Here is a 115,343-nt window from a genome sequence, read left to right as displayed (position 1 = left end):
TCTCGGTGGTGAAGCCGAGGCGCGCGAGATGGCCGTGCACCCACTGCGCGGCGCGCGCGACGTCGCCCTTGTGCTCGCTCCGCGCGCTGACGCTCGGGATGCGGAGGAACTCGAAGAGGTCGGAGTGCAGACGCTGGTCGTGTTCGGAGAGCCAGGTCTCGAGAGCAGGGGCGAGCGACATCCGGATGAAGGCTGAAGGATGAAGGATGGAAGCTCAACGACGAGCGGCGCGGGGATCGGTCGAGTCGGCGGGCCAACTGCCGTCCCACCCGCGGAGCGTCCAGAGCTGGCGGCGGCCGACGGTCTCACCGTCGCGCAGGAGCGGGATGACCGGCCCCGGCGTGACGCTCGTGTAGTGCATGATCAGGCGCCGGATGGGGCCGGGGAGCCCCTCGCGCGGCATCTCGAGCACGAGGAGCAGGTCGGCACCCGGCGCCTCGAGATCGGTGTAGCGCGTCCACAGGTCGTACTGGTTGCGGCGACCGCCGAGGTTGAGCGCGGTGACGTAGGGACGGCCCGGCATGTGGTACGAGAGCAGTGCCGCGTCCTGGTACCGGTTGGCCGCGACCGGCGGCGTGGTGCCGTCGGGACCCGCGAGTGACAAGCGCGCCGAATCGACGGCGAGCGCGAGCCGGTCCCAGCCGTGCGCGAGCGAGACCTGGTCGCGGCGCGCGGGCAGCGGGATGATGCGGAACACCGCGTGCAGCAGCAGGATCGCGCTCAGTCCGCCGGCGAGCCAGGCGGCGCGCCGTTCCCACGCGCTGCGCGCGCCATCGCGCGCCGCCGCGACGAGGATGAGCGCCGGGATCCAGGCGATGGCCGGCCAGTTCGCCTCCTGGTTCCGCCGCGTCGCGCTGTAGACGAAGAAGAGGACGCAGAACGCCGAGATGGCGGCGAGCGCGAATCGCGCCTCGTGCCGCGGCGCGCGCAGGTTGCGCCGGATCGCGCCGATCACGAGCACGAAGAGGATGGGCGTGACGAGCAGGAACTGCGAGCCGACGAGGTTGAGCTCGCGCTGGAAGAGGTTCTCGCGCGCGTTGCCGCCGAGTCCGTGCCCGAGCTGGAAGCGGAAGGCGATCCAGTCGTGGCTCGCGTTCCACTGGAGGACCGGGATCATGACCGCGGAGGCGAGCAGCACCGCGAGCCAGGGGCCCGGCTCGCGGAAGCGCGCGCGCAACGACGGATCCACCGCGAATGCGATGAGCAGCGCGATGGGCGCGAAGACGCCGGTGAACTTGGACGACATGGCGCACCCGATCGCGAGCCCGGCGACGAGCCACCAGCGCGTCGCGGCGGTGCTCCGGGGCGCCGCACCGAGCGCGCGCACCACCGCGTAGAGCGTCCACGCCAGCGCCGCGAGGAGCGGCGCATCCGGCGTCGCGATCACGAGCCCCGCCGCCGCGAGCGGCATCACCGAGAAGATCAAGGCGGCGTAGCGCGCCGCGCGGTCCCCGGCGAGCGTGCGCGCCGCGAGGGCGATCGCGAGGCCGCCCGAGCTCGCGACGAGGATCGGCGCCAGACGGACCGCGAACGGCGACGGACCGAGGAGCGCCGTGCCCGCGCGCACGAGCCAGGCGATGCCCGGCGGATGGTCGAAGTAGCCGCCGGCGAGGCGGCGCGACCACTCCCAGTAGTAGGCCTCGTCCGGGAAGAGCGGGACGACCGCGGCGAGCGCGAGCCGCAGGAGTGCGGCCGCCGCGAGGATCAGCAGGGCCTGTCGCCAGGCCGTCGGGTCTTCGTGGGGGGTCGTCCGGTCGAGCACGGCGGCGAGTCCGATAGGATGGGCGGCGGTCGTGTCGTTCAGTAGACTGAATGTATCATGCCGAACCGTCTCGCGGCCGAATCGAGCCCGTACCTCCTCCAGCACGCCGACAACCCGGTGGACTGGCATCCGTGGGGCGAGGAGGCCTTCGCGCTCGCGCGCCGCACCGACCGCCCCGTGCTGCTCAGCATCGGGTACGCCGCCTGCCACTGGTGCCACGTGATGGCGCACGAGTCGTTCGAGGACGAGACGACCGCGCGGATCATGAACGACCTCTTCGTGAACGTGAAGGTCGACCGCGAGGAGCGCCCCGACGTCGACTCGATCTACATGCAGGCGGTGCAGGCGATCAGCGGCCACGGCGGCTGGCCCATGACGATGTTCCTCACCCCCGACGGCGTGCCCTTCTACGGCGGGACCTACTATCCCCCCGACGACCGCATGGGGATGCCGTCCTTCCGTCGCGTGCTCGTCTCGGTCTCCGAGGCCTGGAAGCACAAGCGCGCCGATGTGCTCAAGGGCGCCGAGTCACTGCGCGGGATCTACGCCGCGTCGGAGGGACCGACCGCCGCCGGCCACGCGCTCTCGGCGACGACGCTCGCCGAGACGGTGCGCGCGACCCGGAACTGGTACGACCTCAAGCACGGCGGGTTCGGCGCCGCGCCGAAGTTCCCGCAGGCGATGGTCCTCGACGCGCTGCTCCGGCACTGGGCGCGCACCGGCGACATCGAGTTCCTCCGCCTCGTGCGCCACGCCATGGCGAAGATGGCCGGTGGCGGACTCTACGACCAGCTCGGCGGCGGCTTCCATCGCTACACGGTCGATGCGATCTGGCTCGTGCCGCACTTCGAGAAGATGCTCTACGACAACGCCCTCCTCGCGCGGCTCGCCGTGCACCTCTGGCAGGCGACGGGCGATGCCGAGGCGCGCCGCGTCGCCGAGGAGACCTTCGCTTGGCTCCGGCGGGAGATGACCGACCCGGCCGGTGGCTGGTACTCGTCGCTCGACGCCGACAGCGAAGGGCACGAGGGGAAGTTCTACGTCTGGTCGCTCGACGAGATCCGCCGCCTTCTCGGCGCCGACGCTGCCATCGCCGAGGCGCACTGGGGCATCTCGTCGGGCGGGAACTTCGAAGGCACGAACATCCTGCACGTGGCGCTCCCGCTCGACGAGGCGGCGGCGCAGTGCGCGATGTCGCACGCAGCGGCCGCCGAGGCGATCGCGCGCGCCAAGGCGACGCTCTTCGCCGCGCGCGCGCCGCGCGAACGGCCCGGGCGCGACGAGAAGGTCCTCGCCGGATGGAACGGCCTCATGCTCCGCGCCGTCGCCGAGGGCGCGCGCGCATTCGACGACGCGACGCTCCGCGCCGACGCCGTCCGCGCCGGCGCATTCCTCCGCGACGCGATGATCCGCGACGGCCGGGTGCTGCGCTCATGGAGCCGCGGCGAGGCGCGGATCCCGGGCTTCCTCGAGGATCACGCCGCCCTCGGACTCGGCTTCGTCGCGGTGTACCAACTGACCTTCGACCGCGCCTGGCTCGACCTCGCCCTCACGCTCGCGCGCAGCACCGTCGAGTGGTTCTGGGACGACGACGTGGGCGCCTTCTTCGACACCGCGCGCGACGCCGAGCGCCTCGTCACGCGCCCGCGCGACGTCACCGACAACGCGATCCCGTCGGGCACCTCACTCGCGGTGGAGCTGCAGCTCATCGCCGCCGAGTACACCGGCGATCAGGCGATGCGTCGCCGCGCGGAGTACGTGCTCGCGACGATGACCGAACCGCTGCGACGCGCCCCGCTCGCCTTCGGACACCTGCTCGGCGTCGCCGACCTCGCCGTGCATGGCGCGACCGAACTCGCACTCGCCGGCGACGCGCAGGCCCCTGCATTCAGCGCCCTCGCCCAGGCCGCCGCCACGACGTATGCGCCGTCGCTCGTCCTTGCTGGTGGCACCGGCGCCGCGGTGACCGGCCTGCCACTCCTCGAGGGCCGCGTCGCGCCCGAGGGCAGCGCTCTCGCATTCGTCTGCGAACGCTACGCCTGCGAACTCCCGATCAGCGACCCCGCCGCGCTGCGCACCCGGCTATCCCGGTCACGATAGCCGCTCTGCCTTCTTCCTTCTTCCTTCCGCCTTCCGCCTTCCGCTCAGAGATCCGCGCACGACTTGTTGATCTGCGAGCAGTTCCCGCAGATCAACTTGCACTTGCGCCACCAGAGCGCATCGGACCCGCAGTAGTCGCAGGTCTCGCCGGCGGCAGGACCATCGGCCGGCACCGCATCGTCGCGCGGGCCCGCGCCGGCCGATGCGCTCGCCGGACGCTCCTCACCGCCGCGCGCACTCACTCGGGCGCCTTGTACTCGGCGGTGTCCACGCGCTGGAACGCGCTCGCCTCGTCGCTCTTGAAGATCGTGAAGAGGTACCAGAGCGACGGGACCAGTACGACGGCGCCACCCGCGAGCCCCCAGGCGACCAGCCGCAGCGTGACCGCCGGCGCCGCCGCCGACTCGATCGTGTGCACCCCGGGGATCAACGCCGGATACTGCGCGTACGCCCAGCCCCAGACGATCAGGCTCACCTGCGCGACCGCGGCCACGCGCGCCGTGCGGAACGCGCCCCGCACGAGCGCCACGAACGCCGTCGTCGCCGCGAGACCGATGAGCACCTGCAGCACCAGCGACCAGGGACGCGAGACGAGACCGGGGGTGATCGACCCCTCGATCCGGTGGCCGAGGATCAGCAGCGCGACCGCGAGCGCGGCCACCGCGAGCGCGGCGACGATCGCGAGCTCGCGGAAGTCCTCCTGCAGGTCCTCGTCCTTCGCCTCCACCGTGAGGTAGACCGCGGCGAGGAAGGCGAAGATGGCGAGCGTGAAGAACCCGGTCAGGATGGCGAAGCCCGAGGTCCACGGCGCCACGAAGCGCGCATGGAAATCGGCATCGGCGGGGACCGCGAGCGCCCCCGACGCGAGCGCGCCGACGCACATCCCGAGGAGGATCGGCGTGATGGTGCTCGCGATGGAGAAGATGCTCCCCCAGTAGCGCTGCACCGCGGAGCCGGTCGAGTCGTACGCGCGGAAGGTGAAGGCCGACCCGCGCAGCACCACCCCGATGAGCATGAGCACGAGCGGGATGTGCAGCGTGACGCTGAGCGAGGCGTACACCGGCGGGAAGCAGCTGAACAGCAGCACGATCACGAGGATCAGCCAGACGTGATTCGCCTCCCAGATGGGTCCGATGCCGTCGGCGATCACCGCGCGCTGGCGATGCGCGCGGCGGCCGGCGGCCACGAGATCCCAGACGCCGGCGCCGAAGTCGGCGCCGCCGAGCACGACGTACGCGTTGAGCGCGAGCATCGTCACGCCCGCGATGAGGTCGGCGAGGGTCAGCCCGAACATGTCAGACGTCCCGCCGGATGGGGTGGGCCGGATCGGGTTGCGTCTTGATGATCTGCGCCCAGAGCAGCCAGGCGACGATGACCCCGAGGAACACGTAGAGCAGCGTGAAGGCCGCGAACGGCACCACGAGCCCGGGCATCGGCGTCAGCGCGTCCGCGGTGCGCATCACGCCCTGCACGATCCACGGCTGGCGCCCGACCTCGGTCACCACCCAACCCGCCTCCACGGCGATGAACCCGGCCGGCGTGAGCAGCGCGAGCAGTCCGAGCAGCGCGCGCGAGTCGGCCACCTCGCGCTTCCGCACCCAGCAGACGATCACCCACAGCGACGCGAACGCCATGAGCGTCCCCAGGCCCACCATCACCTGGAACGCGACGTGCGTGATCGCCACCGGCGGCCAGTCGCTCTCGGGGAACGCGTCGAGCCCCTTCACCTCGGCGTCGAAGTCGCCGAACGCCAGGAACGAGAGCCCGCCGGGGACGTCGATCGCGTAGCGCGTCTCGCGCGTCCGTTCGTCGGGGATCCCGCCGATGCGGAGCGGCGCCGAGCGCTGCGTGACGAAGTGCCCTTCCATCGCCGCGAGCTTGGCCGGCTGCCACTTGGCGACGAACTTCGCCGAGAGGTCGCCGCTGACGAGCTGGAGGAGCGATGCCGGCACCGCGACGAGCAGCGCGAGCTTGAGCGCGGCGCGGTGGAACGTCGACTCGCGGTCGCGACGCAGCATCCACGCATGGATCCCCGCCACCGCGATCCCCGTCGTCGCGAAGGCGGCGATGGTCATGTGCAGCGCCTGCGGGAACGACGCCGGTCCGAGCATCGCCGCGATCGGGTCGATGTCGGTCGGCTTGCCATCGACCAGCGTGAAGCCGGTCGGCGAGTTCATCCACGCGTTGGCGAACACCACGAAGATGCCGCTCACGGTGCCGCTCACCGCGACGGCGACGCCGGCCCACCAGTGTGCGCGCGCGGTGAGCCGCGTCCAACCGTACAGATAGATGCCGAGGAAGATCGCCTCGGTGAAGAACGCGAAGCCCTCGAGCGAGAAGGGCATGCCGATGATCGCGCCCGCGTACTCCATGAACGCCGGCCAGAGGAGTCCGAGCTCGAACGACAGCACCGTGCCGCTCACCGCACCGACGGCGAACAGGATCGCCGTCCCCTTGCTCCAGCGCTTCGCGAGGTCGAGCCAGACCGGGTCGCGCGTCCGGATCCACTGCCGCTCGGCGAGCACCATCAGCAGCGGCATCCCGATCCCCATCACCGCGAAGATGATGTGGAACGCGAGCGACATCGCCATCTGGCTGCGGGCGGCGAGGAGGTCGCTCATTCGAAATCGAGCGCGAGATCCAGCGCCGGCGCCGAGTGCGTGAGCGCGCCGATCGAGATCCGGTCCACGCCCGTCTCGGCGATGCCGCGCACCGTCTCCAACGTCACGCCCCCGGAGGCCTCGGTCCAGCAGTGCCCCTTGGCGAGCTGGACGCTCTCCCGCATGAGCGGGAGCGGCATGTTGTCGAGCAGCAGTGCATCGACACCCGCCGCGATCGCGGCGCGCACCTGCACCACCGTGTCGCACTCCACCTGGATGAGGATCCCCGCCGGCACATGGGCCCGCGCCCGCGCGACGGCGACCGAGACATCCCCTTCGCACGCGGCGATGTGGTTGTCCTTGATGAGCACGGCATCGGAGAGGTCGCGCCGATGGTTGCGCCCGCCGCCGCAGCGCACCGCGTACTTCTCGAGGTCGCGCCAGCCGGGCGTCGTCTTCCGCGTGTCGACGATGTGCACCTTGGTGCCCTGCACCGCCTCGACGAACCGCGCCGTGAGCGAGGCGACGCCGGAGAGGCGCTGCAGGAAGTTCAGCGCCACGCGCTCGGCGCTGAGCAGACCGCGCGCCGGCCCGCTCAGGTGCAGCACCGAGTCGCTGCGCGCCACGCGCGTGCCGTCCTCGGCGTCGATGCGGATCTCGACGTTCGGCTCCACGAGCCGGAAGGCCGCGAGCGCGAGCGGCACGCCCGCGATCGTGCCCGGTGTGCGCGCCACCAGCGAGGCCCGCGCGCGCCGCGTCGAGATGACCGTCGAGATCGTCGTCACGTCGTCGAAGGCGCGGTCCTCGTCGAGCGCCGCCTTCACGAGCGCGACGAGCGGGCCGTCGCCGAACGGGAAGCCCGAGCCGGCCGCCACGTAGGTGGGGGTCGCGAGCGGCGTGATGCGCCGCGGGGGCACCGGCTCGCGCGAGGTCATCACTCGCCCGGATCGACGCCCGGCGAGGCCGGCACCGGTGCGCCGCCACCGATCGCGACCATCCGTTCGATCGACCGCAGCGCGCGCTGCGCCACCTCGGCGGGCACCGTGATCCGATGTTGCAGCGTCTCGAGGGACGCCAGCACCTTCGGCAGCGTCGTCACCTTCATGTACGCGCACGACGCTCGCTCGTTCGCCGCGTGGAACACCTTGCCCGGATACGCCTTCTGCAGGCGATGCAGGATCCCGACCTCGGTCGCCACGATGAACGTCGAGGCGTCGGAGACGCCAGGCCGCTTGATCATCCCCTCGGTGGAGAGGATGTGCACGCCCGCGGGGTCCACGTCACCCGCGCTCACCGCCTCGACCACGCTCGTCGCGCAGCCGCACTCGGGATGGATGAGGAACTCCGCCTCGGGATGCAGCGAGCGCTGCAGGCGGATGTTCTCCGGGTCGATCCCCGCATGCACATGGCATTCGCCCATCCACACATGGATGTTCGCGCGCCCCGTCACGCGGCGCACGTGCGCGCCGAGGAACATGTCGGGCAGGAAGAGGATCTCCTGGTCCGCCGGGATCGCGTTGACGACCTCGACCGCGTTCCCCGAGGTGCAGCAGTAATCGCTCTCGGCCTTCACCTCGGCCGTCGTGTTCACGTAGGCGACGACGACGGCGCCCGGATGCTCGGCCTTCCAGGCGCGGAGCTGGTCGGCGTCGATGGTCGAGGCGAGCGAGCAGCCCGCCGCGAGGTCGGGGAGGAGGACCGTCTTGGTCGGCGAGAGGATCGCCGCGGTCTCGGCCATGAAGTGCACGCCGCAGAAGACGATGACGTCGGCGTCGGTGCGGGCGGCCTCGCGGGAGAGCCCCAGCGAGTCGCCGACGTAGTCGGCGACGTCCTGGACCTCGGGGCGTTCGTAGTTGTGCGCGAGGATCACGGCGCGGCGCTCGGCCGCGAGGGCACGGATGCGGCGCTGCAGCTCTTCGACCTCGCGTGGGGTCGCGGCGGGAGTGACCATGCGGGGAATCTAGCGGCCCTTCGCGCCCCCCGGACGACCTCCGTGCTGGCCGTCAGGTCCCGCGCGGGGTATGATTTCGCGATGCTCCGCCGCCTCGTCCGCACCCTCGGAACGCTGGGCGCGCTTTGGACCCTCACGGTCCTCGGCGCACCGTCGTTGCTGCCGGCGTGCGGGATGCACCGCAGCGGGCATGCCAGCGGGCATGCGAGCGGGGATGCGAGCGGGCACGTGGCCGCCGCCGCGCCGAGCCACAACGGCGGCCACGGCGCGCACGCGATGCACGAGGCCGCCGCGACCAACGTGCCGACCGAGGCGCCGGCCGAGTCGTGCCAGTGCCTCGACTGCTGCTGCGCCTCGGCGCCGTTGGCGTTCGCGATCCGCGCGCCCATGCGGTTGCGCGAGATCATCACGCCGAGCCACGCCGGCTGGTGGGCGACGTCGGAGCCGGCCCCGCCGCGCGCGCTCGCGCTGCGGCTTCCCTTCTCGAACGGTCCCCCCGCGCAGCACGGCTGAGTCGCGCGCCCGCGGGCGCGCCCCCGTGCACTGCACTGCGCTGCCCGCTCATCGCGGGCGCGGGCCGCCGTCCGGTGGTCCGTCCGACCAATCGTTCGAGGATCCTCCGATGCATCGCGCTCCATTCGCGCGCCGGCTCGTCGCCGGTGCGCTCGCCCTCGTGCCGCTTCTCGCGGCCGCGCGCAGCTCCACTCCCTCCGACACCACCCCGCCGGCCGAGCGCCGACCCATCACGCTTCGCTTCGCCGCCGTGGTCGGCGCCGAGCCCTTCGCCTGCGGCCGCAGCTACGCGGGGATCGGCACAGCCAAGTCCACGATCACGCCTTCCGAGTTCCGGATGTTCGTGCACGGCGTCGAACTCCTCACCGCCGACGGCAAGGCGGTGCCGCTCGCCCTCGAGCAGGATGGCCGGTGGCAGTCGGAAGGACTCGCCATGCTCGACTTCGAGGACGGGAGCGGCCCCTGCGGCAACGGCACGCCCGAACTCCGCACGACGATCACCGGCACCGCACCGGAAGGGCGCTACACGGGCGTGCGCTTCGTCGTCGGCGTGCCGTTCGAGCGCAACCACGGCGACCTCGCGCAGCAGCCGGCGCCGCTCTCCGTGACGCGCATGTTCTGGGCGTGGAACTCGGGGCACAAGTTCATCCGCCTCGACGCCAAGACCGAGACCGGCAAGAACTGGGTGCTCCACCTGGGCAGCGCGGGTTGCACCCCGAACGAGGTCGCGACGGCCTCGCCCACGCAGTGCGCGCATGCCAACCGCGTGACCGTGACGATGGATCGCTTCGACATCGACGCCGATGCGATCGTCGCCGACGTGGCCGCGCTCTACGCCGGGAGCGACCTCGAGAACAACCAGCCGCGCACGGCGGCCGGCTGCATGGCGGGTCCGACCGATTCCGACTGCGGTCCGGTCTTCGCGGCGCTGGGGCTGCCGTTCGGCGATGCGCCGGCGGGCTCGCAGCGCTTCTTCACGGTGAAGGCCGGCGCGGCGCGCACGGCGCAGGTGCCGTGAGCGCGTTCCCTGGCCGGTTCGCGGCGGGCATCGGCGGCGCGGCCGTCATCGCCCTCGCCTTCTCGCTCCTCGGCGCGGCGACCCCGCGCGCCGAGTGGCGCTGGGACCTGCCGCCCGGGTTCCCGGCGCCACGCGTGCCGGCCGACAATCCGATGAGCGAAGCGAAGGTCCTGCTCGGCCGGCATCTCTTCTATGACGTGCGGCTGTCGGGGAACGGCACGTTCTCGTGCGCGAACTGCCATCTCCAGTCGCGCGCGTTCGCCGACCCGCTGCCGCGCGGCGTTGGCTCGACGGGCGAGGTCCACCCGCGCGGCGCGATGTCGCTCGCGAACGTCGCGTTCGCGTCGGCGCTCACGTGGGGCAATCCGAACATGCGGACCCTCGAGGCGCAGGCGCTCGTGCCGATGTTCGGCGAGGACCCGGTGGAGCTCGGCCTCGCGGGCAAGGAGACCGAGATGCTCGCGCGCCTCGGCAAGGATGCGCGCTACCGCCGGATGTTCGCCGACGCCTTTCCCGGCGAGCCCGCGCCGCTGACGCTCGTGAACGTCACACGCGCGATCGCGAGCTTCGAGCGCGTGCTCATCTCGGGGCGGTCACCGTACGATCGCGCGCAGCACGGTGAACGCGCGGCGATGTCGGCCGCGGCCCAACGGGGTGAGCAGCTCTTCTTCAGCGAGCGGCTGGAGTGCTTCCACTGCCATGGCGGCTACGCCTTCACCGGCACCGTGAACGACATGGGGAAGGCCTTCCCCGAGGTCGAGTTCCACAACACGGGGCTCTACAACATCGGCGGCCGCGGCGGCTTCCCGCGCGAGAATCCCGGCCTCATGGACTTCACCCAGCGGAAGGAGGACGAGGGGAAGTTCAAGGCGCCGACGCTGCGCAACATCGCGCTCACCGCGCCGTACATGCACGACGGCAGCATCGCGACGCTCGACGGCGTGCTCGACCACTACGCGGCCGGCGGGCGGACCATCGCCAGCGGCCCGCACGCTGGCGACGGCAGCACGAACCCCAACAAGAGCGAGTTCATCAACGGGTTCGAACTCACCGCCGGCGAGCGGCAGGACCTGCTCGCCTTCCTGCACAGCCTCACCGATTCGACCTTCGTCACTGACCCCCGCTTCGCCGATCCATGGCCCGACACGCTCCGCGCCCGGGGCCGGGCCCGCCGTCCCGATTGACCCGCCAGTCGCCATCTTCCTTCCACGGGCACGACGCCCATCCACTCCAGGACCTCACATGACCCGCTCGCTCCGTTCGTTCCGCCTGCCGCTCGCCGCCCTCGCCATCGCCGTGCTCGCCGCGGCGGCGACGCCCGCCGAGCGCTTCCACACGCGCCTCGTGAAGAGCAACCCGGCCAAGGACGCCGTGGTCGCGACCGCGCCGGCCGCGCTCGAACTCTGGTTCAGCGAGAAGATCGACCTCGCCGCGAGCCGCGTGCAGTTGGTGGGCCCCGGCGGCACCGCCGTGACCACCGCCGCCCTCACCCGTGACGACGCCGCGACCGACGCGCCGGTGGTCGTGCGCATCACCGGCCCCGTCGTCGATGGCGTCCAGACGGTGAACTGGTCCGCCGCCTCGGGCGACGGCCATCCCGTGAAGGGCAGCTTCACCTTCACGGTCAAGAAGCCGTAGCGTTCCGCCTGACGGGCAACGGGCGCGGGGCCGCGTAGATTCCACGCGCGGTCCCGCGCCCGCTGCATTCCCCCCGTCCCCCTGCGCGACATGTTCGCTGCCCTCGTCAACTTCCTGCACTACGCCGGGCTCACCATCGCGGTGGGTGCGGTCACCGTCCGCTACCTGCTCATGACGCGGAGCGGGCTCGCCGTCTCGGAGCGGGCCCCCGCGCTGCGCGACGCCGCCAAGTACGGCCTCGTCGGCGTTGCGGCGGTGCTCCTCGCCGCTCCCCTCCGCGCCGTCGTGCAGGCCCAGGGCCTCGCCTTCCCCGGCGACCCGCTGCTGCCGCTGGTGCGGAGCGTCGTGATGAACAGCGACGTCGGGCGCGCGCTCCAGTTGCAGGCGATCTGGAGCGCGGCCGCGGTCATGGCCTTCTCCGTCGCGCGATTCGGCCGTCAGCGCGGCTGGAGCGCGGCGGCGATCGCCACCTTCATCCTCGCACTCGGTCCGGCATTGCTCGGTCACGCCGCCGCGGCCGTCCCGACGCTCCCCGCGCAGGTCGCCGCGGTCGTGCACGTCCTTGGCGCCGGCGCCTGGATCGGCACGCTCTTCCATCTGTGGCGCATCGCGCGGAAGGCCTCCGACGCGACGTTGCGCGCACTGCTCGTCGCATTCCACCCCATCGCCCTCGGCGCCGCGGCGATGGTCGCCTTCAGCGGGACATCACTCGCCTGGCAGATCGTCGGTCCGCTCTCGAACCTGTGGATGACCTGGTGGGGCCGCTTCCTGCTCGCCAAGCTCGCCGTCCTCGCCGGCGTCGCCGCACTCGGCTACCGGAACTGGAAGGGATCGGAAGCACAGGTCGCGAGCGGCGACCGCGCCGCATTGCGCGAACGCATGAAGCAGGAACTCTGGCTCGCCCTCGCGGTCCTCGCGATCACCGGCGCCCTGACGACGACGGGAATCGAATAGCGATGAAGGCTGAAGGATGAAGGAGGAACGTGTTCACCTTCCTCCTTCCACCTTCCACCTTCACCATTCAATGTGCTTCCCGCGCCACGCATTCCGCGGCTTCGGGAAATCCCGCCGGAAGTGCCCGCCGCGTGACTCCTTCCGCTTGAGCGCCGACGCGACGATCAATCGCGCGGTGTCGACCATGTTCAGCTCTTCGGTCATGTCGCCGGTGAGGCGCGAACGGAGCGCCTCGAGCGACTTGCGCGCCGCGGTCAGCCCCTTCGCATCGCGCGAGATGCCGACGTGCTCCCACATCACGCGCCGGATCTCCTCGGCCGCGACCTGCGCCGCGCCGCGATCGCGCAGCGTCTCCACCTCCCAGTCCCCGCGCCGCGGGACACGCGGGAGCTTCGGTTGGTTCACCGCGTCGCGCGCGACGCGCTCGGCGAACACCAGCCCTTCGAGCAGCGAGTTGCTCGCGAGCCGGTTCGCCCCATGCACCCCCGTGCGCGAGACCTCGCCGCAAGCATAGAGCCGCTCGAGCGACGACCGTCCCGCGAGGTCGGTGATGATGCCGCCCATCATGTAGTGCGCGGCGGGCGTGACGGGGATCAGCTCCTTCCGCGGATCGATGCCGCGATTGAGGCAGAGCTGCAGGATGCCGGGGAAGCGGCGCCCGAAGGCGCGCCCCATCTTGCGCGCGTCGAGCCAGACGCGGCTCCCCGTCTGCTGCTCGCGGAAGATCTCGCGCGCGACGATGTCGCGCGGGGCGAGCTCGGCGAGCTTGTGGCGCTTGGGCATGAACCGCGTGCCGCGGTCGTTCAGGAGCGTCGCCCCTTCGCCGCGCACCGCCTCGGAGATCAGCGCGAGCGGGTTCTCGCTCGTCTCGAGCGCGGTGGGATGGAACTGCACGAACTCCATGTCGGCGAGCGTCGCGCCGGCGCGGTGCGCGATCGCGTAGCCGTCACCCGTCGCGACCTGCGGATTGGTCGTGTGGCGGTAGAGCTGGCCGCAGCCGCCGGTCGCGAGCACCGTCGCATCGGCGATGATCTCGATCGCCCGCCCGCCGACGTTCGCGCGCACGCCGCAGCAGCGCCCCTGCTCCACGATGAGGTCGAGCGCGCGCGCCGTCTCGAGCACCTGGATGTTCGCCCGCTCCTGCACACGCGCGATGAGCGCGCGCGCCACCTCGGCCCCCGTCTGGTCGCCCTTCGCGTGCACGATGCGCTTGCGCGAGTGCGCCGCCTCGCGACCGAGGGTGAAGCGGCCCGAGTCGTCGGTGTCGAACTGCGCCCCCGCGGAGGCGAGTTCGCGCACCCGCGCCGGGCCCTCAGCGACGAGGACCTCGACCGCCGCCGCATCGCAGAGTGCCGCCCCGGCCGCGAGCGTGTCGGTCTTGTGGAGCTCGGGCGAGTCACCGGCACCGAGCGCCGCCGCGATGCCGCCCTGGGCATAGGCGGTGGCGGAATCCTTGAGGGTGCGCTTGGTGAGCACGGCGACCTCGCCGTGGTCCGAAGCGCGCCAGGCGGTCTGGAGCCCGGCGATCCCCGAGCCGATCACGAGGACGCGAGCGCGAAGGCGTTCAGGCATGCCTGCAATCAATGGAAGGCGCGCGGCCGCCGCGAGTGGCGGACCCCCGTCGGACGCACGTAGCTTCCCACCGTCCCCGCGCCCCCCGGCGCCGCAGGGTCCCCCAGTACCGGCCCCCCTGATGATCGCAGCGCAGCTCCTCCTCCAGACCCAGACCGCCGCCGAGCGGCTCGCGGCCGCCCGCAGCGGCCTCGACATCCCGATGGGCGAGCGCCTCTTCGGGTTCGTCGGCATCGGCGTGATGATCCTCATCGCCTGGCTGATGTCGTACGACCGCAAGCGCATCAACTGGAAGCTCGTCGCCTCCGGCTTCGGCCTGCAGGCGGTCTTCGGACTCGTGGTGCTAAAGACCGACATCGGTCGCCTGGTCTTCCAGCGGATCGGCGACCTCATCACCAACCTCCTCGGCTTCCAGGAGCAGGGCGCGCGGTTCGTCTTCGGGAACCTCGTACAGTCGTCAGTGCCGGTCACCGGCGAGGGTTCCACCGCGACGATGGTCGCCCAGACCGGCGCCTTCTTCGCGTTCAACGTGCTGCCGACGATCATCTTCTTCTCGGCGCTCATGTCGGTGCTGTACTACCTCGGCATCATGCAGCTCATCGTGAAGGGCCTCGCGTCGCTCATGCAGCGGACGCTCGGCACCTCGGGCGCCGAGACGCTCTCCGCGTCGGGCAACATCTTCCTTGGCCAGACCGAGGCGCCGCTGCTCATCAAGCCCTTCGTCGGCACGATGACCAAGTCCGAACTCAACACCGTGATGATCGGCGGCTTCGCGACCGTCGCCGGCGGCGTGCTCGCCGCGTACGTCGGCATGCTCGCCGGCGTCTTCCCCGGCATCGCGGCGCACCTGCTCGCCGCCAGCGTGATGAACGCCCCCGCTGGCCTCGCGATCTCCAAGATCCTCCTTCCCGAGACCGAGGTGCCGGTGACCGCGGCCGGCGTGAAGTCGGCCGACGCGGTGGTCGATCACGCTCCCAACGAAGGCGGCTGGCGGAAGCGCCTCCTGACCTCCGACTCGGCGGACAACAGCGTGATCGAGGCCGCGGCCAACGGCGCGGGCCAGGGCGTGCAGCTCGCGATCAACGTCGCCGCGATGCTCATGGCCTTCGTCGCCCTCGTCGCGATGCTCAACGCCATGCTCGGTTGGGGCGGCGCCCTCGTCGGGTTCGACGGCCTCAGCCTGCAGACGATCCTCGGCTTCCTCCTCCGCCCGCTCGCCTGGGTGATGGGCGTGCCGTGGCAGGACACCGCCTACGTCGGCGGCCTCATCGGCATGAAGGTGTCGCTCAACGAGTTCGTCGCCTACGCGCAGTTCGGGAGCGATCTCGCCGGTGCGCAGGTGCTCGACCCGCGCAGCGCCGTGATCCTCACCTACGCCCTGCTCGGCTTCGCGAACTTCTCGTCGATCGCCATCCAGATCGGCGGCATCGGCGGCCTCGCCCCCGAGCGGCGGAAGGACATCGCGGGGCTCGGACTTCGCGCGATGATCGCCGGTAATCTCGCGGCGTTCATCTCGGCGTCGATCGCGGGGATGCTGGCGTAGCGGCCCCGTCTCCTCTCCCGTCCCTCACATGCCGGTGACCCTGCTGCTGAAGGCTGAATGGTGAAGGGGGCGAGGCCGTACGGCCTCGCCCCCTTCGACCTTCAGCCTTCATCAGCGTCTCAGAACGGCTTCTCCAGCGACTCCGACTGCGGCGTGAACAACTCCGCGCCGCTCTCGGTGATCACCATGTCGTCCTCGAGCCGGATGCCGAACTCGCCCGGGATGTAGATCCCCGGCTCGTCGGAGAACACCATCCCCGGCGCGAGCGGGAGCTTGTTGCCGCGCACGAGGTACGGCCACTCGTGCCCGTCCATCCCCATGCCGTGCCCGACGCGGTGCGAGAAGTAGGTGTAGTCGGGGCCGAAGCCGGCATCGACGATCACCTTCCGCGCGGCCGCATCGACCGCTTCGCAGGCGAGTCCCGGCTTCGCCGCCGCCAGCGCGGCGCTCTGCGCGCGATGCTCGATCTCGAACACGTCCTTCATGCGCTGCGTCGCCTTGCCGAGCACGAAGGTGCGCGAGATGTCCGAGCTGTAGCCTTCGACCTTGCAGCCGCCGTCGATCAGCAGGATGCTGCCCTCGCGCACGACCTGCGGCGTCGCCGACCCGTGCGGGAGCGCCGAGTACTTGCCCACCTGCACTCCTGCGGCCCCGGAGAACCCGAGCTGCGTGTGCGCGAGCGAGACGAGTCGCGCGAAGTCGCCCTGCGTCATCCCTTCCTTGAGCGACTTGTAGGCCGCCTCGTACGCCTTGAGCGTGACCGCGCTCGCATGGCGCATGAGGGCGAGCTCGTGCGCGTCCTTCACCATGCGGCAGCCGGCCGTGACCGGCGTGCCGTCGGTCAGTCGCACGGCGGGGATCTTCGACACCCCGTTGCTGAACTGCCAGCGGACGGTCTCCTCCACCGCGATCGTCGCGGTCGCGAGGCCGCGCGAGCGGAGCCCGTTCGCGATGCGCTCGTACGGGTCCTCGCTCTCCTCCCACGGATACACATCGGCGCCGCCCGCCATCGGCCCGAGCGCCACCTGCTCCATCGCGCGCTCCTCCTCGAACTTCGGCGTGACGAGGAACGGCCGGCCGTTGACGGGGATGAACGCCGCGAGCAGCCGCTCGCTCAGCCCCCACCCGATGCCGGTGAAGTACACCATCGAGGTGCCACCGGTGAGCATCAGCGCATCGATGCCCTGCTCGCGCATCAGGCGCTTGGCCTTCTCCAGCCGCCCCTGCCGCTCGGCCACGGAGATGGGCACCACGCCATCCCGCATGGGCCGCAGCGCGCGGATCGCCGGCGGCATCTCACCGCCCTGCTGCGGGGCATCATGGTCATCCTGGGCGCCGGAACTGGTCGCCCCGAGGGCGACGGCAGCGCCGAGGGTCGCGGCGGACGTCAGGAAGGTGCGGCGGTCGGACATGGGAGGAAGGCTGAAGGAGGAAGGAGGAAGGCGAACGGCCCGGGCCGGGAGAGAACATCGCACCTGACCCCGCATTCCGCATCACCCACTTTCATCCTCCATCCTTCAGCCTTCATCCCGAATCAGAACACCCTCAGCGCGAAGTACCGCTTCGGATCCTTCCGGAAGTCCTGGATCAACGACCGCAGGTCGATCAGCAGCGAATCGGAGTTCCGGTACAGCGACTGGTCGTTGAGCAGCAGCCCGAGCGTGCCCTCGCCGCGATTGACCTTCCCCATCACCGAGTCCGACTTGGCGATGACGCCGCGGAGGTTCGACTCGCTCTGCTGGAGCGCGATCGTCAGGTCGTTGATCCGCGCGCTCGCGGCCCGCAGGTTCGCCGTCGCGAGCTCGGTCTCCCGCACGATGTTCGCCACCGCCCCCGTCGCCGTGGCCGAGTCCACGCGACCCGTGGTGTTGCGGATCGCCTCGGCCGTCTTCGACAGGTCGGCGACGCTCGAGCGCACGTGCACCGCGATCGAATCGAGGTTGCGCGACTGCACCCGCACCGCCTGCGCGAGGTCGCGGCTGAGCGTCGAGAAGTTGCGGATGCTCGAGCGCAGCTCCTTCGCCGCGCTGTCGTCGAACGCCGTGCGCACCCGTTCGGCCACGCTCGCGACGTTCCCCGCGATGCCGCCCGCCACCGTCGTGAGCTGGGCGATGTCGGGGAGGACCGCGCCGGCCAGCGCCTGCGGCGGCGCGCCGGCCGTGTCGGCGAGCTGGGCGTCCACGTCCCGGATGTCGGGCGCGCCCGCGCGCGCCGTCACCAGCGCCTGCCACTCGCCGAAGAGCGAGGCCGACTGGATGAGCACCACCGGGTCGTTCGGGAGCGTGATCCCCTCGTCGAGGTCCATGTCCACCACGACCCACCCATGCCCGGCCAGCGCGATCTGCCGCACCTTGCCGGCGCGCACGCCGCGGATCACCACCGCGTTGCCCACCTGCATGTTCCCCACGTCGCGGAAGCGTGCACTGATCCCCGTGCGCTTCTCGCCGAGGTCGGCCTGCTGCAGGAAGAGCGTCGCCGCGACCACGCCGACCATCGTCAGCAGGATCGCGAGACCCACGAACCAGTCATTCGAACGGGACTTCTTCACCGGGCCCTCCCGAGGAGCCAGACCATCGCCCAGAAGGCGTCGAGCACGAGGATCATCACCGCCGACTGCACCACCGCGCTCGTCGCCGCGGCCCCGACGCCCTGCGCGCCACCGCGCGCGCGCAGGCCGTTGGTGCAGCCGAGCACCGACACGGCGAACCCGAAGCTCGCCGACTTCACCAGACCGTACCGCACGTCGAACGTGTCGAAGAACAATCGCGCGCCCTTCATGAACTCCATCGACGAGAGGTCGAGCAGCGTCATCGAGGCCACCCACCCCGCCCCGAGTCCCACGAACATCGCCACACCCACCACCACCGGGAACATGATGATCCCGGCGAGCACCCGCGGCACCACGAGGTACGCGATCGGGTCGAACGACAGCGTCTCCAGCGCATCCACCTGCTCGGTCACCCGCATCGTCCCCAGCTCGGCCGCGATGTTCGCGCCCACACGACCGGCGAGCGCGAGGCCCGTCAGCACCGGCGCGAGCTCCATCATCACCGTCTTCTGCACCAGCGTGCCGACGAGATACCGCGGCACGGCCCCGGTGAAGCTGTAGCTCGCGAGCAGCGCGAGCACGACCCCCGTGAACAGCGCGATCAGGATGCCGATCGGGAGCGAGTCCACGCCGAGCTGGCGGGCCTGCTGGGTGAAGTTGGGCCCCCAGGTCCGGACGTCGCGCGCCGAGCGGACCGCCTCGGCCGTCAGTTTCCCGGCCTCGCCGAACGACTCCAGCGCCTCGCGGAACACCCGCCCGATGGTCTCGATCACCTGTCCAACATACGGCCCGCCCTGCCCCCGCCCTAGAGGGTTCGCCTCACGCCGAGGTCGGGTGACCCCGGGGGGAGAGCCAAGTGCGGACTCCTGCACGGGTTATCTTTCCCGGCGCCGTTGGGTCCCACTCGCCGGAGACGCTGTTGGGCAAGCTCGTCGTGTTGATGGTCACCGCGTTCATGGACATGGTGGGGCTCCTCATGGTGCTCCCCCTGCTCCCGTTCTATGCCAAGCGGTTCGTCGGGCACGGACCGCTCTGGACCGCGCTCGACGCGATCGGCATGGGTGGCGAGGGCACGGTGATCGCGCTCATGGTCTCGAGCTTCGCGGTGGCCCAGCTCGTCAGCGCGCCCATGTGGGGGCGCGTCTCCGACCGCCTCGGCCGGCGGCCGGCGCTGCTGGTCGGCATGGCCGCGAGCGGCGTCGCCTACCTCATCTTTGCCTTCTCCAACTCGCTCGAGCTGCTCTTCTTCTCGCGGCTCGTGCAGGGCGCCGGCGGCGGCACCGTCGGCGTGATCCAGGCCTACATCGCCGACGCGACCGCACCGAAGGACCGCGCGAAGACGCTCGGCTGGCTCTCCGCGGCGACCAATGCCGGCGTCGCCATCGGACCGGTCATCGGCTCCTCGGCCGCGCGCATGGGCCATGCCGCACCCGGCGTGCTCGCGGCGCTGCTCACGCTCGTCACCATGGCCTTCGCGTTCAAGTACCTCGTCGAGAGCAACGAGCGCGTGGGCTCCAAGACCGGCGAGCATCCGGCGGTGCGGAAGTCGAGCGTCGCGCTCAAGCGCGTGCTCACCCACCCGGGCGATCCCGCCTCACGCCTCATCTACATGTACGCCGTCGGGATGGGCGCCTTCCAGGGGATGACCGCCATCCTCGCGCTCTTCCTGCTCGACCGTCACGGGATCGACGAGACGCGGATCGGCTGGGTCTTCGCTTACATCGGCGTGCTGTCGGTCGTCGCGCGCGCCCTCGTGCTCGGCCCCGCGGTGGACAAGTACCGCGAACCCAAGCTCTCGCGGTACGGCCAAGGGCTCCTCGCGCTCGGACTCCTCGCGCTGCCCTTCACGACGAACTATCTCTCGCTCTCGCTCGCGATCCTGCTCATCCCGCTCGGCACGGCCTTCACCTTCCCGTGCGTGACCGGCATGCTCTCGCAGGTGATCCCGAACCATGAGCGCGGGCTCTACATGGGCGTGCAACAGACGTTCGGCGGGATGGCGCGCGTGATCGGGCCCATCTGGGCCGGCTTCGCGTTCGACTATCTCGGGAAGGGTGTGCCCTTCTTCACCGGTGCCGCGCTGGCCGCGGGCACGATCCTGCTCGGCGTGGGGATCGAGCACCACATCCCGCCGCACGAGGCGGCGAAGTCCGCGGCCTGAGCCCGGCCGACCGCGGGCGCCGCGTCGCGGCTTACTTCACCACCGGGTCCAGCTCCCCCTTCTTGTACCGCGCCGCCATCGACTCGAGCGGCATCGCCTTGATCTTGCTGGCCTTCCCCGCGCTCCCGAACGCCTCGTAGCGCGCCTTGCACAGCGCCTTCATCGCCGTCCGCGCCGCCGCGAGGTACTTCCGCGGGTCGAACTCCTTCGGGTTCTTGCCGAGGAACTGCCGGATCGCGCCCGTACTCGACATCCGCAGGTCGGTGTCGATGTTCACCTTCCGCACGCCGTGCTTGATCCCCTCGACGATCTCCTCCACCGGCACGCCGTAGGTCTCGCCCATCTGGCCGCCGAATTCGTCGATCACCTTGAGCCACTCCTGCGGGACCGACGACGAGCCGTGCATCACGAGGTGCGTGTTGGGGATGCGCGCGTGGATCTCCTTGATCCGGTCGATGCGCAGCACCGCCCCCGTCGGCGGCCGCCTGAACTTGTAGGCCCCGTGCGACGTCCCGATCGCGATCGCGAGCGCGTCGACGTTGGTCGCCTTCACGAACTCCGCGGCCTCCTGCGGGTCGGTCAGCAGCTGGTCGTGCGAGAGCGCCCCCTCGGCGCCATGGCCGTCCTCCGCCTCGCCCATGCCCGTCTCGAGCGAGCCGAGGCAGCCGAGCTCACCTTCGACCGACACCCCGATCGCGTGCGCGATCTCGACCACGTGGCGGGTGACCCGCGCGTTGTAGGCGAAGTCCGACGGGGTCTTCGCGTCCTCGAGCAGCGAGCCGTCCATCATCACGCTGGAGAAGCCCGACCGCATCGACTGGATGCAGACCGACGGGCTCGCGCCATGGTCCTGGTGCATCACGATCGGGATATCGGGATGCGACTCGATCGCCGCCTCGATGAGGTGCCGCAGGTAGGCCTCGCCCGCGTACTTCCGCGCGCCGGCCGAGCCCTGCATGATCACCGGGCTGTCGCACTCGGCGGCCGCCTCCATGATCGCCTGGATCTGCTCGAGGTTGTTGACGTTGAACGCCGGGAGGCCGTAGCCATGCTCCGCGGCATGGTCCAGCAACTGGCGCATCGAGACCAAGGGCATCGGGAACTCGGGAGGGAGGTGAGGGCGGCGCGGGCGGTCAGCCGAGGATCTTCTTCCGCCGGTCCACCAGGCGCATGATCATCGGCGTGAAGATGAGCTGCATCGACAGTTCCATCTTCCCGCCCGGACAGACGATCGTGTTGGCGCGCGACATCCACGAGCCGTCGATCATGCTCAGAAGATATGGGAAGTCGATGCCCCGCGGGTTGGCGAAGCGGATGACCACCAGGCTCTCGTCGGCCGTCGGGATGGTCCGCGCGATGAACGGGTTGGAGGTGTCCACCACCGGCACACGCTGGAAGTTCACGTGGGTCCGCTGGAACTGCGGCACGATGTAGTGCACGTAGTCCGGCATGCGCCGGAGGATCACGTCCGTGACCGCCTCGGTGGAGTAGCCGCGCGTGTTGCGGTCGCGGTGGATCTTCTGGATCCACTCGAGGTTGATGACCGGCACCACGCCGATGAGCAGGTCGGGGTGCTGCGCCACGTTCGCGGTGGGGGTGACCACCGCGCCATGCAGCCCTTCATAGAAGAGCAGCTCGCTCTCCGGGAGCGGCTCCCAGGCGGTGAAGGTGCCGGGCGGCTGCTGGTACGGGGCCGCCTCCTCGTCGTTGTGGAGGTACTTCCGCGCCGTCCCCTGCCCCGACTCGGCGTAGTCGCGGAAGAGCGCCTCCAGCTCGACGAAGAGGTTCGCGTCCTCGCCGAAGTGGCTGTACTTCGTGTTCCCCGCCGCCTCGGCCGCCGCCATCTGCTTCTTCATCTCGGCGCGGTCGTAGCGGTGGAAGCTGTCGCCCTCGACCACCGCCGGCCGCACGCCCTCGCGGCGGAAGATGTTCTCGAAGGTCTTCGTCACCGAGGTGGTGCCCGCGCCCGACGACCCGGTGATCGCGATGATGGGATGTTTGGCGGACATGGTCAGTCGGGAGTGGAGAAGAGCCCGCGCCGTCCGAAGAGCGGCGAGGGGGAACTGTCGTCGAGCGGCGCCTCGAGGTGATAGCGCTCGATCCGCGCCACCTCCTCGCTCGAGCCGAAGATGTAGCCGATGCGCTGGTGCGGTGCCGTGGGGGTCACGTCCATCACGCGCTGGTGCCCGTCGCTCGCGAGCCCCCCCGCCTGCTCCACGAGGAACGAGATGGGATTCACCTCGTACAGCAACCGCAGTCGTCCCGGCTTGGTCTTCTCGCGCGTGTCGCGCGGGTACATGAAGACGCCGCCACGCATGAGGATCCGGTGCGTCTCCGCGACGAGCGATGCGATCCAGCGCATGTTGAAGTCCTCGCCGCGGGGTCCGGTGGAGCCGGCGAGGCACTCGTCCACGTAGCGCTTCACCGCCGGCTCCCAGTGCCGGCTGTTCGACGCGTTGATCGCGAACTCCCGCGTCCGCTCCGGGATCCGGATGTGCTGATGGCTCAACACCCACTCGCCCAGCTGTGGGTCGAGCGTGAAGGCGTGCGTGCCGTTGCCGAGCGTGAGCACGAGCATGGTGCAGGGCCCGTAGATCGCGTAGCCGCCGCAGACCTGCCTGGTGCCCGGCTGGAGGAAGTCCTCGGGTGCCGGGTCCTGTCCCGGCGTCGGCGCGCGGAGCACCGAGAAGATGCTCCCCACCGACACGTTCACGTCGATGTTCGACGAGCCGTCGAGCGGATCGAAGAGCAGCAGGTACTTGCCGCGCGGATACTGGTCCGGCAGACGGTACGGCTCATCGAGCTCCTCCGAGACCATGCCCGCGACATGACCGCCCCACTCGGTGGCCCGGATGAAGAGCCGGTTGCTCGTCACGTCGAGCTGCTGCTGCTCCTCGCCTTGCACGTTGCGCGTGCCCGCCGACCCGACCGAGTCGCTGAGCGCCCCGTAGGCGACGCGCTTGGCGATCGCCTTGCAGGCGAGCGACACGTCCGTGATGAGCGCATTCAGCTCGCCCGTCGCCCCGGGGGCGCGCCGCCGCTCCTCGATGAGGAACTGCGTGAGCGTCGATCGTCCGCCTGTCGGCATCGTGGTCTCCTCGACCTAGCGGGCCGCGACGCCGAGCCGCGCGCGCCACCCCGGATACAACGCATCGGCATCACCGGGGAACGACTCGAACGCGCGCGCGAACTCGCGATGCGTCGTCGCCCACTCCACCGGGTCCGCCCCCGCCTTCCAGCACTCGTAGGCCTGCCGCAGCGAGATCGCGCCGGCGGCCGGCGAGTCGATATGACCGTATGAACCGCCCCCCGCCGTGTTGATGACGTTACCGTGCCCCAGGTTCTGGAAGAAGCCGGGCAACCGGAGGGCATTCATCCCACCCGAAATGATGGGCGTCGTGGGCTTCATCCCGTGCCAGTGCTGGAAGTACGCCGGCCCCTGGTACTCGTCCCGCTCGATGATGTACGCGATGGCGCGATCGTCGTGCTCGCCTTCCATCTTGCCGTAGCCCATCGTGCCCACATGGATGCCCGAGGCGCCCTGCAGGCGCGCCATCTTCGCGAGCACGTAGGCGGTGTAGCCGCGCTTGGCGCTCGGCGACGTCACCATGCCGTGCCCCGCGCGATGGTAGTGCAGGTACTGGTTCGCGTACTGCCGGCGCGCGGTGGTCACCATCCCCGGCCCGCCGACGAAGCCGTCCACCAGGAACGCGACCTTGTCCGCGTCGGCGCCGAAGGTCTCGAGGATGAAGTCGGCGCGCGCGCACATCTCGTAGTGGTCGTCGGCGGTGATGTTCGCCGAGAAGAGCTTCGCCTGGCCCGTCTCGTCCATCGCGCGGCGCATCGCGTCGGCGACGAGCGGGATCACCTGCTTCATGGGCGCGAAGACCTGGTTCCCCTGCGGCTCGTCGTTCTTGATGAAGTCGCCGCCGAGCCAGAACTGGTACGCAGCGGTCGCGAACGGCTCCGGGCGCAACCCGAGCTTGGGCTTGATGATGGTGCCCGAGATGTAGCCGCCGTCGGTCACCGACCGGCCGAGGATGCGCCAGAGGTCGGAGATGTCCTTCGCCGGGCCGTCGAAGAGCTGCAGCGCGCGGTCGGGGACCCAGAAGTCGTAGAGCTTCGCGTGTTCGATGTCGCCCATCCCCTGGTTGTTGCCCATCGCCAGGGTGAGGAACGAGACCATCATCATCCGACCGTCGGTCATGTTGCGGTCGAAGAGCTCGAGCGGATACGCGATGCGCATCTCGTCGGTCGCCGCGTCGATGTGGTAGACGAGGGCGTCCACGCCGCGCGTGAAGTCGTCGGTGGTGGAGACGGCGACGTTCGTGCCGGTGGAGGACTCGGCGGCGAAGTGCGCGGCGGCCTCGAGGTACGCGTGGCCGGCCTTGGGCCGCATCTTGTAGGCGGCGAGGATGTGGCGCCCGTCCCGGATCAGGGTCGCCTCGTCGAGGCCGAGATCGGCGTAGCGGTCGGACTGGTCCATGATGGGCGTGCTCCACTCGGAAGAGGACTGCAGCTGCGGGATCGATTCCGGGGGGAATGCGCGGGTCCATCGGTTGTCTGGTGCGCCGACGAGCGGAAGCTACGCGCTTGCACCAAAAGGTGCAAGCGCGAGGCCCGATCGGCGACGGCACCGTGGGTGGTGCGACAGGGCGGAGGGTGGATCCTCAGACGATCGGGTGGAGGAACATCCGACCGTACGCGAGGAACGCCATGAGCAGCCCGAGCACCGCGCTCATGATGATGGGCGGCACCTCGCGGTACTGCACGTGCACCCAGATGAACAGGAGCGTCTCGAGCGCAAGCACGGTCGCGGCCGCCCCGGTGAGCCACGGCTTCCAGTGAAGCGCGGCCGGGACGATCAGCCCGATCGTGCACGCGAGTTCGATGACCCCGAGCGCGGTCCACACGGGCTTCGGCAACGCACCGAAGGACGCGACATCGGCGCTGACCTTGTCGAACATGAACACCTTCATGACGCCCGATGCGGCGAAGACCAGCGCGCCGAGTGCCTGCAGGGCCCACAACAGCATGTGCATCGCGTGTCGCTCCTGTCCCGTGCGTTCGGCTACCGGCCCGTGTGCGCCAGCGCCTTGATGGGGAAGCACCCGTCGAGGTCGAAGGTCGACCAATCGGTCGCGGCATGCTTGTCGCGAAAGACCTCCAGCGCCGGCGCGTGCTCGGGTTCGTACGGACTGCTGACGAGCCACTCACGCACCAGATAGTCCCACGCCGTCGCCACCATGCGCAGATCACCCTGGACCGACGTCACCGCGTACCGCATGGGCGGCAGCGTCAGCCGTGACATCCCGTCCGCGCACGCGAATGGCGCGGTGGACGCGAAGCAGACCTCGTACCGGAACAGATGCGCCGGGGTGACGTCGGGATCATCGAGCGTCATGCCGAAGAGCGTGCCCCCGTCATGGATGCCCTGGCCCTTCGCCCACTCGACCATCGTCGCGACGGCCGCGACCACCCGGTCGGTATCGAACGCGTTGGTCACCCGGATGTAGGCCACCTGCCGTTCGGGGAGATCGACGAGGCGTACCGGGAAGGCCAGTCGCTTCTCCTCCGCCGTCATGGGGAGAACGTACTCCTGCCCAGGGGACAGCGCTTTGCGGATCTTGCTGTTCTCGATCTCCCCGGTCTTGCGGAAGCGGCTCGGCGTCGTCCCGTAGGCGTCCCGGAAGGCGCGGGAGAACGTCGCCGACGACGAGAAGCCGCAGTCGAGGGCGATCTCCGTCAGGCTCCGGTCGGAGAAGCGCAGGAACCGCGCGGCCTTCTCGAGGCGGAGGCGGTTCGCGCACGCATGCACGGTCTCGCCCGCGACCGCGGTGAAGATCCGATGGAAATGGAACTTGGAGAAGCAAGCCACCTCGGCCAGCTCCTCCAATCGCACGGGGCGATCGAGATGTTCGCGCAGGTGATCGATGACGCGGTCGATGCGCCGCGCGTACTCGCCCTCGACGTTGGGTTCCGGCGTCATGGAGTGGCCTGGTGGATGGGATCCGGTCATGCCTCGCGCGGCCGTCCCAGCGCCGCCTGGAATGCATGCAGGCGCGCCTGCATCTGCGGATCCGCGTCTCGAACGGACACGGAGAGCGAAGGCCGAGGCCCGAGGACCGCCACGCATGCATTGACGGCATCCTCGAGCGAGCGCCCGCCATGCAGATAGTCGAGCACGCACCGATCCATCGCACGCGTCGCCTCGCGCGGTGCGTCGACGCTACGCTCGGCGTCTGCCATGCTATCTCCTCCTTGGTCTCCGGTGCATCCGTCTGACGTCACCGACCTCCGCAGTGTCACGCGCGTCACGGGGCGCACACGCCGCGGCGGCCAGCAGGAGCATGATCGCGGGTAGTCTCACGGGATTCTCGTCGTCCTTCCGTTAGGTCGTGCGGTGGTCGCCTCATTGAGTGGCCGCCCACCTGCTGCCCAAGCGGGCCGTCGGTCACCGACCGCCATCAGCCGGGCCCGGGCAAGGGAAGCGACGGATAGAACCACGCATGCCTGATCAGTCCGTCGCGGACCTCGTAGACGACGAGGCTGGACTGTCCACCGACGCCGGACGGCGAGGCTTCCCAGCGCGTTCGTTCATGCGTCGTCACCCACGGCCCTGTCGCGTCGACCTTGCGCAGCTCCGAGCGCGCCGATGGCACGGCGCGGAAGTACCCCGCGATCATCCTCCGAAACGCATCGATGCCGCGCCCGACATCGGTCAGCGAGTCGCCCGTCACGGTCATCCACACCATCTCGCTCGCGACCATCCTCATCATGGCGTCCAGATCCTTGGCATTGAACGCCGCCACGTACTCACGGACCACCGCGGTCGGCGTGGTGTCGCGCGGGCTGGGCACCGCTCCCTGCGCGCCTGCGGCGGCGGGGCGGCCGAGCAGCAGGATGCCGAGCAGAACGAGTTGGCCTCGCCCAAGACCATCCAAGAGACTCCGTGTGCTGCGCATCGTTCCGCCTTACGTTTGGTTGTACTGCGGCCGCTTCCATAGAACTGCAGGTGAGCGACCGTACGATACCGAAAGGTACAAAAGAGCTCGGCCGCCCACCTGCTTCACTAGCCCGGCCATCGGTCACCAACCGCCGTTAGGCCGAGCGCGCGCGAAATCCGCTACGGCGCCGAAACGGATCAGTGCGCTCCCGGGCGAGTTCAGCGACCTGCGAGACGAGTCGAGCGAGCTGCGAGACGGAACCAGCGAGCTGCGAGACGGAACCAGCGAGCTGCGAGACGAATTCAGCGAGCTGCGAGACGAGTCCAGCGAGCTGCGAGACGAGTCCAGCGAGCTGCGAGACGAGTCCAGCGAGCTGCGAGACGAGTCTTCAGAGCTGCGAGACGAGTCTTCAGAGCTGCGAGACGAGTCCGGCGAGCTGCGAGACGAGTCCGGCGAGCTGCGAGACGAGTCCGGCGAGCTGCGAGACGAGTCCAGCGAGCTGCGAGACGAGTCCAGCGAGCTGCGAGACGAGTCCAGCGAGCTGCGAGACGAATCCAGCGAGCTGCGAGACGAATCCAGCGAGCTGCGAGACGAGTCCAGCGAGCTGCGAGACAAGTCCAGTGAGCGACGAGACGGGTCTAGCGGTCTGCGAGATGAGTCCAGCGAGCTCGGAGACGGGAATAGCGTGCTGCGAGCCGAGCCCCTTGAGCTCCGAGACGACCGCCGGAGGATCAGATGGGACTTCGGCAGCCCCCGCGGCGAGTGGTGACCGCGCCTCGTGTGGCGGATCGTCTCCGAGTCTCGCGTGACAGTCAGCGGGAGGGGCGTGATCGACTCCGACGGCCGTCGCACTACGAGCTCGTCGGCACGGTCAGCCCGCTCGCACCGCGTGTCCGGTCGCTGGAAGGAGGTGACCGCATGCGGGACCCCGCGACGCTCAGCGCGCGCGCACGATCGCCGCGATGAGCTGCCCCAGCCTCTCGAGGTCGCGCAGGTCGAGCACCTCGCCCGGCGCATGGCTGTACCGACCCGGCCACGAGAGCGGCAGGTTCGGCGCCCCGTAGAACACGAACGCGGTCCCGTCGGTGCCGCCCTGCGTCATCCCCACCTGCAACGGGATCCCCGCCGCCCGCGCGATCCGCTCCACCTCGGCGCGCGCGGCCGGCGGCCACATGCTCTGCGACTCGATCCCGCGCAGCACCGGCCCCTCGCCAAGCCGCGCGTACGCGAAGTGCGGGGACTCGAGCGGCGACTCCGAACTCACGAACGTGTCGATGCTGTGCACCCGCTGCACCGTCGGGCCAAGGCGCGCGGCGAGCGCGGCGGCGCCGTTGAGCCCGACCTCCTCCTCGGTGGACCAGACGAACAGCACGCGGCGCGTGAGCGTGGCGGGATCCACCATCCCCACCGCACGAAGCAGCGCGAGCGAGCCGACGCGATCGTCCATCGCGCGGCCGGTGAAGCGGGTCGCGCCCAGGCGCACGGCATCCTTGTACGCACTCACGGTCGCGCCCACGCGCACGCCGCGCGCCACGAGCGCCGCCGAGTCGAGACCGAACCAGGCGAGCATCCGATCGGGCCGCTTGGTCCGCGGCTCGGCGCGCGGCACGAAGATGCCGGCGATCGACGGGGGCGCGGCGCCGTCGGCCGCGCGCGGGAGATGCAGCAACGCGGGCTGCCCCTCCCACGCGGTCGCGACCGGACCGCCGCGCGCGCGGAGGGTCGTCACGCCGTCGCCGGCGATGGCGACGACGTCCCACCCCACCTCGTCGAGATGCGCGATGACCACCGTCGTATCGCGCTCCGGTCCCGCCGCGACGATGAGATTCCCGGCAGCATCGACCTCGGCGCGCGCGCGCGCCCATGCCGGCAACGCGGCCCGCACGGCGTCGCGGACGCGCCACTCGTCGCCGGAAACACCGGCGAGGTCGGCGAGCTGCTTCAGCGCCGTCGCGGTCGCGTCGAGCGCGTCGGCGGTGCGGCGGGCATCCGCGAGCACGGGACCGGGCGCGTCGATCCACGGCTGCGCGGGAAGCGACGCACGGTCGATGCCCCCCGCCTCCGCGACCCGCGCGAGCAACGCCTCGGCGTCGTGCTCGGCGATGGTCTCGACGAGCGTGCCGGCGTGGCGCACGACGGGGACGATGGTGCGCACCGAATCGACGCGCGCGATGCGGGCGACGACGGCGTTGGCGCGACCCACGCCGACGACGGTGACCTCGTCCACGCCGCCGAGGCGCGCGAGCGAGGCGCCGAGCGTGGGCCAGCCGAAGACGCTCTGCGCGGTCATCAGGAAGATGGTCTCCCCGCGCGCCACGGTCCCGCGCGAGGCGGCGGCGACGGCGGCGCAGCCCGCGCGCGCGCCCACGCCGCCGCCGGCGACGCCGCCCGCGTACGGCCAGGCGGGCACACGGCGATCGAGCGGATCGAGGAGTCGGATCCCGAGCGCCGCGACCTCGGCGCGCGACGCGGCACCGACGTCGATCCAGAGATCGTCGGCGGTGACGATCGCGGTGTCGCCGCGATGCTGCGGCGCGAAGTGGCCGTTCGCGACCGCCGCGACACCGGGCACGAGGCCGCGCGCGGTGTGGACGTTCACCTGTTGCGCCTCGTGCGCCTGGTCGAACAGCGCATGGCCGCCGCCCCCCACGCGATGCACGCGCAGCAGGCCGTCGGCGGTGATCTGGCTGACGGTGTAGCCGGGGCGGTCGAGTCCGCAGGCGATCACGCGGCGCGGCGAGCCGCTGCCGCGACGGAGTACGAGGTTGCCGATGCCGTCGCGCTGCCACCCGGGGAGCGCGGTCGCGAGCGCGGCGAGCGCACGCTCCTCGTGTCCCGTGGGAGCGGCGAGCTGCTGCCAGCTCGCGAGCGCGCGTTGGGTCGGCGACTGCGCCGCCAGCGTCGCAAGGGGGACGGCGAGGAGCGACGCGCCGAGCGCGAGGCGCGCGGCCGGGACGAGACGCGGGCGGACGTGGCGCATGGGCGATGGCACCAAAGGAGGTGAGAGGGAACGGGGCGCGCGACCTAGGGTCGCGCGCTCCCGCGGAGCGTCGCGGCACGCGCCTGCGCCGACCGCCACCGCGCCATCACGGCGACGTACTGCGCGCGCGCCGCATCGCACGCCGCCTGCTGCATCGCCGTCGGCGCGGACTCGGCGGACTGCATCGCCATCGCCGCCGCCTGCAGCGCGTTGCTCACCGTCTCGAGCGACGGAGCCGTCGCCGGCCCGCCCCGACGGCGGAAGGCGCGAAGGTTCCGCTGCACGCCCGTCGGCGCGAGCTCCTCGAGGTCGGCCTTGAGTGTATCGGCGGCGGCGCCGGTGAGGCCACCCACCTGCTGCGCGAGTTCCTTCGCCGCGAGGAACGCCCGGTGCGCCGCGACGGCGCCGTCGTACATCTCCATGCTGAGCGCCGTCAGCTTCGTGAGCGCCGCCGGCGTGATGCGCACCCGCGGATCCAGCACCAGCCGGAGCGGCTGCGTGTGCCGCTTGCCATCCACCGTGAGGCGCACGGTGTACGCGCCCGGCGGCGCCCACGGCACGTTGTACTGCGGATACGTGCGCCCCGGCACGGCGCCCTGCGCCTCCTCGTCCCCGGCGGGGATCAGGTCGAGCGGCGAGACCGGATCCAGCTTGAGGTCCCAGCTGAAGCGGTGCATCCCCGCGCGCGTGGAGATGATGTACTGCGGCGCCGGCCAGTAGAGCGGAAGCCCGCAGTACGCGGCGGTCGGGTCGCGCCGGCAGACCTGGTCGTAGGCGGCCATGTCCTTGCCGGGATCCGGATTGAACACCGGCTCGGTGCTCGAGTAGCTGCGCACCGTGCGGCCGCGCGCATCGACGATCTCGAGCGTCACCGGCCCGCGCGCGTCGCTCGGCAGGTAGTAGTCGATGAGCCCGCCCGGCGGCGGGTTCTCGCCCGCCGGGATCTCGGGCGGCCACGGCGTCGGCTCGTTGGTCGCGAACCGCACGCGCACCGCGGTCTGCGGCTTGAAGAGGTACGCCTCGCCCTTGGCGAGCGCGGCGCGCGCGGCCGCCGCCTGGCGCAGCGGCGTCACGTCGTCGAGGATCCAGAAGCCGCGCCCATGCGTCGCCGCGACGAGGTCGGCGCAGTGGCAGGTGGAGTCGTCCTTCACCTGGAGGTCACGCACGGAGACCGGCGCCATCCCGTTCTTGAGCGTCTGCCAGTGCTCGCCGTCGTCGAACGACACCCACACCTGCAGGTCGGTCGCGGCGTAGAGGAGGCCCTTCTGCCGCGGGTCCTCGCGGATGCTGTTCGCCACCGCGCCGCCGGCGATCCCGGTGTTGATCTCCGTCCAGCTCGCGCCGCCGTCGCGCGTGCGGAAGAAGTGCGGGTTGATGTCGTCGAGGCGGAGCGTGTTGGCCGCGGCATAGGCCGTGCGCGTGTCGAAGTGCCCGGCCTCGATGTTGAAGATTCGCGTCCACGCCTTCATCCCCGGCGGCGTCACGTTGCGCCAGGTCGTGCCGCCGTCGCTCGTCGTCTGGATCTGCCCGTCGTCGGTGCCCGCCCAGATCACGTTCAGCGAGCGCGGCGAGGGCGAGAGCGCGGTGATGCTCCCCGCCGGCGCCGGCCGCACGCCGCTCGCGTACTTCCCGGCGGTCGCCGGCACCTCCCACGTCTGCCGCGTGAGGTCGGGCGAGATGCGGCGCCAGCTGTTCGCGTGATCGACGCTCTTCCAGACGACGTTCGACGCGTAGTACATCGTCGCGTTGTCCAACGGCGAGAAGTGCAGCGGCATGGTGCGCACGTTGCGGTTCATCGCGCCGCCGCCCGGGAGCGTCCCCGAGACGTCAGGGCCGACCTGCTGCGTCTGCGCCGTGCGCCGGTCGTAGCGCGAGACGCCCGAGCGCTGGCTGCCGTACACGATGTTCGGGTCCTTGGGGTCCGGTGCGGCCATCCCGTACTCCTGGATGTTCACCGGATGCCAGTCGTGGAACGTGATGCGCCCGTCGTCGCTGCGGCTCTTCACGCACGCCGAGCCGGAGTCCTGCTGGCCGGAGCAGACGAAGTACGGGAACGAGAAGTCGGTCGTGACGTGGTACATCGCGGCCGTGTTCTGGTTGTACCAGTTGCTCCACGAGAGCCCGCGGTTGGCCGAGACGACGGCACCCTGGTCGGCGACGGCGACGATGATCCGCGGGTCGTTCGGGTTGATCCAGATCCGCTGGTAGTCGTCGCCGCCCGGCGCGCCGCGCACGGCGCTCCAGGTGAGGCCGGCATCCTCGGTGCGCCACATCACGACCGACGCCGAGTAGACGACGTTCGGATCCTTGGGGTCGATCGCGAGCGTCGGGAGGTCACCGCCGCCGATCCGCGAGAGCGGGCGCATGTCCTGCCGCGCCTCGGGGCGTTCGTTGCTCACGCCCTTCACCGGCTGGAACCAGTGCGCGCCGCCGTCCGTGGACTTGTAGAAGCCGATCGCCCCCTGCCCCGGCGCGATCACGGCGTAGAGCGTGTTCGGCTCGCTCGGCGCGATCGCGATGTTGGCCTGGAGGATCGACGGCAGGCCGTTGGTGAGCTGCACCCAGCTGGTGCCGCCGTCGGTGGACTTGAAGATGCCCATCCCGCTGCCGCCGAACCCCTGCCCTTCGATGAAGCTCTGCTGCTGCTGCCAGAGCGTCGCGTAGATCGTGTTCGGGTCGCGCGGGTCGATCATCACCTCGTTCGCGCTCGTGTACTCGTCCTTGTAGAGCACCTTCTCGAACGTCCGGCCACCGTCGGTGGAGCGGAACACGCCGCGTTCCGGATTGGGACCGTACGGGTGCCCGAGCGCGGCGACGAAGAGCCGGTCGGGGTTCCGCGGATCGACCGCGACCGCGGCGATCATCTGCGTCTCGCGGAGCCCGAGGTGCTCCCAGGTCCGTCCGGCATCGACCGACTTGTACATCCCGTCGCCGATCGAGAGGTCGGGTCGGATGATCCCCGCACCGCTCCCCACGTAGATCACGTTCGGGCTCGACACCGAGACGCCGATCGCGCCGATGGAGCCGGTGGGCTGGTCGTCGAAGATCGGCACCCAGTTGGCGCCGTAGTCGGTGGTGCGCCAGACGCCGCCATTGTCGAAGCCCGCATAGAAGGTGTTCGGCTGGCTCGGCACGCCCGCGACGGCGCGTGCGCGGCCGGCGCGCGTGGGCCCGATCTGGCGCCAGCGCATCTCGTCGAACGAGAGCGACTGGGCGCGCGCGAGGAGCGGCGTGCCGGCGAGCGCGAGGAGCAGGACGCCGAGCAGATGACGCAGGCGGACGATCGACATGGGAGGCCGGGCTGGGGTGTCGCGGACGACGGTGCGGTCCGTGCTGGGGCTACGCGGGGAACATGGCCGATGCTGGGCATCCCGTCCATCGGGGCGCCCGGCGCGCTCATCCGCGCGCCTTCCGCGCCGCCTCGAACTCCCCCGTGCGCCCCGTCGTCGCGGGGTGCCGGCTCATGCTCGCATCCTCGGTCTCCGTGATCAGCCGCACACCGCGCTCGAAGAAGACGTAGTTGTACGCCCACTGGAGCAGCACGCTGATGCGGTTGCGGAAGCCGACGAGGTACGCGATGTGCACGAAGAGCCAGGTGAACCAGGCGAAGTAGCCGGCGATGCGGATCCGCCCGCCGCCGAACGACGCGACCGCCTTGTGGCGGCCGATCGTCGCGAGGTCACCCTTGTTGAGATAGGTGAACGGCCGCGACGGCTCGCCGGCGATGAGCGCGCGGATGTTCCGCGCCGCATGCTGCCCCATCTGGTTCGCCGCCGGCGCCACGCTCGGCACGAACGTCCCGTCGGGGAGCTTCGCCGCCGCGAGGTCGCCGATCACGAAGACGCGCGGGTCCCCCGGCACCGAGAGGTCGGGCTCCACGAGCACGCGCCCCACGCGGTCGAGCGGCACGTCGAGCGTCTTCCCGAGCGGCGAGGCGGCATTGCCCGCCGCCCAGAACACCGACTGCGACGCGATCCGCTCGCTCCCGACATCGACCCCCTGCTCGTCGATGTGCGTGACGAGCGTGTTCGTGCGCACCTCCACGCCGAGCTTCTCGAGGTCGCGCTGGGCGCGCGCCGAGAGCGACTCGGGGAACGCCGGCAGGATCCGCGGCCCGCCCTCGACGAGGATCACCCGCACCTTCGCGGTGTCGATGCGCCGGAAGTCGGGACGGAAGGCGACGCGGCACATCTCCGGCAGCACGCCGGCGAGTTCCACGCCCGTCGGCCCGCCGCCGACGACGACGAACGTGAGCAGCGCCTGCCGCGCGCCGGGGTCCTCCTCCCACTCCGCCCGCTCGAACGCGAGCAGGAAGCGCTTCCGGATGCGCCGGGCGTCCTCGATGTTCTTGAGCCCGGGGGCCCACTTCTCCCACTCGTCATGGCCGAAGTAGGCGTGACGGGTCCCCGTCGCGAGGATCAGGTAGTCGTAGTGGATGGGATCGGGCTCGCCCTTCACGCGCACCGCGCGATTGCGGCGATCGACCTGCTCCACCGTGCCGAGCAGCGTGGTCACGTTCTTCTGCGCGCGCAGCACCCAGCGGATGGGCGCGGTGATCTCGCTGGGCGCGAGCGAGGTCGTCGCCACCTGGTAGAGCAGCGGCTGGAACAGGTGATGGTTGGTGCGGTCGATGAGCAGCACCTCCACGTCGGCGCGCGCCAGCGCGCGCGCCGCATTGAGGCCGCCGAATCCCCCGCCGATGATCACCACCCGTGTACGTGCCATGCGACTCACTGCGGCGGGGCGACGACGCCCGCCGAAAGAAGGTTCACCAGCACCCGCATCGACCCCGGGACGCCCGCCGGCACCTGCCGGAACAGCGAGAGCGTCGTATAGATGTACCGCCCCTTCCCGAGCGTCGTCTCGAGGATCGCCCCGCGATTCTCCGGCTCGCCCGGGTCGTGCAGTTCGAGCGGCGCGCGATAGCGCACGTCGAACGTGCTCGGCATGTACAGCGCGCGCTCCTGCACCCACTCGCGCCAGTCGTCGGCGCCGATCCGGTTGGGCCAGGTGAGGAGGCGGCTCGTCGCGTCGAGCACCTGCACCGGCGCCTCCTCGATCGTCACGCGCGCCGCCGGCCGCGTGTGCGTGATCGGATACGGCATCATCCCCGGCCGCGACATCTCGAACTGGCCGTACTGCACCACCAGCGTGCCGCCGTTCCGGACCCAGTCCAGCAAACGCGGATTCTGCGTGACGAGTTCCGGGTTCGCGTCGTACGCGCGCGGCCCGATCACCACCGTCGTGTAGCGCGCGAGGTCCACCAGCGGCAGCTCCTCGACCGTGAGCACCGTCGTCGGGATCTCGATGCCCCGCAGCGCCGGCGCGATCGCGTCGGAGACGCCCGTCACGTACGCGACCGTGAGCGTGCGCGGCACGGTGACCGGCACCGCCTGCAGGTAGAGCGCGGAGCTGCGGTAGAGCCGGATGGGACGGATGTGCTCATACGCGATCTCGCGGAAGCCGTCGGAGTAGACCGTCCCCTCCGACGCCGCGCCCACCCCGAACTCGTGCCGTCCCGGCGCCAGCGTGCCGCGTAGCCGCACGAAGAGCTCCTTCACCTCGCGCGGGGCGAGCACGAGCGTGTCCGGCGCGCCGGAGACGGTGACGCCCGCCGGCTTGAGGAAGCGGAGCGCGAGCCGGCGTTCGCGATCGGTGTGCGAACGCACCGTGAGCCGCACCCGCCGGTCGATCAGCGCGTTCGCTCGCACCCACTCGAGCCCGCGATCGAGTTCGAGCGTCACCGGCGGCACCCCGCCCGCCGGCTTCCACTGCTCCCCCATCACCGGGTCCGCGACCCGGTACATGATCTCGCCGGCCGCGACGGTCGTCGTCGCCGCGGGGCCGACCGAGAGCGTCACGCGCACATCGCTGATCCGCCGCACATCCTCCGCCAGCGCGACGCTCGGCACCAGCGGCGCGTCCACGCCATACGAGATGAGCGCCGCGCCATCCGCCGGCGACCGCGTGTCGGCGAACATCGCGCCCTCGCGCCCGCCGAGCCACCAGGGCCGGTGATCCACGAGCCCGAGCACGCGTCGCGTCATCGCGTACGACGAATCGGGCGGGATCTCGATGCTCATCCCGCCGATGCTGGGGTTTCCCGTCATGCGCAGGCCGCGGAACCAGATCGACTGGCGCCCGCGATTGTGCACGGTCACCGTCGCCTGCATGGAATCGGCGAAGGCCAGCAGCTCGCGCTCCGCGGTCACCTCGATGGCGACGCCGGCCGCCTCGAGCAGCGCGCGCTGCGCCCGCGCGAGCATCCGTTCGATCGACGTCTCGAGCTCGAGGTCGGCCGTGCGGCACTCGCGCACCGATGCTCCCTCGGGCGGACGACGCCGCGGCGGCATCGTGCCGCAGCGATGCGCCTCGTTGAGCGCGGCCTCCAGCTGCACGACCAGCTGCCCCAGCGTGTCCACCACCTGCGCGGGCCGGCGCAGGTCGAGCGTGCGCTGCGCCCAGTCCGCTTTGGCCGCGGCCGACCGGATGAAGTGGCCCACCGCGGAGTCGAGCGCGGCGAGGTGCGCGACGCTGGTGTCGAGGCCGTCGAAGATCGACCGCTCCTCGGTGGCCGGCGTCGCCGCATTCACGCGCGTGAGCTCGCGCGTGAGCCGCGAGGGCGCCGCCCCGCGACGCTCGAGTCCGCCCTGGCCCTGCGAGCGGTGCATCGACCGGCTCGCGGCCGCGAGTTCGGCGGGACTGCGACCGAGCACCGCATCGTACCCACCCACGTCGAACGTGAGCGTGGGCGGCAATGCGCGCGCCCACGCGCCGCGATAGAACTTCTGCGGCATCCACGCGCGGCCATGCACCGCGACGGGGAAGCGCACGGTGTCGCCCGCCGCCTCGAAGGCGTCGCGCGCGAGGATCCCTGCCGCCTCGTGGTGGCCGTGCCCATCGGCGCGGGTGCCACTCCACACCGCGATCACCAGATGCGGACGGTACGCCCGGATCACCCGCACCACGTCGGCCGTGAGCGCTTCGCGATCCCACTGCGCGAAGGTCTCGGTCGCATCCTTGGAGAACCCGAAGTCGTACGCCCGGGAGAAGAACTGCTGCGCGCCATCGAGCCGGCGCGCCGCGAGCAGCTCCTCGCTGCGGATCGCGCCGAGCGCTTCGCCGAGCTCGTTGCCGATGAGGTTCTGCCCACCGTCGCCGCGCGTGAGCGAGAGGTACGCCACGTGCACCTGGTGCCCGCGCGCGAGCCAGGCGAGGAGCTGCGTGTCCTCGTCGTCGGGGTGCGCGCCGATCACGAGCACGCGCGAGGTGGTGGTGAGCCCGCGCACCAGCTGGTCCAACGCCACCGCGCCGCGCGCCTGCCCGGAGGCGGCGCGCGGCGCGGCGAGACTCAGCAGGGCGACGAGGGCCGGAAGCAGGCGCGTCCGGATCATCGATACCGTCCTAGAGGGAGGTCGTCTTCGCGGGCGTGATCATCCGGCGCGCACCCGACGCGCGCACCGACGGCTGGAGCGCATCACCCACGATGCGCGCCTGCTCCTCGGCGTGATCCGACGGATAGCCTTCGGCGGGGCTCGCCCGCTCCGGCCGGCCATAGTAGCGGATGACGAGCGCGTTGCCGGTGGAGACGCGGAGCCGCGGCGCGACGAAGCTCCACGCGCCTTGGTTCTTCGGCTCCTCCTGCACCCACGCGACCTCGTCGATCGCCGGATACTGGTCCACGAGCCGCGCGATGCGCTCGTGCGGCCAGGGATACAGCTCCTCCACGCGCACGACGGCCACCGTCTCCGGGATGCCCTTGGCGAGCAAGTCGTAGTAGACCTTGCCGGTGCAGAAGACGAGGCGCTTGACCAGCGACCGCTTCTCGGCGCCCATCGGGTCGTCGATCACCGGCTGGAAGTTCGCGTGCGCGAGGTCGCGCAGCTGCGACGCGGCCTGCGCGAGACGCAGGAGCGACTTGGGCTGCATGAGCACCAGCGGCCGACGGTCGGGCGCGAAGGCCTGACGCCGCAGGATGTGGAAGTACTGCGCTGGCGTGCTCGGATACGCGACGCGCAGGTTGCCCTCGGCGCAGAGCTGGAGGAAGCGCTCGAGCCGCGCGCTCGAGTGCTCCGGCCCCTGCCCTTCGTAGCCGTGCGGGAGCAGCAGCACGAGGCCCGAGTCCTGCCCCCACTTCGCCCGGTCGGCCGCGATGAACTGGTCGATGATCGGCTGCGCCACGTTCGCGAAGTCGCCGAACTGCCCTTCCCAGAGCGTGAGCGTGTCGGGCGCGGCCACCGAGTAGCCGTACTCGAACGCCATCACCGCCGTCTCGCTGAGCGCCGAGTTGTAGATCTCGAAGCTCGTGCTGACGCCCGGCAGGTGCGCGAGCGGCGCGTGCTTGCGCGCGTTCGTCACGTCGTTGAGCACGGCATGGCGATGCGAGAAGGTGCCGCGCTCCACGTCCTGCCCGGTGAAGCGGATGTGCGTGCCGTCGGCGAGGATGCTCGCGAAGGCGAGCGACTCGGCGTGCCCCCAATCGATGCCACCGGCATCGCCCATCGCCTCGCGGCGGCGCTCGAGCTGCTTGGCGAGACGCGGATGGGCGTTGAAATCCGCCGGATAGGTGAGGATCGCCTCGTTCCAGCGGACGAGGTCGTCGGCCGGCACCGCGGTGAGGACCTCGGGCGACGGCGCGGTCGCCGACTCGTGGTCGCCGTGCACGTCCTCGACGGCCTTGGACCGCTCAAAGGTGGCCTGGAAGCCCGCGGCGATCTCGGCGTCGAGCTGGTCCACCTCGGCCGCCGAGAGGAGTCCTTCGCCGACGAGGCGCGCGCCCCACACCTGGCGCGGCGTCGGATGCGCGCGGACCCGCTCGTAGAGCAGCGGCTGCGTGAAGTTCGGCTCGTCGCCCTCGTTGTGTCCCCAGCGCCGGTAGCCGACGAGGTCCACGAGGAAGTCCTTCTTGAAGCGCGTCCGGTACGCCACCGCGATGCGCATGGCGATGATGCACGCCTCGGCGTCGTCGCCGTTGACGTGGATGATCGGCATCTCGAAGCCCTTCGCGACGTCGCTCGCGTACCGCGTGGAGCGCGCGTCGGTGGGATCGGTGGTGAAGCCGACCTGGTTGTTGACGATGATGTGGAGCGTGCCGCCCACGCGATAGGCGCGGAGGCGCGAGAGGTTCATCGTCTCGGGGACGATGCCCTCGCCGGGGAAGGCGGCGTCGCCGTGGATCACGATCGGGACGACATCCTCCTCGCGGCGCACGCGCCGGTCCTGCGCGTCGCGCTGGAGCGCCCGGGCCCGCCCCTGCAGCACCGGGTTCACGACCTCGAGGTGCGACGGATTGGGGACGAGCGAGACCTCGACCTCCCTGCCTTCCTCCAGCTTCCTTCGGCCGTCGTATCCCAAGTGATACTTCACGTCGCCGGTGGACGACATGCCGCCCAGATGGCCGTGCTTCCCCTGGAACTCGCTGAAGATCTGGAGCGCGGGCTTGCCGAGCACATGCGTGAGCACGCTGATGCGGCCGCGGTGCGCCATCGCGAGCGCGACATGCTTCACGCCGGCGCCGGCGGAGCGCTCGATCGCCGCGTCGAGCATCGGGACGAGGGCGTCGGTGCCCTCGATGGAGAAGCGCTTGTAGCCCACGAAGGCCTTGCCGAGGAAGCGCTCGAAGCCGTCGACCTCGGTGAGGCGGCGGAGCACGGCCTTCTTCTCGTCGGCGGAGAGCGGCGCCGTGAGCTTCTCCTCGGTGAAGAGCTGCCGGAACCAGGCGCGCTCCTCCTCGGAGCCGAGGTGCTGCACCTCGACGGCGAGGTTGGTGCAGTAGCGCTTCTTGAGGCGGTCGGCGACGTCGCGCGCGGTGGCGAGGTGCGGGAAGCCGAGCGACGCGCCGGTGACGAGGTCGAGGTCGGCCTCGACGATGCCGAAGAAGTCGAGCGTCAGCTCCGGGGCGCCGGGCGGCGGGGTGCCGAGCGGATCGAGCTGGACCGCGAAGTGGCCGTAGGTGCGGATGGCCGTGGTGTACCGCGCGGCGCCGGCGACCTTGCGGGCGTACTCCTCGTCAAGGACCGGTCCGGCGGCAGCCGAGGTGGCGGCGGCGGGCGCGTACCCGCCCATGGCCTGCTCGGCGAAGCGGAAGAACTGGCGCCACGACTCTTCGACGGAGGCGGGGTCGCGGCGGTAGGCCTCGAACTGTTCGGCGGCGTAGGCGTCGTTGAAGACGCTGGAAATGGGCTGCTCGGGCATCCTGCAATCTAACGCCTGACACACATGCTTTCACCAACGCATCTCGAGCAAGCTCCCCTCCGGGCGAAGCGGGGGTCCGTGTGCGATCGAAGAGGGACCCCGCCGCGTCGAGCCGCACCCGCGGCGTCACCAGCTCGTCACGTCCCGAGCTTCGCCTTCGCCGCCAGATCGACCGTCAGCCCCGAGGGAACTGAGCTCGTACCCCCCTCGCTCTAAAGAACCCGGGCTGCGATAGATGTAGGCGCGCCCCCACGGATCCAGCGGAGCCGCTCGGCTCAGATAGGGGCCACGCCATCCAGCGGTCAGGCTCGGCGGGCGCTGCCAGAGGGCGCCGAGCCCCTCCTCAGTGGTCGGATATCTCCCGACGTGCAGTCGATATGCGTCGAGCGCCGCCCCGAGCATCTCTACCTGAGCGCGCGCCGTCGTCTCCTTCGCTTCGCTGACATGCTGGAATACGCTCGGGGCTACGAGCGAGGCCAGCACCGCGATGATCACGACGACTACCAGCACCTCTATAAGAGTGAATGCGACGCGCATGCCGCGACGCCGACCAGAATGACGACACCTCACGGTGCAGCGGGCTCCCGCCGCGTGTGTGACGCTCCGGTGACGCCCATCCTCCAGAGTTTGGCCTTGCATAGGTCTGTACCTGCTGAGAGTATTTGCGCCCGCACAAAGGCAATCACGGCCTGCCATCTGCACAGATGGTGCCAGCATCTGGACGAGTCGCCCCCACGCGCCATGTCCCACACGTCCACCAAGCTCACGCTATTGCCAAGCGAGGGGCCTTTCGCGGCTGCGATCGACTCCCTTTTGCGCTACGCTCCCTTCCCGTGCCATCTCGTACTCCTCGGCGAGAGCGGTGTCGGGAAGACCACGCTTGCGCGTCTCGTCCACGAGCGTTCGCGCGTCGCCAACGGCCCATTCGAGACGGTGAATCTCGCGGGGCTCGACGATGACCTCGCGAATTCCGAGCTCATGGGACACGAGCGCGGCGCGTTCACCGGTGCATATGGCCGCCACCTCGGCGCCTTCGAGCGATCGCATGGAGGTACCCTGTTCCTCGACGAGGTCGGGAAACTCTCGATCCCGATCCAGAAGAAGATCCTCACGGTCATCGACGATGGCCTCGTACGCCGCGTCGGCGGTCAGCGCGACATCCCGGTTCGCGTGAGACACATCTTCGCTGCGAACGAGTCTCTCGAGACGCTTGTGCACGAAGGCAAGCTTCTGCCCGAGTTCGAGGCGCGGCTGCAGTTCCAGCGCATTCGCGTACCAAGCCTCCGGGAACGCCGAGAGGAGATTCCGATGCTCTTCGCCGATCTCCTTCGGCGTCACGCTCCGCAATACGGCTACCCGGCGCGGCCTCCCATAGCGACGGACCCTCTCGTCGAACGCCTCCAGTCGATGCGGTGGCCGGGGAATGTTCGCTCGCTGGAGAACCTGGCGATCCGTCTGCTGCAGGACGCCAGCGGCTCGCAGACCCTTGGACCGGAGTTGTTCACGACGGACCTCGAACGCTATTGCGGAGGGACGCTGTTCAGTGCGACGCCGACAGTGTCCCGCCGTGACAGAATCGTGGGCGCATTGCGCGAGGCATCGGGAAACGTCACCAGGGCCGCGGAGCTGCTCGGTTGTTCGCGCAGCACCATCTATTTGTGGATGCGAGAGGACTCGATAGCGGCGGACGCATGTCCGGACCGGACAGCATAGGACAGTCAGAGTGTCCGAATCGGACGATTTACTCTGGAGGCTCGGAGGGAGCTCGCGTTGCAACTCATTGGCCTTGCTGGCCGTGAAGGCATCTCGGTCGCTCGGCACGCGCGTTGCTCATATAGGCAGACGTGCACACCCCGTCCGTTCCCGGATCGCGCCTGCGTCTCGCCGACGGCCTGACGGCGCAGCTGCTGTTCCACCATCGCGTCTGCCCGATCGAGGTCTCTGCGGACGGCCACCTCGTCGTCGCGGCCGCGACGGACCATCACGCGAGCGCGATGACGGTGCTGGAAGAGTCGTACGGGCTCCCGATCCGCGAGCTGGCGATGGACGACGCGGAGGTCCTCCGCGCCATCGAGCGACTCGCGGCACACTCGGAGACCCTCTCCGAGGGCGGCCCTGAAGGCGCGGACTCCGCCGACCGCGCGGCGGACGCGCGCGAGATGGCCGACCAGCCGCCGGTCATCCGGTTCGTCAACCAGCTGATCCGCAGCGCGTTCGACAGCCACGCGAGCGATATCCACATCGAGAGCGACCGGTCGGGCGCCCTGGTCTCGCGCCTTCGGATCGACGGCGTCCTCATGGACGGTCCCACTCCGTCCGCCGCGCTCGCCCGTGCGGTCGCGTCGCGCGTGAAGCTGCTGGCCGAGCTCGATATCTCCGAACGGCGCAAGCCACAGGACGGTCGCGTGCGCGTGCGCCTCGAGACGCGCGAGCTGGACCTCCGCGTCTCGACGGTGCCGACCCTGCACGGCGAGAGCATCGTGATCCGGCTCCTCGACCAGGGAGGCCGTCCCGGCCAGCTCGAGGACCTCGGATTGGGCGCGACGGACCTGTCGCGCCTCGATCGCATCTGCCGGAAGGCGCACGGACTCGTCCTCGTCACCGGTCCGACAGGAAGCGGCAAGACCTCGACGCTCTACGCCGCGCTCACCCGTCGCGACACGACGACGGAGAAGGTGATCACCGTCGAGGATCCCGTGGAGTACGAGCTCGCCGGCATCACGCAGGTCCCCGTGCACGCGCATGTCGGCGTCACGATGGGGGGGGCGCTGCGAAGCATCCTGCGGCAGGACCCGGACGTCATCATGGTCGGCGAGATGCGCGACACCGAAACGGCCGAGACCGCGATCCAGGCGGCGATGACCGGCCACCTCGTCTTCAGCACCCTGCACACCACCGATGCGATCGGGGCGGTCCCGCGGCTCGTCGATCTCGGAGTCGCCGGCTACCTCGTCGCGGCGACGTTGGACGCGGTGCTCGCACAGCGCCTCGTGCGCGTCGTCTGCGCGCACTGTCGTGTGCTCTACGATCCCGACCCCGAGCACGTCAGCCTCGTGTCCGGGCGACCGGAGTCCCGGCGTCGGCTGGTGCGGGGTTCGGGTTGTGCCGAGTGTCGCGGCAGCGGCTTCCGCGGCCGCACCGGGATCTTCGAGCTCCTGCTGCTCGATGACAGGCTGCGCGAGGCGATCGCGCGCGGCGCTCCACGCACGGAGCTCGAGGCGATCGCCGAGGCCGGGGGTCATCGGCGCCTGCTCCGGGACGCGTGGGAGAAGGTGACGGCCGGCATCACCACGATCGAGGAGGTCCTGCGTGTCGCCGCGGACTGAGCGCCCGGTGCGCGCCCAGCGCTACCGCTTCCGTGCGCTGGATGCCTCGGGTGCCGTCGCGCTGGGAGAGTTGTGGGCGACGGGCGACGAAGCGGCGCGTGACCAGCTCGCGCGCCGCCGCCTCCTGCCGACGGCGCTCCGCGTCGAGGCGGATCCCCATCACGCACGTCGACGGCCGAACGATCTCGACCTCGCCATCGGCCTGCGCGTGCTGGCGTCGCTGCTCGAGGCGCGCCTGCCGCTCGACCGCGTGCTCGGCGCGTTCGCGTCGGTCGCACCCGCCGGTTGGCCGGTGTCCGCGATCGAGGAGATGCGCGGCCGCGTGCGGGAGGGCGGCTCGCTAGCGGCAGCGATCGCGGAGACGTTCCCGTCCGCGCCGCGCCACATCGTGAGCATCCTCGGCGCGGGGGAGGGGTCGGGCGCGATCTCCGAGGCCTGCCGGCTCGCGGCGCATGAGCTCGAACTCGTCGCCACGACGTCCCGCGCGGTGCGGTCCGCACTGGCCTACCCCGCGCTGCTCGCGCTCGCCGGCACGGTGGCGGTCGGGGTGCTGGTCGGCATCGTCCTGCCGCGCTTCGCCGCGCTGCTGAGCGACATCGGCCAGGCGCTGCCGTGGTCGACGCAAGCCGTACTCGCCGCGGCCGGTGCATTCCGCCTGGCCGCGCTCCCGCTCTCCGCCCTCGTCCTCGCCGGCGCGATGGCGCTCAGGCACTGGCGCGGGAACGACATTGACGCCGCCCGACGGATCGACGGCGTGCTGCTCCGTCTCCCGGTGGCGGGTCCACTGCTCCACTCCGCCGCGGGCGCTCGCGTCGCCGGGACGCTCGCCAACCTGTTGCAGGCCGGGGTGACGCTGCCCGTGGGGCTCGTTCTTGCCGGCGCGGCCAGCGGCAACGCGGACATCGCGGCGCGCGTCGCGGACGCGACGATGCGCGTCGATGCAGGCGAGCGTCTCTCCCGCGCCTTCGAGCTGACGGGGGCGCTGCCGCCGGCGCTCGGTCAGCTCCTCCGCGCCGGCGAGGAGTCGGGCGACCTCCCGGCGATGCTCACGTTCGGCGCGCGGATCGAGCGGGAGCGGCTGCAGGAGCGGCTCACGTCGCTCGTGCGCGTCGTGGAGCCGGCGCTCATCCTCGCCTTCGGCGGCATCATCGCCCTCGTCGCGGCGTCATTGTTCCAGGCGATCTACGCGGTGCGGCCCGCATGATCCGCCAAGGCTTCACGCTGATCGAGCTCCTCGTGACCATCGTGATCCTGGCGGTCGCGGCGGGTGCCGTGGGGCTCGCCGCCGGTGGATGGGTGACGACGGGGACCGTCGATGCCGCCGCGTCCCTCGTCGCCGGCGCACGCGCGGAGGCGATCAGGCGGGGCGAGCCGGTGCGGATCGGCATCCCACGGGACTCGGTGGCCGGGTCGGCGTCGGGATCGTTCGGCTCCGGGGTGTTCATGGTCACGGCGCTTCCCGATGGGAGCGTGATCGCCCCGCCGGCGCTCCGCCTCGACCGGCTGACGGGCCGTCCGATGCGCACGGTGGCGAGATGACGCCGGTCCGCGGCTGGCCCGCACGCCGCGGCGTCGCGCTGCTCGAGGCGATCGTCGCGATGACCATCCTTGCGACGGGGGGGATCGCGCTGGTGACGGTCACGGCGGACGGCGTGCGGCTCGCGCGCCAGGCGCGCGAGCACGAGCGGACCTTCGCCGCGGCGGACCGCCTGCTCGATGCGGCCTCGCTCTGGTCGCCGACGGAACTCGATCAGCGGCTCGGCGCGCGTCGACAAGGTCCGTTCACAATGCGCATCGACCGGATCGCCGGCGCCGTGTATCTCGTGTCGATCTCGGACTCGACCTCGGATGCGGCGCTGCTCGAGACGGCCTTCTTCCGGCCGGCTCCGCGATGAACGCGCGCCAGGTCAAGCGCCGGAGCGGACTCACGCTCCTCGAGGTCGTGGTGGCGCTCACCATCACCGCCTTCGTGCTGCTCGGGGCCCGCGCCGTCGTCGACGGGATCGCGGCGATCGCGAGGGCCAACGACGCGGAGGATCGCGGCCACCTCGCCGCGATGAATGGACGGCGCCTGCTGCTCGAACTCGTGCTCGACGCGCGCGCCGGCGTCGATCCGTCCGCGACGTTCGGTGGCGACGACGCGAGCGCCACGTGGGACACGTGGTGCCGGGTGCCTCGGGGCTGGAAGGAGCGCTGCCGCGCGACCGTCAGCCTCGCTCGGGACTCGGTCGGCGCGGCGCTCATCCTCGAGACGTCGATCGACCGCGATGCGACCCTCGCCCTCGTCCGCCTCGACGGGACCCCGGTCGTCGCCTATCTCGACGATGCGCGATTCGGCGGCCGCTGGGTGCCAGCGTGGGGCCCGTCCACCGCGCGCCCCGTCGCCCTCGGCGTCCTCTCGCAGACCGACACGCTGATCCTGCCGACGTCGAGGTCGATGCGATGAGGCGCGGCTTCGCGCTGCTGTCCGTCGTCCTCCTCCTCACCGGCGGCGCGGCGGTCGCGCTCGCCGCGCTCACGCTCGCGCGGCGCGCGATCCGCGCGACGGAGAACCGCATCGCGCTCACGCGCAACGGCTGGCGCGCCGAGGACTGCGCGGCACGCGCCCTCGCGGCGATCGATGCGCTGGCGCGTGGCGCGGAGGAGGCCGGTTCCCGCCGGGGACCGATGGCCCCGGATACGATCGCGGCGATCCTCGAACGCGCCCCCGCGGTCGTCGAGTGTCCTGGCCGCGTCACGCTCAGGCCCGCGGGGCTGCAGCTGCCACTGAACGTCGCCGACGGCGTCGAACTGCGAGGGCTGTTCTCCGGCGTCGGCCTCGCTCCCGGCGCCGCGGACTCGCTCGCGGATGCCATCCTCGACTGGCGCGACGCGGACGATGCCGTGCGGGCGATGGGCTGCGAGCGGACCTGTTACGACGCGACGGGCGGGGCCCCACCGCGGAACGACCGCTTCGCTCATGTGATGGAACTCGAGTCCGTCCGCGGCTTCGCCAGCGCCGACAGTGCGACGGCGATGCGCACCGGCTCCGGTCTGCGCGGCCTCTTCTCCGTCGACGACGATCGCGTCTCGATGCGCCACGCCGCGCCCGTCATCCTCGCGGCCCTTCCCGGAATCGGTGTGCGAGGAGCGGCGGCGATCGAACGACGCCGACGCGCGGGTCCGTGGCGACCGTCCACGCTGCAGCAGGTCGGCGCCGAGCTGCCCGCGGTCGAGGTGATCGCCCTCACGCGGGCGATGACCGCGCTCGAGACCATCGCCACCGTCGAGCCCGCGGCCTGGATACTCGACGTCCGGTCGCCTCGTCCCGCCTCTGGAGTCGGTGTTTCGCCGAACGAGTCCACGCTCGAACTGCGTCTCCGGCTCGGCGCGGATGGCGCGAGCCTGATCCGACGGAGCACCGGCCCATGAAGGGCGGCGCATTGGGCATCTCCATCGATCAGTCGCATCTTCGGCTCGCGCGAATGGTGGACGGCGCGCTCGCATGGGTCCTCGAGGCGGAGATCGCCGATCCCTCGGATCCCGCTCCCGCGCTCGCGGAGCTCCTCGCACGCGCGCCGGGGGCGCCAGTGGCCGGGAGCGCCGCGGCGATCGCGTTCGCGTCGCCGCTCGCGCAGGTCCGAACGATCTCGGGACTCCCGTCGGCGATGGAGGATGCCGCCGCGATCGCGCTGCTCCGCGAGTCGCCGCACCGGTGGTTCCTCGCGCGACCGGGTGGATTGACGATCAGCGGCATCGTGCGGGACGATCACGGGGAGATCCGTGCCGCGGCGTATCCGCGGTCGAACCTCGACGGCGTGGCGGTCCTGCTGCGTGCCCGCGGGATCCGCCTGCGGTCGGTGACCACGTACGATGCCGCGACGCGAGTCGCGGCCGACCTGCCGGACCACCTGTCCCGCACGGGCGACGGCGCGCATCCGTTCGCGGCCTCCGTCGGCGCCGCGCTCCTCGCGGCGTCCGGGCAGGCCGCGCCGTTCGAGGTGCCGCAGCTGCGCGAGCGACCGGCGACCGTCACCGGCTGGCGCGCGCGCGCGGCGAGTGTGGCGTTCGCGATCGCGCTCGCCGGCGCCGTGCTCGCGTTCCCGGCCGCGGTCCTGGGTGCGAATGGTGATCTGGCCCGGCGCGAGGCCACGACGTCCGTTGCACGCGGCCCCGCGGACTCCCTCGTCGAGCGCCTGGCGGCGGTGCGAGGCGAGCTGGAGGCGATCCGGGACCGGTCGAGATCGCGCATCTCCTTCATCTCGACCATCGAGGCGATCCGCAGTGCCCTCCCCAGTGACGTCGCCGTCGTGTCATTCCGCGCGGATTCCGCATCGGGCACGATCACCGTGATCGGGAACCGCGTCGGGTCGGTGCCGGACCGGCTCGCGGAGTCCGGCATGGTGCGGGCGCCGCGATTCGTCGGACCGGTCACCGCGGAAGCGGTCGGAGGGACGCTTCTCGAACGCGCCACCGTCTCGTTCGTGTCGCTCCCGTCGGGAAGCCGGCCATGATCCGCGCCTTCAGCGCCCTCGGCGCGCGAGACCGTCGCGCCCTCCTGGTCGGAGGCGGTGTGCTCGTCGCTGCGCTGGCCTTCCGTTCGATGCTGACCGCGGTCGATGCGCTCGGCGTCATGCGGCAGCGGAACCAGGTGCGCGCGGATCTCCTCGCGCGGATCGAGACGCGGCCGGCGGTCGCGATCCTCGGCGACTCCCTCCACCGGCTGGAGACGGCCCTCGACTCCGCGCGCGGTCGATTGCTGCCGCGGGGAACCGACGCCTCCGTCGCATCCAACCTTCATGCGGCGGTCCGTCGCGCGGCCACCGATGTCGGCCTCGTCCTCCACTCGACCCGCGCCGAGTCCGACACGTCGGTCGCGGGCCCGTTCGCCGCGGCGAGCGTCCGGCTCGATGCCGAGGGCGACGTCTCCGCGGTCATGCAGTTCCTGCTGATCCTCGAACTGGCTCCCGGCGCCCTTCGATTCACCGAGATGTCCGTGACCCCGCTCGAGCCGGCGGCGGGCGACGACCGGCCCGAAGCGATCCGGCTGTCGATCACGGTCTCCGGTATCGCGCCGCGCACGCCGCCGGGACGCGAGGAGGCACGCGATGCGGCACCGTGATGAACGGATCCTGTGGGTGGCGTCGATGATGCTGGCGTGGTGCGCCGTCGCCGGCTTTCGCGCGGGTCTGCCGGAGCCACCGGGCGCGACATCCGCCGAGGTTGCGACGGCACCAGGGCGGGAGACCGCACCCGAGTCGTTGGGCACCTGGGTGCTCCGCGCAGTGGACCAGGACCCGTTCCGGCTCACTCGCCGCCCTTCGCGGCGTCCATTCGTGCTGGGAGCCCCGGCGGATGCTCCGCCACCGGCACCGCTCATCCTGCCCGCCCTGCGCCTCTCGGGGATCGTCGGTCCGCCCTGGCGCGCGGTCGTCGACGGCGCGTCGCCCGAGACGGGACGTGTCGTCGCGCCCGGGGATTCCATCGCCGGCGCCTATGTGCGCAGCGTCGGCCGCAGTTCCGTGACCCTTCGCCTAGGTGACACCTCGTGGACCCTCTCGCTCGACCGTCCATGACGAGTCGCCTGTCCTCATTGGCCGCCGCGCTGGCGATGCTCGCTGCCGCACCGGTCGGCCGCGCGATGGCGCAGGCCCCACCGCCTTCCGACAGCGTGAGCATCCGCTTCGTCGACGCAGACCTGCGCAACGTCGTGCAGAGCCTCGCGGCATACCTCGAGCACCCACTGGTGATCGCGACGCTGCCGGGGAATCGCGTGACCCTCGAGACGCCGCGTCCCGTGCCACGAGCCGAGGTGCCGGCACTGCTGCGTGGGCTCCTGGCATCGCAGCAGCAGGAACTCGTGCTCGACACGGCCGCGGCGCTCTTCCGGATCCGGTCGATCGGGGAGCCGCGCCAGTCGAACGCCCCGGCGGCCTCCTCGACGTCGCGCCCGCAGGATGACGGCGGTCTGGTGCTCTTCACGCTGCGGCTCAGGCACGCACGCGCCTCCGATGTGGCGGCGACGGTCAATGCGCTGTACGGTCGGGCGAGCGCACTCGGCGAGCTCGGATCGAACCAGCGGTCCACGCTCTCCGCTTCGCTCCGCGACTCGCGCCTCCCGAGCGCGCCGCCCACGGCACCGCCGGTCCCGGGTGCCGTCGCCGCGGCCGCAGGTCTCAATGCGGCCCTCGCGGGTGAGGTGACGATCGTCCCCGACCCGTCGACGAACAGCCTGTTGGTGCGTGCGTCGACGCGCGACTTCGAGCTCATCCGCGCCGCGGTCCAGGAACTCGACGTCCGGCCGCTGCAGGTGATGATCGAGGTCCTGATCGCGGAGGTGCGCAAGGACCGCGGCTTCTCGTTCGGCGTCGCGACCGACCTGCCGCCGACGGCGATCCCCGGCGCCGGCAACGCGACCGTGAGCGCGTCGAGCACGGGCATCGGTCTCGGCGACTTCGCCGTGAGCGTGATGAACGTCGGCGGCGTGGACCTCGATGCCGCCCTGCGCGCCGCGGCGGCACGCGGCGACGTCTCCATCGCGAGCCGACCGATCGTGCTCGCGGCCAACAACGAGCAGGCCGAGATCGTCGTCGGCAGCCAGCGGCCCTTCGTGCAGGTCTCGCGTTCGCTGCCGACCGACACCCCGCAGCGCGACCAGGTGGTGCAGTACAAGGACGTCGGCACGCGGTTGAGCGTACGGCCGACGATCAGTGCCGATGGCTACGTGATGCTCGAGGTGACGCAGGAGGTGAACTCCGTCACGACGGAGACGGCGTTCGATGCGCCGGTCATCTCGACGCGGTCGGTCCAGACGCGTCTGCTGGTGAGGAACGGCCAGACGGCCGTGCTCGGCGGGTTGTCGGACCGGCAGCGCGATGCGAACCAGTCGGGCATCCCCGTGCTCTCGAGCATCCCCTTGCTGGGCGGACTCTTCGGGCGCGCCTCCCGTCGCGCCACGGAGACCGAGCTCTTCCTCTTCCTCACGCCCACCGTCCTTTCCACCGATGCCGACGTGGATGGCGCGACCGCGCCGCTACGCGCTCGCGTTCCCGAGGTGAAGCGCCCGTGACGCCCCGCTCGACGGATGACATCATCATGCTTGGCGATTCGGTGCCGATGCAGGTGCTGCGGCGGGAGATAGAGCTGGTCGCCCGCTCGGACCTTTCGGTGCTGATCAGCGGCGAGACCGGCGTCGGGAAGGAACTCACGGCGCTCGCGCTGCACCGCTCGAGCGGACGTTCGGGCGCCTTCGTGCCCGTGAACGGCTGCGCGACGAGCGAGACCATGTTCGAGTCCGCGATGTTCGGGCATGAGCCTGGGGCTTTCACCGGCGCCGTGAGTCGACGCCCAGGCTACATGGCCGAGGCGGATCTTGGCACGCTGCTGCTGGACGAGGTGTGCAGCCTGCCGTTGGAATCGCAGGCGAAGCTGCTTCGTGCCATCGATACGAACCAGTATCGACGACTCGGCGCGAGCCGGGACTCGACCAGCCGTTTCCGGTTGGTGTCGGCATCGAACCGCTCCTTGCAGGGCGAGGTCGACGCAGGGCGGTTCCGCCTCGACCTGCTGCACCGACTCTGCGGGATCGAGCTCGTGGTGCCACCACTCCGTGAGCGGGGGGAGGACGTGCTCGCGCTCTTCCGGCATTATCTCGAACTCTTCGATCCGACCGGCGACAGCGCGCGCGAGCTCGATCGGGAAGCGGCCGCGTACCTGCGCTCCCATGGATGGCCCGGCAACGTCCGCGAGTTGCGGCATGTGGCGCAGCGTGCCGTGCTGAGGGCACGGGGGGCACGAACAGTCGTCCGCGACCACCTTGTGCCTGACGGCCTCGCAACGCGCGGACGGTTGCCCGCGTCGGATCTCGAACTGCGTTCCAAGGAGGCTCAGCTGCTCGGCGAGCTGCTTCGCCGCTACGACTGGTGCACCAAGTCGGTGGCGCGGGAGCTTCTGGTCTCGCGCAAAACGGTCTACGAGCGGATGCGGCGATTAGGGCTCCAGCCAGCGCGCCGCGGGCGGTCGGGCGCCGCGAGTGCTCGCGGGCAATGGCTCTCCTGATCTTGGCCGCGACCAACAATCGACCGGCGCCAGGGCAAATGACGCGCAGAGGGCGCACTCGACCGAGCACGCGACCGCGCGGTTCAAGGGCACGGTCGCCGTTCAGGCGCTCTGCATCCGAGTGGGGAGTCGCCTTCGGAACGGGGCGGTGATACTCCTGAGCACCGCGGACTTGTCGCGCAAGTTCGGGCACACGTGGGGTTGCGGGGCGCCACAGCATCTCGCTGTCCCAGCGTGACCTCGAACGCATGCAAGACTCGCCGAAGGCGGCGCTCGCCGAGCTGAAAGGCGATGCCACGCTGACCGAGCTCGCCAAGCGCTTCGACTTCACGCCCATCAGATCGGCCAGTGGCGCGATAACTGCTCTCCGGGGCCGACGACGTCTCCGCGGCGGGCGGCAAGCCGGAAGGTGCTGCGTTCGCGCGTATCCACGACGATGGACAGCCGCTTCTGCCTCGAGGCGGTGAAGGAGGCCATCGGGCGCTACGGGTGCGCGGCGATCTTCAACACGGATCAAGGCCGTCTATTCACGAGCGCCGACTTCACGGGCCTGCTCACCGCGCACGGCGTCCGCATCAGCATGGATGGGCAGGGCTGCTGGCGCGACGACATCTTCGTCGAGCGGCCCTGGCTCACGATCAAGTACGAAGAGGTCTACCTGCACGCCTACGCCACGGTCTCCGACGCGCGCGCCGCGCTCGGCCGCTACCTCACGCTCTCCAACACCCGTCGCCGCCAGTCGAGCCTCGCCGACCCCCCCCAACGAGGCATACTTCCTTACGCTGCTGTCGCCACTTCGGGTGGCCGCGTAGCCACCCGAGGAGCTACATAGCGCATGTCGTTTCGCTGTCCGACAATACGAAGCCACTTCTCCAGAGCGATCGCACTGGCACCCAACAGCCGAACGACGTGTTAAGCCGCGGTCGCCCCACCAGGGCGGCCGTCGGCTTCAACGGCGGTTAGATTCCGGTTCGGGGTCTTCCACGCAGCAGGACCCGATTGGCCTCGCCGGGGGGCTGAATTTGTACGGCTACGGCGAAGGGGATCCCATCAACAACTCGGATCCCTTTGGGCTTTGCCCGCAGTGCGTCTCTGCCGTGGTATCAGCTGTCGCTACTCTCGCGGGGCCAGCCTTCGATCAGCTGAATCCCAGAGGTTTCGTTGTGAGTAACCCTCTCGTGCGCCTGAACACAGTGATGCTGCACGCGAATCTCGCCGACCAGCACGACAACGCTGGCTTCGAGTTCCAGGTGTCGGGAGGCGAGCGCTACGAGGATCCCTCGGTTGCGTCCACAAATCCGTACAGTGGCACCGAGCTGCTCAAGATCACGATCAGGTCGAGCACGGACAATAGTGCCGTTGGAGGCTCGGCGAAGCAGACCGACCACCTCGCACGTAAGGGCGGAACCGCTGTCGATTTGCGAATCAATGGCGTACCTGCAGCGACCGTTAACGCCGCGATTCGCAAGACAGGATTCGACCCGAACAAGACACAACGCGACTACCCTAACGCACCGCATACTCATGTCGCGCTCCCTAACAAGCCGAGGGAGGAATGATCTCTCCGCACTGCCCCCAATCGACTCTTTACGCGCGGCTCTCGAGGCGCATAGTTGGTGGCACCATCACTCTGCTCGTGATGCTGGCCGCAACAGAGGCCAGCGCTCAGCCCGGCGTCATGCCACGGGACCTCGCCTCGATCGCCGACAGCATACCCTGCGATCCGGTGCCAGACTTCTACTCGAGGCTTGGCCCAATAACCGCATCATTTGTCTACGGCGTGGAAGAGGGCGAAGCGGCTGAAAGCGTGGCCTTCTGGTGCGTAGGTCGAGTAGACAAGAACTATCGCCTCGTGATTCGAGGTCGTGCGCAGGCGACCCGCAGCTTCACGTGGTGGAATCCGCCAGCGGGACTCACAGTGACTGAAGTTGCCGATCTGGATCTGAGCGAATTCCGAGCTCTCGACGAGCCGCAGAGTCTCGGTCCAGCACATCTCATCGCACGTACCCGCGCGATCAAGAATGAGTACGGAGGCGCGTACACGCTATTCATCCAGTGGAACGGAAGGTGGTATTATCGACTCTTTGATTGACGCGGGGGAACAGGCGTCATGTGACCCCGTCTCGCCTAACGGCGCGTTAAGCCGCGGCCGCCCCACCGTGGCGGCCGTCGGCTTCAACGGCGGTTAGATTCGGGTTCGGGGTGTTCCACGCAGCAGGACCCGATTGGGATCGCGGGCGGGGCGAATGTGTACGGGTTCGCGGGTGGGGATCCGGTCAACTTCGCGGATCCGTTTGGGTTGAAGTCATGCGCTGAACTTCAGCAAGCAATTGACCACACAACACGGTTGCTCGCTGGATACTTTGACCGCACGGCGGATGCGATCGCACAGGGCATTCACGACACGGGGCACGAGAAGCAGATTCGTCAGCGCCAGAACGAAATCAAGTCCTACATTCGAAAGTACCAGAAGAAGAAGTGTGATAGTGGTCCCGACGATGATGATTGGCCGGGCATGGGCCCGGCGCGCGAAATCGTCGAGCGACCCGTGCCCCCTGCACAAGTCGATGGACCGAGGCACGGTTGGCGTCCGCGTCTTCCCACGCCCTCTCCCGAGCTTGGGATGGCCGGCCTGATCACTACGGTCTTCTTCTTCATCTTGCTTGTGCCAATCGGCCTCTGACATCTCTCGGGGGAGAGTCTTGTGACGAACTGCGATGCGATCGAGGTTACCGTGAACGGAACGTGGCCCCTGCAATGCGACACGGGGGAACCAGCGCTCGCCGTGTTGGTCAGTCAATCACGAGGGAATGACCGCGCGACAGTGGTTGACCCTCGTCGCGAGGCGAATCCAGAGTTCGTCGAGTGTTCAGGGTGGTTCCTCGCGACTCTCATGGTGCACCTTCGCGCGCAACAGTTCACCTACGACTTCGAGTTTCCGACCCTGTCGGAGGAGCAAGCAAGCGATGCGAGATCACTCATGCTTGCTCTGCCCCCTACCGAGCTCGTCGCGCGACTCTGGAGACTTCGGCAGACTGTTGGGCCAAGTCTCTATCCGATCTATATCTGGCTTGAGCAGCGAGAAGCGATTGCGGGCGAGAAGGCCGCACCTCCGCTTACCGAGAGTGAGAACGACGGTCCGCTCGTGCGGTTGGCGGTTCTGGATTTCGCACTGGATGTCACGTCCAGTAGGCGCGCTGCTGCTGCCCTAATGAACGCCCTCCGTGACTGTGCTAGAGCGCGTTCCAGCAAAGGAGTGCAGTGGAACGTCGCTCGCGAGTGAATGGAAGGAATCGGGACGCGTGGACCGGTGCGGTCACAACTGCGTGCCTCTGCGATGAGTGACGAACTGGCGCGGCTGAGTCGCCCCGGAGTCCCCCAGGCTCGGAAGGACGGAATCGGCTCCCGCCTCTGAAGCGGCAGGCGCACGCCCCGCATCCTAAATCACCCCGGGACTGACGGAGGCTCGATACCCTGAGCGGTTGGAGCCACGTTCCGATCTGGCGTCTTGCCACCGGACGGTGAGCGCGCGGTTGATCCTGGCGGCCGCGTCATCTCGCTTGCGAGCCCCGAGGCTCACCACTGTCGCGCAACCCTGACCCGATCGCGCGTGTCCACTGGGCATGGACGCCGCGGCCGAGTCGGGACCCGTCATCCGCCTGCTCGCGCACTATCATTCGCGCCTGCGGGCCAACCCAACGCTGTGCGCGCACTTGGAGCGTCTCGGGCTCGCGACGCGAGCGACGATCGCCGAGCACCGGCTCGGGTTCGTCGATCGCACCGCCCAGCGGGCGCTGCTGCCTCGGTCGCCACGCGATGCGGCGGTCATGCGCACGGCGTGGATCGCGGAGGGCTTCCTGTTGCCCAATGGGCGCGAACGCCTCCGTGGTTGCCTCGTGGTGCCGTTGCCTGGCACCTCAACCGCGATCGGTGCCCGCTCGGGATCCCGAACCGGGCACCCGATCTGGGAACTCGTCGCGCCCTCGGGCGCCCCGGACGCTCTGCTCTTCACCCCGCCGCCGGCGGCTCTCGCCCGTGAGCTGGTCTGCACGCTCGATCCGCTCGATGCGTTGATGCTGTGCCGCCATGGAGCCGATTGGGTGGCGTCGTGCGCGAGGGTGCCGGAAGCGCACGGGCGCGCGCGTCTCATCGAACATCTCCTCACCGTGTCATCCGGCCCCCTCCGAGTCATCGCGGCCGGAACGCGGGACGGCCGTGCGTTGGTCGGCGAACTGCTGGCGGCGGCGCGGGACCGGCCGATCCGGATCGTCCACCTCCCGGCGGGCTGCTCCGTTCGTGACCTGCGGCGGCTCCACGGCGAACAGGCGATCGAGGCGCTGCTCAGCGATCGACGCCTGCCGACGTCGGCAGCCGCGGTCCGGTCGCCCTCGGGGCGCACGCGTGTCGTTCGACCCGTCGCACCGTGGGCCGGCCGCGCGGGCAGTCTGGTCAGCGCGCTCGACGCCCATCTGGCGCACCTCGAGGCTGCGGGCCGCCCGCCCGACGCGATTCGTCAGCGCACGCGAGCGCTCGACCTCCTCCGAACGGCGTGCCTCGCGCAGGAGGTCGACTCGATGGGTGCGCTGACCGTGGAGACGCTCGAAGTCTTTCAGCGCTCCCTGCTGTCGGGCGAGACGAGCACGCCGGTTTCGAGGATCATCGGTGCTCCTGGGCCTCCCCGATCCCGCAACGCGATCATCCGCGTGCTCTCAGCGGCACGCCAGTTCCTCGCATGGGCGCTCCGGGCGGGACTCGTCACGCGCGATCTGCGCGAAGGACTCCTCCCGCTCCGCCGCACGGCCGTCACTCCACCGCAGGTCCTCTCGGCCGACGAGGTCGAGGCGATCCTCGACGCGACGCGCGTGCGGACCACCGCCGGCCTCCGCGATCGCGCGATGCTCGAGGTCCTGTACTCCACCGGCATCCGCCGTGTCGAGCTCGTCGGGCTCGATGTGCACGACCTCGACGAGTCGCGCGGCGTGCTCCGCGTGCGACGCGGCAAGGGTGGGACCACGCGGCTCGTCCCGCTGGGTCGCCGCGCACGGTACTGGGTGGCCCGCTACGTGGAGACGGCGCGCATCCGCCACGCGGAGTCGGCACACGAGCCCGCGCTCTTTCTCACGGGACGCGGGCGCCGGATCACCCCGAAGATGGTGACGGGCCGGATGCGCCAGTGCCTTCGCACAGCGGGCATCGGCAAGGCGGGGAGTTGTCACATCTTCCGGCACTCGATGGCGACACTCATGCACGACGCCGGCGCGGACATCCGGGACCTGCAGGCGCTGCTCGGCCACGCGCTCCTCACGAGCACGCAGCTCTACACGCGCGTGTCGATGCAGCGGTTGGTGGAGGTGCATGCCCGCACGCATCCTGCCGAGTGCGACGCCGCGTCGATCGAACGCGAGTGATCGGCCGGGAGTGGCGCGGACGACCTGACCAGGGTGCGTGGTGCGGTGCGCCGACTCACGGTTCATTTTCGGTGACCCGGGTCGCCGCGGCAAGCACGACGGGGACATCCCGTACGGTAGAGCCGGGCTGCATGGGCAACACTCGTGTTCGGTCACTTGGGTGACATGGGGCGTCTCACCCTTTGACGCCGTTCGAGTTGCCCAAGCCTTCACCGCACTACCCGCCCTAGTTGTCAGCTCACTTCTGGAGCAGTGGCGGGGGACCCTCACCTGCGATCCCGATCAGGTCCGGCTGCGTCGACCGCCCCGCACCCGAATCCGACCACGGTTGAAGCCGACGGCCGCCCCGGCGCGGCCGCGACTCAACGCGTCGTTCGGCTCAGGTCTTGCGTGGATCAACTCCTCACATCGCGCGAGGAGTTACTTCACCAAGAGTTCATCCTCGAGATCGAGTCGGGCCGGTAGTCCGACCCAGTCACGCTCAACACCGAAAGAGTCGAGCTGATTCACGATGCACGAGAGCACTTCGTAGTACGCTTGGGCGCGCCCGCGCTCGAAGACTCCGTCCGCATCAGTGCCGGAAGTCTGCCTGGCTTCGGCACCGGCTTGGCGACCACGCTCAAGTAGCGCGGGGATAAGGTCGCGGAGAAGATCCAGCTCACGTGAGGACATGTCTACGGTATCCGATTGAGGATCTCTACTTGCTCGCGCGCAGTGCGGATCTCGGCCTGCCAGCCGTCAATCAGGTGCTGCTGTTGCCTCGCAGCCAGCTCGCCCCAGTTCTTCACTTTGGAGGCTGGATCCTTCAGGTACTCTTCGTGTTTCGCGATATGTCGTCCAAGGCTGCGGGCGGCACGACCGATCTCTGTTGCGCTCCGTCCAGCGTAGTTCGCAAGGAACCCGGCGTGGCGGCCGCCTGCCTGCGCGGCCGCCATGATCTCGTCGCCCGCACGTGCCACTCTCCAGGCGCGCCACGCGTTCGACGCGCCAACGGCAGCTGCGCGGAGGCGTACTGCACCGCCGAACAGCACGGCTCCGAGCGCTGCGGCTCCATCGAAGCAGACTTCGCCCGTGTAGTCCTCAGATCCGGGTTCCGGGCACAGTCCGAATGGATCGCTGACATTAATCGGGTCGCCGCTCGCATACCCGTACAGATTGAGCCCACCCGCCAGCCCGATCGGGTCCTGCTGCGTGAACGGCCCCGATCGCAAACCTATCGGCCGTTGAAGCCGATCGCCGCCCGCGGGGGCGACCGGCGCTTATTGCGCGTTTAGACTCTTGCCCTTGCTATCAGGCCCATGACCTCTGCTCGAATCCAGTTCGCGAGTTCCGGCGCTGTCGCGGCAGGAGTGCCTTTGGGGTACAGGTGAAACTCGATGACATCGAACAGTTCATCGTCGCGGAGAAAGTCGACGCGCAGCTCGCACTCCTCCACCGGACTGCTGACGGGCACTTCGTGCACTATGGCGCGAATACCGGCACTGTTCATTCCGCGATGAAGGTCTTGGAGGACCACCCCGAGACGCTCAATGACTTCTCGTTCGAACGTGACACTTCTCCCGAAGGAGGCTGTCATGGCTTCTTCACCTCCGGGTACTGTACCCATTCGTCGGGGAATTGCCGCTCCTGCCCGGACTTCCCCCTATGTCTCTGATGCTGATGCACCAGCGTTCCGTCAACGTGGACCTGATGAGTCACGGAATTCGTCCTCCCATTCACCTTCTCGATGATGTGTCGAGACCGGCCTCCATCCCCCCCAGGAGTGGGCCGCTCTACAACCTCGTGCGTGACCCCGTCTCCTGGCTCAGACGCCTTATCGCCACTCAAGGCCGCTACGACTAACGTTGTTGCGGTTCCTAGGTAGGTGTCAGGAGTCCATAGCGAGGCGAAGAGTCCGCCGACCGTCGCAGCCACCTTGGCGCCGCCGGAGCTTCCGGGAGAGATTGCCTGCGCTGCGTAGTACTCGACAGCTGACTGGCCGGCAGTCGTGCCAATCATATCGCAGAGCCACTTCGGTGGGCAGAGCCCGAAGGGGTCCGAGTGATTGATCGGATCGCCGCCTGCGTAGCCGTACAGGTTCAGCCCGCCCGCCAGCCCGATCGGGTCCATCTGCGTGGAACACCCCGAACCCGAATCTAACCGCCGTTGAAGCCGACGGCCGCCCCGGTGGGGCGGCCGCGGCGTAACGCAACGTTAGGCTCCCTCGCGGGGTGCTGCACCACTACTGAGGACCGCGACCACCGAGCTTGATCGTATCAACCGGCAGGTCGCAAAGGGTGCCATGCCCAACGGCGCTCGTCCGCGGAATCGTCTCTCGAGTAAGCACCAGCCCGGCGCCTGAGGCAAAACGCGGCAGGACTGAAGTCAAACAAGCGCGCGACCACTCCGACTCGAATCGAATCAAGTAGGCAGCAGAGAGCGGGCTCTCCCGAAACGTGCTTTCTGCTCTCAAGAAGATCCGCGGCGTGAGCCCGCCCTCGTCGTACCCAACCGTCACGAGGTCACGCAGCCCATCATTGTTCACATCTGCCGCGAGTCGCGCCACCTCCGGACCGGCCACATTCGACTCGGTATCGAGGAGTGTGCGCCACGTGTTGTCCGATCGCCGCTCAAGAGCGAGCAGGCGTAGCACGGAGCTCCCGCTGACCCGCCGCACCTGACCGACGAAGTCCAGTCGCCCGTCACAGTTGATGTCGATTGATGCCGCCGCACGTATCTCCTGGACTGCCGGCCGAACGGACTGCAGTTCCGACAGACCAATCGCTGGCGCGGGCTCAATCCACGGCGGCAGCAACTCGACAACCGGACAACTCGCCGAAGTCGCCAGATCCGCGCGCGCTGCCAAGCCTCGCTGACCACTGCAACCGAGGCACACGGTCGCAATCCACGGGAGCACACGTCGAAGGCGAATCGCCCTATGCACATCGCTGTATTGGCTCATGGAATCCCCGGGTCGACGTCGCGACCGTCTTTCGTTCGTCTGATATGCACGTGCTCGCGACGCCCAGAGTTCGCGGGATCGGCATTCCCTGTGATTCCGCTCCGCCCTATTCGCTCACCGCCTCGCACTTGATCACCCACACTCACGTACACCGAGGAGAGGTGCCAATAGGACGTGTTCTCAGTTGCGTCAGCTTTCGAACGAATCGTGACACGAATCCCCGCTCCGTTCCCGTCGGCCGGATCCACAACTTGAGTGACTCTGCCGTCAAAGAGTGCGTAGACCTTGGTACCAGACGCTGCCTCGATGTCGACACCTTGATGCAAGTACTCGTTGCGCAATCCCTGGTTTCGGATCACAAAGCCGCTGCCCCGCGTGCTCTCCGATCCAACGAGGCGAGCGAGTCGAACATCCCCAGTAAGCGGAGCGCACGGCATTCGCGCTCCTGACTTGTCCAGGCAATCGAGCCCAAACGGATCCGAGAAGTTGATGGGATCCCCACCCGCATACCCGTACAGATTGAGCCCCCCCGCGAGCCCGATCGGGTCCTGCTGCGTGAACTGCCCCGCACGCGCTTTTAACCGCCGTTGAAGCCGACGGCCGCCCCGGTGGGGCGGCCGCGGCTTAACGCGCCGTTAGGCGATGAGGACCTATCTAAGGTCCTTCACCGACATTCTCCCGCGCTGACTTCTCGAACACCAGACTCTCGACAGGCCGCGACGACGTGATTCTGCGATCTCGAGGCGACTCGCGCGCGCGACAGCCGGGAAGACTGCCTACTCCGGAGTTGCGCGAGTGCCAATCGGAAGCACTTCGACCCTCAAGATGTTTCCCCGAAACTCGAACAGTCGCACGCGCATGCCTTCCTGTATCGGGCCACCGCTTCGAGCACGCTGGTGGTACGCGGACGAAGCCCCGAAGCCGTCAAAACTGAACTGCTCGGATCCAACTTGGAACTTCTCGAGTGGCCGACCTGTCCACGCTTGAGGCGTGTAGTTCGTGATCTCACCCTCAACTACGCGTGCCTGATTGGCGTTGAGCACACGGACGAACTCATTCTTCTCCTCGGCGTAGCTGAGAATCCGGGCTCCGGTGAGAAGAGCAAGCACGACGCCCGCAAGCAAGTAGATCGCCATGTGAGGATTCTTGCGCGCTACGAAGAGCTCACGGATCTCTCGCCGACGTCGAACGAGCTCAACGAAGAGAGCCGCTAGCAGGACCACAAGCGGAACAAACGCGAACCAAGATGCGAAATCGGCAGTTCTGACATCGAAGACGACGTCCACTTGGATTGCCCCCGCGTTCATCGCACCCCCTTGACCGGTCAAGGCTCGACCACGGAGCCGTCCTTCGTGCGCTTGCCAGAAATGGTCGTGCGTGTCGCAGTCGGAGTTACTCCGGGAGTAGTCGGTGAGGTCACTCCGACACCGATCGTGTAGCCGACAGGCACACCACGACCTGGAATCATCGTCAAGCTGAGGGACCCAGCTGCGACGCCGTAGCTCCCCCCAGCCGAAACCTCCATCGCATTTCCGACAAAGGTGTCGACCGACTCAGAACCGCCTTCGACGTACTGGATGTTGGCATTGGCAGGGGTCTTGCTGCCGAGCGACGGAAATCCACCAGCCAACGGCTTGCCAAAGGTGACGAACCGACCGGTCTCCGAAGCTGTTTCCCATTCTCCGAACGTAACGCTCCACTCCCTGTTACCGACAACGAAGTTCGTTTGGACGCCAGTGAACTTGAGTCCGCAGGGAATCTTCGTGAGCCACTCAGGACAGAGCCCGAAGGGGTCCGAGTTGTTGATCGGATCCCCGTCCGCATACCCGTACAGATTGAGCCCCCCCGCCAGCCCAATCGGGTCCATCTGCGTGGACTGACCCCGGCCAGATTCTAACCGCCGTTGGAGCCGGCGGCCGCCCCAGTGGGGCGGCCGCGGCTTAACGCGCAGTTAGGCTACGCTATCCGTTCGCGAGTAGCGTTCGCACAGCCGCGACCGTTTCCGGATCGCCACCTCGCACTACCAGCGCTTCAACGAATCGCTCCAGCCTCAGACGCTCCTTCTCGCTTCGAACGCGTCCCGTGCGCAGGACGTGCTCGACTGCGGTTCGCTCTGCCTGCCAAGTCGCCTCGGCCTCGAAGCCAGTGCGCGCGCTCAAGATGGCCTCGAGTCCTTCGCGTTCATTCGGCGCGAGTGTCAAAACCATCTCATCAACATCACGCGCGATCAGCTTAAGCGCGCGCAGCCTGCCGCGCGCCATCTCTGACTCCACGATGCTGCGAAACTGAGCGCCGCTGGGGAAGTCCTGCGCCTGCTCGATGAACTTGAGCGTCATGAGTAGGCGCTCGCCCAGCTCGCGAGCTTCGTCCTTTCGGTTCGGAAGAGGCGTCACCTGCGAACTCCGTTGACAATCATCCTGCTCATCGGATCACCGGACCGAACATCATCAGAGCAGCCGCGTTGAATCCCCCAGCGAGCGGATTCACGGCGGACACTCCGCGAATGAGGTTGGCTGAGCTACCTCCATCACTTCGAGCTCCTCCGTGCGCATCGATCAACTGCTGCTCTCGCCCACGAATCGCTGCATATCCTTGTGCTGTCCCTGGCGCGACACGATCAACAAGAGCAGGTCCAAATCCGGCGAGCCTCGCAGGATGCCCGGCGGCGCGCGAACTCACCAGCGACTGCGGATCACCGAATCCACTGGTTCGACCGGAATACACCTCTCCGGTGCCAACATTGGTGCGCGTGTACGTAACGTACTTGAAGTCATTGATCTTCTCGGCGACAGCATCGACGGCGCCTTCAACTGCCGCCGCTATTTCCTTTCCCTTCGCGAGGAAAACGGCGGCCGCTGCTGTTGCCGCTCCGACTCCTACCGCCCCCGCCGTCCCTTCGCCCGCGACAACCAAGGGGATCCAACAGATCGGGCACAGGCCGAGCGGATCCGAGAAGTTGATCGGGTCCCCGCCCGCAAACCCGTAGAGATTGAGCCCCCCAGCCAGCCCAATCGGGTCCATCTGCGTGGAACAACCCGAGTCCGAATCTAACCGCCGTTCAAGCCGACGGCCGCCCCGGTGGGGCGGCCGCGGCTTAACGCGTCGTTAGGCGGATGTTCGTAGGCAGATGAAGAGGGAGCGCTGAAAGCTCCGTTCGGTTGGCTCCCACCAAGTCCGCAGGTATCCGAGTACGTCCGGTAGGTTTGGCGCAGCGGCACGCAGCTTCGCCCAGGGAGCGAAATCTCGATCAGTCGTCCACGGCTCTCGTCCTGGATGGAACAGGTAGAGAGACGGAGGGCTCACATCGAGTTCGGCGGCAACTGCTTGCAGGTCGCGCAAGTGCGCGTGGTTCGCTGTTGGCACGCTCCTCAGTGAGAATCCCACTGCCGGCGTGACCTCGAGGTGCTTCTCTTGACGAATCGCCACTGCGATGTTCAACACCCGCAGTGCCGCGTCGACCCAGTGCTCTCGCGACGACCACGAGGACCCGATCTCGTCGACGTGCAGGTCATCGAAACGATCGATGCCGTTCGCTTCGAGCACCCGCGCCATCCACATAGACACGTGTTGTCGGATCTGCGCTTCACTTGGGTGCATTGAACCCGCCTTTGGTAAGCCAGTCCCTCTCCGCTGAAGTCAGCTCCCGGCCCCCGTGCTTCCAGGAACCATCGCGATTCAGGGAGTGTCCACCCTGAAAGTGAACATTGTCTTGTTCCCCTTTCACCTTGCCGCGGTCGACGCGCGTCACATTCCTTGGCGCTTGGCCGCGCTGGACTTGCTGATTCATTTGGTTGACGGACGTCGGCTGCTCGTCAGGGCGCGCGCCACCTGCGCCCGCACCGCCCGACGATTCTGAGAACATCGCATCAACCACTCCGCCCAACGCCGCGCCAAGCGTCGCGCCGACCGCGGCCCCGGCAACCGCCCCTGCAGGAACGGTAGCGGCAGCAGCCGGCCCTGCTGCTAGACCAAGTAGTCCCGCCCCCCCACCGGCGACCATCCCAAGGTCAGTGCCGACGAGCACCAAGGTCGCCTTGAGCCAGTTACAGAGCGGCTTGTCAATCGGGCACAACCCAAACGGATCTTGATAATTGACCGGGTCGCCATTCGCGAAGCCGTAGACGTTGGCCCCACCCGCGATCCCGATCGGGTCCTGCTGCGTGAACTGCCCGCTCCCCGGATCATAGTACCGGTTCCGGCGATACATCAACCCCGAACTCCCCGCCGCGTCCGTCAGCACCGTGCCCACCCACTGCGGCGGGTTCGAACCCCCCGGAGCGTACGGATACTGCTTCATATATACGCTGCTGGCGGAGGGCCACGCCACGGTCGTGCAGCTCCCGCCCGTCGCCACGCTGCAGTCCGCCGCCGCGCCCGTCGTCCACACCGAGCTCTCCGGCAGCCCGCGCCAGTTGTAGGTCGGCACCCGCCCGTCCAGCGTCATCAGCGGCTTGTCGATCCCACCGGCATGCACGTACCCCACCTTGCCCCAACTCAGCCCCGCGCTGTAGTGCGCGTCCAGCTGGGCGGCGGTCAGCGTGTCATGACCGTTCGCACGGAGCTCGAAGAGGACCTGGTCACCATCCCAGACCGTCCGCTCGATGTAGTAATCGCAGGTCGTGCTGCCGGCGCACATCCAACGGTACGGATCACCGGTGGTCCCGCGACGGGCCCGCGTGAGGACACGACGCCCGAGCGCGTCGTAGCGGTACTCCTCCCAGCTGCCCGTGCTCGCGGCATCCGTGGAATGGTACTTCTGGTGGACCGCGAGCCGGTTGTCCCCGGTGTAGTAGGAGCGCGACGCGGAGTAGTACCGGTCACCGAGGTCCTGGTAGCGCTGGAAGATCGCCACTGTCCGGATCGCGTTGCCGGCGAGGTCGTAGGTCGTGGCCGTCGTGTCGGTGTAGGCCGCCTCCGCAGGCGGATTCAGCCCGGGCCGGACCGGCGTCCGCTTCTTGAGTGCCCCGTTGACGCTGAACTGCGAGACCACCGGGAACTTCGTCGGCTGCGAGCCGATGTCCGAGCGCGAACGCCACACGTCACCGAGGGCGGTGGCACGGAACTGCTCGACATCGAACCAGACCGAGTTCGTCTTCCATCGCTCGGACGCGAGGACGGCACCCGAACCGGCGTAACGGATGCGCGTCTGTTGCGAGTCGATCTGGAAGGCCGCGCTGCCCGACGCCACCGAACGGATCCGCGCGCGCGCATCGCGCGTGAGCGAGCTGTTGCTGAGCGGGACCATCGACGCGCCGTTGCGGCGCACACGCTGGAGCCCCACGAGATTGCCGTCCGGGTCGTAGCCTCGCGTCTCGACGACCCCGGTCACGTAGTTGCCGGACTGGAATGCAGCGAAGAGGAGCGAGTCCTGACGCCCCGCCGCATCGAGCGTCAGGCTGATCCGGTCGAGCCCGTGCACGACGTGACGGAGGAATCCGCGGTCCACGTCGTAGATGTACGCGATGCTGTCCGCGCCGGCGAGGTTGGTCGGCAGCATGTGCGCGACCCGGCGGCCGCCCAGGTCGTATCGGAACGACTGATAGTAGGAGGTCACGTCGAAGTTCGACGTCCCGTAACTCCGGATCCGCTGGGTCTCCGACATCAGGGCGCCGCCGGCGAAGTAGCTCCGGCTCACCCGCGCGTCCTTGTTGTCGGCGCGCACGAGCCGTCCCGCGGCGTCGAACACGAAGCGCGCGGTGTCGGCGCCCACCACGAGCGACGAGTCCGCCCCATTCGGGTAGTACGGGAACTTCATGAGGCAGATCGGGAAGGGCGCGGACGGATAGCGGATCCCGTACGGCATGTCGGTGCAGTTGGTCTGCGGATACGTCACGCTCGGGACGAGCCGCTGCACGAGCCGGTTCGCTGCATCGTACTTCGAGCGGAGGACGTGATTGTTCCGGGTGACCGCGGAGTCGACATTGCCTGCGGGGTCGTAGTAGACCTGCTTCGGCCCCGAGCCCAGCCGCTGCTTGGTCGGGCGGCCCAGCCAGTCGTACTCCCGGATGTCGTACGAACCCTCCGTGCCCGCAGGCACGCCGACGCACTCGCCGACCGGCGCGTCGCACACGTCCCAGACGTTCTGGTCCGGTCGGCTGAACGCGTTGATCGTCAGCGGTCTCCCTTCGCGGTCGAAGGTCGTGCGGACGAACTGCGTGTCCGCCGTGACGGGCGTGTTGTCCATCAGTTGCGCATCGTACTCGAGCATGTACGGCATCGCGGGCGACGCGGTGATCGTCTCCCATGCCCGACCGGCCGAGTCGTAGTGGGTGACGATGCGCTGCACCTTCGTGGTCGTGTCGGTCACCACGTCGACCGACACGACCACGAGCGTGTCGCGCCCGATTCGGTCGCGTGTGTGCGTGATGACGTCGCCGCGCGGCGACTTGGTCTTCGCGACGTTGCCGAGTTCGGGATCGTACTGGATCCGGTCCGCCGTGCCGCTGGCGGGAGTGAAGATGCGCAGGAGCTGCTTGGTGACCGCGTCATACTCGTACCGCGTCGCGCGCCCGGAGTCGCTCCCCACCCACTCGGAGAGGAGATTCCCCGTCGCCACGTCGTACCGGCGTGCCGTCCGCACGCCGTTCGGGTCGGTGAGCGTGTCCGGCAGGTCCCAGACGGCGTTCCACTTCACCGTCGTGACCGCGTTCCCCTGCGCGATACCGAACGGCGCGACGACGGTCGACTGGGTCAGCAGACCGCGCGCATTGTACGTGGCGGTGTTCGTGACGCCGGCCGCGTCGATCACCTTCGCCGCGAGCGCGGGCCAGGTCGCATCGTACGTGACGATCGACTCCATGCCGACCGGGTTCCTGGTCCGCACCGGTGCCCCGAGTCTATTGATCCACCACTTGTGGACGTCGGTCACGTCGGCGCGAGGTCCGTCGAGCCGCGTATACACCGAGTCCGCGATGAGCGCCTGCGCGGTGGCCTGCCCTTCGGCCATCCGGAAGGTGGTCGTGACGGTCTGGGATGCGGTCGCCGGCGTGCTCGCGCTCGCGAGGCGGTTCGCCGCGTCGTAGGTGAAGGTGGTCGCGATCCCCATGCGGTCCGCGCGTGTCGCGACCCGGTAGCCGCCGGCCCCGTTGCCTGAACCGCCGACGTAGGTGAAGCGCACGCTGTCGGTCGCGCTCTCGCGGATCGCGAGGATCCGGGAGCGGCTCGAGCCCGCCACGACCATGCCGGTGTTTCGCCTGATGCGCACCGTGCGCCATCCACCGGGGACGTCCGGCGCGGTCACACTGTCGAGCAGTCCGTTCGTGTAGGCCAGCTGGTACTGCCTGGCGAGCGTGCCGGTCGGGAGAGTGATCGTCTGGAGCAGCCCCCCGCCGTACGTGAACGTCGTCGTCTCACCGATCCGGTTGATGGTCTGCACGTGGTTCCCGAGGTCGTCGAACACGACCCGGATGCCATTGCTGCTCCGACGCTGCCTCGCCGTGCAGCCCGTGCCCGAGACCGTGCCGACGATCGAGTCGGGCCGGTCGAGCGCATCATGCGTGAAGATGCAGGAGTTCACCGCGGTCTCGCGGAAGACACGCGCGGACCCATCGCCACCGATCCACATCATCCGCTCGATGGCGGTGTTGCTCGACTGGTAGGAGACGAGCTGCTCGAGCCCGGCGAGCCACCAGCCGGCCGTGAACGGCGAAGCGAGGCGGTTCACGTGGAGCAACTCGCCGCTGGCCGTATCGGTCACGCCCGCGCTCCGCTGGATGGTGAGAAGGTAGGGGTGTCGGCCGGTGGACAGCGCGGAGCCATCGAACGACGCAGTGATGCGCCGACGGCCACCGGACCCCCAGTCGTTGCTGGACCAGCTGCCTGCGGACAGCACCAGCCCGGAATCGGGACCGGCGGTGATCCGCACCGAGGCCGTGTACTGGACATTCGGGGTCACGGACGTCACGGTCAGCTCGGCCGGGATGAGGACTGTCGGTTGCGCCGCGTTCGCGGAGTAGAGCAGCGTGGGCGCGCGGAACCTGTTCTTCGTCGTGACGCCCGGCATCGCGTGCGCGAGCCGAAGGTCGCCGCACTGCGCGGCACCCGGCCCCGCCGCGATCGTGACGCAGAGCGATTTCTCCGTGATGCCGGTGGGGTTGAGGAGCGCGAGGCCGCTGACGAGCGGGGCGGGCGTCCGCGAGGTCACGTCGGAGAAGGCGGTCGCGACCTGACTGCCGTTCGTGACCGTGAGCGTGAGCCGCCCGGTGGAGAGGTTGGTGCTCGACGACTTGACGGCGACCGTGATGAGCGCGCTCGCGCCGGAGAGCAGCGAGAATGCGGACCCTCCCTTGCCCGGTCCCTGTGGCACACCGACGGAGTCGAGCCCGGTGCCGGCCGCCGAGGACGAGACCGATTGCGTGCTCGGTCCGACATTCGTCACACGGAAGGCGAGCGTGGTGACGGTCGCGGGCGCGGTCTCCAGATACTGCTGCTCCGGGGAGACCGTGCCTCCACTCCACGGCACAGGCGTGGTCCACGTCACGAGCGTCCATCCACTCCAGAGCGGCGACGGCGAGGTGTCCTCGATCGAGGCCCGGAGCGTGCGCGAGGGGGTGCTCAGTGTCACCGTTCCCGACTGCGTCACCTTCGCGAGACAGGGCCCGGGGTTCCCGGGAGGGAACACGACCTTGGGCCAGTTCACCGCCACGCCGTCCAACTGCAGCACGGCGGTCGCCGTATCAAGGCCGTTGTTGTCGCAGTACGTGACCGTGACGGCGATCTGGGCGCCCGGCGCGTACTCGCCGGATGCCGGGCTGATCGTGACGGTCGGGGCGCCGGCCTGCGCCCCCACTCCGCTGGCGACCAGGCTTGCGAGGACGAGGGAGACGGCGACTGCGCGACTGATGCTCCGGAAGGTGGCGGACACGGACTCGGCTCTGGATGAGGGGGACGCGCTCGAACGCTGGCGTTCGGCCCTCCTGAAGCACGCACCATGCCACTCGCCGCTTTCGCGCAACCGCTTTCACTGCAACGCGAACCGTTTCGTCGCCACCACCGATGCACCGGTGAATTCACTCCGACTTGGGTGAATTCACCGTGTCGTCGCAACGGCGGTCGCCGCGGCTCACTTCACGACCGCGTCGAGCTCCCTCTGCTCGTAGCGCGCCTTGCAGAGCGCCTTCATCACCGAGCGAGCCACCGCGAGGTACGTCCGCGGGTCGAACTCCTTCGGATTCTTGCCGAGGAACTGCCGGATCGCCCCCGTGCTCGACATCCATAGGTCGGTGTCGATGTTCACCTCCCGCACGCCGTGCTTGAACCCGTCGACGATCTCCTCCACCGGCACGCCGTACGTCTCGCCCATCTGCCCCCCGAACTCATCCATCACCTTGAGCCATTCCTGCGGCACCGACGACGAGCCGTGCATCAGGAGTTGATTGTTGGGGATGCGCGCATGGATCCCCTTGACCGGTCGATGCGCAGCACCGCCCCCGGCGGCGGCCGAGGAGGCGGGCGCGGGGGCACACCCACCCATCGCCTGCTCGGCGAAGCGGAAGAACTGGCCCCACGACTCCTCGACGGAGGCGGGATCGCGGCGGTAGGCCGCGAACTGTTCGGCGGCGTCGGCGCCGTTGAAGTCGCTCGCGATGGGCTGCTGGAAGGACATGATGGATGCGATCCAATTGAGCGACTGGCGCTCAACATACAGGATCCATCCGACGGAACCGCCCGGGATGCCCATCGACGCACGGTGCGGGACCTGCTCCGGCAGTTCCCGGTCGTCGCGCTCCTCGGGGCGCGGCTGGTGGGCAAGACCACCCTCGCCCGCACCATCGCCGCCGCGCAGCGCGGTCCGGTGTCGATCTTCGACCTCGACGTCGGGCCCGGCCCGCCGATCCGCTCCTCGCCCTCCGCGGGCTACGCGGACTCGTGATCATCGACGAGGTGCAGCACCTCCCGGAGCTCTTCCGCACCCAGCGCGTCCTGGTCGACGAGGCCCCCTCCGGCCGCCGCTTCCTGATCCTGGGGTCGGCTGCGGTCGAGTTGCTCCACCGATCGACTGAGTCGCTCGCCGGACGCATCGCGTATAATGAGCTCCCGGGTTTCGATCTCGGCGAGGTGGGGAGTGCGCGGCAGGACCGGCTCTCGGTGCGCGGCGGCTTCCCCCGCTCCTTCCTCGCGCGCTCGGAGGCCGAGAGCCGCGGCGGTGCTCCGCCGCTTCTGGCTCATGGTCGCGCACTACCGCGCGCAGCAATGGAACGCCTCGGAACTGGGACGCGCATTCGGCGTCGCGCACACCACGGTCCAACGGTATCTCGACGTGCTCTCCGAGACCTACATGGTGCGGCAGCTCGCGCCCTGGTTCGAGCACCTCGGCAAGCGACAGGTGCGCTCGCCCCGGGTCCTCATCCGCGACAGCGGCATCCTCCATCAACCGCTCGGCGTCGCGGATCGCGCCGCCCTCGAGAGCGCGCTCGCGCACCTCGGCGCGCGAGCGGGCGAGGCGTACTGCTGGCGCACGCAGGCGGGCGCCGAACTCGACCCGCTGGTCGTGCGGGGCCGCATGAGGCTTCGAGTTCAAGCGCACGACGACCCCAGCGTTGACCCCGTCGATGCGAATCGCGGTCGAGGACCTGAAGCTCGATCGCCTGAACATCGATCCGCGACCGACCGCGCGTCAGCCGATCTGCGCCAACCGGTCGTGCAGCGCCAGCGCCGTCTGCGGCCGGCCCGCCGGATCCTTCGACAGCGCCGCCATCACCAGCGCCTCGAGCGCCGGGGGCACCTCGGGATTGAGGCGCCGCGGGCTCGGCGCCGTCTCCTCCAGCACCTTCGCCACCAGCTGGTACGGCGTCTCGGCCTGGAACGGTGTCCGCCCGGTCAGGCACTCGTACAGCACGCACCCCGCGGCGTAGATGTCCGCGCGGGCGTCGATCTCGTCCCCCGCGAACTGCTCCGGCGCCATGTACTCCGGCGTCCCGATGATCATCCCCGCCTGCGTGACGCCGCTCTCCGGCTTCCGCGTCGCCAGGCGCGCGATGCCGAAGTCCATCACCTTCAGCACGCCGTCCGGCTCCACCACCATGTTCTGCGGCTTGATGTCGCGATGGATCACCCCCTGCTCGTGCGCGACCTCGAGCGCGCGCGCGAGCTGCTTCCCCACCGAGAGCGTGATCGGCAGCGGCAGCTTCCCCTTCGCGCGGATCAGGTCCTTCAGCGACTTCCCGTCCACGTACTCCATCGTGATGAAGTACACGCCGGAGTTCTCGCCGAGGTCGTGCGTGCGCACCACGTTGCGGTGCGAGATCTTCCGCGCCAGCCGGATCTCGCTCTTGAACCGCTCGAGCGCCGTCGGGTCCTGCGAGAGGAAGTCCTGCTTGAGCGTCTTGATGGCGATCACCTCGCCGAGCTCGGTGTCGATCGCCTTGAACACGGTCCCCATCCCGCCCTCGCCGAGCACTTCCTTCACCTCGTAGCGCACGGCGAAGCGGCTGCCCGGGGTGAGCCCCACGCCGGCCACGCGCTGCTCGGTCGTCGCCGACATCGCCCGCATCTGCACCGTCTTGGCGGCGTCCGCGCTCGAGAGGAACTCCACCAGTTCCTGCTTCTCGCGCAGGTCGGCGAGGAGCCCGCGGAACGCGCCGGCGAGCACGCCGATCTCGTCCTTGCTCGTGGACGGGATCACGGCCTTGTAGTCGCCGTCCGCGGCGCGACGCGTCGCCTCGACGAGCTTCCCCACCGGCCGCGTGATCTGGTTCGCGATGAGCAGCGAGAGCAGCGCGGCCACGAGGATCCCCACGCCGCCCGTCAGCAGCAGCGAGCGCTGCAGGCGCTGGAAGCTCGCGAACTCGGCGTCGCGGTCGCGGAGCATCAGGTACCGCCCCACCACGCCGCCATCGGCCCCGCGCAACACCTCGGCGAGCCCGATGTAGTGCCGGCCGCGCAGGTCGGTCTCCACGCGCGCCTCGCTCGAGTCCGCGGAGCCCATGGGAAGCGTCGAGATGGCCCGGACCACCTCGGCGTCACGCCCGAGCGTGGAGGCGGCGATCACCGTCGCCCCCGCCGTGTCGGACGTGAAGAAGACCACGTCGAGTTCGCTCGCCGCGCTCGACTTCACCTTCGCGGCGAAGGTCGAGTCGACATCGCGCGCGGCGAAGAGCGCCCCGACGATGCGGTCGGTGCCGCGGTAGATCGGCACCGCCTCGAGGATCAACAGCTCGTTCCGCGCGGTGACACCGAAGCCGCCGGTCGACTGCCCGCCGAGCGCCGAGGCGACCTCGAGCGACCGCTCGCCGAGGGTGAGCGTGTCGGCGCCCGGCTCGTCGCTCTTCGCGAGGCGGAAGCCGCTCGCGTTGGTGATCTGCACCCACTTCGCCCCGAGCGTCGCCCCCGCCTCCTGCGCCTGGTCGAGCGCATCGCCCGGCTCCGCCGCCTCGACGAGCGCCCCGAAGTTGGCGTTCTCGGCGAAGGCCTCGGCCGCGGCGCGCAGCCCGTTCGCGCTCCCGGCCAGCTGTGCGTTCACCGCCTCGCGCGCCGAGCCGAGGACACGGTTCACGGAGACATCCGCGGCCTCGCTCGCCTGGCGCGCGGCGATGGCCAGCGTCGTCGCGATGATGACCACCACGACGAGCGCCGTGGAGAGGAAGATCTTGACGGTGAGACTCAGGCCCTTCGGCTTCACGGTGGGTGGGGCTCGGGGGGAGGGGCGTGACGCCCGATGGAGCGCCGCGCTCGGCGCCGCGCGATCAGTACCGCGTCGCGCTCCGGTCGTACTCGCGGCCGAACTTGTTCTTGTGCTCGACGAACCGGTAGCCGCGCGCGTCGAGCGTGGTCGCGATCTCGGGCAGGCCCGCCGCCGCCACGGTGATCGGCGTCTCGACGGTCTTGGCGCGCTCGTGCCAGACGGTCAGCGTGTACTCGCCCGCCGGTACGCCGACGATCGTCCAGCGCCCGTCGTTCCCCGCCTGCGCGTACCAGGGCGACGGCGAGACCACCACGAACGCGGTCATCCGCGGATGGATGTTGCAGTAGATGGGATAGGCGCCCGCCCGGCGGAACGGCGCTTCTTTGCTCTTCCCCGCCCCGTAGAGCCCGAGATCGAACTGCGCCCCAGGCGTCGACGAGAAGATGTTGTGGCTGAACGGGTCCTGATTGGGGAACTCCACGCGACTACCGGGCGTGATCACGCGCACGTGCGGCACGAAGGCGCGGCCGCTCATGGCGAGCGTGGCCTCCACCGGCCGCATGCGCAGCCGCGCAGTATCTTTGGGCACCAGATAGATGATGGTGCTGCTGAAGTCCGTGGTGGTCTCGCCCGGACGCTCGGTGATCGCGACGCGCCCCGTGAGGGTGCCCTGCGCGCCGAGCACGAACGGCGCCGCCATCGCCATGCCCATGGCGACCACGAAGGGACCCACCCGACCGACGACGGAGCCACGATGCCGCATTGTTTCCTCTGGATTGTGCCTGACAACGCTACCCCTCGGCGCGGCCGATGGTCAAGCATGGTCGCGCTCGGCCTTTCGCTCGGCGTGATGCCGGTCACGCTCGCGGCGCAGGCGGCACCCGAGCGCACGCAGGCGCAGCTCGATTCGCTCCGGCAGCGGGTGGAGGACGCCGAGGCGGCGCTCCAGGCGCTCCGCGAGCAGCTCGCGACCGAGGCGTCGAGCGCGCTCCGCACCCGCTCGCGCGTCTCGCTCGAGTTCACCGGCCGCGCGCTCATGCATGTGGTGAAGAACGACGCGCGCACCAACAATGTCGACGTGCCGGTCTTCGCACGCCCCGACTCGGGCACCGGACCGCAGGGCGGTCTCGCGATGACCATCCGTCAGACGACGCTCGGCGTGGGCTTCGCGGTGAGCGAGGTGGCCGGCGGCACCTTCCGCGGCGACCTCGATGCCGACTTCTTCGGCGGCCAGCAGCCGAGCTCCGGGGGACGGACGTTCCCGCTGGTGCGCCTCCGCACTGCGCGCGGCACGCTCGAGTGGGCGAAGGGCTTCGTGATGATCGGCCAGGAGCAGCCGCTCATCACGGGCGTCGATCCGGTCTCGATCGCGTCCGTCGGCGTGCCCGGCTTCACCGCCGCGGGGAACCTCTGGCTCTGGCTGCCGCAGGTGCGGGCCGGCGTGCACAGCGCCGGGCGCCTGCGCGTGGGCGTGGAAGGGGCGGTGCTCGCGCCCACGAGCGGCGACGCCGCGGGCCTGTTCGACACGCAGTTCGACGCGGCCGAGCGCACGGGCACGCCGTACCTGCAGGGACTCGTGCGGATGGCGTGGGGTGAGACCGAGCGGCCCGGATCGATCACCGTGGGCATGCACACCGGCAAGATCGCGGACGCAACAGACGCGGAGCGCTCCTCGGAGGCGATGGCGGCGACCGTGCGCCTGCCGATCGGCTCGCGGCTCGAGCTGCGGGGCGAGTTCTTCGACGGGCAGGCGCTGCGCGGACTCGGTGGCGGCGGTGTCTCGCAGGGATTGGGCGTCGGCGGCGCACCGGTGCGCACGCGCGGCGGATGGGGTCAGGTCAATCTCCAGGCGACGCCACGCTTGCTCATCGGTGGCGGCATGGGCTTCGACGACCCCGAGGACGCGGACATCGCCGCGGGTGGCCGGATCAGGAACGCGACGACCGAGGCGCACCTGCATTGGCGTCCGGCCGGCCCGCTCGTGCTCGGCTTCGAGTGGCGGCGGATCGCGACCGAATTCACCGTCGGATCGCGCACCGCGCAGCACCTGAACCTCGCGTTCGGCTTCGAGTTCTAGCGGCGGGACCGCTTCGTCGCGGCGCGTGACGTCGTTCCGCCGCGGGACGGCGCCGCCCCCACGTCCGCCCCCACGTCCGCCGCGACGAGCCGCACCGCGATCCCGCCGTTGCTCGTTGCGAGGACCTCGGTGAAGGGGAGCTTCACCTGCGCGTCGAGCGCGCGGTCGGCGCTCAGCAGCACCACGCGCCAACCCTCGCAGCGCTCGCGCGCCACCTGGCCGAGCCGTGCGAACAGGTCGCGCAGCGCCGGCGTCTCCCCCACGCGGACGCCGTACGGCGGATTCGCGATCAGCAGGCCACGCGGCGCCGACGGCACCTCGAGCGCCGAGAGGGCCGCGACGCGGAACTCGATCTGCTCGCCCACGCCCGCGCGCGCCGCGTTCGATCGCGCGTTGGCGACGGCGCCGGCATCGCGATCCGCCGCGATGATCGGCATGCCAGTGGCCGGACGGATCTCGGCCTCGGCCGCGCGACGCGCCGCGGTCCAGGTGCCAGCAGGCGTCTCGGGCCAGCGCTCCGAGGCGAACCGACGCGCGAGCCCTGGGGCGATACGCCGCGCCATCATCGCCGCCTCGATCGCGATCGTACCCGACCCGCACATCGGGTCCACGAGCGGCTGCGCCGGATCGAACTCGGCGCCCACGAGCATCGCCGCGGCGAGCGTCTCGCGCAGCGGCGCGCGCCCGACCGCGAGGCGGTACCCGCGGCGATGCAGGAGGTCGCCCGACGCATCCGCCGAGATGGTGCAGGTGTCGTGGTCGAAGCGCACGATGAAGAGCTGCGCGGGCAGTCCGTCGGTCGGGGTCGCGCCCGTCGCCTCGTCCGCCTCGTCGTCCGCGTGCGCGCCCTGCTCGAACGTCGCACCCGGCACCCCGCGCACGATCGCGGCCGCGACGCGCTCCGCGACCGCATCCGAGTGGTAGAGGCGCGACTTGCGACAGGTCACGCGCAGGCGGAAGCGCGCGCCGGCCGGAAGGACACGCGCCCACTCCACCTGTCGCGCCGCGCGCTCGAGCTCGTGGAAGGCCTTCGCCCGGAACTGCGCGAGCCGCACGATCACGCGGGTCGCCGTGCGGGTGCGCAGCTGCACCGCCGCGAGCCGCGCGGCATCGGCCCCGAACTCCACGCCGCCCGGCACCGCCGTCGCATCGGCGACACCGAGGGAGACGAGTTCGTGCGCGACGAGGGACTCGAGCCCCGGCGCGGCGATGGCGAAGCAGTCGTATCGGAGGGCGGCGCGCGGGGCGGTCACCCGCGCAATCTACACGCGCGCGTCGGCCCGGCGACGCGCATCCCACACGCGCCACAGCAGGAGCGCCGAGAGTACGCCCAGGTACAGGAGCGGCTCGGTCAGGTCCTTCTTCACCGACAGGATGTAGTGCAGCACGCCGAGCAAAGCGATCGGGTAGATCAGGCGATGCAACGGCCGCCACCGCTTCCCCATCCGCGCGATCGCCTTCTTGGTGGACGTCAGCGCCAGCGGCACCATCAGCAGCATCGCGAGGAAGCCAACGGTGATGTACGGCCGCTTGGTGATGTCCTTCCACACGTCGGCCCAGCCCACGTACTCACTGACCCACACCTGCGCATCGAGAAGCAGCCAGGTGAGGAAGTGGAGCACGACGTAGGCGAACGCGAAGAGGCCGAGCGTGCGGCGATGCTTCGCGAGCCAGTTCCACCCCGAGTGATACCGCAGCGGCGTGATGAGGAGCGTGCCGAACAGCGCGCGCAGCGTCCACTCGCCGAGCAGATGCTCGCCTTCCTTGATGGGATCCGCGCCGAGCCAGCTCGACCCGTAGAAGACGTCACTCACCACCGCGGCCGTGATGGTCAGGGCCGGGAGCGCGGACGCGATGACGAGCAGCACGCCGAATCCCCGCGGCTGCTTCGCGAGGCCCAGCCAGGGCTGCGACACGACTCAGTAGTTCCGCGCGAGATCCATCCCCGAGTACATCGACGCGACCTGCTCGGCGTAGCCGTTGAACGGCAGCGTGGGGATGCGCCGGAAGTTGCCGATGCGCCGCTCCGTCGCCTGGCTCCACCGCGGATGATCGACCCGCGGGTTCACGTTGGCGTAGAAGCCGTACTCGGACGGGTTCGCGAGCGCCCACGAGGTGGCGGGCATCGTCTCGGTGAGGCGGATGCGCACGATGCTCTTGATCCCCTTGAAGCCGTACTTCCACGGCACGACGAGGCGCAGCGGGGCGCCGTTCTGGTTCGGCAGGTCCTTGCCGTACACGCCGGTCGCGAGGAGCGTGAGCGGATGCATCGCCTCGTCGAGGCGGAGCCCCTCGTTGTACGGCCAGTCGAGCACGGGGTAGCGCTGGCCCGGCATCCGCGCCGGGTCCATCAGCGTGGTGAACTCGACGTACTTCGCCTTGCTCGTCGGCTGCGCGCGGCGGAGCACGTCGGCGAGCGGGATGCCGCGCCACGGGATCACCATGCTCCACGCCTCGACGCAGCGCATCCGGTAGATGCGATCCTCCATGCGCGAGGGCTTGAGGAAGTCCTCGAGCTGGTAGCTCCCCGGCTTGGCGACGAGCCCTTCGACCTTCACCGTCCACGGCCGCGCCCGGAACTCCCGCGCGTTCATCGCCGGATCGTCCTTGCCGGTGCCGAACTCGTAGAAGTTGTTGTAGGTCGTCACGTCCTCCTCGGGCGTCGCGACGTCGGTCGGCTGCAGCCCGTAGGGCGTGCCGAGCGGGCGCTCCTGTCCCGGCGTCGCCGCCGTCAGGACCGAGGCCTTGAGCGCCTTCGCGCCGACGAGCCCCGCACCGATCACGCCGGCGGCGGTGAGGAACGTGCGGCGGTCGAAGTACACGCGCTCGGGCGTGAGTTCGCTGGACGGCAGGTCGTTGGTCGGCATGGGGTATCTATCGCTGGGGACGGGATTGTGTTCCCGGAGGGGCCGTGCCCTATTTCTGCATCGTGCCCGCCCTATCGCACCAGTACGCAGAGCCCCCCGTGCTCGTTATCCAGCCGGACAGCGCTCGGACCCTCGGGCTCGTCGGCGACCTCTGGGCGTTCCGCGACCTGCTCTGGGCCCTCGCCGACCGCGACCTGCGCCTGCGCTACCGCCAGACGGTCCTCGGTGTCCTCTGGGTGGTGCTCCAGCCCCTGCTCGGCGCGCTCATCTTCACCTTCGTCTTCGGTGTGGTGGCCGGGCTGCCGAGCGACGGCGTGCCGTACTTCCAGTTCACGTTCGCCTCGCTCGCCGGGTGGGGGCTGTTCGCGGGGATCGTGACGCGCGCCAGCGGGTCGCTGGTGCAGAACAGCGGACTCATCGCGAAGGTCTGGTTCCCGCGCGCGGTGATCCCCGCCTCGACCATCCCGGCGGCGCTCCTCGATGGCGCCGTCGCGCTCGTGGTGCTGCTCGCGATGCGACTCGCCTCGGGCGCCATGCCGGGACCGTCCCTCCTGCTCGCACCGCTCTGGGTGCTGTTGCTCGTGCTGCTGGCCTTCGGACTGGGCCTCATCGGCGCCTCGCTCATGGTCCGCTACCGCGACGTCCAGCACATCCTGCCCGTCGCCATGCAGCTCCTGCTGTACGCGAGCCCGGTCGCCTACGCCGCGAGCACGGTGCCCGAGCGCTATCGCGAGGCGTACCTGCTCAATCCCGTCGCCACGTTGCTCGAGGGATTCCGCGCCTCCCTCCTGGGCACACCCGTGCCGGGGCCGCAGCCGGTGCTCGCCGCGCTCGCGTGGACCGGGCTCGCGCTCTTCGTGGGCGTCACGCTCTTCCGTCGCCTCGAGCGACGCTTCGCCGACGTGATCTGATGGCGGGCATCGCGGTCGAGGCGCGCGGGCTGGGCAAGCGCTACCGGTTGTCGCGCGAAGCGCCGGCGACGACGCTCCCCGAGCGGCTGGCGCAGCTGGTGCGCGCACCCTTCGGTGGCGCGCCGGGCGAGGACCTCTGGGCCCTGCGCGACGTCGGGTTCTCCATCCCCTCCGGCAGCGCCGTCGGGATCATCGGCCGCAACGGTGCCGGCAAGAGCACGCTGCTCAAGGTGCTCTCGCGCATCACCCCGCCCACCACCGGCGAGGTGCGGCTGCGCGGTCGCGTGGGGTCGCTGCTCGAGGTCGGGACCGGGTTCCATCCCGAGCTCTCGGGGCGCGAGAACATCTTCCTCAACGGCGCGATCCTCGGGATGCGCAAGCGCGAGATCGCCGCGCGCTTCGACGCGATCGTCGCCTTCGCCGAGGTGGAACGGTTCCTCGACACGCCGGTGAAGCGCTACTCGAGCGGGATGTACGTGCGCCTCGCCTTCGCCGTCGCCGCGCACCTCGAGCCGGAGATCCTCATCGTGGACGAGGTCCTCGCCGTGGGCGACGCCGAGTTCCAGCGGAAGTGCCTCGGCAAGATGAGCGAGGTCGCGAGCGGTGGACGGACGGTGATCTTCGTCAGCCACTCCATGCCCGCGGTCTCGGCGCTCACGCAGCGCGTGCTGCTGCTCGACCGCGGGACCTGCCTCTTCGACGGCGCCACGGCCGAGGGGATCGCGCGGTATCGGGCGCTGCAGGGCGGCGGAGAGGCGCGTCCCGGCGCGTACGAGGCGCCGGCCGGCGGCCCGCGCGCCAATCGCGTGCTCGCGGCGCGCGTGGTGACGAGCGATCCCGGCGGCGTGCACCGCCACGGCGAACCGATGCAGGTCGAGTTCACGCTCGACATCCCCGAGCCCACGGGGACGCTCTGCTTCTCCTGCAAGTTCGCCGACGCGGAGGACCGGAACATCGTGCATCTCTGGTGCTTCGACGCGGAGGCGCGGTTCCGTCGCGAGGCGGGCCGCTACACGCTGCGCTTCGAGGTGCCGCGCGCGCGGCTCTTCCAGGGACGCTACACGGTGCGCGCCTACCTCTCCGACCGCCGCACGAACGCGATGTTCGACGAGCTGCACGGGATCTGCCCCTTCGAGGTCACGATGGACGGCACCGCGCGCGACGACTACGCGTGGAGCGCGGGGGACTGCACCTATCTCGAGGGCGCGGCGTGGGTCCTCGCGCGCGAGGGCGACGTGATGGCGCAGCGCGGGACCGTCGCGCCATGACGGCCACGCGTCCGCGCGTCCTCATCGTGAGCTTCATCGGTGCCCCGGGCGGCGCGCACAACCTGTGGCGGCACTTCGTGCTCGACGCGGCGCACCGCGACGCGTTCGAGTTCCACCTGCTCGCGCCCCGCGCCTACCGCGACGCCGACCCGGCCCCGTTCGCGGACGGCGGCGTCACCTTCCACGCAATGACCGAGCTCACGCCGCCGCCGCTGCGCGAGCGCCTGCTGCGGCGGATGGTCGGCGCCGAGGTGCCCGAGGCGACGCGGTGGCGCACGCGCCTCGACGCGATCGCGCCTGACCTGGTCTGGTTCAACCTCGCGGGGATGGGGGACATGAACTGGTGCGTCCCGGCCGGCGAGGCCGCGGCGGCGCGCGGCACGCCGTACTGGCTCGTGCTGCAGCACGCGCACGAGGACTACCATTTCGTGGATGATGCGCGGACCGATGCCGCGCTCGGGCTCGCCCGCCAGGCGCGACGCGTGCTCACGGTCTCGGCGCGCAACCACCGGGCGCTCGATCGCGCGCTCGGCACCGCGCTGGCGAACGTCGAGTCGGCGGTCAACGGCGTCACGGCCGCGACGCTCGCGGCCGGCGAAGCGGTGCAGAAGGCGCACCCCATCCGCACGAAGGGACCGGTGCGCCTCCTCTGCCTCGCGCGCTTCGATCCCGCGTACAAGGGCCAGGACCTGCTGCTCGAGGCGCTCGCCCATCCCGAGTGGCGGGGACGCGAGTGGGTGCTCACGCTGCAGGGCGGCGGGAGCCATCCGCGACTGCTCGAACGGCTCGCGCGCTCGCACGGCTTCGGACCGGACCGCGTGGTGCTCAAGCCGCACGGCGAGATCGGCGCGGCCTTCGCCGAGGCCGACCTGCTGGTCTTCCCGTCGCGGTCGGAGGGGTCGCCCTTCGCGCTCGTCGAGGGGATGGCGCATGGGCGGCCCGCGGTCGTGACGCCGGTCGGGGGCAACGATGAGCTCGTGCTCGAAGGACGCACCGGTTGGGTCGCGTCGGCGGTGACCGAGGAGGCGTTGCGCGCCGCGCTCTCCCGCGCCTGGGTCGCGCGCGCGGCGTGGCCGGCGGCGGGCTTCGCGGCGCGCGAGCATGTCGTGAAGGGCTGGGGCCTCGAGGCACCGCACCAGCGGCTCGCCGATGCGATCCGCCTCGACTGCCTCCGCGCGCAGAGGACCTAGCGTGCCGCTCCCGCCCCGCATCGCCACCGTCCTCGACCGCTTCGCCGCGATGGACCGCGAGACGAAGATGCAGGCGCTCGTCTCGTATGCGAAGAAGCTCGAGCCGCTCCCCGAGCGCCTCGCCGCGCTCGACCGTGCCGCCTTCACCGTGCCCGAGTGCCAGACGCGCGTGGACCTCTTCCCCGAGGTGCACGACGGCCGGCTGCACTTCTGGGCCGACGTGAACGTGCGACAGTCGCCGACCATCGCCGCCTTCCTCTCGATCGTGTTCTCGGCGATCAACGATCAGCCGCCCGAGACGACGCTCGCGATCCCGGACGACTTCGTGCAGCGCATGATGCAGGGCCTCGGCCTCAGCGCGCGCGAGACCGGCCTGAACGCGATGGTCGCGCGGCTCAAGCGCCACGCGCGGGACGCGACGAACGCCTAGCCGGGCAGGAGCGGGAGGGTCAGCGCGAAGGTCGCGCCCGATCCCGGGGAGGACTCGACCGAGAGGTCGCCCCCCGCGTGCTTCGCGAACGCGAACGCCGAGGCAAGCCCCAGGCCGGTACCCTTCCCGCGCGGTTTCGTCGTGAAGTAGGGATCGAACACCCGCTCGGCGACCTCAGCGCTCATCCCGGTCCCCGAATCCGTCACGCGCAGCCGCAGCCGCTGTCCCGCGCTCCCGTCGGCGCCGAGGCGCCCGTCGATCCCGCACGCGAGGTGCAACCGGCCGCCCTCGGGCATCGCATCGCGCGCGTTGGCCGCGAGGTTGAGCAGCACCTGGTCGAACTCCACCGCGTTGACCCTCACCCGACGCCCGAGCCGGCCGTCGTCGGGCAGATCGGCCTCGACCGTGATCCGCTCGCCGACGAGCCGGCGGACCATCGGCAGGAGCTCGGCGAGGCGCACCGCGGGATCGAACGCTTCGACCTCGCCCGTCCCCGGGCGCGAGAAGTCCAAGAGCTGCCGCGTGAGGGCGCGGCCCCGCTCGACCGCCTCGCGACGGTCGCGGATCGCCTCCGCCCGCTCGGTCGGCGTCGCTGTGGACTCCGCGATCGACTCCGTCGCGCCCAGCGTGGCGGTGAGGATGTTGTTGAAGTCGTGCGCCACGGTGCCGGCGATGCGGCCGATCGACTCCATGCGCTGCACGCGACCGAGGCGGCGCTCGAGTTCGATCCGTTCGCGCAACGTCCCCTCGCGCTCCTGCGCGAAGGCCGCCACGGTCATGTAGTAGCCCGCGAGCGTGAGGGTGAGGAGCTGCATCGCGGTGAACACGGTGGGCTGTGCCGCCATCGTCAGCTGTCCCGGGCGTGCGAGCTCGAGCAGGAGCCCCCCGGCGAAGCGGGTGAGGAGGAACGCGAAGCCGAGGGCGAGATAGAGCCGTCCCGGGAAGCGTCGCGCGCGCACGACGAGCACGAGCGCGAGCGACGTGCCGAGGATCGCGAAGATCCGCAGGCCAACGCCCTGCATGGGCTCGACGACCCACGCGATGCGCGCGGCGAGTCCGATCCCGGTCAGGAACGCCGCGACGCTACCGATCATCCAGAGAGGAGCGCGCCACGCTCGGCGATCGACGATGACGAATGCCGCATCCGCGAACGCGGTCACGGAGAGCATCGCGAGCGCGAGCGTGATCGCGTCCACGCCCGCGGACGGCGCGAGCGCGAACAGCTTGTCCGACGCGAGGGGCGTGACGGCCGAGAAGGCCCCGTACAGCAGCCAGGCGCGCGCGAGCACGGCCATCGAGTGCCGACGGAACTGCAGCCAGAGCCCGATGAAGGTCAGGCCATAGGCGATCGCGACCGCCGCGGACAGCGACTGCGCGGCGACGGCCGAACTGCCGTCCGAGACGATGGTCGAGAGTTCTGGTGGCACGTCGTCGGAACCTATCGGTCCGGGAACCGATGGTCCATGCGCCGTCCAACCCCGGGCGCGGTATCATTCCCGGGGCTGCGGGCCGTCAGGTCACGCCCCGGCCGCCTCCCCCCGCCCCGTTCCCTTCACGCCCCGAGCCCCCGTGTCCACCAAGACCCAGTCCGCCGCGTCGCACGCCGCGTGGCAGCCGCTCTTCCACTTCTTCGCCTCGCCCGTCACGCTCCTCGCTGCCCTCCACCTCACGTGGGTCGCCATCCGGAACCCCGGCGCGATGAACGTCGGCAACGCGCTCCTGCTCTGGGCGGTGGCGATGGGCATCCTCGCGTCGCGCATCATGGCCCTGCGCGTGCAGGACCGCGTGATCCGGCTCGAGATGCGCCTGCGGCTCAAGGAGCTGCTCCCCCCCGCGATGCATCCGCGGATCCTCGAGCTGGCCCCGCGTCACATGGTCGCGCTCCGCTTCGCGAGCGACGCCGAGCTGCCGGCGCTCGTGGACCGGGTGCTCAAGGGCGAGCTGACGACGCAGAAGCAGATCAAGGGCGCCATCAAGGATTGGCAGGCGGACTACTTCCGCGCCTGACGCGCGCCGCGCTGATGCCGGAGCGCTAGCGCTTCGGCATCAGCTGCGCGTGCCACGACTCGCGCGCATGGCGCTCGAAGCGCGCGCGGAAGTCGCCGACCGTGCTCACCGTCGTGTCGAACACCGGCGTCTCGCCATCGAGCTCGCCCATCGTGGCCATCGCCTCGAACTGCGCGCGCGTCGCGCAGATCACGAGCCCGCCCGCGCGGAAGTAGACGTTCCCGCCGCCGACCATCGACGTCCCGATCCCGTCCTCGATCTTCTCGAGCACGCGGAAGAGTCCGTCGATCGAGCACCCCGACGCATCCGAGGCGCGCTCATCGACCCCGACGACGAGGAAGTGCTCGTCCACGAACGTCCGGCCGCTGGTGAGGGCATTGCCATGCGCCTTCCAGGTGAGCAGGAACCCGTCGACCGCCGCGAGCAGCCGCGGCTCGTCCACCTCGTCGAGCGGGGCGCGGGCAGCGAACACCCAGCAGCGGGCGTCGTCGGGAAGCGTCTCGAATGGCACGAGCGGCACGGGGTCTCCTGGGCACGGGCGCGGATCGCGCGTCACACAGTATAATCGGCCCATCCCCCGCGCCGGACCGGGCCGCCGCTCGCCGTCCGGGCGCACGCCGTGCAGATTCGACGGGACCTCCTCCCCCATCGCATGGCACTCGCACACGACGCGGCCCGCCGCGACTTCCTCACCCGGATCGGCGCCCTCGGCGCCGGCTCGTCGCTCTTCCCCGGTGTGCTCTGGGCGCAGGTCAGCGCCGGTGCCGAGATCACCGACGCCACGATCGTCGCCGCGGCCGAGGTGGCCGGCGTGACCTTCACGGAGGAGGAACGCGCGCTCATGCTCGACGGCCTCAAGGGCCAGACGCGCAACCTCCTCGCGCTCCACGAGGTGAAGCTCGAGAACGCCACCGCGCCGGCGATCGTCTTCAACCCGCTCCCGCGGCCTGACGCGCTCCCCACCGGGCCGCAGCGGCCGATCGTGATGTCGCTGCGCGCACCGCAGGCCCGCCCCACTTCGCTCGAGTCCCTCGCCTTCGCGCCGCTCACGACGCTCGCCGACCTCGTGCGGCGCAAGCAAGTCACGAGCGTCGAGCTCACGACGATGTACCTCGAGCGCCTCGCGCGGCTCGACGCCAAGCTCCTCTGCGTCACCACGCTCACGCGCGACCGCGCGCTCGCGAAGGCGCGCGCCGCGGACGCCGAGATCGCCGCCGGCCGCTACAAGGGGCCGCTGCACGGCATCCCCTGGGGCGCCAAGGACCTGCTCGCGGTGAAGGGCCACCCCACCACCTGGGGCACCGCCCCGTATCGCGACCAGACCTTCGACCACGACGCGACGGTCGTCGAGCGTCTCGACGCCGCGGGCGCGGTGCTCATCGCCAAGCTCACGCTCGGAGAACTCGCCCAGGGCGATCGCTGGTACGGCGGCATGACGCGCAATCCATGGAAGCTCGACCAGGGGTCGAGCGGCTCGTCCGCCGGACCGGGCTCCGCCACCGCCGCCGGCGCGGTGGGGTTCGCGATCGGCTCCGAGACGCTCGGCTCCATCTCGTCGCCGAGTACGCGGAACGGGGTCACCGGCCTCCGACCGACCTTCGGGCGCGTGCCGCGCACCGGCGCGATGGCGCTCAGCTGGTCGATGGACAAGCTCGGCCCGATGGCCCGCTCGGTCGAGGACTGCGCGCTCATCTTTGCCGCGCTGCACGGGCCTGACGGCAAGGACCAGTCGTGCCACGCCGCACCGTTCAACTGGGATGGCACGGCACCGCTCCGCGGCCTGCGCGTGGGCTACGTGAAGAGCGCCTTCGACGCCCCGCTCGAGCGGCATGCCACCAAGCCGTTCGATGATGCGGTGCTCGCCAGCCTCCGCGGCCTCGGGATCGACCTCATCCCGGTCGAGATCCCCGATCTCAACTACAACGCGATGCGGATCATCCTCACCGCGGAGGCGGGAGCAGCGTTCGACGAGCTCACGCGCAGCGGACGGGTGCGCGAGCTCGCGCAGCAGAACGCCGGCGCCTGGCCCAACACCTTCCGCACCGCGCGCCTCATCCCCGCGGTGGACTACGTGAACGCCAACCGCGTCCGCACCCTCGCCATCCAGCAGTGGGACACGCTCATGCAGTCGGTGGACGTGATCGTGGCGCCGACCAACGGCGCGCAGCTCACGGCGACGAACCTCACCGGACATCCCGCCGTGATCCTGCCGAGCGGCTTCCGCGAGACCGATGGCACGCCGGTGTCGATCACCTTCCTCGGCCGCCTCTTCGGCGAGGAGGCGATGCTGCGCGTGGCGCACGCGTACCAGCAGGCCACCACGCATCACCTCAAGCACCCGGAGCTCGGATGACCACCCGGACTGCCCCGCATATCCGTACGCTCCTCCTCGCGACGGCCCTGACGCTTGCGGCGCCGGTCGCCCGCGCACAGCAGGCCTGCGACTGCGCCGCACCGTTCTTCCCCGCGCGCTGGTCGGTCTTCGTCAGCACCGGTGGCGGCACCTTCACGGTGGACGGGATCAACGGCGTGCTCGCGACCGGCGGGTTCGCCGCCGTCTCCAACGACGCGATCGGATTCGGCGGCGGCGGGTTCGGCTCGTTCGGGCCGCTGCGCATCGGCGCGGAGCATGTGCGGCTCGACGGCGGCTCGGAGAGCACACCGGCGGGACTCTCCGCGCGCATCGAGGCGTCCTACACCACGCTCACGCTCGGCTGGGACCTGCGCCCGCGCGGCCGCCTGAGCATCGCGCCCACGCTCGGCGTCGGGCGCGGGAACTACGTGCTCACCGTCGGCGATCGCGCCGGCGGCGCCACCGTGCCCACGTCACCCGCGCCGACGTTCGCCGAGGTCGTCGCGGATCCGGGACGCGAGAGCCGGCTCGAGGGGAAGCACTGGGTGTTCGAACCGATGCTCGCCGCCGACCTGCTCGTCGTGCGCAGCGCGGCGCGGCGGCGCGGCATCACCATCGGGGCACGCGCGGGCTATCGCGTCGCGCCCAATCGCCCCGACTGGGAGTATCGTGGCACCGCCGTCACCGGCGGTCCCGTCGATCAGGCCAAGGGGCCGATCGTCCGGCTCACGGTGGGGATCGGCGGGCGCTGAGTCCCGCGATCGCGCGTTCCACGCCGGCGATCATCACCGGCACGGTGAAGCGCGCTTCGGCGTCCGCGCGCGCGCGCACCACGATCGCTTCGCGCGCCACCGGCGGCATCGCGCGCACCGCATCGGCCGCCGCCGCGAGCGCAGCCGGATCGCCGGGCGGCACGAGCCAGCCGGTCTCGCCGTGCACGAGGATCTCGCGCACGCCGCCCGCATCGGTCGCGATCACCGGCCGGCGCGCGAGCATCCCTTCGACCACCACGCGTCCGAACGGTTCGGCGTCCACCGCAGCGTGCACGACCACGTCCGCCGCGCGCAGCAGCTCGGCGACATCCTCGCGCTCGCCGAGGAATCGTACGCGATCGGCCACGCCGAGCGCGGTCGCGTGGCCGCGGAGCCCGTAGGCGTAGGCATCCTCGCCGAACAGCGCCGCGCCGATGATCCACGCGTGCGCACCGGGCAACGCCTGCAGTGCCGCCAACGCCACATGCTGACCCTTCCAGGGCGCGAGCCGCGCGCAGACCGCGAGCACCTGCGCATCGCCGGCGCCGAGTTCGGCGCGGACCGCGGCCGCCTGCGCGGGAGTCACGGCATCGAAGCGCGCGGCATCGAGCCCGTTGTGCACCACGTGGACCAGTTCGGGCTTCCCGCCGGCCGCGACGAACGCGTCGGCCGTCGCACGCGAGTTGCAGATCACGGCCGCCGCGCGCGCGTTGGCGAGGAAGACGGCGGCGGTGATGTTGCGCGCCGAGAAGTGCGCGGTGCTGAGGATGTCGCGCAGGTGCCAGACCACCGGCCGTCGCGCGAGCAGTCCCGCCGCAGCCGCGACGACGAACGCCTTCTGCGAGTTCGCGTGGATCAGGTCGAATCCCTTCGCCAGGCGCGAGACCTTCCCGGCGAGCCGCGCGACGTCCGCGAGCGCGCCGAGTCCCGGTCCGCCGGACTCGCGCTTGACCTCACCGAGCGCGCCGAGCGGTTCGACCTCCACGGGGATCCCCCGCGCGCGCGCCGCGCCGGCCACGGGCCCATCCGCGAGCACCAGCATGCGCCGGTCGGCGCGCCATCCACCCGCGAGGTCGAGCAGCGAGCGCTCCGCGCCGCCCAGCACGCCGCTGTGCGTCACGAAGAGCACGCGCGGCACGGCGTCGCTCATCGCTTCCACTCGCGTCGCACCTGCAGCAGCACCGACGCCACCTGCTCGGCGACCACCGACCAGTCGTAGCGCTGCTTCGCGAAGGCGACGCACTCGCTCGCGCTCGGCAGCGCGCGCTTCCCCGTGAGCGCTTCGGCGATGCCGTCGGCGATGGACGACGCGCTCGCGTCCCAGAGCACGAGCGAGTGCGAGAGCCCTTCGACCGTCTCGGGGAGTCCGCCGATCGGCGTGACCAGCACCGGGGTGCCGGCCGCGAGCGACTCGGGAACGATGAGCCCGAATCCCTCGAGCGAGATGCTGGGCACCACGGTAAGGTCGGCGGCACGATAGGCGAGCGGCAACTGCGCCTCCGGCACGAAGCCGAGGAACCGCACCGCGTCGCCCGCACCGAGCGCCGTCGCCTGCGACTCGAGCGCGGCACGCTCCTCCCCTTCGCCGGCGATGAGGATACGGACCGCGGGCACGCGCGCGCGCAGCGCCGCCGCCGCCGCGATCAGCCGATCGACGCCGGTGCGGCGCACGAGCCGGCGCACCGCGAGCACGGTGGGCACACCCGCGTCCCATCCGAGCTGCGCGCGTGCTTCGGCGCCCGTGGGGAGCGCATCGAAGCGGGCCGCATCGACCCCGCCCGGGATCACGCGGATCCGCTCGGCGGGCACGCCGAACTCCTGTTGCAACAGTTCCGAGAAGGCGCGCGAGAGCACGATGCACGCATCCGCCCGACGATAGACCGTGCGCTCCAGCTGGCGCCGCAGGAAGCCCGAGATCGGGTTCCGTCCCTCGGCCACCGACTCATCGGACCACGGCCCATGGAAGTAGACGACGAACGGATGCTCCTTCACCGCGTCGAGCGCCCCGAGCGCATACGGGGCGAAGTGCCCGAGGATCACCTCGTCGTGCGCCGCGCCGAGCATAGTGCGGAGCAGCGGGTCCACCGATCGCATGCGCCGCCACATGGGCGTGTCGAGCGCGCCGAACGCGCGCACGCGGCCCGCGGTCTCGCGCTCGGCGAGGTCGCTCCCCGCGACGAGTCCCTGCATCTCCACGCCCAGCGTCCCGAGCCGGTGATGCAGCTCGAACATCATGCGGTTGAGCCCGCCCGCCTGCTCGCTCTGCCATCCCATGCCGATCTGCACGATGCGCAGCGCATCCCCGGGCCTGAAGCGCACCGGCTCCGAGCTCCGTCGCGTCGTCATGCCGTGACCTCGCGGAGCACGCGCAGGTGCTCGGCGGCGATCCGGTCCCATGAGTAGCGTGCCGAGCTCTCCGCGATCGCGGCGCGCATCCGGGTGCGGAGCGCGGTGTCGTCGCGGAGCTGGAGCACGTGCGCCCGCAGCGCGTCCACTCCCATCGCGCTCAGGAAACCGTTCTCGCCGTGGGTGATGAGGTCCTCGGTCCCGTTGATCGCGTGCGCGACGATGGGGAGCCCGCAGCCGGCCGCTTCGAGCGTCACGAGGGAGAAGGCCTCATAGCGCGAGGGGAAGAGCAGGAGGTCGGCGGCCTGGTACCAGTGCTGCGGTTCGCGCGACGGGCCGGCGAAGTGGACCTGCGACACCGCGTCGACGCTCGCCGCGTGCGCGCGCATCGCGGCCTGGTCCCCGTTGCCCACGATCGCGAGCATCACATCACGCTGCCCCGCGATCGCACTGATGGCGTCCCGCACGCCCTTCCGCTCCCAATCACCGCCGACGAAGAGGGCGATGCACGCATCCTGCGGAAGGCCCAGGCGCGCGCGGAGGGCGGCGCGCGCCGGCGCGTCGACCGGGTGGAAGGTCGCGTGATCGACGCCGTTGGGGATCACCGTGATCCGCGAGGCGGGCACGCGATAGAACTCTTCGAGCTCGCGTCCCACGCCGGAGGAAACGGCGATCACGCGGCGGAGGCGCGCCGCGCCGTACGCCCGCCGCTCGTCGGCGACGAAGCGCGATTGCACCGCGCGCTGCCATACGCCGCGCAGGCCGCGCCCGCCGCGGAGCCCGCCGAAGCGCGCGGTGAACGCCGCCTGGCAGAACTGCGCGGTGATCACGTCCGCCTCGCGCACGGCCGCGCCGATCGATTCGACGACCGTCGTCCCTCCCGCGGCGACGACCGCAGCCGCGGCGCGCGCCGCAGCCCGAGCGAAGAGCGTCGTCCGCACGATCGTCGGTGCCTGCGGGAGCGCGATGGGCACATGACGCAACGCGACGCCGGGCAGCTCGCACGCGCTCGCGATCACCGTCAGCTCGAGCGAAGGCGCGAGCCGCGTGAGGACCTCCGCCGCGGCGCGTTCTTGCCCGCCGCGGCGATGGACCTCGAGGGCGACGAAGGCGAGGTGGATCATCGGAGGGCGGAACGGTACAGCGCCACGGTCTCATCCACCATCCGCGTCACGTGGAAGCGCTCCAGTCCGGTGCGCGCCTGAACGGCCTGCCGCGCCCGCGCCGCCGGATCGCGGAGCAGGGTGTCGAGCGCGGCGGCGAGCCGTGCCGGGTCGCGCGCCGGGACGAGCACACCGGCCGCCCCGTCGTCGAGCGACTCCGGCACACCATCCACGGCGGTCGCGACGATCGCGCATCCCGCCGCGCGCGCCTCGCCGATCACGATCGGGAACGACTCGCGCCGCGAGGCGAGCACGAACACCGCCGCCGCGCGTAGCCATGGGGAGGGATCGCGCTGGAAGCCGGCGAAGTGGATCCGCCCCGCGCCGGGCGACGCTACCGCCAGCGCCTCGAAGCTCGCGCGGTCCGGTCCATCGCCGACGAGATACAGCTGCGCGTTCGGGTGCGAGGGCGCGAGCAGGCCGAAGGCCGCGATGAGCTCGGCGATCCCCTTCCGTTCGTTCATCCCCGCGACTGTGACGATCGCCGGCTGCGCGAGCGCGGCGGGCACGACCGCCTCCGGGTCGGGGAGCCGCGGGCTCCCGACCGTGCCGTTCAGTACGACGCGGAGTCGCGCCTCCGGCACGCCGACGCGCCGCATCTCCTCGCGCACCATCGTGCCGCAGCAGAGCGTGAGGTCGGCGAGTCCCATCAGGCGCGCGCTGCGCTGGTAGACGTTGTGCACGTGCCCCACCAGCACCGGTCCCCCGCGTGCGCGAGGCGCGCGTGCGGCCCGCGTGAGCACCACGCCCGTCATCATGTGCGCATGCACCACGTCGATGCGATGCTCGGCGAGGAGGGCCTTCAGCTGATAGGTCGCACGCCACAGCGTGAGCGGGCGTCGCCGTTGGTCGATCCGGTGATGCCGGACACCCCATGCCGCCAGCCGCGACTCGAACTCGCCCCCCGCCGACGCGACGTGCACCTCGTGCCCCAGCCGCGCCTGGCCCCACGCGAGGTCCATCGCCGTGTTGATGATCCCGTTGCCGGTCTCGCGCACGGTGTTGAGCAGGTGGAGGATGCGCAGCGGCCGCATGGTCATTCCTCGGGCTCCAGCGCGAGGTCGAGGATGACCGCGGAGAGTCGCGCGGCGTACGCCTCGGCCGAGTACTCCTGCGCGCGGGCGAGGGCCGCGGCTCCCGCCTGCGCGGCGAAGGCGGGATCACCGAGGTAGCGCCGGATGGCCGTGGCCAGTGCGCTCGCGTCCCCGAAGGGCGTGAGCAGGCCATGCATTCCATCGACGATGATCTCGGCTGGACCGCCCGCGCTGCCGGCGATGACCGGCTTCCCGAGCGCCATCGCCTCGACGACCACGATCCCGAACGGCTCACGATCCGACGCGTGCACGATCACATCCATCGCCTGCATCCAGCGCGGCACGTCCCCCTGGTACCCGGCGAAGGTCACCGCATCGGACACGCCGCGCAGCGCGGCCAACGTGCGCAGCTCATCGCCGTAGCGCGGCTCGGTGTCGTGCGCGCCACCCACGATGACGAGGTGCGCGCCCGGATGCGCGGCGCGGACGGCGGGCATCGCTTCGATCACGGTGTGCATCCCCTTCCAGCGCTGCAGTCGCCCGACGATGCCGATGAGCGGCCCCGTGTTCGGAAGGCCGAACCGCGCGCGCAGCGCCGCTGGCGACTCTGAGCGCACCGCCGCGAAGCGCTCGAGCGAGGCCCCCGGATACACGAGTGCTTGCGGACGGTGCGGCCTGATGCGCGCCTGCGCCGCCGCGACATCACGCGAGAGCACCACCACGCCGCGCGCACGGCACCACGTCGCGAAGCGATCCATCCAATCCGGCGCGGGGAGTCCCACCTGGTACCACGTCGCCGGCACATCCGCGAGCCAGGCCGCCGGACCCGCGAGCAGCTGCGACGACACCATCCACCCGAACACCAGCGACACCTGCCGATCGCGCGCGAGCCGCGCGATCGCCCGGATGGCGCGGATCCGCTGCGGCAGGTCACGGATGCGCCCGGCCTCGATGAGGTGCGTCTCGATCCCCAGCGCGCGCGTCTCGGCGACCATCGGACCGTCCTTCGTGAACACCGCGATCCACTCGACGCCGTGCCCGCGCCCGTGCCGCATGAGCTGCTGGAACATCACCTCGCCGCCGCCGAGCTGTTCGCCGAGCGGCATGACGACGAGGACGCGCGGATCGGTCATGGCAGCGTCCCCGGCATGGGGATCCAGCGAGCAGGCGGCGGGGTCGTCCGGCGCGCCGCGCGCACCGTGGCACGAGCGGCCCGCGCCACCGCCCAGGCCTCCCACGCCCAGGCATGCCCCTGCGCGCGAAGCCGCAGCGCCGAGAGCAGTCCGGGCGCCGCGACGGTGCCCACCGACTCGGCCCACACCGTGAACAGCGCGTGACGCACCCATCCGAAGTGCTGCGACAGTGCGCGCGCCTCGTTGTGCACCGCGTCGCCGAAGGGCGCCGCCGCGAACCGCCCACGGTGCACTTGGTCCGCGCCGTCGCGCTGCGCGACGTGATGCTCCACCGCGATCGCCGGATCGTACACGAGCCGCCACCCTGCGCGCCGCAGTGGCAGGCAGAGGGCGAGCTCCCAGTGCACCTGCGCGCCATCGCCGCGCAGCGCGTCGTCCATTCCGACCGCGCGCACCAGCGGGGCGCGGAAGGCACAGTTCACGCCCTTGAGCACGTCCACGTCGCGCGCCGGCCCCGCCCCCAGATGATGCGCACCGACGACGCGACCGAACCACTGCACCACACCCACGGTCGCGGCCGCGCCGCGCTCGTGCGGCTGCCAGTCGCGGCCACCCACGCCGCCGATGTCGCGGTCGCTGCGCAACGTCGCCACCAGCCGCGCGATCCAGTCGGGTCGCGCCTCGGCATCGTCGTCGGTGAGGACGATCACCGAGCCACGCGCCTGCAGGATGCCTTCGTGCAGCGCCGCGACCACCCCGGGCGCGCGCAGGCGCGGCAACACGTACTGGGTGCCCTCGGGCATCGCCACCGCGCGCGCCGCCTCACGACTCGCCTCGTCGTCCTCGCGCGTCACGACGATCACCTCGTCGACGCGACGCGTCTGCGCCGCGAGTGCGCGCAGGCACCGCGTGAGGTCCGCGGTCCGCTTCCACGTCGGCACGATCACCGAGACCGTCGCGCCATCGTCGTGCGCTCCGTCCAGCGGCCGTCGCGCGAAGGCCTGCCGCGGGTCGATCAGCGCCGCGAGATCCGCCTCGCCCTCGGTGATGGGCACCGGGAACTCCGCGGCCGCCGCGCGCTCCCACTCGGCGCCATGCCTCAGCACCGCCGTGAGTTCGGCCGCGAGCGACGCGAGCGCACGAAGGGAGTCCATGCTCCACGGCAGCGAACGGATGATGCCGATGCGCAGCGAGGCGACGCCGCGGAGCAGCCGCCAGCGCACCGGACGCGGTGCGCCGAACTTGTAGAGGTAGCGCACCTCGGCGGCGCGGAGCAGGCCGAGCTTCCGCCCGGACGGTTGCCGACGCGGCGGATGATCGACCACGGCGTCGGGCACCCAGCGGCTCGCGATGCCATGCAGGCGCAGCCGCTCGCGCAGGTCCTGGTCTTCCATGTGCGCGACGGTGAAGCCCTCGTCGAAGCCGCCCACGTCCCGGAAGCGGTCCGCGCGCACCGCGATGTTGCACGACCAGAAGAGACCCCCACGCTCGTTCACGGGAGCGTAGTGCATCGGCGTTCCGAAGCCGGCGGCACAGGTGGTGCGGCCTTCGAGCGCCTCCGCGCGCGGATCCGCCGAGAGCGCGGCGGCGTAGCCCGCGAGCCAGCCGCGGTCCGGAAGCGTGTCGTCGTCGGTGAACACGAGCCACGGCGCGCGCGCCTGCCCCGCGCCATGGTTGCGATTGGCCGCGGGCCCGCGCGCCGGTCCCGCCACATAGCGCGCCCAGGGGAATCGTTCGGCGACGAACGCCCGCGTGGCCGCGCGCCGCGCGTCATCGCTGACGATCACCTCGTACTTCGACGCGTCTAGCGTCTGCGCGTCGGGAGCGAGGCGGTCCAGACACGCGGCCAGCGTCTCGTGCCGGTCGTACGTCGGGATCACCACCGACCAAGACGGTCCCGTGGCGCTCATATCGGTCCCGTCGCGACGCGCGTGAGCAGCGCGACGTAGCGCGGCGCGAGCGTCGCCCAGCCGAAGCGCTCGGCGACCGATGCGCGACGCGTCCGCGCCGCGGCGGCATCGGTAGGGAGCGCGCGAAGCGCGCCGATCGCGGCGACCGCGTCCTCGCGCGTCGCGATCGCGCGCCGCAGCCCCGCGTCTCCCACGACATACGCGGTCGTGGCGTCATCATGCGCGAGCAACGGCAGTCCCGCGCCGAGCGCTTCAACGTACGCGAGGCCGAATCCCTCGCCGCGCGAGAGCAGCGCGAACGTGTCCGCCGACGCGTACACGAGGCCCATCCGCTCCCTGGGCTCGGTGCGCCAGCCCCACCCATCGCCGAGCCGTTCGGTGGCGAGCGCGCGCAGTCCGGCGCCGTCCGGCCCGTCCGCGCCGACCAGCAAGAGGAACGGCCGCGGCGTGGGCAGCGCGGCGACCGCTTCGATGAGCAGGTCGGTGCGCTTGGTCGGCCGGTCGAGCTGTCCCACGCTCAACAGGATCTCGCGGTCCACCGGCAGGCCGAGCGCGACACGTGCGGCCCGGCGCGCCTCGCGTCGCGCGGCGTCGGTCGACGGCTCGACGAGCGGCGGGAGCGAGACCCCATGTGGGAGCAACGTCATCCGCTCCGCTCGTTCGCCGCGCGCCGCAGCCGCGTCGAGTGCCGCGGGCGTGAGCTGCTGCACATGGTCGCAACGGGTGTACGGCATGGTGGTGTTGCCACCGTTGTAGAACAGCATCCGCCAGCGCGCGCCGGTGAGGCGACGCCAATGCCAGAGCGCGTTCCCCAGGTTGAGATCGGCGAAGTACACGAGGTGGGGCGGGCGGAGCGCGAGCGCGGGAAGGAGACCGAGGAAGAACGAGCCCTGCTCGATGAAGTATGGGTCGCGTCCGAGCATCGCGCCGAGCCGATGTGCGGCCCGCGAGCGGCGCGGGAGGTTGGCGACCACGTGCTCCCCGGGCACATGCCCGTCACGGCCCCCCGCGAAGACCTCCACCGCGAGCGTCGGCTCGGCGGCGAGCGCCTGTGCAACATCGCGCGTGAAGGTCTCGAATCCGCGCCGTTCGTTGCCGAGGCCGGTGCAGGCGAGCAGGACGCGATGCGGCGTCTGGACGGGTTCCGGGGCCACGGGGCGCCCGCTCAGCCGCGCAGCAGACGGCGCGCGCAACCCGCGCCGGCGCGCGTGAGCAGCACGCCGGGATGCCGGCGCACGGCATGGGCGAAGCCGGCGCGCGCCGCCGCGCCGTCTCCCGCGTCGGCGAGCGCCGCTGCCTCCGTCACCAGCGCCTGCGCCTTGAGCAGACCGATCCGGTGCGAGGCGCGCAGGCGGTCGAGCGGCGCGAGCGAGGTCATGTACCGCGCGCGGATGATATCCCATTCCTTCTCGAACAGGGAACCCTCCGCCACCGTCTTGCTCGTCGCGTGGAAGCGGTAGGCCGCGACCGGGCGGTCGAGCGCCTCGCATGTCACGCCATGCGCGATGAGCGCCGCGTACAGGTTGATGTCGAAGAGATAGCGCAGCGATTCGTCGAACCCGCCCACCTGCTGCACCAGCGCGCGCGACCAAATGTGCCCCGGCTGCGCCATCTGGAAGCGCGACGAGAGCAGGTCGAGCATCCCGCGCGGGACCGTCGGCAGGTGCCACTCGTGCACCGGCATCTCCGCCGAGCCGAACCCCACGACGCCGCCGGCGATCCAGCGGGCGGCCGGCTTCGCGCGGAGCGCGTCGAGCAGCGACTGCAGCGCGCCCGGCAGGTAGACGTCGTCGGAGTTGAGGTACGCGAGCCAGGTGCCGTTGGCGCGCGCGATCCCCTTGTTGATCGCGTGCGACTGTCCGCGATCCTTCTCGCTCACCCACCAGGCGAGGTGCCGCTCGTGCCGCTTGATCACCTCCACGCTCTCGTCGGTGCTCCCGCCGTCGACGATGATGTACTCGAGGTCCGCGATCCCCTGCGAGAGCACCGAGTCGATGGTCTCCTGGAGGAACCGCCCCTGGTTGTACGACGGGGTGATGACGGTGAGCGTCGGTGGCATGGGGCCTCAGGCGCGCTTGCGCGCGACGAGGACGCGCGTGTCGGCGACGGACTGCCGCGCGCGCTCCCACGCCGCGCGGTCGAAGCGCGGTTCGTACGAGAGATGATCCTCCACCAGCACGATCTCGCAGCCGCCCGCGACGAGCTGCGCCTCGACCCGCTCCCACTCCACGTGGTCATCGGGCCAGATGTGCAGGTCCCCCTCGGGCATCCAGCGCGGATCGCGCCAGCGCTGCCATATGAGTCTCGGCCGGATCCGCGCCCAGTAGCGCCGCGGATCGACGAATCGCGTCCACCGCTTCTCCGGCCACACCACCGACTGCGCGAAGAATGCGGTCAGTTCGGGGCTCGGCGCCCAATACTGCGGCGCCTTCTCGTGCTCCAGCAGGATGACGCCGCCCGGCTTGGTCACGCGCACCATCTCCGCCACCAGCGCCAGATAGTCCGGCACATGGTGCAGCACCGAGTACGCCCCGACCAGGTCCACGCTCGCATCGCGCGCCGGCTGGAGGTCGCGACCGTTCAGCACCACCGGGAACACCCTCCCCGCCGCCGCGTGCCGCCGGGCGAGGTCGCGCACCATCCGCTCCGACACGTCACTCGCGTACACCTTGCCGGGATGCGCGAGCAGCTTGTCCGTCAGGTTGCCCGTGCCCGCGCCGATGTCGAGCATCACCCGCGACCCTTCCGCCGTCGCGCTCGCGATCGCCGCGACCGCGCGCGCCACCGACGCGGTGAGCCGCGCCTGCTCGATGTCGTTGAAGATCTCCGGGTGCCGCGCGTCGTACGCGCCGCCCAACCGGTCGTGCGCCGCGCGGTTCTCGGCGATCCGCCGGCCGGCCGAGGTCATCGCGCGCGCAGCAACGACGCGCGGTACGCCATCGTCGCGCCGGAGGCGAGGTTGTGCGCGTGCGCCGACACGCCGAAGCCGATGAGCACCCAGAACAGCGTGCCCGGCGCGCCGGTGAAGATCTCCGAGATGAGCAGGCTCGCGAGCAGGGCCGCAGCCCCCGAGCGCACCGCGTTCGCGAAGGGATCGAACTGCGCGTCGGCGAGCCGCATCCCCTGCACGACGATCCCGAACACGCCGAGGAAGAACATCAACCCGCCCGGCCAGCCGAACAGGTAGAACACCTCGAGCAGCCCGTTCTCGAAGTTGCGGATGCCGCCGCCCGAGCGCGCGGTGACCGCGCTGCCCGTGGCGCCCAGTCCGGCCCCCTCGGCGTACTCGAGGACGAGCGCATAGCCGGCACGCGCCGTCATCACGCGCTGGCGGAACGATGAATCGTCGCCGCCCGAGGTGATCGACGAGAGGCGCGACGTGATCCCCTCGCGGATGCGCGGGATCGTGATCACCGGCAGCGCGAGCAACCCGACGACGACGAGCGTGATCCAGTTCCGCGGCAGTTTGCGCGCCGGTTGCGTGACGAACTGCAGCCCGAGCCCGAAGACGAACCCGAGCCAGGCCGTGCGGATGCGCGAGAGCAGCAATCCGATGAAGCCCAGCACGAGCGACGGCAACCGTCCGCGCACCTCGGCCGACAGGAGGAGGAGCATCCCCACCTCCATCACGACCGCGAAGGTGCCCGGCATCGTCATCGATCCGAAGACGCGGACCGAGAAGGGTTCGGGGCGACCGATCGACTGCAGGTCGGTGCCGATCATCCAGATGCGGTCCCACGGCGGCATGACGACGAACTGCACCACGCCGTACAGGGCCGCCGGCGCGATCCCCCACGCGAGCGTGCGCACGAAGGCGCGCTTCATGTCCGGGTAGCGCCGCCAGTGCAGCGCGGTGTGCAGGCCGACGAGCGCCGGCGAGAGCCAGGTCAGGTACGCGTAGAACGCCGGCAGGAGCCCGTTCCGCAGGGCGCCGACGAGGAATCCGTACGTCACCGCGGCGATCACCAGCAACGCCGGCGCGAAGAGCACGCCGCGCAGCTCCCGGAAGAACCGGATCACCGTGAGGATCGCGACCGACGACGCCAGCACCGGCGCGGCGAGGGCGAGGTTCGTCGCCTGGAAGCCGTGGTGCATGTCGAGCACCCGGCGGAAGAGCGGCGTGTAGAGCCAGAGCGAGACCGTGAAGGCCAGGTAGGCCGCCGGCGAGCGCATCACCAGCGTGAGCGCCGTGACCGCCGCGGTGATCGCCCAGAGCGGGCCGAACGCGCGGCCCCCGACGCCGGCGAGCCCCGCCGCGGTGATCGCGAGGTACGCCACCACCACGAACGTCTGGAGCGAGGGCACCACCGACTCCCGGCGCGCCTCGGCCACGGGCACCGCGGTCGTCGTCATGCCGGACTCAGCGGACCGGCGGCGAGCCCGGGCGCGACTCGCGCGGCGGCATCAGGCCCTGGCTCCGCAGCGCGCGGCGCAGGCGGCGACGCCCCGAGGAGACGGCGTACCCCAGCAGGCTCACCGCCACCGTCGAGGCCGTGCCGTGCATGAAGAGCGAGAAGGGCGCGAACGCCTCGCCCGGCACCGCCACGGCGAGCGCGCCGGTCGGCGCCACGACCTGCATCCCGTTGAGCCGCTGGATCAGCCCCGCGTCCACGCCCCACAGCATCCCCGGCAGCGTCGTGGTGAAGCCCGACCCAAGCATCGGGTCGCTCGCGCGGAAGATGAACATCACGCCGAGCCAGAGCCCCACGAGCATGATCGTGCTGAGGTACAGCAGGCGCGACGTCAGCCCGCGCCGGTGCCGGCCGCGGCGACGGCCCGTCCACGACTGGTCGAGCATCCACCACGTGAGCAGCGACACCACGAACGTCAGCGTGAGCACCAGCGGGGCCGCGATGAGTTCCACCGCGAGCAGCACGAGCCCCACGAGCATCGAGGCCCCGAACTGCCCCGACGTCACCGGCTGTTCCGCGCCGGTGTCGAAGACGTCCGGCACGAGCTCCGGCCCGGACTCCGAGACCGGTGCGGCGCGCATCCCTCCTCGCGAGGTCCTCATGGCATCCCTCGGCGTCCGCTCATTTGCCGTAATCGTAGTAGTAGCCGTACCCCGAGCGATACCGCGACCCGCGACGGAACTCGACGTCGTTCAGCACCGCGCCGGCGAGGTTCACCTGGACGTTCCGCAACTGCGCCACCGCGAACCGCAGCTCCTCGCGGTCGGTCTTGTCGGCGCGGGCCACGAGCAACAGTGCATCGGCCTGCGCACCGATCAAGGCGCTGTCCGTGAACAGGTTGAGCGGCGGCGTGTCGAGCAGCACGTAGTCGTACTGCGCACGCAGGCGCTCGAAGAGCGGCTGCAGGCGCTGGGCGACCAGCAGGTCGGCGGGGTTCACGCTCGGCGCGCTGCCGAGCGGGAGCACGTCGATCGTGCCGCCCGACTCCATCGCCACGCGGCGGATGCACTCGCCCGGCGAGGCCTGCCCGTACATCAGGTCGAAGAAGCCCGGCGACGGCGCGATGCCGAACACGTCGTGCACCGTGCCACGCCGCGTCTCGGCGTCGATGAGGATCACGCGCTGGCCCTGGTGCGCCAGCGTCACCGCGAGGTTCACCGCCGTCGTCGTCTTGCCGTCGCCCGGGAGCGCCGAGGTCACGACGATCACGCGCGGCGCCTTGGGCGGCGTGAGGTAGTTCAGGTTGGTGCGCAGCGAGCGGTACGCTTCGGCCGCCGGCGTGTGGTAGTCGCGGCCGGCCGCGGGGAGGTCCTTCGCGCCTTCGGCCCCGGCCGCGCCTACGGCGACGGGTGGACCCAATCGGTACGCGCCGGTGCGCGCCTGCTGCTGCAGGTTCGGGATGATGCCCACCACCGCCACGCCGGTGACGTTGGCGAGGTCCGCCTCGCTGCGGATCGTCGTGTCGAGCCACTCGCGGAGGAAGGCGATCGACACGCCCACCACGAGCCCAGCGAGCACCGCCACCGCGAAGATGATCGTCTTCGACTGCGAGATCGACATCGGGGCACCGGCCGCCTCGTCGAGTACCTGCGCCGTCGAGTCCTGCACCGCCGCGGCGATCTCCGCCTCCTTCAGCCGCGACTGCACCATCATCGAGAGATCCTCGAGCACGCGCCGATTGCGCTCCAGGCGCTGGAACGTCAGCTGCTGCTCGGGGATGCGCTTCCGCGCCTCCTCGAGGGTCGCCACCCGCTGCTCGAGCACCACGATCTGCGCGTTCACGCTGCCGACGAAGCGGCGCGCGCGGTCCTCGATCACGTCCTGGATGGCGTCGATGCGCCGATCGAGCGCGCGCACGTCCGGGTCACCCGGCATGCGACGGTTGAGCAGCTGGTTCCGCTCGTCCACCAGCAGGCCGAGCCGCTCCACCTCGCTCTCGGCGATGCGCGCATCGCTGAAGGCATCGGTCGAGAGGATCCGTTCGAGCATCTCGCGGCGCCGCGTGAGCGAGTCCGTCGACCGCGGACCGGCGATCGCCGGCGCGAGCTGCTCGCGGATCCCGCGGAGCGTGGTCGCCGCGCTCTTGAGTTCGTTGATCTCGCTGAAGAAGTACTGCGCCTGGTCCTCGGGCGTCGTGATCCCCTCGCGGAGCAGGTAGTCGCGGATCTCCGACTCCGCCCCCGCGAGCTGCTCGTCGAGCGACCCGAGCTGCGCCTCGAGGTACGTCACCGTCCCGCGCGCGCTCACCCGCTCGAGGTCCATCTTGCGTTGCACGAACCGCCGCGCCACCGCGTTCGGGATCTCGCGCGTGAGCGCCGGATCGGTCCCGCGGAAGATGATCTTGAGGACGTTGGCGTCGCGGTTGGTCTGCAGCACGTCGAGCGACGAGCGCAGGCCGTTCGCCACCACCAGACGCGGCGCGAGCGCGAACTGCATCCGTTCCTGCAGCCGGCCGGCCGGGGAGAGCTGCAGGCGCAGCCCCGGGAGGTCGATCGGCATCGTGTCGCTGAAGGTCCCGAGCACCGCGTCGCCCGGCAGGCGCCGCACCTCGTAGCCGCCCGCCGTGCGGGTGAAGCGGTATTCCGCGTCCGGGGCGTCCGACGCGATCACCGCCCAGAGGACCAGGTCGCTGCGCGGCGTGCGCTGCGGCTGCAGCACCGCCAGCCGGAGCCCGAGCGAATCCACCACCTCGAGCGCGAGGTTCCGGCTCGTGATGATCTCCGTCGAGGTGGCGAGGAGCTGCTGGTAGTCGGGCCCGAAGTAGAACTGCGCTGTCGCGCTCGGGCGCGGTTCGTCGATGCGCACCGTGACCTCGGCCTGGTACAGCGGCTCCACCCGACGCGCCGCCACCACGCCCGCCGCCACCGCGAGGCCCACGCACACCACGATGATCCACGCGCTCCGCGAGATCGTCGCCCACCCGCGCCGCAGGTCGAGCGGCTGGTTCGGCTCCACCGGCACCACCATCGGGAGATTGCTCATCGCCTCAGTTCCCGAGCAGGACGATGATCGAGATCACCGACGCGATGATGGTCGAGACCGCCGCCACCGTCGTGATCTGCCGCTGGTTCCGGATCCAGAAGGACTGGTCCTGCACGAAGATCGCGTCCCCCGATCGCAGGTCGAACGCCCCGAGCGACTGCTCCACCGTCAGGTTCAGCTTCGTCCCGTCAAAGCGCAGGAGCTGTACGCGCGGCAGCCCTTCGGCGCCAACCGTGCCCCCCGCCCGCGCGATCACCTGGATCGCCGTCGAGGTCGGATCGACCGGATACACGCCGGGGGCCCGCACCGAGCCGAACACCGGCACCGGACGGATCAGCCGCACGTCGACCGGCGTGTTCACGATCCGGTCGCGGAAGCGCGTGATGAGGAGCGAGTTCAGCGAATCCGCCGTGAGCCCGCCGAGCTTCATCCGCCCGAGCGAGGGCACGATCGCCGTGCTGTCGTTCTGCACCAGCAGGTCACCCGAGAGCTCCGGCTCGCGCCAGACGTTCACGCGCACGATGTCGCCGGGCTGTGTCGTCCACGGCCGCAGCATCGACTGCGGGAGCGGCGTCGGCGCCACTGGTGCGGACGGACGGCACGCACCGAGGGCGAGGATGCCCCCCAGGAACAGGCGACGTCGCAGGGTCGAGGTCATGGTGCAGGATGGGAGAATGGACGTGCTTCGCATGCGAATGAATTCTGATGTAATACGACTCACGGGCCCGGACGAAACAGCCGCCGAGCGCCCCGTGGCGGGGTCAATACGCCCCCCGCATGCTCACCACCGCCGGCACCGTCCGCGCGAGGATCACCAGGTCGCGCCACACGGTCCACCCGCGGATGTACGCCGATTCCAGCTTCACCACGTCCTCGAAGTCGGTGATCGCGTTCCGTCCGCCCACCTGCCAGGGCCCCGTGATCCCCGGCAGCACCTCGAACCGCACGAAGTGGTGCGGCTTGTAGCGTGCCACCTCGCTCGGCAGCGCCGGGCGCGGACCCACGAGCGACATCTCGCCCCGCAGCACGTTGATCAGCTGCGGCAGCTCGTCGAGGCTCGACCGGCGGAGGAAGCGCCCCACCGTCGTGAGTCGCGGATCCCCCTTCACCTTGAACAGCGGATCCGACGCGTACTGGTTCGCCCGCGCCAGCGCCGCCTGCTGCGCCTCCGCATCCTCCACCATCGTGCGGAACTTGAGCAGCGTGAACGGGTCGCCTCCCAGGCCCACGCGGACCTGCTTGAAGAGCACCGGTCCGCGCGACGTCGTGCGCACGAGCACCGCGATCAGCGCCACGAGCGGCGCCCCCACCACCAGCCCCACCACCGCCCCTGCCAGATCGACGAACCGCTTCACCACCAGCTGCACGCCCACCAGCGCCGGGCGGCTCAGCAACGCGAGCGGCTCCGCCCGCCGCAGCAGGAAGCTCGGCTCGTCGAGCCGCTGGAACGCCCGCCGCCGCGTCGCGAAGACTCGGCACCCGGCGCTCGACGCCGCGATCATCAGGCTCTGCAACGCCGCATCCCCGAGCGGTCCCACCAGCACGATCGCGTCGGCATTCGCCGACGTGAGCGCATCGTAGAGATCCCCCGGTCCGCCCGGCGCATCGCTCGGCCAGGCATCGGTGATCTCGAAGAACCCCGGCGTCACCCCTTCGTCCGTCTCCGCCGTGCGCCGGCGCCAATCCTCCCGAACCCCCGCCAACACCTCCGGCACGCCGGCGATGAGCGTGCGCGACGGCTCGAGTCCGCGGGGGTCCAGCGACCGCAGCGCCCCCGTGATCACGCGGCGCTGGAGCACGAGCGCCCCCCACAGCGTCACCAGCACGACCGACAGCGCCGACGCGCGCGCGAAGAACGACGCCGTCCAGATCTCCGTCCAGCGCGGCAGCGCCAGCCCGACGAGGAGCGCCGCCATGATGCGCCCACTGTGCTTCTCGCGCTCCGTGTAGCTGTACGATCGCGTCGCGACGAGGCAGAACACCATCGCGCTCAAGCGACGCGCGAGCGGCAGCGGCTCGCTCGGCAGCAGGAACCGGAGGAAGTCGTAGCCGTCGGTCCCGAGCCACTGGCCCACCTGCGAGAGCGGGACCATCGCCAGCACGATGAACACGGCCGCGAGCGTCACCGCGTCCGATGCCACGATCATCCCGCCGTACACCACCTCACGCCAGAACCGACGCCGCTGCAGGCGCACCGCACGCTGGCGGGCACCGAGTCTCGCGATATGGGCAGCCGGCTCGATGCTGACGGGAGTGATCATTACCGTATGGTGTGACGAATTGTAGGTCACTGGCTATTTACAGTCCAGTATTTACCTTCGGGCCCAGCGCCTCGTCCCTAGGCGATGAGGCCCTCCATAGCTTCGGCCGTCTCCCGTCGTTCCGACCTCCACCGCGACCGCGCCCCCACGTCCCATGGCTCCTGAGACGGGCAGCACGTCCACCACCGCCGCACCAGAAGAGGTCGAGCGGCTCCGCACGATCCTCACCGCGGCCGTCTCGCGCAACGCGACGGACATCCATATCCGCGCCGGGGACGCCGCCTACATCCGTGCCGACGGGGAGCTCGTCCCGCTCGACACCGGCATCCTGAACGCGAAACAGACCTACGAGATGACGCGCCACATCCTGGCGACGTCTCCCAACACCCCGGACATCACGGCGATCCACGACCACTCCGGCCCTTGGTCGGCGCCGGGCATCGGCCGCTTCCGCCTGAGCCTCCTCAAGCAGCGCTCGAGCTTCATGATCGTGCTCCGCGTCATCCCCGATGTGCTGCCGACCTTCGAGTCGCTCAACCTGCCCGCGTCGCTCGCCTCCATCGGCCTCGCCGATTTCGGCATCATCCTCGTCGCCGGCGCGCAGGGCGGGGGCCGGACCAGCACCACCGCCGCGTTCGTCAATCACCTGAACACGCACAGCCCTCGCCGCCGGCACATCGTCACCGTCGAGCGGGCGCTCCGCTTCCTGCACAAGAACCACGCCTGCGCCGTCACGCAGCGCGAGATCGGCATCGACACCGCCTCGTACGCCGTCGGCGTCCGCGCCGCGATGGAACAGGATGCCGACGTCGTCGTCATCGGCGACCTCGACGATCCGGAACTCGTCGAACTCGCCATGCGCGCCGCGGAGCAGGGCCGGCTCGTCATCGGGCAGGTCCGCGCCACCGATGTCACCTCCGCCATCCGGAGCATCCTCGAGCGCTTCAGTCCGGACCGCCGCGACTCCGCCCGCCTGCAGCTCTCCGAGCTGCTCCGCGGCGTCATCGCGCAGCGCCTCCTCCCGCGCGCCGACAGCCGCGGGCGCATCGCCGTCGCCGAGCTCATGCTGATGACCCCGACGGTGAAGGACGTCCTCTCGGACCCCGGTCGCCTCGCCGAGTTGCGCAACGCCCTCTCGGAGGGCCGCGCCCAGTACGGGACGCAGACCTTCGACCAGCATCTCGCCGACCGCGTCATCGCCGGCCAGGTCTCGTTCGAGGTCGCGGTCTCGCTCGCGACCAACTCGCTCGACTTCGAGCTCCAGTTGCGCGGATTGCGGCGCTAGCCGCTCAGTCCTTCCCCGCGATCCGTCCCAGCAGCCGCGCCCACCACGGGCGCGCGCCGCTCGCGGTCACCGGCGCGACCGGCAGCGGCCCCTCGCCCGCGAGGATCCGCGCAGGGTTCTCGACCAGCAGTCGTCGTACCTGCTGCTCGGCACCGCGCTTGACCAGCAGCGCCGCCGCCCGCGCCGTCGCCGGCTCTCCGCGCGCATGGTAGTCGCTCGCGAGGTAGTCCACCCAGCCGAGCGAGAGCAGCACGTTGGCCACCGCGCGCGCGCGATCGCCATGCTGTCCGAGGAACGATCCCGCGTTCACCTGCAGGTGCGCTCCCGCCGCCCGGCAGCGGGCGAGCACGGTCAACCGCGAATCGTGGTTCCGGTACCGCTCCGGATGCGCGAGGATCGGCCGATAGCCATGCCGGCGGATGTTGTGCAACGCCCATTCCGCGTTGGGCGGCAACTGCATCGCCGGGAACTCCACCAGCACGAACGGCCCGCCCGCGAGCCGCACGCGGTCGTCCCGAAGGTCGGGGTCGGGATCGTCGAGCATGAGTTCCACACCGCGCGCGAGCCGCGGCAACCCGGGCGTCGCCGCCTGCGCCTGGTCGAGCTGCGCCCACGCGCCGTCGAGCGCCGCCAGCCGGACGTCGAGCATCGCCGGCATCTTCGTCAGCGATCCGTCGAAGTGCGGCGTGGTGAGGCAGGTCGCGGCGCCCTGTGCGGCGAAGTGCCGCAACGCCGTCAGCGACTGCGCGACATCGGCCGAGCCGTCGTCCACCGCCGGCATCAGGTGACTGTGGAAGTCAGTGAAGCCGTACCACGGCGACGCGGCCGACGCGCTCGCCTCGCTCATGCCCCGCCCTGCGCGCGCCACCACGCCACGGTCTCCGCCAATCCCTGCGCGAAGTCGGTCCCCGCGCGGAACCCGAAGCGCTCCGCGGCACGCGAGGTGTCGAGCCCGCGGCGCGGCTGCCCGTTCGGCTTCGTCGCATCCCACACGATGCGCCCGGTGAAGCCTGTCGCCTGCGCCACCGCTACGGCGAGGTCGCGGATCGGCATCTCGCCGCCGCTCCCGAGATTCACCGGGTCGGCGTCGTCGTAGCGCTCCGCGGCGAGCACCACTCCCTCCGCCGCATCGTCCACGTAGAGGAACTCGCGCGTCGGCGAGCCGTCGCCCCACAGCACGACCTCGTCGCGCCCCGCGCGCCGCGCCTCCTCCATCTTGCGGATCATCGCCGGGATCACGTGCGACGTCTCGGGGTCGAAGTTGTCCCCGGGGCCGTAGAGGTTCACGGGCAACAGATGGATCGCGTGCATCCCGTACTCCTGCCGGTACGCCTGCGACTGCACGAGCAGCATCTTCTTCGCGAGGCCGTACGGCGCGTTCGTCTCCTCGGGATAGCCGCTCCAGAGATCGTCCTCGCGGAACGGCACCGGCGTGAACTTGGGATAACTGCAGATCGTCCCGATCCCGACGAACTTGCGCACGCCGAACACGCGCGCCTGCTCGAGCGTCTCGACCCCCATCACGAGGTTCTCGTAGAAGAACCGCCCCGGATGCGCGCGGTTGGCGCCGATCCCGCCCACCACCGCGGCGAGATGGATCACGACGTCGGGGCGCGTGTCCTCATACAGTCGGATCACCTGCGACTTCTCGCGCAGGTCGTACTGCGCCGAGCGGGGCGAGTGGATCGCCGCGCACCCGCGCCGCTCGAGCGCCGCCACCACGCGCCGCCCGAGGAACCCCGAGCCGCCCGTCACCACCACGACCGCGCCGTTGAGCTCCATGCGGGAGAATCTACGGATGCGGCGCGCAGGCGACCACCGCACCTCCGCTCACAGCAACCCGAGCTCGAACCGGAGCGCCGATGACACCGACCGGTGCAGGAACGGGAAGCCGCTCGCCTCGAGCACCGCCGGCCGCACCCGCTGGCTCGCCAGCACCGTGCCATCCGCCATCTCGCCGAACAGGGCCTTCAGCGCGAGCGCCGGCACCGCCGCGAACGTCGGACGGTGCAGCAGCCGGCCGAGCGTCTCGGTGAAGGTCGCGTTCGTCACGGGCTCCGGTGCCACGACGTTCATCGGCCCCTGCACTGCCGCCGACTGCATCGCGTGGTGCACCGCCCCGACGTAGTCCTCGCGCGAGATCCAGCTCATCCACTGCCTGCCGTTCCCCAGCCGACCGCCGGCCCCGAGTCGGAACGGCGTCAGCATCTTCGCGAGCGCGCCGCCGGACGGATTGAGCACGATCCCCGTCCGCGCGAGCACCACGCGGATCCCCGCATCGCGCGCCGGCGCGGTCGCCGCCTCCCACGCGGCCCCCACCTCCGCCAGGAAGTCGTCACCGTGCGACGACGTCTCGTCGAGCCACGCATCGCCGCGGCTCCCATAGATGCCGATCCCGGACGCACAGACGAGCACCTCGGGCTTCACCGCCATCCGCGCCAGCGTCTCCGCGATCAACCGTGTGCCCTGCACGCGACTCGAGAGGATCTCCGCCTTCGTCGCGGCGGTCCACCGCTCGGCGACCGAACTCCCGGCGAGATGGATCACGGCGTCGACCCCGTCGAGACCCGCGGCCGCGATCTGGCCGCGCGACGGATCCCACCGCACGTCGCTCCCCGCCCCACGCCCCACGGTGCGCACGGTGTGGCCGCCCGTCGTGAGGAACGGCACGAGCGCCGCGCCGAGGAAGCCGCTCGCCCCGGTGATCGCGATGCGGCGCGCCCCGCGCGCCGCGAACGTCGCGTGCCGCTCGAGATCCGCGCGCGTCAGCGCATGACGCCATCGCAGCAGTCCTTCGAGCTTGCCGCGCGTGAATGCGTCGGCGACGAGCCCCCCGAACGGCGGCAACGGCAGGCGATAGCGGATGGTGTCGTCCAGCACGCTCGTCCCGTCAGGCTGCGGCTCCATGAGGTGCCGATGCTCCCAGCTCGCGAACGGCCCGGCGCGCTGCACATCGCGGAACTCGCGCCCCGCGACATAGCCAACGTGCTCCATCTCCCAGGTCGTGCTCGCCGGCCCGACCGGCACGCGCAACGTGACGCGCGACCCGTCGCGGATGCCGCCGCTCCGCGACACGACCGTCGCCGGCTGGAATCCGGGTGTCAGCCGCTCGAACGCGCCGGGGCGCTCATGCCACGCGAAGAGCGCCTCGGCGCTCACCGGGAAGGGACTGCGCAATGCCACGACCGTCTCGCCGGCCGCGACCGCTACTGCGGAGGATCGTCCACCCGTCTCCAGAGATACCACGAGGCCACCGTGCGATAGGGCGCCCAGCGCGCGCCGATCTTCGCGACGCGTTCGGGCGTGGGGTGCGTCCGAAGACCATACAACAGCTTGATGGCCTTCTGGATGCCGAGGTCGAGCACCGGCAGCACGTCGGGCCGGCCGAGGCGGAACATCAGGACCATCTGCGCCGTCCACTCGCCGATGCCGCGGACCTGCGTGAGCGTCGCGATCACCTCGGCGTCGTCCATCTCGTGGATGGCGTTCACCGGGATGGTCCCCGCGTGCGTGTGGCGCGCGAGGTCCTTGATGTACTCCACCTTCCGCGTCGAGAGCCCCACGGCCCGGAGCTTCGCATCCGGGGTCCGTGCGACCTGCGCCGGCGTCGGCGTCGCGCCTCCGTAGAGCGCGAGCACGCGCCCGTAGATGGTCGAGGCCGCCGCGCCCGACAGCTGCTGGTACACGATGGAACGCGCGATATGGTCGAAATGGGTCCCGGCGTTCTCGCGCGACCAGCCGCAGCGCCCCGCCCGCGCCATCCAGTCGCCCAGCACCGGGTCCACCGCGCGCAGGTGCGCGATCGCCTTCGCGTGCCGGGCGGCCATCAGTCGGCGATGCCCAGCTCGACACGGATGCGCTTCACGACATCCGGCGGATTGAACGGCTTCCGCAGGAACGGCGGATTGGTCCCGGCCACCCGCAGGAGCGCCGGGTCGTGGGGATAGCCGCTCATCAGCATCACCTTGGGCGGTGCCGGCATCGCGAGCAACCTCGCCGCGAGGTCCACGCCACCCATCCCGGGCATCACGACATCGCTCAACAACAACGCGATCGGTCCATCGGCCTCGGCCAGCACCTCGAGCGCATGCACGCCGTTCTCGCCCAGCAGCACGCGGAACCCGGCGCGCTCGAGTGCGGTCTTCAGCAGCTTGCGCACGCCGGCGTCGTCATCGACCACCAGGAGGAGCGGTTCCGAGGCCAGGCTCATGCGGGCACCCCGGCACGCGCCGCGAGCCGCGAGAGTCCCTCCGCCGCGATCGCATCGGCCTCCGGGCCGGCGATCCAGAGCCACTCGGTGTTGCGCACGTGGCTCACGCGTCCCACGCGCTCGCCGCGCGGATTGTGGATCCCGATGCGCGCGCCGACGTACCGCGCCGACTCCACCGGCACGAGCGTCACCGCGTCGAACCGCTCGCTGAGCAGCGCGCGGATCGCCTGTTCGGTGAAGAAGCCCTCGTCCGAGAACGAGAGCACCACATGCCTCGCCTTCACGCCCGTCACCACCTCACGGAGCGCGTTCCACGCCTCGCCGCGCTGGTTGAATGCGCTCTTGGTCGTCCGGCAATCCTCGCGCTTGCGCGCCACGCCGTACGCCGGCGGCGCGTCGCCGCGCACGAGCGTCTCCCACACATGATAGTTGGAGTAGTACGAATGTTGGTTGTACGGCGGGTCCAGGTACGCCACGTCGTACACCTCGGGGCGGGCGACGCAGACGCGCGCCTCCTCGTGCAACGCGCGCCCCGGGCCGTCGAGCAACGCGGGAAGCCGGAGCGACAGCGGCTTCGCGCTCCGCGCCGACCACTGCTTGAGGTACGCCATCTGCAGTCCGGTCGTGGAGTCGACCTTGTCCGCCGCGAGCAACAGCGCGGTGAGCAGGATCGCCCGCTCGGCCGCGGTCGCATCCAGCGCGTCGAGCGCACGACGGATCGCGTCGATCCGCATCCCGTTCATCGGCTGGAAGTACCGCGCCGATTCGCAGAAGGTCGCCGTGATGTACCCGCGCTCCCCCGGCAACGCGTCGAGCGCGGCCGCGAACCCCTCGAGCCGCTCGCGCGACACCTGCCCCGCGTCGGTCGCGATGTACGCTTCGGCGAGCACCGCGCTGTAACTCGCGAGGTCGTTCGCCGTCACGGCGAACCCCGCCGCCTTGAGCCCCTGCGCCACGCGCGTCGTGCCCGTGAAGAGGTCGAGCACCGTCCGTGCCCCCGGGATCGCCGACACGATCGCGACGAGATGCGGGACGAGCCGCCGCTTGGAGCCGAGGTACTTGATCACCCGCTCAAGCTATCCCGCCCACGCCACGCCGGACCAGTCGCGGCCTGCCGGACCCGCGCTACCTTCCATGGCAGGCCCGAGCCCTGCAGAGGCCGCCGCGGCCAGAGCCGCTCCCCCCGCATCACCACCACCTCGGAGCACGCATGCGGATCACCAAGGTCGGAGTCATCGGCGCGGGCGCCATGGGGGCCGGCATCGCCGCCCTCGCCGCCAGTGCCGGACTCCCCGTCGTCCTGCTCGACATCCCCGGCAGCGACGACCCCAAGTCCCCCGACCGTTCGAAGCCCGCCCGTGATGGGCTCGACCGCGTCCGGAAGTCCAAGCCCGCCGCGTTCATGGACCCGGCGGCCCACGCACGGATCACCACCGGCAACACCGCCGACCATCTCAAGCTCCTCGCCGACTGCTCCTGGATCTGCGAAGCGATCATCGAGAAGCCCGAGCCCAAGCAGGCGCTCTTCGCCCGGCTCGAGACCATCGCCCCCGACGCCATCGTGACCTCGAACACCTCGGGGATCCCGATGGCGATCCTGTTGCAGGGGCGCTCCGCACGCTTCCGGCAGCAGTTCCTCGGCACGCACTACTTCAATCCGCCTCGCTACATGCACCTGCTCGAGCTCATCCCCACGCCGGAGACGGCGGACGAGGTGATGGGCACCATGCGCCACTTCCAGGAGCGCATCCTCGGCAAGGGCATCGTCGTCGCCAAGGACGTGCCCGGCTTCGTCGCCAACCGCCTCGGCGTGCACGGCATGGTCGTCGCCGGCCGCCTCATGGTGAAGCACGACCTCACCATCCCCGAGGTCGACACGCTCACCGGCGCGCTCATCGCGCGCGCCAAGACCGCGACCTTCCGCACCGGCGACCTCTCCGGCCTCGATGTGCTCGTGCACGTCACGGCGGGGCTCTCGCAGACGACCGGTGAGGACCTCGCGCTCGAACCGTTCATCCACGCGCTCGTGAAGTCCGGCCGCCTCGGCGACAAGACCAAGGCCGGCTTCTACAAGAAGGACGGCAAGGAGATCCTCGCGCTCGACTGGAAGACGCTCGAGTACAAGGACATGGGGCGCTTCTCCACGCCCGAGATCGACAAGATCACCAAGGCGCCGCCCGCCGCGCGCGTCGCCAAGGCGAAGGACATCGGCGACAAGCACGGCGAGTTCCTGCGCGACCTCATCGTCGAGCAGTGCCACTACGCCTGCTCCCTCGCGCCGCAGCTCGCCTATGACCTCGCGGCGGTCGACCGCGCGCTCGAGTGGGGCTACGGCTGGGAGATGGGCCCCTTCCGCACGATGGACGCGATGGGCCTCGAGTGGCTCCGCGCCGAGATGACCAAGCGCGGCAAGAGTGTGCCGCCGCTCCTCGCGAACGCCGGCGCCGCGTTCTACACGGTCGAGGCCGCGGGCGAGATGATCCCCGCGCTCGACTCCGCCACTCGCGTCGCGGTCCCCGCCATCCCCGGACAGCTCTCACTCGCGCTGCTGCGCGCGCAGGGCAAGGTGCTCAAGGAGAACCCCGAGGCGCGGCTCGTCGACCTCGGCGACGGCGTCCTCTGCCTCGAGTTCTGCGGCAAGATGAACACCCTCGGCGACGGCGTCATGACCATGGCCGCCACCGCGCTCGACATCGTCGACAAGGGGACGTACCACGGCCTCGTCATCGGCAACGACGACGCGCGCACCTTCACCGCCGGCGCCAACCTCGCCGGCGTCGGACAGGTCGTGCAGGCCGGGGACTGGAAGACCGTCGAGGCGATGGTCAAGCGCTTCCAGGACACGGTGATGTCGTTCCGCTTCGCACCGTTCCCCGTCGTCGCCGCGCCGTTCGGGCTCACCCTCGGCGGCGGCACCGAGGTCTCGCTCCACTGCGACCGCATCCAGGCGCACGCCGAGCTCTACATGGGACTCGTCGAGGTGGGCGTCGGACTCATTCCCGGCGGCTGCGGCACCAAGGAACTCGCGTTCCGTTTCACCAAGGCGCTCGAGGCGTACGCCGAGGCCGATCCGTTCGAGGGGATCAAGCGCGCCTTCCAGATGATCGCCCTCGCGCAGACCAGCACCTCCGCACACGAGGCGCGCGCCATGGGCTTCCTGCGCCCGCACGCCGACCGCATCTCCATGAACCGCGACACGCTCCTCGCCGACGCGAAGGCGCGCGTGCTCGACCTCGCCCCCGACTACGTCGCGCCGCTGCCGAAGCGGATGACGGCCCTCGGCAAGGCCGGCGTCGCCAATCTCGACTACGCGCTCTGGTCGTTCAAGGAAGCGGGCCAGGCCTCCGACCACGATGTCCGGATCGGCCACGAGATCGCGGTCGTCCTCTGCGGCGGCGACGGCCCCGCGCGCGAGGTGACCGAGCAGGACCTGATCGATCTCGAGCGCGACGCGTTCGTGCGGCTCCTCGGCACCAAGGAGACGCAGGCGCGCATCACGCACATGCTGACCACCGGCAAGCCGCTGAGGAACTGACCATGCGCAACGAAGTCGTGATCGTCAGTGCCGCGCGCAGTGCCGTGGCACGAGGGAAGAAGGATGGCGGACTCGCGTCGGTGCACCCGATCGACCTCTCCGCCACCGTCATGAAGGCCGTCGTCGAGCGCGCGCGCTTCGACGCGGGGCAGATCGACGACGTGATCTGGGGCTGCGCCATGCCCGAGTCGGGTCAGGGACTCAACGTCGCGCGCATGGCCTCGCTCCGCGCCGGCTTCCCGGTCGACGTCTCGGCGATGACCGTCAATCGCTTCTGCTCGAGCGGCCTGCAGACCATCGCGCTCGGCGCGCAGGCCATCCTCAGCGGGATGAACGACGTCATCCTCGCCGGCGGCATGGAGATGATGTCCGCCGTCCCGATGTCCGGCTATCACACGCGGCTGCACCCGGAGATGACCGAGGCGAGCATCGGCATGGGCTTCACCGCCGAGCGGGTCGCCAAGCGCTGGGGCATCACGCGGCAGATGCAGGACGAGTTCGCGCTCGGCTCGCAGCAGAAGGCGGCCGCCGCACAGGCGGCGGGGAAGTTCACCGCCGAGATCGTCCCCATCGAGGTGGAGCGCGTGAAGTACGTCGGGGCGACGAAGCATCGCGAGGTCACGACGTTCGCGACCGACGAGATGGTGCGCGCGGGCACGACCCTCGAGGGACTCGCCAAGCTGCCCCCGGCGTTCAAGCCTGGTGGCACCGTGACGGCCGGCAACGCGTCACCGCTCAGTGACGGAGCGGCCGCCGTGCTCATGATGTCGCGCGCCACTGCCGATGCGCTCGGGCTCGCACCACTCGCCCGCTTCGTGACCTTCGCGACCGCCGGCGTCGATCCCGACGTGATGGGCATCGGTCCGGTGAAGGCCGTGCCGAAGGCGCTCGCGAAGGCGGGCGTCTCGCTCGCCGACGTGAAGATGATCGAGTTGAACGAGGCCTTCGCCGCGCAGGGCCTCGCTGTGATGAAGGACCTCGGCATGGACCCGGCGCGCACCAACGTGAACGGCGGCGCGATCGCACTGGGGCACCCGCTTGGCGCGAGCGGCGCCAAGCTCACGGTGCAACTCTTGCATGAGTTGGGACGGAGCGGGGGCGGCTTGGGAATGGTCACGATGTGCATCGGCGGCGGGATGGGCGCGGCCGGTCTCTTCGAGGTCTATCCGCAGTAGCCACAGACACTTGGCCACCCTACCCGTTCGGGTGGGGTGGCCTACCCGCAGGGGATTAATTCCTTGCACCTTTTGGTGCAAGCGACGACCTTCCTCGTGTACTCCTCACCGGAGATGTCCCGTGGCCACCATTGCCCAGCCGTACACGACCGCTGAACGCGCGACCGCGATGTCCCGCGCCGAACGCCTCGATGCCATCGAGACGGAGATCCGTGCCCGCACGCCCCGCGCCTCGGCGCGCCTGCACATCTCGCTCTCCAACCCGCCCATCCGCACCGTCTACCAGACGCAGATGCGCATCGTCGGCAATCGCGATGACGTCCTCGACTTCACCGCCGCGCTCTACGACGAGGTGAAGGGCATGGTCCGTCCGGACGGCACGCTCCCGCTCGCGGTGCAGGCGATCGAGAGCGAGAGCTCCGAGCACATCCAGCTGTTGCTGACGCGGGATCTGTACGAGGGCTAGAAGGCGGAAGGCAGAGTGGAGAAGGACGACGCGGGGGTGAGCCATGGCTCACTCCCGCTGTCTCGTTCCCGGAGGAGGATGGCGGCGCTCCGCGCGATCGGCGGCTATGTTCACGGCGCCCTCATCCCCTCCTCATGCGCCGACTGCTCCTCTCCACGCTCTGCTGTCTCGCCACCGCGCTCCCCCTCCGCGCCCAGTCCCACCTCGAGGCGCGCAACCGCTGGGCGCGACTCTGCGAGATCCGGCGCGAGAAGTTCGACCGCATCCTCCCCGAGGCGATGCGCGAGAACGGCATCGACATGTGGATCGTCGCGATGCGCGAGGGGCATCACGACCCGTTGTGGGAGCTGCTGGGCCGCGGCTACGTGGGCACCACCGGCTACTTCATCTTCACCGACCGTGGCGGGGACCGCATCGAGCGCATCGCGGTGGACGTGACCGACCATCACCGCGAGGCCTGCGGTGCATACGATCCCGAGCCGGAACGATTCGACCTCGCCACGTTCGTGCGCGAACGGGACCCGCGCCGCATCGGCCTCAATCTCTCCACCGAGATGGGAATGGCCGACGGACTCTCCCACACCCTGCACACGCAGATCGTCGCCGCGCTCGGTCCCGCGCTCGCGGGACGCCTCGTCTCGGCCGAGAAGCTCGTCTCCGACTTCAGCTCACGCCGTGTCGCGAGCGAGCTCGTCGCGTTCGGCGACGCGACCGAGATCGGTCGGCAGATCGCCGAGCGCGCGCTCAGCAACGAGGTGATC

At 70.4% G+C, this 115,343-nt stretch carries 102 protein-coding genes and 2 pseudogenes (2 of these 104 cut by a window edge); 40 read left to right on the top strand and 64 right to left on the bottom strand.

The window, feature by feature from the left end:
- Together IPJ78_11125 and IPJ78_11120 are read right to left on the bottom strand one after the other, a co-directional pair.
- Positions 1 to 181, bottom strand: the beginning of a protein-coding gene (locus IPJ78_11125; protein MBK7907098.1) for a dipeptidase. 1,196 nt of this gene lie to the left of the window's left edge; only the first 181 of its 1,377 coding nucleotides appear in the window; the start codon lies at positions 179 to 181; the stop codon falls past the left edge of the window.
- A gap of 33 nt (positions 182 to 214) precedes the next feature.
- Complete coding sequence (locus tag IPJ78_11120) at positions 215 to 1,762, bottom strand: glycosyltransferase family 39 protein (GenBank protein MBK7907097.1); 1,548 nt, start codon at positions 1,760 to 1,762, stop codon at positions 215 to 217.
- A gap of 57 nt (positions 1,763 to 1,819) precedes the next feature.
- Here IPJ78_11120 and IPJ78_11115 point away from each other — a divergent pair, with 57 nt between their 5' ends.
- Positions 1,820 to 3,862 carry a thioredoxin domain-containing protein gene (locus tag IPJ78_11115; protein MBK7907096.1) on the top strand — a complete coding sequence of 681 codons (2,043 nt, stop codon included), beginning with the start codon at positions 1,820 to 1,822 and terminating at the stop codon, positions 3,860 to 3,862.
- Between the two features lie 44 nt (positions 3,863 to 3,906).
- Here the strand turns inward: IPJ78_11115 and IPJ78_11110 are convergent, their stop codons facing one another.
- From IPJ78_11110 to nadA, 5 genes are read right to left on the bottom strand one after another with little or no spacing between them, the layout of a single operon-like run.
- Positions 3,907 to 4,104, bottom strand: a complete 198-nt coding sequence (locus IPJ78_11110) for a hypothetical protein (protein MBK7907095.1) — start codon at positions 4,102 to 4,104, stop codon at positions 3,907 to 3,909.
- The gene (locus IPJ78_11105) at positions 4,101 to 5,147 is read right to left on the bottom strand and encodes a cytochrome d ubiquinol oxidase subunit II (GenBank protein ID MBK7907094.1); all 1,047 of its coding nucleotides are present in this window, start codon (positions 5,145 to 5,147) and stop codon (positions 4,101 to 4,103) included. Before IPJ78_11105 ends, IPJ78_11110 begins: the two co-directional genes overlap by 4 nt.
- Before the next feature lie 10 nt (positions 5,148 to 5,157).
- Positions 5,158 to 6,483 carry a cytochrome ubiquinol oxidase subunit I gene (locus tag IPJ78_11100; GenBank protein MBK7907093.1) on the bottom strand — a complete coding sequence of 442 codons (1,326 nt, stop codon included), beginning with the start codon at positions 6,481 to 6,483 and terminating at the stop codon, positions 5,158 to 5,160.
- Positions 6,480 to 7,397: a carboxylating nicotinate-nucleotide diphosphorylase gene (nadC, locus tag IPJ78_11095; protein MBK7907092.1), complete on the bottom strand. Its 918-nt coding sequence runs from the start codon at positions 7,395 to 7,397 to the stop codon at positions 6,480 to 6,482. The genes IPJ78_11100 and nadC overlap by 4 nt, the downstream gene beginning before the upstream one ends.
- Positions 7,397 to 8,413, bottom strand: coding sequence for a quinolinate synthase NadA (gene nadA / locus IPJ78_11090; protein ID MBK7907091.1), 1,017 nt, complete (start codon positions 8,411 to 8,413; stop codon positions 7,397 to 7,399). Before nadA ends, nadC begins: the two co-directional genes overlap by 1 nt.
- An 81-nt stretch (positions 8,414 to 8,494) precedes the next feature.
- Between nadA and IPJ78_11085 the strand changes: the two genes are divergently transcribed.
- The 5 genes from IPJ78_11085 to IPJ78_11065 all read left to right on the top strand — a co-directional run bounded on the left by IPJ78_11085 (position 8,495) and on the right by IPJ78_11065 (position 12,536).
- Positions 8,495 to 8,926 carry a hypothetical protein gene (locus tag IPJ78_11085; GenBank protein MBK7907090.1) on the top strand — a complete coding sequence of 144 codons (432 nt, stop codon included), beginning with the start codon at positions 8,495 to 8,497 and terminating at the stop codon, positions 8,924 to 8,926.
- 109 nt (positions 8,927 to 9,035) lie between these two features.
- Complete coding sequence (locus tag IPJ78_11080) at positions 9,036 to 9,944, top strand: metallo-mystery pair system four-Cys motif protein (GenBank protein ID MBK7907089.1); 909 nt, start codon at positions 9,036 to 9,038, stop codon at positions 9,942 to 9,944.
- Positions 9,945 to 10,096: 152 nt separating this feature from the next.
- Entirely contained in the window at positions 10,097 to 11,128 is a 1,032-nt protein-coding gene (locus tag IPJ78_11075; protein ID MBK7907088.1) for a di-heme enzyme, read from the top strand.
- Positions 11,129 to 11,186: 58 nt separating this feature from the next.
- Positions 11,187 to 11,582, top strand: coding sequence for a copper resistance protein CopC (locus tag IPJ78_11070; protein ID MBK7907087.1), 396 nt, complete (start codon positions 11,187 to 11,189; stop codon positions 11,580 to 11,582).
- A gap of 90 nt (positions 11,583 to 11,672) precedes the next feature.
- Positions 11,673 to 12,536: a CopD family protein gene (locus IPJ78_11065; GenBank protein ID MBK7907086.1), complete on the top strand. Its 864-nt coding sequence runs from the start codon at positions 11,673 to 11,675 to the stop codon at positions 12,534 to 12,536.
- A 60-nt stretch (positions 12,537 to 12,596) separates the two neighbouring features.
- On the opposite strand, the gene IPJ78_11060 is transcribed toward IPJ78_11065, so the two are convergent.
- Positions 12,597 to 14,108 (bottom strand): L-aspartate oxidase, encoded by a 1,512-nt coding sequence (locus IPJ78_11060; protein ID MBK7907085.1) that lies wholly within the window; start codon positions 14,106 to 14,108, stop codon positions 12,597 to 12,599.
- 202 nt (positions 14,109 to 14,310) lie between these two features.
- Here IPJ78_11060 and IPJ78_11055 point away from each other — a divergent pair, with 202 nt between their 5' ends.
- Complete coding sequence (locus tag IPJ78_11055) at positions 14,311 to 15,651, top strand: NupC/NupG family nucleoside CNT transporter (GenBank protein MBK7907084.1); 1,341 nt, start codon at positions 14,311 to 14,313, stop codon at positions 15,649 to 15,651.
- Positions 15,652 to 15,770: 119 nt separating this feature from the next.
- On the opposite strand, the gene IPJ78_11050 is transcribed toward IPJ78_11055, so the two are convergent.
- The 3 genes from IPJ78_11050 to IPJ78_11040 form a co-directional block, all read right to left on the bottom strand.
- Positions 15,771 to 17,063: an aminopeptidase P family protein gene (locus IPJ78_11050; GenBank protein MBK7907083.1), complete on the bottom strand. Its 1,293-nt coding sequence runs from the start codon at positions 17,061 to 17,063 to the stop codon at positions 15,771 to 15,773.
- A gap of 122 nt (positions 17,064 to 17,185) precedes the next feature.
- Positions 17,186 to 18,199, bottom strand: coding sequence for an MCE family protein (locus tag IPJ78_11045; protein ID MBK7907082.1), 1,014 nt, complete (start codon positions 18,197 to 18,199; stop codon positions 17,186 to 17,188).
- Positions 18,196 to 18,972, bottom strand: a complete 777-nt coding sequence (locus IPJ78_11040) for an ABC transporter permease (GenBank protein ID MBK7907081.1) — start codon at positions 18,970 to 18,972, stop codon at positions 18,196 to 18,198. Before IPJ78_11040 ends, IPJ78_11045 begins: the two co-directional genes overlap by 4 nt.
- A gap of 146 nt (positions 18,973 to 19,118) precedes the next feature.
- Here IPJ78_11040 and IPJ78_11035 point away from each other — a divergent pair, with 146 nt between their 5' ends.
- A complete protein-coding gene (locus IPJ78_11035; GenBank protein ID MBK7907080.1) occupies positions 19,119 to 20,360 on the top strand; it encodes an MFS transporter in 1,242 nt (413 codons plus the stop codon).
- 31 nt (positions 20,361 to 20,391) lie between these two features.
- On the opposite strand, the gene IPJ78_11030 is transcribed toward IPJ78_11035, so the two are convergent.
- From IPJ78_11030 to gspG, 14 genes are all read right to left on the bottom strand, one after another.
- A complete protein-coding gene (locus IPJ78_11030) occupies positions 20,392 to 21,456 on the bottom strand; it encodes a fructose-bisphosphate aldolase class II (protein ID MBK7907079.1) in 1,065 nt (354 codons plus the stop codon).
- Between the two features lie 37 nt (positions 21,457 to 21,493).
- A complete protein-coding gene (locus tag IPJ78_11025; protein MBK7907078.1) occupies positions 21,494 to 22,369 on the bottom strand; it encodes a phosphoribulokinase in 876 nt (291 codons plus the stop codon).
- A gap of 2 nt (positions 22,370 to 22,371) precedes the next feature.
- A complete protein-coding gene (locus IPJ78_11020; GenBank protein ID MBK7907077.1) occupies positions 22,372 to 23,448 on the bottom strand; it encodes a class 1 fructose-bisphosphatase in 1,077 nt (358 codons plus the stop codon).
- A gap of 15 nt (positions 23,449 to 23,463) precedes the next feature.
- A complete protein-coding gene (locus tag IPJ78_11015) occupies positions 23,464 to 24,846 on the bottom strand; it encodes a ribulose-bisphosphate carboxylase (protein MBK7907076.1) in 1,383 nt (460 codons plus the stop codon).
- A 184-nt stretch (positions 24,847 to 25,030) separates the two neighbouring features.
- The gene (locus tag IPJ78_11010; GenBank protein ID MBK7907075.1) at positions 25,031 to 25,402 is read right to left on the bottom strand and encodes a DoxX family protein; all 372 of its coding nucleotides are present in this window, start codon (positions 25,400 to 25,402) and stop codon (positions 25,031 to 25,033) included.
- A 29-nt stretch (positions 25,403 to 25,431) separates the two neighbouring features.
- Positions 25,432 to 26,349 (bottom strand): AraC family transcriptional regulator, encoded by a 918-nt coding sequence (locus IPJ78_11005; GenBank protein MBK7907074.1) that lies wholly within the window; start codon positions 26,347 to 26,349, stop codon positions 25,432 to 25,434.
- Between the two features lie 26 nt (positions 26,350 to 26,375).
- A complete protein-coding gene (locus tag IPJ78_11000; GenBank protein ID MBK7907073.1) occupies positions 26,376 to 26,609 on the bottom strand; it encodes a hypothetical protein in 234 nt (77 codons plus the stop codon).
- 218 nt (positions 26,610 to 26,827) lie between these two features.
- The gene (locus IPJ78_10995) at positions 26,828 to 27,325 is read right to left on the bottom strand and encodes a nuclear transport factor 2 family protein (GenBank protein ID MBK7907072.1); all 498 of its coding nucleotides are present in this window, start codon (positions 27,323 to 27,325) and stop codon (positions 26,828 to 26,830) included.
- Between the two features lie 919 nt (positions 27,326 to 28,244).
- The gene (locus IPJ78_10990; protein ID MBK7907071.1) at positions 28,245 to 30,287 is read right to left on the bottom strand and encodes a M20/M25/M40 family metallo-hydrolase; all 2,043 of its coding nucleotides are present in this window, start codon (positions 30,285 to 30,287) and stop codon (positions 28,245 to 28,247) included.
- Between the two features lie 44 nt (positions 30,288 to 30,331).
- Positions 30,332 to 33,478 (bottom strand): glycoside hydrolase, encoded by a 3,147-nt coding sequence (locus IPJ78_10985; protein MBK7907070.1) that lies wholly within the window; start codon positions 33,476 to 33,478, stop codon positions 30,332 to 30,334.
- A 205-nt stretch (positions 33,479 to 33,683) separates the two neighbouring features.
- Positions 33,684 to 35,012 (bottom strand): NAD(P)/FAD-dependent oxidoreductase, encoded by a 1,329-nt coding sequence (locus IPJ78_10980; GenBank protein MBK7907069.1) that lies wholly within the window; start codon positions 35,010 to 35,012, stop codon positions 33,684 to 33,686.
- 5 nt (positions 35,013 to 35,017) lie between these two features.
- Positions 35,018 to 37,681 (bottom strand): PIG-L family deacetylase, encoded by a 2,664-nt coding sequence (locus tag IPJ78_10975; GenBank protein ID MBK7907068.1) that lies wholly within the window; start codon positions 37,679 to 37,681, stop codon positions 35,018 to 35,020.
- A 10-nt stretch (positions 37,682 to 37,691) separates the two neighbouring features.
- Positions 37,692 to 40,481 (bottom strand): 2-oxoglutarate dehydrogenase E1 component, encoded by a 2,790-nt coding sequence (locus IPJ78_10970; GenBank protein MBK7907067.1) that lies wholly within the window; start codon positions 40,479 to 40,481, stop codon positions 37,692 to 37,694.
- 126 nt (positions 40,482 to 40,607) lie between these two features.
- Positions 40,608 to 41,018: a type II secretion system major pseudopilin GspG gene (gene gspG, locus IPJ78_10965; GenBank protein MBK7907066.1), complete on the bottom strand. Its 411-nt coding sequence runs from the start codon at positions 41,016 to 41,018 to the stop codon at positions 40,608 to 40,610.
- A 204-nt stretch (positions 41,019 to 41,222) separates the two neighbouring features.
- Here gspG and IPJ78_10960 point away from each other — a divergent pair, with 204 nt between their 5' ends.
- From IPJ78_10960 to IPJ78_10880, 17 genes are all read left to right on the top strand, one after another.
- Complete coding sequence (locus IPJ78_10960) at positions 41,223 to 42,194, top strand: sigma-54-dependent Fis family transcriptional regulator (protein MBK7907065.1); 972 nt, start codon at positions 41,223 to 41,225, stop codon at positions 42,192 to 42,194.
- 131 nt (positions 42,195 to 42,325) lie between these two features.
- Positions 42,326 to 43,807 (top strand): type II/IV secretion system protein, encoded by a 1,482-nt coding sequence (locus tag IPJ78_10955; protein MBK7907064.1) that lies wholly within the window; start codon positions 42,326 to 42,328, stop codon positions 43,805 to 43,807.
- Positions 43,791 to 45,011, top strand: coding sequence for a type II secretion system F family protein (locus IPJ78_10950; GenBank protein MBK7907063.1), 1,221 nt, complete (start codon positions 43,791 to 43,793; stop codon positions 45,009 to 45,011). Before IPJ78_10955 ends, IPJ78_10950 begins: the two co-directional genes overlap by 17 nt.
- Entirely contained in the window at positions 45,008 to 45,346 is a 339-nt protein-coding gene (locus IPJ78_10945) for a prepilin-type N-terminal cleavage/methylation domain-containing protein (protein ID MBK7907062.1), read from the top strand. Before IPJ78_10950 ends, IPJ78_10945 begins: the two co-directional genes overlap by 4 nt.
- Positions 45,343 to 45,702 carry a hypothetical protein gene (locus IPJ78_10940; protein ID MBK7907061.1) on the top strand — a complete coding sequence of 120 codons (360 nt, stop codon included), beginning with the start codon at positions 45,343 to 45,345 and terminating at the stop codon, positions 45,700 to 45,702. The genes IPJ78_10945 and IPJ78_10940 overlap by 4 nt, the downstream gene beginning before the upstream one ends.
- Positions 45,699 to 46,253 (top strand): prepilin-type N-terminal cleavage/methylation domain-containing protein, encoded by a 555-nt coding sequence (locus tag IPJ78_10935; protein ID MBK7907060.1) that lies wholly within the window; start codon positions 45,699 to 45,701, stop codon positions 46,251 to 46,253. Before IPJ78_10940 ends, IPJ78_10935 begins: the two co-directional genes overlap by 4 nt.
- Positions 46,250 to 47,218: a general secretion pathway protein GspK gene (locus IPJ78_10930; GenBank protein ID MBK7907059.1), complete on the top strand. Its 969-nt coding sequence runs from the start codon at positions 46,250 to 46,252 to the stop codon at positions 47,216 to 47,218. Before IPJ78_10935 ends, IPJ78_10930 begins: the two co-directional genes overlap by 4 nt.
- Positions 47,215 to 48,300 (top strand): hypothetical protein, encoded by a 1,086-nt coding sequence (locus IPJ78_10925; protein MBK7907058.1) that lies wholly within the window; start codon positions 47,215 to 47,217, stop codon positions 48,298 to 48,300. The genes IPJ78_10930 and IPJ78_10925 overlap by 4 nt, the downstream gene beginning before the upstream one ends.
- Complete coding sequence (locus tag IPJ78_10920) at positions 48,297 to 48,908, top strand: hypothetical protein (protein ID MBK7907057.1); 612 nt, start codon at positions 48,297 to 48,299, stop codon at positions 48,906 to 48,908. The genes IPJ78_10925 and IPJ78_10920 overlap by 4 nt, the downstream gene beginning before the upstream one ends.
- Positions 48,895 to 49,362 (top strand): hypothetical protein, encoded by a 468-nt coding sequence (locus tag IPJ78_10915; protein ID MBK7907056.1) that lies wholly within the window; start codon positions 48,895 to 48,897, stop codon positions 49,360 to 49,362. Before IPJ78_10920 ends, IPJ78_10915 begins: the two co-directional genes overlap by 14 nt.
- Positions 49,359 to 50,855: a hypothetical protein gene (locus tag IPJ78_10910; GenBank protein MBK7907055.1), complete on the top strand. Its 1,497-nt coding sequence runs from the start codon at positions 49,359 to 49,361 to the stop codon at positions 50,853 to 50,855. Before IPJ78_10915 ends, IPJ78_10910 begins: the two co-directional genes overlap by 4 nt.
- Positions 50,852 to 51,844 (top strand): sigma-54-dependent Fis family transcriptional regulator, encoded by a 993-nt coding sequence (locus IPJ78_10905; GenBank protein ID MBK7907054.1) that lies wholly within the window; start codon positions 50,852 to 50,854, stop codon positions 51,842 to 51,844. Before IPJ78_10910 ends, IPJ78_10905 begins: the two co-directional genes overlap by 4 nt.
- A gap of 409 nt (positions 51,845 to 52,253) precedes the next feature.
- Entirely contained in the window at positions 52,254 to 52,676 is a 423-nt protein-coding gene (locus tag IPJ78_10900) for a transposase (protein ID MBK7907053.1), read from the top strand.
- 166 nt (positions 52,677 to 52,842) lie between these two features.
- The gene (locus IPJ78_10895) at positions 52,843 to 53,403 is read left to right on the top strand and encodes a hypothetical protein (protein MBK7907052.1); all 561 of its coding nucleotides are present in this window, start codon (positions 52,843 to 52,845) and stop codon (positions 53,401 to 53,403) included.
- Complete coding sequence (locus tag IPJ78_10890) at positions 53,400 to 53,936, top strand: hypothetical protein (protein ID MBK7907051.1); 537 nt, start codon at positions 53,400 to 53,402, stop codon at positions 53,934 to 53,936. Before IPJ78_10895 ends, IPJ78_10890 begins: the two co-directional genes overlap by 4 nt.
- A 156-nt stretch (positions 53,937 to 54,092) precedes the next feature.
- Positions 54,093 to 54,527, top strand: a complete 435-nt coding sequence (locus IPJ78_10885) for a hypothetical protein (protein MBK7907050.1) — start codon at positions 54,093 to 54,095, stop codon at positions 54,525 to 54,527.
- 940 nt (positions 54,528 to 55,467) lie between these two features.
- A complete protein-coding gene (locus IPJ78_10880) occupies positions 55,468 to 57,252 on the top strand; it encodes a tyrosine-type recombinase/integrase (GenBank protein MBK7907049.1) in 1,785 nt (594 codons plus the stop codon).
- Positions 57,253 to 57,926: 674 nt separating this feature from the next.
- Here the strand turns inward: IPJ78_10880 and IPJ78_10875 are convergent.
- The 12 genes and pseudogenes from IPJ78_10875 to IPJ78_10820 all read right to left on the bottom strand — a co-directional run bounded on the left by IPJ78_10875 (position 57,927) and on the right by IPJ78_10820 (position 69,964).
- Positions 57,927 to 58,469 (bottom strand): hypothetical protein, encoded by a 543-nt coding sequence (locus tag IPJ78_10875; protein ID MBK7907048.1) that lies wholly within the window; start codon positions 58,467 to 58,469, stop codon positions 57,927 to 57,929.
- Between the two features lie 53 nt (positions 58,470 to 58,522).
- On the bottom strand, positions 58,523 to 58,828 hold the full coding sequence (locus IPJ78_10870) for a hypothetical protein (GenBank protein ID MBK7907047.1): 306 nt from the start codon (positions 58,826 to 58,828) through the stop codon (positions 58,523 to 58,525).
- Positions 58,825 to 59,361, bottom strand: a complete 537-nt coding sequence (locus IPJ78_10865; protein MBK7907046.1) for a hypothetical protein — start codon at positions 59,359 to 59,361, stop codon at positions 58,825 to 58,827. Before IPJ78_10865 ends, IPJ78_10870 begins: the two co-directional genes overlap by 4 nt.
- Before the next feature lie 112 nt (positions 59,362 to 59,473).
- Complete coding sequence (locus IPJ78_10860; GenBank protein ID MBK7907045.1) at positions 59,474 to 60,046, bottom strand: VCBS repeat-containing protein; 573 nt, start codon at positions 60,044 to 60,046, stop codon at positions 59,474 to 59,476.
- A 143-nt stretch (positions 60,047 to 60,189) separates the two neighbouring features.
- Positions 60,190 to 60,552: a M23 family metallopeptidase gene (locus tag IPJ78_10855; GenBank protein ID MBK7907044.1), complete on the bottom strand. Its 363-nt coding sequence runs from the start codon at positions 60,550 to 60,552 to the stop codon at positions 60,190 to 60,192.
- Positions 60,553 to 60,657: 105 nt separating this feature from the next.
- Positions 60,658 to 60,735, bottom strand: a pseudogene (locus IPJ78_10850) (RHS repeat-associated core domain-containing protein).
- Between the two features lie 234 nt (positions 60,736 to 60,969).
- Entirely contained in the window at positions 60,970 to 61,479 is a 510-nt protein-coding gene (locus tag IPJ78_10845) for a hypothetical protein (protein MBK7907043.1), read from the bottom strand.
- A gap of 38 nt (positions 61,480 to 61,517) precedes the next feature.
- The gene (locus IPJ78_10840) at positions 61,518 to 62,060 is read right to left on the bottom strand and encodes a hypothetical protein (GenBank protein MBK7907042.1); all 543 of its coding nucleotides are present in this window, start codon (positions 62,058 to 62,060) and stop codon (positions 61,518 to 61,520) included.
- A gap of 94 nt (positions 62,061 to 62,154) precedes the next feature.
- The gene (locus tag IPJ78_10835) at positions 62,155 to 62,529 is read right to left on the bottom strand and encodes a hypothetical protein (protein MBK7907041.1); all 375 of its coding nucleotides are present in this window, start codon (positions 62,527 to 62,529) and stop codon (positions 62,155 to 62,157) included.
- A gap of 85 nt (positions 62,530 to 62,614) precedes the next feature.
- Positions 62,615 to 63,214, bottom strand: a complete 600-nt coding sequence (locus IPJ78_10830) for a hypothetical protein (GenBank protein ID MBK7907040.1) — start codon at positions 63,212 to 63,214, stop codon at positions 62,615 to 62,617.
- A gap of 562 nt (positions 63,215 to 63,776) precedes the next feature.
- The gene (locus tag IPJ78_10825) at positions 63,777 to 69,056 is read right to left on the bottom strand and encodes an RHS repeat-associated core domain-containing protein (protein MBK7907039.1); all 5,280 of its coding nucleotides are present in this window, start codon (positions 69,054 to 69,056) and stop codon (positions 63,777 to 63,779) included.
- Positions 69,057 to 69,254: 198 nt separating this feature from the next.
- Positions 69,255 to 69,964 (bottom strand): annotated as a pseudogene (locus IPJ78_10820) (class II fructose-bisphosphate aldolase).
- Here IPJ78_10820 and IPJ78_10815 point away from each other — a divergent pair.
- Both IPJ78_10815 and IPJ78_10810 read left to right on the top strand, forming a co-directional pair.
- Complete coding sequence (locus tag IPJ78_10815) at positions 69,882 to 70,064, top strand: hypothetical protein (protein MBK7907038.1); 183 nt, start codon at positions 69,882 to 69,884, stop codon at positions 70,062 to 70,064. The pseudogene IPJ78_10820 and the gene IPJ78_10815 overlap by 83 nt on opposite strands.
- Positions 70,061 to 70,735, top strand: coding sequence for an AAA family ATPase (locus IPJ78_10810; protein MBK7907037.1), 675 nt, complete (start codon positions 70,061 to 70,063; stop codon positions 70,733 to 70,735). Before IPJ78_10815 ends, IPJ78_10810 begins: the two co-directional genes overlap by 4 nt.
- A gap of 73 nt (positions 70,736 to 70,808) precedes the next feature.
- Here IPJ78_10810 and IPJ78_10805 read toward each other — a convergent pair whose 3' ends face one another.
- Together IPJ78_10805 and IPJ78_10800 are read right to left on the bottom strand one after the other, a co-directional pair.
- Entirely contained in the window at positions 70,809 to 72,812 is a 2,004-nt protein-coding gene (locus tag IPJ78_10805; protein ID MBK7907036.1) for a protein kinase, read from the bottom strand.
- A 64-nt stretch (positions 72,813 to 72,876) separates the two neighbouring features.
- Entirely contained in the window at positions 72,877 to 73,578 is a 702-nt protein-coding gene (locus tag IPJ78_10800; GenBank protein ID MBK7907035.1) for a hypothetical protein, read from the bottom strand.
- A 57-nt stretch (positions 73,579 to 73,635) separates the two neighbouring features.
- On the opposite strand from IPJ78_10800, the gene IPJ78_10795 reads away from it, so the two are divergent.
- Positions 73,636 to 74,892, top strand: coding sequence for a hypothetical protein (locus tag IPJ78_10795; protein ID MBK7907034.1), 1,257 nt, complete (start codon positions 73,636 to 73,638; stop codon positions 74,890 to 74,892).
- Here the strand turns inward: IPJ78_10795 and IPJ78_10790 are convergent.
- Genes IPJ78_10790 through msrP form a run of 3 tightly spaced genes read right to left on the bottom strand, consistent with a single transcriptional unit; the run spans position 74,889 to position 77,759 of the window.
- Complete coding sequence (locus IPJ78_10790) at positions 74,889 to 76,145, bottom strand: class I SAM-dependent RNA methyltransferase (protein ID MBK7907033.1); 1,257 nt, start codon at positions 76,143 to 76,145, stop codon at positions 74,889 to 74,891. The genes IPJ78_10795 and IPJ78_10790 overlap by 4 nt on opposite strands.
- A 9-nt stretch (positions 76,146 to 76,154) precedes the next feature.
- On the bottom strand, positions 76,155 to 76,760 hold the full coding sequence (locus IPJ78_10785; GenBank protein ID MBK7907032.1) for a sulfoxide reductase heme-binding subunit YedZ: 606 nt from the start codon (positions 76,758 to 76,760) through the stop codon (positions 76,155 to 76,157).
- A gap of 51 nt (positions 76,761 to 76,811) precedes the next feature.
- Entirely contained in the window at positions 76,812 to 77,759 is a 948-nt protein-coding gene (msrP, locus tag IPJ78_10780) for a protein-methionine-sulfoxide reductase catalytic subunit MsrP (protein ID MBK7907031.1), read from the bottom strand.
- Positions 77,760 to 77,857: 98 nt separating this feature from the next.
- Between msrP and IPJ78_10775 the strand changes: the two genes are divergently transcribed.
- Genes IPJ78_10775 through IPJ78_10760 form a run of 4 tightly spaced genes read left to right on the top strand, consistent with a single transcriptional unit; the run spans position 77,858 to position 81,558 of the window.
- Positions 77,858 to 78,670 carry an ABC transporter permease gene (locus IPJ78_10775; protein ID MBK7907030.1) on the top strand — a complete coding sequence of 271 codons (813 nt, stop codon included), beginning with the start codon at positions 77,858 to 77,860 and terminating at the stop codon, positions 78,668 to 78,670.
- The gene (locus IPJ78_10770) at positions 78,670 to 79,938 is read left to right on the top strand and encodes an ABC transporter ATP-binding protein (protein ID MBK7907029.1); all 1,269 of its coding nucleotides are present in this window, start codon (positions 78,670 to 78,672) and stop codon (positions 79,936 to 79,938) included. Before IPJ78_10775 ends, IPJ78_10770 begins: the two co-directional genes overlap by 1 nt.
- Positions 79,935 to 81,128: a glycosyltransferase family 4 protein gene (locus tag IPJ78_10765; GenBank protein ID MBK7907028.1), complete on the top strand. Its 1,194-nt coding sequence runs from the start codon at positions 79,935 to 79,937 to the stop codon at positions 81,126 to 81,128. Before IPJ78_10770 ends, IPJ78_10765 begins: the two co-directional genes overlap by 4 nt.
- Position 81,129: 1 nt before the next feature.
- Positions 81,130 to 81,558: a SufE family protein gene (locus IPJ78_10760; GenBank protein MBK7907027.1), complete on the top strand. Its 429-nt coding sequence runs from the start codon at positions 81,130 to 81,132 to the stop codon at positions 81,556 to 81,558.
- Here the strand turns inward: IPJ78_10760 and IPJ78_10755 are convergent.
- On the bottom strand, positions 81,555 to 82,985 hold the full coding sequence (locus tag IPJ78_10755) for a hypothetical protein (GenBank protein ID MBK7907026.1): 1,431 nt from the start codon (positions 82,983 to 82,985) through the stop codon (positions 81,555 to 81,557). The two genes, IPJ78_10760 and IPJ78_10755, sit on opposite strands and share 4 nt — an antisense overlap.
- A gap of 142 nt (positions 82,986 to 83,127) precedes the next feature.
- Here IPJ78_10755 and IPJ78_10750 point away from each other — a divergent pair, with 142 nt between their 5' ends.
- Positions 83,128 to 83,565, top strand: coding sequence for a hypothetical protein (locus tag IPJ78_10750; protein MBK7907025.1), 438 nt, complete (start codon positions 83,128 to 83,130; stop codon positions 83,563 to 83,565).
- Positions 83,566 to 83,590: 25 nt separating this feature from the next.
- Here IPJ78_10750 and IPJ78_10745 read toward each other — a convergent pair whose 3' ends face one another.
- On the bottom strand, positions 83,591 to 84,085 hold the full coding sequence (locus IPJ78_10745) for a hypothetical protein (GenBank protein ID MBK7907024.1): 495 nt from the start codon (positions 84,083 to 84,085) through the stop codon (positions 83,591 to 83,593).
- Between the two features lie 132 nt (positions 84,086 to 84,217).
- On the opposite strand from IPJ78_10745, the gene IPJ78_10740 reads away from it, so the two are divergent.
- A complete protein-coding gene (locus tag IPJ78_10740; GenBank protein MBK7907023.1) occupies positions 84,218 to 85,918 on the top strand; it encodes an amidase in 1,701 nt (566 codons plus the stop codon).
- Positions 85,915 to 86,670 carry a hypothetical protein gene (locus IPJ78_10735; protein ID MBK7907022.1) on the top strand — a complete coding sequence of 252 codons (756 nt, stop codon included), beginning with the start codon at positions 85,915 to 85,917 and terminating at the stop codon, positions 86,668 to 86,670. The genes IPJ78_10740 and IPJ78_10735 overlap by 4 nt, the downstream gene beginning before the upstream one ends.
- Here IPJ78_10735 and IPJ78_10730 read toward each other — a convergent pair.
- The 14 genes from IPJ78_10730 to IPJ78_10665 form a co-directional block, all read right to left on the bottom strand.
- Positions 86,645 to 87,820, bottom strand: a complete 1,176-nt coding sequence (locus tag IPJ78_10730) for a glycosyltransferase (protein MBK7907021.1) — start codon at positions 87,818 to 87,820, stop codon at positions 86,645 to 86,647. The genes IPJ78_10735 and IPJ78_10730 overlap by 26 nt on opposite strands.
- Entirely contained in the window at positions 87,817 to 88,965 is a 1,149-nt protein-coding gene (locus IPJ78_10725; protein MBK7907020.1) for a glycosyltransferase family 4 protein, read from the bottom strand. Before IPJ78_10725 ends, IPJ78_10730 begins: the two co-directional genes overlap by 4 nt.
- Before the next feature lie 47 nt (positions 88,966 to 89,012).
- Positions 89,013 to 90,140, bottom strand: coding sequence for a glycosyltransferase family 4 protein (locus IPJ78_10720; GenBank protein MBK7907019.1), 1,128 nt, complete (start codon positions 90,138 to 90,140; stop codon positions 89,013 to 89,015).
- Positions 90,137 to 91,204, bottom strand: a complete 1,068-nt coding sequence (locus tag IPJ78_10715) for a glycosyltransferase (GenBank protein MBK7907018.1) — start codon at positions 91,202 to 91,204, stop codon at positions 90,137 to 90,139. Before IPJ78_10715 ends, IPJ78_10720 begins: the two co-directional genes overlap by 4 nt.
- Before the next feature lie 11 nt (positions 91,205 to 91,215).
- Entirely contained in the window at positions 91,216 to 92,319 is a 1,104-nt protein-coding gene (locus IPJ78_10710) for a glycosyltransferase family 4 protein (protein MBK7907017.1), read from the bottom strand.
- Between the two features lie 23 nt (positions 92,320 to 92,342).
- A complete protein-coding gene (locus tag IPJ78_10705; GenBank protein MBK7907016.1) occupies positions 92,343 to 94,256 on the bottom strand; it encodes a glycosyltransferase in 1,914 nt (637 codons plus the stop codon).
- Complete coding sequence (locus IPJ78_10700) at positions 94,253 to 95,410, bottom strand: glycosyltransferase family 4 protein (GenBank protein MBK7907015.1); 1,158 nt, start codon at positions 95,408 to 95,410, stop codon at positions 94,253 to 94,255. The genes IPJ78_10705 and IPJ78_10700 overlap by 4 nt, the downstream gene beginning before the upstream one ends.
- An 11-nt stretch (positions 95,411 to 95,421) precedes the next feature.
- Complete coding sequence (locus tag IPJ78_10695; protein ID MBK7907014.1) at positions 95,422 to 96,315, bottom strand: glycosyltransferase; 894 nt, start codon at positions 96,313 to 96,315, stop codon at positions 95,422 to 95,424.
- Positions 96,316 to 96,321: 6 nt separating this feature from the next.
- Positions 96,322 to 97,164: a class I SAM-dependent methyltransferase gene (locus IPJ78_10690; GenBank protein ID MBK7907013.1), complete on the bottom strand. Its 843-nt coding sequence runs from the start codon at positions 97,162 to 97,164 to the stop codon at positions 96,322 to 96,324.
- A complete protein-coding gene (locus IPJ78_10685) occupies positions 97,161 to 98,609 on the bottom strand; it encodes an O-antigen ligase family protein (protein ID MBK7907012.1) in 1,449 nt (482 codons plus the stop codon). The genes IPJ78_10690 and IPJ78_10685 overlap by 4 nt, the downstream gene beginning before the upstream one ends.
- A gap of 7 nt (positions 98,610 to 98,616) precedes the next feature.
- On the bottom strand, positions 98,617 to 99,270 hold the full coding sequence (locus IPJ78_10680) for a hypothetical protein (GenBank protein ID MBK7907011.1): 654 nt from the start codon (positions 99,268 to 99,270) through the stop codon (positions 98,617 to 98,619).
- A 19-nt stretch (positions 99,271 to 99,289) separates the two neighbouring features.
- Complete coding sequence (locus IPJ78_10675) at positions 99,290 to 101,650, bottom strand: polysaccharide biosynthesis tyrosine autokinase (protein MBK7907010.1); 2,361 nt, start codon at positions 101,648 to 101,650, stop codon at positions 99,290 to 99,292.
- A gap of 4 nt (positions 101,651 to 101,654) precedes the next feature.
- Complete coding sequence (locus IPJ78_10670; protein ID MBK7907009.1) at positions 101,655 to 102,308, bottom strand: polysaccharide biosynthesis/export family protein; 654 nt, start codon at positions 102,306 to 102,308, stop codon at positions 101,655 to 101,657.
- A 103-nt stretch (positions 102,309 to 102,411) separates the two neighbouring features.
- Entirely contained in the window at positions 102,412 to 103,911 is a 1,500-nt protein-coding gene (locus tag IPJ78_10665) for a sugar transferase (protein ID MBK7907008.1), read from the bottom strand.
- Positions 103,912 to 104,065: 154 nt separating this feature from the next.
- On the opposite strand from IPJ78_10665, the gene tadA reads away from it, so the two are divergent.
- Positions 104,066 to 105,196: a Flp pilus assembly complex ATPase component TadA gene (gene tadA, locus IPJ78_10660; GenBank protein ID MBK7907007.1), complete on the top strand. Its 1,131-nt coding sequence runs from the start codon at positions 104,066 to 104,068 to the stop codon at positions 105,194 to 105,196.
- Between the two features lie 4 nt (positions 105,197 to 105,200).
- Here the strand turns inward: tadA and IPJ78_10655 are convergent, their stop codons facing one another.
- From IPJ78_10655 to IPJ78_10630, 6 genes are read right to left on the bottom strand one after another with little or no spacing between them, the layout of a single operon-like run.
- Positions 105,201 to 106,043 (bottom strand): hypothetical protein, encoded by an 843-nt coding sequence (locus IPJ78_10655; GenBank protein MBK7907006.1) that lies wholly within the window; start codon positions 106,041 to 106,043, stop codon positions 105,201 to 105,203.
- Positions 106,040 to 106,978 carry a GDP-L-fucose synthase gene (locus tag IPJ78_10650; protein MBK7907005.1) on the bottom strand — a complete coding sequence of 313 codons (939 nt, stop codon included), beginning with the start codon at positions 106,976 to 106,978 and terminating at the stop codon, positions 106,040 to 106,042. The genes IPJ78_10655 and IPJ78_10650 overlap by 4 nt, the downstream gene beginning before the upstream one ends.
- Positions 106,979 to 107,026: 48 nt before the next feature.
- Complete coding sequence (locus IPJ78_10645; protein ID MBK7907004.1) at positions 107,027 to 108,379, bottom strand: TIGR01777 family protein; 1,353 nt, start codon at positions 108,377 to 108,379, stop codon at positions 107,027 to 107,029.
- A 23-nt stretch (positions 108,380 to 108,402) separates the two neighbouring features.
- Complete coding sequence (locus tag IPJ78_10640) at positions 108,403 to 109,023, bottom strand: DNA-3-methyladenine glycosylase 2 family protein (protein MBK7907003.1); 621 nt, start codon at positions 109,021 to 109,023, stop codon at positions 108,403 to 108,405.
- A complete protein-coding gene (locus IPJ78_10635) occupies positions 109,023 to 109,406 on the bottom strand; it encodes a response regulator (protein ID MBK7907002.1) in 384 nt (127 codons plus the stop codon). Before IPJ78_10635 ends, IPJ78_10640 begins: the two co-directional genes overlap by 1 nt.
- A complete protein-coding gene (locus IPJ78_10630) occupies positions 109,403 to 110,473 on the bottom strand; it encodes a DNA adenine methylase (GenBank protein ID MBK7907001.1) in 1,071 nt (356 codons plus the stop codon). The genes IPJ78_10635 and IPJ78_10630 overlap by 4 nt, the downstream gene beginning before the upstream one ends.
- 143 nt (positions 110,474 to 110,616) lie before the next feature.
- Here IPJ78_10630 and IPJ78_10625 point away from each other — a divergent pair, with 143 nt between their 5' ends.
- From IPJ78_10625 to IPJ78_10610, 4 genes are all read left to right on the top strand, one after another.
- Complete coding sequence (locus IPJ78_10625; GenBank protein ID MBK7907000.1) at positions 110,617 to 112,941, top strand: 3-hydroxyacyl-CoA dehydrogenase/enoyl-CoA hydratase family protein; 2,325 nt, start codon at positions 110,617 to 110,619, stop codon at positions 112,939 to 112,941.
- A 2-nt stretch (positions 112,942 to 112,943) separates the two neighbouring features.
- On the top strand, positions 112,944 to 114,116 hold the full coding sequence (locus tag IPJ78_10620; protein MBK7906999.1) for a thiolase family protein: 1,173 nt from the start codon (positions 112,944 to 112,946) through the stop codon (positions 114,114 to 114,116).
- 121 nt (positions 114,117 to 114,237) lie between these two features.
- On the top strand, positions 114,238 to 114,582 hold the full coding sequence (locus IPJ78_10615) for a hypothetical protein (GenBank protein MBK7906998.1): 345 nt from the start codon (positions 114,238 to 114,240) through the stop codon (positions 114,580 to 114,582).
- Positions 114,583 to 114,716: 134 nt separating this feature from the next.
- A protein-coding gene (locus tag IPJ78_10610) for an aminopeptidase P family protein (GenBank protein MBK7906997.1) crosses the window boundary here: on the top strand, positions 114,717 to 115,343 show its 5' portion. The gene runs 687 nt beyond the window's last position; the window shows 627 of its 1,314 coding nt (coding positions 1–627); the start codon lies at positions 114,717 to 114,719; its stop codon lies off the right edge, out of view.

The organism is Gemmatimonadota bacterium, from assembly GCA_016714015.1.
Taxonomy (GTDB): domain Bacteria; phylum Gemmatimonadota; class Gemmatimonadetes; order Gemmatimonadales; family Gemmatimonadaceae; genus Pseudogemmatithrix.
Note: the sequence above shows the minus strand (reverse complement) of the source record. Positions and strands in the feature narration are given on the sequence as shown.

Excerpts from the sequence above, each read along its gene's own strand:
- IPJ78_11115 (MBK7907096.1), top strand. The coding sequence starts at position 1,820 with ATGCCGAACCGTCTCGCGGCCGAATCGAGCCCGTACCTCCTCCAGCAC.
- IPJ78_11100 (MBK7907093.1), bottom strand. The coding sequence starts at position 6,483 with ATGAGCGACCTCCTCGCCGCCCGCAGCCAGATGGCGATGTCGCTCGCG.
- nadC (MBK7907092.1), bottom strand. The coding sequence starts at position 7,397 with ATGACCTCGCGCGAGCCGGTGCCCCCGCGGCGCATCACGCCGCTCGCG.
- nadA (MBK7907091.1), bottom strand. The coding sequence starts at position 8,413 with ATGGTCACTCCCGCCGCGACCCCACGCGAGGTCGAAGAGCTGCAGCGC.
- IPJ78_11085 (MBK7907090.1), top strand. The coding sequence starts at position 8,495 with ATGCTCCGCCGCCTCGTCCGCACCCTCGGAACGCTGGGCGCGCTTTGG.
- IPJ78_11080 (MBK7907089.1), top strand. The coding sequence starts at position 9,036 with ATGCATCGCGCTCCATTCGCGCGCCGGCTCGTCGCCGGTGCGCTCGCC.
- IPJ78_11075 (MBK7907088.1), top strand. The coding sequence starts at position 10,097 with ATGAGCGAAGCGAAGGTCCTGCTCGGCCGGCATCTCTTCTATGACGTG.
- IPJ78_11070 (MBK7907087.1), top strand. The coding sequence starts at position 11,187 with ATGACCCGCTCGCTCCGTTCGTTCCGCCTGCCGCTCGCCGCCCTCGCC.
- IPJ78_11065 (MBK7907086.1), top strand. The coding sequence starts at position 11,673 with ATGTTCGCTGCCCTCGTCAACTTCCTGCACTACGCCGGGCTCACCATC.
- IPJ78_11060 (MBK7907085.1), bottom strand. The coding sequence starts at position 14,108 with ATGCCTGAACGCCTTCGCGCTCGCGTCCTCGTGATCGGCTCGGGGATC.
- IPJ78_11055 (MBK7907084.1), top strand. The coding sequence starts at position 14,311 with ATGGGCGAGCGCCTCTTCGGGTTCGTCGGCATCGGCGTGATGATCCTC.
- IPJ78_11050 (MBK7907083.1), bottom strand. The coding sequence starts at position 17,063 with ATGTCCGACCGCCGCACCTTCCTGACGTCCGCCGCGACCCTCGGCGCT.
- IPJ78_11030 (MBK7907079.1), bottom strand. The coding sequence starts at position 21,456 with ATGCCCTTGGTCTCGATGCGCCAGTTGCTGGACCATGCCGCGGAGCAT.
- IPJ78_11025 (MBK7907078.1), bottom strand. The coding sequence starts at position 22,369 with ATGTCCGCCAAACATCCCATCATCGCGATCACCGGGTCGTCGGGCGCG.
- IPJ78_11020 (MBK7907077.1), bottom strand. The coding sequence starts at position 23,448 with ATGCCGACAGGCGGACGATCGACGCTCACGCAGTTCCTCATCGAGGAG.
- IPJ78_11015 (MBK7907076.1), bottom strand. The coding sequence starts at position 24,846 with ATGGACCAGTCCGACCGCTACGCCGATCTCGGCCTCGACGAGGCGACC.
- IPJ78_11010 (MBK7907075.1), bottom strand. The coding sequence starts at position 25,402 with ATGCACATGCTGTTGTGGGCCCTGCAGGCACTCGGCGCGCTGGTCTTC.
- IPJ78_11005 (MBK7907074.1), bottom strand. The coding sequence starts at position 26,349 with ATGACGCCGGAACCCAACGTCGAGGGCGAGTACGCGCGGCGCATCGAC.
- IPJ78_11000 (MBK7907073.1), bottom strand. The coding sequence starts at position 26,609 with ATGGCAGACGCCGAGCGTAGCGTCGACGCACCGCGCGAGGCGACGCGT.
- IPJ78_10995 (MBK7907072.1), bottom strand. The coding sequence starts at position 27,325 with ATGCGCAGCACACGGAGTCTCTTGGATGGTCTTGGGCGAGGCCAACTC.
- IPJ78_10990 (MBK7907071.1), bottom strand. The coding sequence starts at position 30,287 with ATGCGCCACGTCCGCCCGCGTCTCGTCCCGGCCGCGCGCCTCGCGCTC.
- IPJ78_10985 (MBK7907070.1), bottom strand. The coding sequence starts at position 33,478 with ATGCGCTGGCGCCAGATCGGGCCCACGCGCGCCGGCCGCGCACGCGCC.
- IPJ78_10980 (MBK7907069.1), bottom strand. The coding sequence starts at position 35,012 with ATGGCACGTACACGGGTGGTGATCATCGGCGGGGGATTCGGCGGCCTC.
- IPJ78_10975 (MBK7907068.1), bottom strand. The coding sequence starts at position 37,681 with ATGATCCGGACGCGCCTGCTTCCGGCCCTCGTCGCCCTGCTGAGTCTC.
- IPJ78_10970 (MBK7907067.1), bottom strand. The coding sequence starts at position 40,481 with ATGCCCGAGCAGCCCATTTCCAGCGTCTTCAACGACGCCTACGCCGCC.
- gspG (MBK7907066.1), bottom strand. The coding sequence starts at position 41,018 with ATGCGCGTCGCATTCACTCTTATAGAGGTGCTGGTAGTCGTCGTGATC.
- IPJ78_10960 (MBK7907065.1), top strand. The coding sequence starts at position 41,223 with ATGTCCCACACGTCCACCAAGCTCACGCTATTGCCAAGCGAGGGGCCT.
- IPJ78_10945 (MBK7907062.1), top strand. The coding sequence starts at position 45,008 with ATGATCCGCCAAGGCTTCACGCTGATCGAGCTCCTCGTGACCATCGTG.
- IPJ78_10940 (MBK7907061.1), top strand. The coding sequence starts at position 45,343 with ATGACGCCGGTCCGCGGCTGGCCCGCACGCCGCGGCGTCGCGCTGCTC.
- IPJ78_10935 (MBK7907060.1), top strand. The coding sequence starts at position 45,699 with ATGAACGCGCGCCAGGTCAAGCGCCGGAGCGGACTCACGCTCCTCGAG.
- IPJ78_10930 (MBK7907059.1), top strand. The coding sequence starts at position 46,250 with ATGAGGCGCGGCTTCGCGCTGCTGTCCGTCGTCCTCCTCCTCACCGGC.
- IPJ78_10925 (MBK7907058.1), top strand. The coding sequence starts at position 47,215 with ATGAAGGGCGGCGCATTGGGCATCTCCATCGATCAGTCGCATCTTCGG.
- IPJ78_10920 (MBK7907057.1), top strand. The coding sequence starts at position 48,297 with ATGATCCGCGCCTTCAGCGCCCTCGGCGCGCGAGACCGTCGCGCCCTC.
- IPJ78_10915 (MBK7907056.1), top strand. The coding sequence starts at position 48,895 with ATGCGGCACCGTGATGAACGGATCCTGTGGGTGGCGTCGATGATGCTG.
- IPJ78_10910 (MBK7907055.1), top strand. The coding sequence starts at position 49,359 with ATGACGAGTCGCCTGTCCTCATTGGCCGCCGCGCTGGCGATGCTCGCT.
- IPJ78_10890 (MBK7907051.1), top strand. The coding sequence starts at position 53,400 with ATGATCTCTCCGCACTGCCCCCAATCGACTCTTTACGCGCGGCTCTCG.
- IPJ78_10880 (MBK7907049.1), top strand. The coding sequence starts at position 55,468 with ATGGACGCCGCGGCCGAGTCGGGACCCGTCATCCGCCTGCTCGCGCAC.
- IPJ78_10870 (MBK7907047.1), bottom strand. The coding sequence starts at position 58,828 with ATGACAGCCTCCTTCGGGAGAAGTGTCACGTTCGAACGAGAAGTCATT.
- IPJ78_10865 (MBK7907046.1), bottom strand. The coding sequence starts at position 59,361 with ATGGACCCGATCGGGCTGGCGGGCGGGCTGAACCTGTACGGCTACGCA.
- IPJ78_10840 (MBK7907042.1), bottom strand. The coding sequence starts at position 62,060 with ATGGACCCGATTGGGCTGGCGGGGGGGCTCAATCTGTACGGGTATGCG.
- IPJ78_10835 (MBK7907041.1), bottom strand. The coding sequence starts at position 62,529 with ATGACGCTCAAGTTCATCGAGCAGGCGCAGGACTTCCCCAGCGGCGCT.
- IPJ78_10830 (MBK7907040.1), bottom strand. The coding sequence starts at position 63,214 with ATGGACCCGATTGGGCTGGCTGGGGGGCTCAATCTCTACGGGTTTGCG.
- IPJ78_10800 (MBK7907035.1), bottom strand. The coding sequence starts at position 73,578 with ATGCGGCATCGTGGCTCCGTCGTCGGTCGGGTGGGTCCCTTCGTGGTC.
- IPJ78_10795 (MBK7907034.1), top strand. The coding sequence starts at position 73,636 with ATGGTCGCGCTCGGCCTTTCGCTCGGCGTGATGCCGGTCACGCTCGCG.
- msrP (MBK7907031.1), bottom strand. The coding sequence starts at position 77,759 with ATGCCGACCAACGACCTGCCGTCCAGCGAACTCACGCCCGAGCGCGTG.
- IPJ78_10770 (MBK7907029.1), top strand. The coding sequence starts at position 78,670 with ATGGCGGGCATCGCGGTCGAGGCGCGCGGGCTGGGCAAGCGCTACCGG.
- IPJ78_10765 (MBK7907028.1), top strand. The coding sequence starts at position 79,935 with ATGACGGCCACGCGTCCGCGCGTCCTCATCGTGAGCTTCATCGGTGCC.
- IPJ78_10740 (MBK7907023.1), top strand. The coding sequence starts at position 84,218 with ATGGCACTCGCACACGACGCGGCCCGCCGCGACTTCCTCACCCGGATC.
- IPJ78_10735 (MBK7907022.1), top strand. The coding sequence starts at position 85,915 with ATGACCACCCGGACTGCCCCGCATATCCGTACGCTCCTCCTCGCGACG.
- IPJ78_10730 (MBK7907021.1), bottom strand. The coding sequence starts at position 87,820 with ATGAGCGACGCCGTGCCGCGCGTGCTCTTCGTGACGCACAGCGGCGTG.
- IPJ78_10720 (MBK7907019.1), bottom strand. The coding sequence starts at position 90,140 with ATGATCCACCTCGCCTTCGTCGCCCTCGAGGTCCATCGCCGCGGCGGG.
- IPJ78_10710 (MBK7907017.1), bottom strand. The coding sequence starts at position 92,319 with ATGCCGCTCGGCGAACAGCTCGGCGGCGGCGAGGTGATGTTCCAGCAG.
- IPJ78_10705 (MBK7907016.1), bottom strand. The coding sequence starts at position 94,256 with ATGAGCGCCACGGGACCGTCTTGGTCGGTGGTGATCCCGACGTACGAC.
- IPJ78_10695 (MBK7907014.1), bottom strand. The coding sequence starts at position 96,315 with ATGCCACCGACGCTCACCGTCATCACCCCGTCGTACAACCAGGGGCGG.
- IPJ78_10690 (MBK7907013.1), bottom strand. The coding sequence starts at position 97,164 with ATGACCTCGGCCGGCCGGCGGATCGCCGAGAACCGCGCGGCGCACGAC.
- IPJ78_10685 (MBK7907012.1), bottom strand. The coding sequence starts at position 98,609 with ATGACGACGACCGCGGTGCCCGTGGCCGAGGCGCGCCGGGAGTCGGTG.
- IPJ78_10680 (MBK7907011.1), bottom strand. The coding sequence starts at position 99,270 with ATGAGGACCTCGCGAGGAGGGATGCGCGCCGCACCGGTCTCGGAGTCC.
- IPJ78_10675 (MBK7907010.1), bottom strand. The coding sequence starts at position 101,650 with ATGAGCAATCTCCCGATGGTGGTGCCGGTGGAGCCGAACCAGCCGCTC.
- IPJ78_10670 (MBK7907009.1), bottom strand. The coding sequence starts at position 102,308 with ATGACCTCGACCCTGCGACGTCGCCTGTTCCTGGGGGGCATCCTCGCC.
- IPJ78_10665 (MBK7907008.1), bottom strand. The coding sequence starts at position 103,911 with ATGATCACTCCCGTCAGCATCGAGCCGGCTGCCCATATCGCGAGACTC.
- tadA (MBK7907007.1), top strand. The coding sequence starts at position 104,066 with ATGGCTCCTGAGACGGGCAGCACGTCCACCACCGCCGCACCAGAAGAG.
- IPJ78_10655 (MBK7907006.1), bottom strand. The coding sequence starts at position 106,043 with ATGAGCGAGGCGAGCGCGTCGGCCGCGTCGCCGTGGTACGGCTTCACT.
- IPJ78_10650 (MBK7907005.1), bottom strand. The coding sequence starts at position 106,978 with ATGGAGCTCAACGGCGCGGTCGTGGTGGTGACGGGCGGCTCGGGGTTC.
- IPJ78_10640 (MBK7907003.1), bottom strand. The coding sequence starts at position 109,023 with ATGGCCGCCCGGCACGCGAAGGCGATCGCGCACCTGCGCGCGGTGGAC.
- IPJ78_10635 (MBK7907002.1), bottom strand. The coding sequence starts at position 109,406 with ATGAGCCTGGCCTCGGAACCGCTCCTCCTGGTGGTCGATGACGACGCC.
- IPJ78_10625 (MBK7907000.1), top strand. The coding sequence starts at position 110,617 with ATGCGGATCACCAAGGTCGGAGTCATCGGCGCGGGCGCCATGGGGGCC.
- IPJ78_10620 (MBK7906999.1), top strand. The coding sequence starts at position 112,944 with ATGCGCAACGAAGTCGTGATCGTCAGTGCCGCGCGCAGTGCCGTGGCA.